This window comes from Micromonospora avicenniae (genome assembly GCF_900156065.1).
Taxonomy (GTDB): Bacteria; Actinomycetota; Actinomycetes; order Mycobacteriales; family Micromonosporaceae; genus Micromonospora; species Micromonospora avicenniae.
On the sequence record NZ_FTNF01000003.1, the window covers coordinates 171654 to 284081 of the forward strand.

Annotated in this window: 104 protein-coding genes, 2 tRNA genes, 4 pseudogenes and 1 riboswitch (2 of these 111 running past the window's edge); of the genes and pseudogenes, 62 read left to right on the top strand and 48 right to left on the bottom strand. The window is 71.8% G+C overall.

What is annotated here, in order from left to right:
- Together BXA10_RS06455 and BXA10_RS06460 are read left to right on the top strand one after the other, a co-directional pair.
- Positions 1–257 carry the final stretch of a PASTA domain-containing protein gene (locus BXA10_RS06455; protein ID WP_076468593.1) on the top strand. Its footprint begins 424 nt before the window's first position, so the window shows 257 of its 681 coding nt (coding positions 425–681); the start codon falls outside the window, past its left edge; its stop codon occupies positions 255–257.
- Positions 258–401: 144 nt separating this feature from the next.
- On the top strand, positions 402–1196 hold the full coding sequence (locus tag BXA10_RS06460; RefSeq protein WP_076468595.1) for a PASTA domain-containing protein: 795 nt from the start codon (positions 402–404) through the stop codon (positions 1194–1196).
- Between the two features lie 35 nt (positions 1197–1231).
- Here BXA10_RS06460 and BXA10_RS06465 read toward each other — a convergent pair whose 3' ends face one another.
- Both BXA10_RS06465 and BXA10_RS06470 read right to left on the bottom strand, forming a co-directional pair.
- Positions 1232–1708: a hypothetical protein gene (locus BXA10_RS06465; RefSeq protein WP_076468597.1), complete on the bottom strand. Its 477-nt coding sequence runs from the start codon at positions 1706–1708 to the stop codon at positions 1232–1234.
- 100 nt (positions 1709–1808) lie between these two features.
- Positions 1809–2102: a hypothetical protein gene (locus BXA10_RS06470; RefSeq protein ID WP_076468599.1), complete on the bottom strand. Its 294-nt coding sequence runs from the start codon at positions 2100–2102 to the stop codon at positions 1809–1811.
- A 663-nt stretch (positions 2103–2765) separates the two neighbouring features.
- Here BXA10_RS06470 and BXA10_RS06475 point away from each other — a divergent pair.
- The 3 genes from BXA10_RS06475 (at position 2766) to BXA10_RS06485 (ending at position 4477) form a co-directional block, all read left to right on the top strand.
- Complete coding sequence (locus tag BXA10_RS06475; RefSeq protein WP_076468601.1) at positions 2766–3647, top strand: helix-turn-helix domain-containing protein; 882 nt, start codon at positions 2766–2768, stop codon at positions 3645–3647.
- Positions 3617–3838: a DUF397 domain-containing protein gene (locus BXA10_RS06480; RefSeq protein ID WP_076468603.1), complete on the top strand. Its 222-nt coding sequence runs from the start codon at positions 3617–3619 to the stop codon at positions 3836–3838. The genes BXA10_RS06475 and BXA10_RS06480 overlap by 31 nt, the downstream gene beginning before the upstream one ends.
- Positions 3839–4075: 237 nt before the next feature.
- Positions 4076–4477 (top strand): hypothetical protein, encoded by a 402-nt coding sequence (locus BXA10_RS06485; protein ID WP_076468605.1) that lies wholly within the window; start codon positions 4076–4078, stop codon positions 4475–4477.
- On the opposite strand, the gene BXA10_RS06490 is transcribed toward BXA10_RS06485, so the two are convergent.
- Positions 4445–5044, bottom strand: coding sequence for a hypothetical protein (locus BXA10_RS06490; RefSeq protein ID WP_076468607.1), 600 nt, complete (start codon positions 5042–5044; stop codon positions 4445–4447). The two genes, BXA10_RS06485 and BXA10_RS06490, sit on opposite strands and share 33 nt — an antisense overlap.
- A 213-nt stretch (positions 5045–5257) precedes the next feature.
- On the opposite strand from BXA10_RS06490, the gene BXA10_RS06495 reads away from it, so the two are divergent.
- On the top strand, positions 5258–7132 hold the full coding sequence (locus BXA10_RS06495; RefSeq protein ID WP_084752266.1) for a S8 family peptidase: 1875 nt from the start codon (positions 5258–5260) through the stop codon (positions 7130–7132).
- A 67-nt stretch (positions 7133–7199) separates the two neighbouring features.
- Here the strand turns inward: BXA10_RS06495 and BXA10_RS06500 are convergent, their stop codons facing one another.
- The 3 genes from BXA10_RS06500 to BXA10_RS06510 all read right to left on the bottom strand — a co-directional run bounded on the left by BXA10_RS06500 (position 7200) and on the right by BXA10_RS06510 (position 9269).
- A complete protein-coding gene (locus BXA10_RS06500; protein WP_076469233.1) occupies positions 7200–8006 on the bottom strand; it encodes a WecB/TagA/CpsF family glycosyltransferase in 807 nt (268 codons plus the stop codon).
- The gene (locus BXA10_RS06505; protein ID WP_175649132.1) at positions 8003–9118 is read right to left on the bottom strand and encodes an NAD-dependent epimerase/dehydratase family protein; all 1116 of its coding nucleotides are present in this window, start codon (positions 9116–9118) and stop codon (positions 8003–8005) included. Before BXA10_RS06505 ends, BXA10_RS06500 begins: the two co-directional genes overlap by 4 nt.
- A gap of 65 nt (positions 9119–9183) precedes the next feature.
- Positions 9184–9269 (bottom strand) — tRNA-Leu (locus BXA10_RS06510).
- Between the two features lie 207 nt (positions 9270–9476).
- On the opposite strand from BXA10_RS06510, the gene BXA10_RS06515 reads away from it, so the two are divergent.
- Genes BXA10_RS06515 through pknB form a run of 7 tightly spaced genes read left to right on the top strand, consistent with a single transcriptional unit; the run spans position 9477 to position 18523 of the window.
- The gene (locus tag BXA10_RS06515) at positions 9477–10265 is read left to right on the top strand and encodes an FHA domain-containing protein (protein WP_084752269.1); all 789 of its coding nucleotides are present in this window, start codon (positions 9477–9479) and stop codon (positions 10263–10265) included.
- A 6-nt stretch (positions 10266–10271) separates the two neighbouring features.
- Positions 10272–10757 carry an FHA domain-containing protein FhaB/FipA gene (locus BXA10_RS06520; protein WP_076468611.1) on the top strand — a complete coding sequence of 162 codons (486 nt, stop codon included), beginning with the start codon at positions 10272–10274 and terminating at the stop codon, positions 10755–10757.
- Complete coding sequence (locus BXA10_RS06525) at positions 10754–12247, top strand: PP2C family serine/threonine-protein phosphatase (RefSeq protein ID WP_076468613.1); 1494 nt, start codon at positions 10754–10756, stop codon at positions 12245–12247. Before BXA10_RS06520 ends, BXA10_RS06525 begins: the two co-directional genes overlap by 4 nt.
- A 28-nt stretch (positions 12248–12275) precedes the next feature.
- A complete protein-coding gene (locus tag BXA10_RS06530; protein ID WP_076468615.1) occupies positions 12276–13766 on the top strand; it encodes an FtsW/RodA/SpoVE family cell cycle protein in 1491 nt (496 codons plus the stop codon).
- A complete protein-coding gene (locus BXA10_RS06535; protein ID WP_076468617.1) occupies positions 13763–15271 on the top strand; it encodes a peptidoglycan D,D-transpeptidase FtsI family protein in 1509 nt (502 codons plus the stop codon). The genes BXA10_RS06530 and BXA10_RS06535 overlap by 4 nt, the downstream gene beginning before the upstream one ends.
- Position 15272: 1 nt before the next feature.
- A complete protein-coding gene (locus tag BXA10_RS06540; protein ID WP_076468619.1) occupies positions 15273–16703 on the top strand; it encodes a serine/threonine-protein kinase in 1431 nt (476 codons plus the stop codon).
- The gene (gene pknB, locus BXA10_RS06545) at positions 16700–18523 is read left to right on the top strand and encodes a Stk1 family PASTA domain-containing Ser/Thr kinase (RefSeq protein ID WP_076468621.1); all 1824 of its coding nucleotides are present in this window, start codon (positions 16700–16702) and stop codon (positions 18521–18523) included. Before BXA10_RS06540 ends, pknB begins: the two co-directional genes overlap by 4 nt.
- A 45-nt stretch (positions 18524–18568) precedes the next feature.
- On the opposite strand, the gene BXA10_RS06550 is transcribed toward pknB, so the two are convergent.
- Genes BXA10_RS06550 through BXA10_RS06565 form a run of 4 tightly spaced genes read right to left on the bottom strand, consistent with a single transcriptional unit; the run spans position 18569 to position 22092 of the window.
- A complete protein-coding gene (locus tag BXA10_RS06550) occupies positions 18569–19219 on the bottom strand; it encodes an aminodeoxychorismate/anthranilate synthase component II (RefSeq protein ID WP_076468623.1) in 651 nt (216 codons plus the stop codon).
- Positions 19220–19223: 4 nt separating this feature from the next.
- On the bottom strand, positions 19224–19505 hold the full coding sequence (locus BXA10_RS06555; protein WP_076468625.1) for a hypothetical protein: 282 nt from the start codon (positions 19503–19505) through the stop codon (positions 19224–19226).
- Positions 19506–19511: 6 nt separating this feature from the next.
- Positions 19512–21263 carry a class E sortase gene (locus BXA10_RS06560; RefSeq protein ID WP_076468627.1) on the bottom strand — a complete coding sequence of 584 codons (1752 nt, stop codon included), beginning with the start codon at positions 21261–21263 and terminating at the stop codon, positions 19512–19514.
- Positions 21264–21285: 22 nt separating this feature from the next.
- Positions 21286–22092, bottom strand: a complete 807-nt coding sequence (locus BXA10_RS06565) for a DUF881 domain-containing protein (RefSeq protein WP_076468629.1) — start codon at positions 22090–22092, stop codon at positions 21286–21288.
- Between the two features lie 219 nt (positions 22093–22311).
- Between BXA10_RS06565 and BXA10_RS06570 the strand changes: the two genes are divergently transcribed.
- From BXA10_RS06570 to BXA10_RS06580, 3 genes are all read left to right on the top strand, one after another.
- Positions 22312–22575 carry a cell division protein CrgA gene (locus BXA10_RS06570; RefSeq protein WP_076468631.1) on the top strand — a complete coding sequence of 88 codons (264 nt, stop codon included), beginning with the start codon at positions 22312–22314 and terminating at the stop codon, positions 22573–22575.
- A gap of 299 nt (positions 22576–22874) precedes the next feature.
- On the top strand, positions 22875–25073 hold the full coding sequence (locus BXA10_RS06575) for a (Fe-S)-binding protein (RefSeq protein WP_076468633.1): 2199 nt from the start codon (positions 22875–22877) through the stop codon (positions 25071–25073).
- 266 nt (positions 25074–25339) lie between these two features.
- Entirely contained in the window at positions 25340–26353 is a 1014-nt protein-coding gene (locus BXA10_RS06580; RefSeq protein WP_175649133.1) for a C40 family peptidase, read from the top strand.
- A gap of 66 nt (positions 26354–26419) precedes the next feature.
- On the opposite strand, the gene BXA10_RS06585 is transcribed toward BXA10_RS06580, so the two are convergent.
- Positions 26420–28438 carry an N-acetylmuramoyl-L-alanine amidase gene (locus BXA10_RS06585; RefSeq protein ID WP_245828152.1) on the bottom strand — a complete coding sequence of 673 codons (2019 nt, stop codon included), beginning with the start codon at positions 28436–28438 and terminating at the stop codon, positions 26420–26422.
- Positions 28439–28692: 254 nt separating this feature from the next.
- Positions 28693–28829: riboswitch (cyclic di-AMP (ydaO/yuaA leader) on the top strand.
- Positions 28830–28841: 12 nt separating this feature from the next.
- On the opposite strand from BXA10_RS06585, the gene BXA10_RS06590 reads away from it, so the two are divergent.
- Complete coding sequence (locus tag BXA10_RS06590) at positions 28842–29882, top strand: C40 family peptidase (RefSeq protein ID WP_076468636.1); 1041 nt, start codon at positions 28842–28844, stop codon at positions 29880–29882.
- Between the two features lie 99 nt (positions 29883–29981).
- On the opposite strand, the gene dcd is transcribed toward BXA10_RS06590, so the two are convergent.
- Positions 29982–30560, bottom strand: coding sequence for a dCTP deaminase (gene dcd / locus BXA10_RS06595; RefSeq protein ID WP_076468637.1), 579 nt, complete (start codon positions 30558–30560; stop codon positions 29982–29984).
- A gap of 100 nt (positions 30561–30660) precedes the next feature.
- On the opposite strand from dcd, the gene BXA10_RS06600 reads away from it, so the two are divergent.
- A complete protein-coding gene (locus tag BXA10_RS06600) occupies positions 30661–31224 on the top strand; it encodes a pyridoxamine 5'-phosphate oxidase family protein (RefSeq protein ID WP_076468639.1) in 564 nt (187 codons plus the stop codon).
- 70 nt (positions 31225–31294) lie between these two features.
- Here BXA10_RS06600 and BXA10_RS06605 read toward each other — a convergent pair whose 3' ends face one another.
- The gene (locus tag BXA10_RS06605) at positions 31295–32275 is read right to left on the bottom strand and encodes a zinc metalloprotease (protein WP_076468640.1); all 981 of its coding nucleotides are present in this window, start codon (positions 32273–32275) and stop codon (positions 31295–31297) included.
- 235 nt (positions 32276–32510) lie between these two features.
- On the opposite strand from BXA10_RS06605, the gene BXA10_RS06610 reads away from it, so the two are divergent.
- Positions 32511–32584: transfer RNA gene (locus BXA10_RS06610), tRNA-Gly, on the top strand.
- A 277-nt stretch (positions 32585–32861) separates the two neighbouring features.
- Here BXA10_RS06610 and BXA10_RS06615 read toward each other — a convergent pair.
- Positions 32862–33320, bottom strand: coding sequence for a hypothetical protein (locus tag BXA10_RS06615; protein ID WP_076468642.1), 459 nt, complete (start codon positions 33318–33320; stop codon positions 32862–32864).
- A 332-nt stretch (positions 33321–33652) separates the two neighbouring features.
- Between BXA10_RS06615 and BXA10_RS06620 the strand changes: the two genes are divergently transcribed.
- Positions 33653–34228, top strand: coding sequence for an NUDIX hydrolase (locus BXA10_RS06620; RefSeq protein WP_245828153.1), 576 nt, complete (start codon positions 33653–33655; stop codon positions 34226–34228).
- Between the two features lie 103 nt (positions 34229–34331).
- Positions 34332–34880, top strand: a complete 549-nt coding sequence (locus BXA10_RS06625) for a hypothetical protein (protein WP_076468644.1) — start codon at positions 34332–34334, stop codon at positions 34878–34880.
- Positions 34881–34925: 45 nt separating this feature from the next.
- On the opposite strand, the gene BXA10_RS06630 is transcribed toward BXA10_RS06625, so the two are convergent.
- On the bottom strand, positions 34926–35414 hold the full coding sequence (locus BXA10_RS06630; protein ID WP_076468646.1) for a GNAT family N-acetyltransferase: 489 nt from the start codon (positions 35412–35414) through the stop codon (positions 34926–34928).
- Between the two features lie 39 nt (positions 35415–35453).
- Entirely contained in the window at positions 35454–36395 is a 942-nt protein-coding gene (locus BXA10_RS06635; RefSeq protein WP_076468648.1) for a hypothetical protein, read from the bottom strand.
- Positions 36396–36463: 68 nt separating this feature from the next.
- On the opposite strand from BXA10_RS06635, the gene BXA10_RS06640 reads away from it, so the two are divergent.
- Entirely contained in the window at positions 36464–37345 is an 882-nt protein-coding gene (locus BXA10_RS06640; RefSeq protein ID WP_076468650.1) for an LLM class flavin-dependent oxidoreductase, read from the top strand.
- Positions 37346–37368: 23 nt separating this feature from the next.
- Here the strand turns inward: BXA10_RS06640 and BXA10_RS06645 are convergent, their stop codons facing one another.
- Complete coding sequence (locus tag BXA10_RS06645) at positions 37369–37785, bottom strand: ASCH domain-containing protein (protein ID WP_076468652.1); 417 nt, start codon at positions 37783–37785, stop codon at positions 37369–37371.
- Positions 37786–37933: 148 nt separating this feature from the next.
- On the opposite strand from BXA10_RS06645, the gene BXA10_RS06650 reads away from it, so the two are divergent.
- On the top strand, positions 37934–38464 hold the full coding sequence (locus BXA10_RS06650; RefSeq protein WP_076468655.1) for an alpha/beta fold hydrolase: 531 nt from the start codon (positions 37934–37936) through the stop codon (positions 38462–38464).
- A gap of 37 nt (positions 38465–38501) precedes the next feature.
- Here BXA10_RS06650 and BXA10_RS06655 read toward each other — a convergent pair whose 3' ends face one another.
- Positions 38502–39053 carry a phosphoribosyltransferase family protein gene (locus BXA10_RS06655; protein ID WP_076468657.1) on the bottom strand — a complete coding sequence of 184 codons (552 nt, stop codon included), beginning with the start codon at positions 39051–39053 and terminating at the stop codon, positions 38502–38504.
- A gap of 233 nt (positions 39054–39286) precedes the next feature.
- Here BXA10_RS06655 and BXA10_RS06660 point away from each other — a divergent pair, with 233 nt between their 5' ends.
- The 5 genes and pseudogenes from BXA10_RS06660 (at position 39287) to BXA10_RS06675 (ending at position 43763) form a co-directional block, all read left to right on the top strand.
- On the top strand, positions 39287–39910 hold the full coding sequence (locus BXA10_RS06660; protein WP_084752272.1) for a septal ring lytic transglycosylase RlpA family protein: 624 nt from the start codon (positions 39287–39289) through the stop codon (positions 39908–39910).
- Positions 39911–40010: 100 nt separating this feature from the next.
- A pseudogene (locus BXA10_RS32690) lies at positions 40011–40260 on the top strand (serine/threonine-protein phosphatase); the annotation flags it as partial.
- Positions 40261–40325: 65 nt separating this feature from the next.
- A pseudogene (locus BXA10_RS06665) lies at positions 40326–41165 on the top strand (PP2C family protein-serine/threonine phosphatase); the annotation flags it as partial.
- Between the two features lie 174 nt (positions 41166–41339).
- Positions 41340–43196, top strand: coding sequence for an acyl-CoA dehydrogenase (locus BXA10_RS06670; protein ID WP_076469241.1), 1857 nt, complete (start codon positions 41340–41342; stop codon positions 43194–43196).
- A gap of 297 nt (positions 43197–43493) precedes the next feature.
- Positions 43494–43763, top strand: a complete 270-nt coding sequence (locus BXA10_RS06675; RefSeq protein WP_076468661.1) for a DUF6458 family protein — start codon at positions 43494–43496, stop codon at positions 43761–43763.
- Positions 43764–43802: 39 nt separating this feature from the next.
- Here the strand turns inward: BXA10_RS06675 and BXA10_RS06680 are convergent, their stop codons facing one another.
- Positions 43803–44336, bottom strand: coding sequence for a SixA phosphatase family protein (locus tag BXA10_RS06680; RefSeq protein ID WP_076468663.1), 534 nt, complete (start codon positions 44334–44336; stop codon positions 43803–43805).
- A gap of 114 nt (positions 44337–44450) precedes the next feature.
- Between BXA10_RS06680 and BXA10_RS06685 the strand changes: the two genes are divergently transcribed.
- Entirely contained in the window at positions 44451–44738 is a 288-nt protein-coding gene (locus tag BXA10_RS06685) for a DUF6458 family protein (protein WP_076468665.1), read from the top strand.
- Between the two features lie 56 nt (positions 44739–44794).
- Here the strand turns inward: BXA10_RS06685 and trhA are convergent, their stop codons facing one another.
- Positions 44795–45472 carry a PAQR family membrane homeostasis protein TrhA gene (gene trhA, locus BXA10_RS06690; protein ID WP_076468667.1) on the bottom strand — a complete coding sequence of 226 codons (678 nt, stop codon included), beginning with the start codon at positions 45470–45472 and terminating at the stop codon, positions 44795–44797.
- 109 nt (positions 45473–45581) lie between these two features.
- Here trhA and BXA10_RS06695 point away from each other — a divergent pair, with 109 nt between their 5' ends.
- From BXA10_RS06695 to BXA10_RS06705, 3 genes are read left to right on the top strand one after another with little or no spacing between them, the layout of a single operon-like run.
- Positions 45582–46220, top strand: a complete 639-nt coding sequence (locus BXA10_RS06695) for a 5-oxoprolinase subunit B family protein (protein WP_076468669.1) — start codon at positions 45582–45584, stop codon at positions 46218–46220.
- Positions 46217–47074: a 5-oxoprolinase subunit C family protein gene (locus tag BXA10_RS06700; RefSeq protein WP_076468671.1), complete on the top strand. Its 858-nt coding sequence runs from the start codon at positions 46217–46219 to the stop codon at positions 47072–47074. Before BXA10_RS06695 ends, BXA10_RS06700 begins: the two co-directional genes overlap by 4 nt.
- Positions 47058–47807, top strand: coding sequence for a LamB/YcsF family protein (locus tag BXA10_RS06705; protein ID WP_076468673.1), 750 nt, complete (start codon positions 47058–47060; stop codon positions 47805–47807). The genes BXA10_RS06700 and BXA10_RS06705 overlap by 17 nt, the downstream gene beginning before the upstream one ends.
- A gap of 36 nt (positions 47808–47843) precedes the next feature.
- Here the strand turns inward: BXA10_RS06705 and BXA10_RS06710 are convergent, their stop codons facing one another.
- From BXA10_RS06710 to BXA10_RS30725, 7 genes are all read right to left on the bottom strand, one after another.
- Positions 47844–49676, bottom strand: coding sequence for an NHL domain-containing thioredoxin family protein (locus tag BXA10_RS06710; RefSeq protein WP_076468675.1), 1833 nt, complete (start codon positions 49674–49676; stop codon positions 47844–47846).
- A 123-nt stretch (positions 49677–49799) separates the two neighbouring features.
- A complete protein-coding gene (locus tag BXA10_RS06715) occupies positions 49800–52286 on the bottom strand; it encodes an LppU/SCO3897 family protein (protein ID WP_076468677.1) in 2487 nt (828 codons plus the stop codon).
- Between the two features lie 344 nt (positions 52287–52630).
- The gene (locus BXA10_RS31365) at positions 52631–52768 is read right to left on the bottom strand and encodes a hypothetical protein (RefSeq protein WP_175649134.1); all 138 of its coding nucleotides are present in this window, start codon (positions 52766–52768) and stop codon (positions 52631–52633) included.
- Between the two features lie 221 nt (positions 52769–52989).
- Positions 52990–54477: a dihydrolipoamide acetyltransferase family protein gene (locus BXA10_RS06720; RefSeq protein WP_076469243.1), complete on the bottom strand. Its 1488-nt coding sequence runs from the start codon at positions 54475–54477 to the stop codon at positions 52990–52992.
- 5 nt (positions 54478–54482) lie between these two features.
- Entirely contained in the window at positions 54483–55472 is a 990-nt protein-coding gene (locus BXA10_RS06725) for an alpha-ketoacid dehydrogenase subunit beta (protein ID WP_076468679.1), read from the bottom strand.
- Positions 55472–56647 carry a pyruvate dehydrogenase (acetyl-transferring) E1 component subunit alpha gene (gene pdhA / locus BXA10_RS06730; protein ID WP_076468682.1) on the bottom strand — a complete coding sequence of 392 codons (1176 nt, stop codon included), beginning with the start codon at positions 56645–56647 and terminating at the stop codon, positions 55472–55474. Before pdhA ends, BXA10_RS06725 begins: the two co-directional genes overlap by 1 nt.
- A gap of 814 nt (positions 56648–57461) precedes the next feature.
- Positions 57462–57752, bottom strand: coding sequence for a hypothetical protein (locus tag BXA10_RS30725; RefSeq protein WP_139337902.1), 291 nt, complete (start codon positions 57750–57752; stop codon positions 57462–57464).
- A 299-nt stretch (positions 57753–58051) separates the two neighbouring features.
- On the opposite strand from BXA10_RS30725, the gene BXA10_RS06740 reads away from it, so the two are divergent.
- Complete coding sequence (locus tag BXA10_RS06740) at positions 58052–58678, top strand: phosphatase PAP2 family protein (protein WP_425436040.1); 627 nt, start codon at positions 58052–58054, stop codon at positions 58676–58678.
- Positions 58679–58839: 161 nt separating this feature from the next.
- Here BXA10_RS06740 and BXA10_RS06745 read toward each other — a convergent pair whose 3' ends face one another.
- The 3 genes from BXA10_RS06745 to BXA10_RS06755 form a co-directional block, all read right to left on the bottom strand.
- A complete protein-coding gene (locus tag BXA10_RS06745) occupies positions 58840–60057 on the bottom strand; it encodes a hypothetical protein (RefSeq protein WP_076468688.1) in 1218 nt (405 codons plus the stop codon).
- 56 nt (positions 60058–60113) lie between these two features.
- On the bottom strand, positions 60114–61778 hold the full coding sequence (locus tag BXA10_RS06750) for a GTPase (protein WP_076469247.1): 1665 nt from the start codon (positions 61776–61778) through the stop codon (positions 60114–60116).
- 112 nt (positions 61779–61890) lie between these two features.
- Positions 61891–63705: a GTPase domain-containing protein gene (locus tag BXA10_RS06755; RefSeq protein ID WP_076468690.1), complete on the bottom strand. Its 1815-nt coding sequence runs from the start codon at positions 63703–63705 to the stop codon at positions 61891–61893.
- A 195-nt stretch (positions 63706–63900) separates the two neighbouring features.
- Here BXA10_RS06755 and dnaK point away from each other — a divergent pair, with 195 nt between their 5' ends.
- The 5 genes from dnaK to BXA10_RS06780 all read left to right on the top strand — a co-directional run bounded on the left by dnaK (position 63901) and on the right by BXA10_RS06780 (position 68640).
- Complete coding sequence (gene dnaK / locus BXA10_RS06760; RefSeq protein ID WP_076468692.1) at positions 63901–65766, top strand: molecular chaperone DnaK; 1866 nt, start codon at positions 63901–63903, stop codon at positions 65764–65766.
- A 45-nt stretch (positions 65767–65811) separates the two neighbouring features.
- Positions 65812–66567, top strand: coding sequence for a nucleotide exchange factor GrpE (grpE, locus tag BXA10_RS06765; protein ID WP_076468694.1), 756 nt, complete (start codon positions 65812–65814; stop codon positions 66565–66567).
- Between the two features lie 79 nt (positions 66568–66646).
- Positions 66647–67834, top strand: coding sequence for a molecular chaperone DnaJ (gene dnaJ / locus BXA10_RS06770; protein ID WP_076468696.1), 1188 nt, complete (start codon positions 66647–66649; stop codon positions 67832–67834).
- A 22-nt stretch (positions 67835–67856) separates the two neighbouring features.
- Complete coding sequence (locus BXA10_RS06775; protein ID WP_076468698.1) at positions 67857–68300, top strand: heat shock protein transcriptional repressor HspR; 444 nt, start codon at positions 67857–67859, stop codon at positions 68298–68300.
- A 133-nt stretch (positions 68301–68433) separates the two neighbouring features.
- Positions 68434–68640, top strand: coding sequence for a hypothetical protein (locus BXA10_RS06780; protein ID WP_076469249.1), 207 nt, complete (start codon positions 68434–68436; stop codon positions 68638–68640).
- Positions 68641–68751: 111 nt separating this feature from the next.
- Here the strand turns inward: BXA10_RS06780 and BXA10_RS06785 are convergent, their stop codons facing one another.
- From BXA10_RS06785 to BXA10_RS06795, 3 genes are all read right to left on the bottom strand, one after another.
- Positions 68752–69183, bottom strand: a complete 432-nt coding sequence (locus BXA10_RS06785) for a hypothetical protein (protein ID WP_076468700.1) — start codon at positions 69181–69183, stop codon at positions 68752–68754.
- Between the two features lie 179 nt (positions 69184–69362).
- The gene (locus BXA10_RS06790; RefSeq protein WP_076468702.1) at positions 69363–70571 is read right to left on the bottom strand and encodes a cation:proton antiporter; all 1209 of its coding nucleotides are present in this window, start codon (positions 70569–70571) and stop codon (positions 69363–69365) included.
- 7 nt (positions 70572–70578) lie between these two features.
- Positions 70579–71079, bottom strand: a complete 501-nt coding sequence (locus tag BXA10_RS06795; RefSeq protein ID WP_076468704.1) for a cation:proton antiporter regulatory subunit — start codon at positions 71077–71079, stop codon at positions 70579–70581.
- 214 nt (positions 71080–71293) lie between these two features.
- Here BXA10_RS06795 and clpB point away from each other — a divergent pair, with 214 nt between their 5' ends.
- The 10 genes and pseudogenes from clpB to BXA10_RS06840 all read left to right on the top strand — a co-directional run bounded on the left by clpB (position 71294) and on the right by BXA10_RS06840 (position 79203).
- Positions 71294–73885 carry an ATP-dependent chaperone ClpB gene (clpB, locus tag BXA10_RS06800; RefSeq protein ID WP_076468706.1) on the top strand — a complete coding sequence of 864 codons (2592 nt, stop codon included), beginning with the start codon at positions 71294–71296 and terminating at the stop codon, positions 73883–73885.
- A gap of 121 nt (positions 73886–74006) precedes the next feature.
- Entirely contained in the window at positions 74007–74387 is a 381-nt protein-coding gene (locus BXA10_RS06805; RefSeq protein ID WP_076468708.1) for a hypothetical protein, read from the top strand.
- A 124-nt stretch (positions 74388–74511) separates the two neighbouring features.
- Positions 74512–75150, top strand: coding sequence for a DUF4178 domain-containing protein (locus tag BXA10_RS06810; RefSeq protein WP_076468710.1), 639 nt, complete (start codon positions 74512–74514; stop codon positions 75148–75150).
- A pseudogene (locus BXA10_RS32050) lies at positions 75151–75402 on the top strand (DUF2617 family protein); the annotation flags it as partial.
- Positions 75400–75579, top strand: a pseudogene (locus BXA10_RS32055) (polyamine aminopropyltransferase); the annotation flags it as partial. The pseudogenes BXA10_RS32050 and BXA10_RS32055, both read left to right, overlap by 3 nt.
- Positions 75580–75686: 107 nt before the next feature.
- Complete coding sequence (locus BXA10_RS06820; protein ID WP_076468712.1) at positions 75687–76538, top strand: hypothetical protein; 852 nt, start codon at positions 75687–75689, stop codon at positions 76536–76538.
- A gap of 125 nt (positions 76539–76663) precedes the next feature.
- Positions 76664–77242 (top strand): hypothetical protein, encoded by a 579-nt coding sequence (locus BXA10_RS06825; RefSeq protein WP_076469251.1) that lies wholly within the window; start codon positions 76664–76666, stop codon positions 77240–77242.
- A 9-nt stretch (positions 77243–77251) separates the two neighbouring features.
- Positions 77252–78061 carry an SDR family NAD(P)-dependent oxidoreductase gene (locus tag BXA10_RS06830; protein WP_076468714.1) on the top strand — a complete coding sequence of 270 codons (810 nt, stop codon included), beginning with the start codon at positions 77252–77254 and terminating at the stop codon, positions 78059–78061.
- 167 nt (positions 78062–78228) lie between these two features.
- Complete coding sequence (gene pyrE / locus BXA10_RS06835; RefSeq protein WP_076468716.1) at positions 78229–78768, top strand: orotate phosphoribosyltransferase; 540 nt, start codon at positions 78229–78231, stop codon at positions 78766–78768.
- Between the two features lie 57 nt (positions 78769–78825).
- Entirely contained in the window at positions 78826–79203 is a 378-nt protein-coding gene (locus BXA10_RS06840; protein ID WP_076468717.1) for an ArsR/SmtB family transcription factor, read from the top strand.
- 58 nt (positions 79204–79261) lie between these two features.
- On the opposite strand, the gene BXA10_RS06845 is transcribed toward BXA10_RS06840, so the two are convergent.
- From BXA10_RS06845 to BXA10_RS06855, 3 genes are all read right to left on the bottom strand, one after another.
- Entirely contained in the window at positions 79262–79975 is a 714-nt protein-coding gene (locus tag BXA10_RS06845) for a DedA family protein (protein WP_076468719.1), read from the bottom strand.
- Between the two features lie 238 nt (positions 79976–80213).
- On the bottom strand, positions 80214–82739 hold the full coding sequence (locus tag BXA10_RS06850; RefSeq protein ID WP_076468721.1) for a polynucleotide kinase-phosphatase: 2526 nt from the start codon (positions 82737–82739) through the stop codon (positions 80214–80216).
- Positions 82736–84217: a 3' terminal RNA ribose 2'-O-methyltransferase Hen1 gene (locus BXA10_RS06855; RefSeq protein WP_076469253.1), complete on the bottom strand. Its 1482-nt coding sequence runs from the start codon at positions 84215–84217 to the stop codon at positions 82736–82738. The genes BXA10_RS06850 and BXA10_RS06855 overlap by 4 nt, the downstream gene beginning before the upstream one ends.
- A gap of 147 nt (positions 84218–84364) precedes the next feature.
- Between BXA10_RS06855 and BXA10_RS06860 the strand changes: the two genes are divergently transcribed.
- From BXA10_RS06860 to fbaA, 4 genes are all read left to right on the top strand, one after another.
- Complete coding sequence (locus BXA10_RS06860; protein WP_084752315.1) at positions 84365–84850, top strand: SigE family RNA polymerase sigma factor; 486 nt, start codon at positions 84365–84367, stop codon at positions 84848–84850.
- Entirely contained in the window at positions 84847–85935 is a 1089-nt protein-coding gene (locus BXA10_RS06865; RefSeq protein WP_076468725.1) for an LCP family protein, read from the top strand. The genes BXA10_RS06860 and BXA10_RS06865 overlap by 4 nt, the downstream gene beginning before the upstream one ends.
- 52 nt (positions 85936–85987) lie before the next feature.
- Positions 85988–86371, top strand: coding sequence for a phage holin family protein (locus tag BXA10_RS06870; RefSeq protein WP_076468727.1), 384 nt, complete (start codon positions 85988–85990; stop codon positions 86369–86371).
- 161 nt (positions 86372–86532) lie between these two features.
- Positions 86533–87558, top strand: a complete 1026-nt coding sequence (gene fbaA, locus BXA10_RS06875) for a class II fructose-bisphosphate aldolase (protein WP_076468729.1) — start codon at positions 86533–86535, stop codon at positions 87556–87558.
- 121 nt (positions 87559–87679) lie between these two features.
- On the opposite strand, the gene BXA10_RS06880 is transcribed toward fbaA, so the two are convergent.
- Entirely contained in the window at positions 87680–88879 is a 1200-nt protein-coding gene (locus tag BXA10_RS06880) for an LOG family protein (RefSeq protein ID WP_175649135.1), read from the bottom strand.
- A 321-nt stretch (positions 88880–89200) separates the two neighbouring features.
- Between BXA10_RS06880 and BXA10_RS06885 the strand changes: the two genes are divergently transcribed.
- Complete coding sequence (locus BXA10_RS06885) at positions 89201–89629, top strand: DUF3151 domain-containing protein (RefSeq protein WP_076468733.1); 429 nt, start codon at positions 89201–89203, stop codon at positions 89627–89629.
- A 69-nt stretch (positions 89630–89698) separates the two neighbouring features.
- On the opposite strand, the gene BXA10_RS06890 is transcribed toward BXA10_RS06885, so the two are convergent.
- On the bottom strand, positions 89699–92014 hold the full coding sequence (locus tag BXA10_RS06890; protein WP_076468735.1) for a hypothetical protein: 2316 nt from the start codon (positions 92012–92014) through the stop codon (positions 89699–89701).
- A gap of 77 nt (positions 92015–92091) precedes the next feature.
- Positions 92092–93084 (bottom strand): diacylglycerol kinase family protein, encoded by a 993-nt coding sequence (locus BXA10_RS06895; RefSeq protein ID WP_076468738.1) that lies wholly within the window; start codon positions 93082–93084, stop codon positions 92092–92094.
- 124 nt (positions 93085–93208) lie between these two features.
- On the opposite strand from BXA10_RS06895, the gene BXA10_RS06900 reads away from it, so the two are divergent.
- From BXA10_RS06900 to purD, 3 genes are all read left to right on the top strand, one after another.
- Positions 93209–94498, top strand: coding sequence for an adenylosuccinate synthase (locus tag BXA10_RS06900; protein ID WP_076468741.1), 1290 nt, complete (start codon positions 93209–93211; stop codon positions 94496–94498).
- A gap of 197 nt (positions 94499–94695) precedes the next feature.
- Complete coding sequence (locus tag BXA10_RS06905) at positions 94696–95628, top strand: type IV toxin-antitoxin system AbiEi family antitoxin domain-containing protein (RefSeq protein ID WP_076468743.1); 933 nt, start codon at positions 94696–94698, stop codon at positions 95626–95628.
- 146 nt (positions 95629–95774) lie between these two features.
- Positions 95775–97025, top strand: a complete 1251-nt coding sequence (gene purD, locus BXA10_RS06910; protein ID WP_076468746.1) for a phosphoribosylamine--glycine ligase — start codon at positions 95775–95777, stop codon at positions 97023–97025.
- A 92-nt stretch (positions 97026–97117) separates the two neighbouring features.
- Here purD and BXA10_RS06915 read toward each other — a convergent pair whose 3' ends face one another.
- The 3 genes from BXA10_RS06915 to BXA10_RS06925 form a co-directional block, all read right to left on the bottom strand.
- Positions 97118–98680 (bottom strand): AMP-binding protein, encoded by a 1563-nt coding sequence (locus tag BXA10_RS06915; RefSeq protein ID WP_076468749.1) that lies wholly within the window; start codon positions 98678–98680, stop codon positions 97118–97120.
- Between the two features lie 275 nt (positions 98681–98955).
- Positions 98956–100170, bottom strand: a complete 1215-nt coding sequence (locus tag BXA10_RS06920; RefSeq protein ID WP_076468751.1) for an acyl-CoA dehydrogenase family protein — start codon at positions 100168–100170, stop codon at positions 98956–98958.
- Between the two features lies 1 nt (position 100171).
- On the bottom strand, positions 100172–100624 hold the full coding sequence (locus BXA10_RS06925) for an SCP2 sterol-binding domain-containing protein (RefSeq protein ID WP_076468753.1): 453 nt from the start codon (positions 100622–100624) through the stop codon (positions 100172–100174).
- Positions 100625–100697: 73 nt separating this feature from the next.
- On the opposite strand from BXA10_RS06925, the gene BXA10_RS06930 reads away from it, so the two are divergent.
- The gene (locus BXA10_RS06930) at positions 100698–101336 is read left to right on the top strand and encodes a TetR/AcrR family transcriptional regulator (protein ID WP_076468756.1); all 639 of its coding nucleotides are present in this window, start codon (positions 100698–100700) and stop codon (positions 101334–101336) included.
- 8 nt (positions 101337–101344) lie between these two features.
- Here BXA10_RS06930 and BXA10_RS06935 read toward each other — a convergent pair whose 3' ends face one another.
- On the bottom strand, positions 101345–102034 hold the full coding sequence (locus BXA10_RS06935; protein WP_425436041.1) for a DedA family protein: 690 nt from the start codon (positions 102032–102034) through the stop codon (positions 101345–101347).
- A 134-nt stretch (positions 102035–102168) separates the two neighbouring features.
- Here BXA10_RS06935 and BXA10_RS06940 point away from each other — a divergent pair, with 134 nt between their 5' ends.
- Together BXA10_RS06940 and BXA10_RS06945 are read left to right on the top strand one after the other, a co-directional pair.
- On the top strand, positions 102169–103371 hold the full coding sequence (locus BXA10_RS06940; RefSeq protein ID WP_076468759.1) for a sensor histidine kinase: 1203 nt from the start codon (positions 102169–102171) through the stop codon (positions 103369–103371).
- Positions 103368–104009: a response regulator gene (locus BXA10_RS06945; RefSeq protein ID WP_076468761.1), complete on the top strand. Its 642-nt coding sequence runs from the start codon at positions 103368–103370 to the stop codon at positions 104007–104009. The genes BXA10_RS06940 and BXA10_RS06945 overlap by 4 nt, the downstream gene beginning before the upstream one ends.
- Before the next feature lie 61 nt (positions 104010–104070).
- Here the strand turns inward: BXA10_RS06945 and BXA10_RS06950 are convergent, their stop codons facing one another.
- The 3 genes from BXA10_RS06950 to BXA10_RS06960 all read right to left on the bottom strand — a co-directional run bounded on the left by BXA10_RS06950 (position 104071) and on the right by BXA10_RS06960 (position 107141).
- Positions 104071–104691 (bottom strand): DedA family protein, encoded by a 621-nt coding sequence (locus BXA10_RS06950; protein ID WP_076468764.1) that lies wholly within the window; start codon positions 104689–104691, stop codon positions 104071–104073.
- Positions 104692–104916: 225 nt separating this feature from the next.
- Positions 104917–105783 (bottom strand): MaoC/PaaZ C-terminal domain-containing protein, encoded by an 867-nt coding sequence (locus tag BXA10_RS06955; protein WP_076468767.1) that lies wholly within the window; start codon positions 105781–105783, stop codon positions 104917–104919.
- Positions 105783–107141: a 3-oxoacyl-ACP reductase gene (locus BXA10_RS06960; RefSeq protein ID WP_076468770.1), complete on the bottom strand. Its 1359-nt coding sequence runs from the start codon at positions 107139–107141 to the stop codon at positions 105783–105785. Before BXA10_RS06960 ends, BXA10_RS06955 begins: the two co-directional genes overlap by 1 nt.
- A gap of 55 nt (positions 107142–107196) precedes the next feature.
- On the opposite strand from BXA10_RS06960, the gene BXA10_RS06965 reads away from it, so the two are divergent.
- From BXA10_RS06965 to purB, 3 genes are all read left to right on the top strand, one after another.
- Positions 107197–108489 carry an acetyl-CoA C-acetyltransferase gene (locus tag BXA10_RS06965; RefSeq protein WP_076468773.1) on the top strand — a complete coding sequence of 431 codons (1293 nt, stop codon included), beginning with the start codon at positions 107197–107199 and terminating at the stop codon, positions 108487–108489.
- A gap of 94 nt (positions 108490–108583) precedes the next feature.
- A complete protein-coding gene (locus BXA10_RS06970) occupies positions 108584–109516 on the top strand; it encodes an META domain-containing protein (protein ID WP_076468775.1) in 933 nt (310 codons plus the stop codon).
- A 125-nt stretch (positions 109517–109641) separates the two neighbouring features.
- Positions 109642–111066 carry an adenylosuccinate lyase gene (gene purB, locus BXA10_RS06975; RefSeq protein ID WP_076469257.1) on the top strand — a complete coding sequence of 475 codons (1425 nt, stop codon included), beginning with the start codon at positions 109642–109644 and terminating at the stop codon, positions 111064–111066.
- Positions 111067–111241: 175 nt separating this feature from the next.
- Here purB and BXA10_RS06980 read toward each other — a convergent pair whose 3' ends face one another.
- Positions 111242–111808, bottom strand: a complete 567-nt coding sequence (locus BXA10_RS06980; protein WP_076468777.1) for a YbjQ family protein — start codon at positions 111806–111808, stop codon at positions 111242–111244.
- Positions 111809–111832: 24 nt separating this feature from the next.
- Positions 111833–112428, bottom strand: the 3' portion of a protein-coding gene (locus tag BXA10_RS06985; protein ID WP_076468779.1) for a S1 family peptidase. It continues 88 nt past the right edge of the window; only the last 596 of its 684 coding nucleotides appear in the window; the start codon falls outside the window, past its right edge; the stop codon is at positions 111833–111835.

The window sequence follows — 112428 nt, forward strand, 5'->3', positions numbered from 1 at the left end:
GCGGCATGACGGTGACCCTCTACGTGGCCGGGCCGCCGCCGGAGAGCGACGTGCCGGACGTCGTCGGCGACGACTGTGACGAGGCGGCGGATGAGCTGGTCGAGGAGGGCTTCTACCCGCAGTACCGGAGCGGGAAGCAGGGCACCGTGACCAGTCAGGAGCCGTCCGAGGGGAGCCCGGCGCGCTGGAACGACGAGGTTCGGATCTGGTGCGGGTCGGAGACGCCGAGTCAGCCGGCGCTCTTCCCGGGTCTGTGATCGAGGCGGCCTGACCGGGCTCGGAGTCCGCCCGCCGCCGCCTGCGGGCGGATCGGCACGTTGATCCGGGCCGATGGTTGCACGGCCCGCTAGGTTGGCGGACAGAGGACCTGGACGCCCGCCCGGCCAGGGAAAGGACGTGCGATGAGCGACGACCGCCAGGAGCCACCCGCCGGTGACGGCGGAGGCGACGAGACCCGTCCGCTCCCGCGCTCCGGTGCCGATCCGGGCGACCAGACGCAACGGCTGCCCGGCCCGACGGAGGGCGCCGGCGCGGCGGAGCCCCGGCGCGGACCTTCCGACGCGACGACCCCGATGGGCCGGGCCGGGGACCCGGGCGTTCCGTTGCGGCCGGAGCGCGTGCCACCGTGGTCCGGCCGTGCGGAGGTGCCGCCGCCCCGCCCGCCCGACTATCGCGAGCCGGCCGGTGAGTGGTACACGGAGGACCAGGGCGGGCGCCGCTGGTGGCTGCCGATCCTGTGGGGCATCCTCGCGTTGCTCCTGGTGGCTCTGCTCGGCGTCGCGTTGTGGCTGCTGAGCAACACGGCGGAAGAGCGGCGCGGCCCCGAGCCGAGCCTGTCCCACTCGCTGACCACCGTGGCGCCGACCAGCGCCACCCCGACCTCGGCCGAGCCGACGACCGAGTCACCGAGCAGTGTCTCGCCGACGACCACGGAGGCGGTGGAAGTGCCGGTGCCGCCGCTGGCCGGCCTGCCGCGGGTGAGCGCAGAGGCGCTGCTCGACCGGCTCGGGGTGAGCTATCGGGTGGAGTTCCGTCCGTCGGAGTTGCCGCCCGGGCGCGTGATCGGCACGGTCCCGGAGGCCGGTACGTTGGTGACCGAGGACGACGAGGTCGTGCTACTGATTTCCGAGACCACCACGCCGACGTCTCCGAGCAGCCTGTCACCGTCGGAGCCCACCCCGACGGCTACCCGCTGACCAGCGGCGGTTCCGCGGCACCGTCGGGCCGGCGGTCACCACATTCGTCGTCGGGTGCCGACCAGACCGAGCCCGGCCAGCGAGATGGCCAGCCCGAGGACGCCGGACCAGAAGAGCGCCCGCCGGGTGTCATCCGGCGAGTGGCGCCCGGTGGCGGTCTCTCCGGCCAGCGCGCCGCCGCCGGAACCGTTCGCCGGGTCCCCTCCGGCCTGGTCGGCTGCGGCGTTCGGGTCGTCCGGGGCGCCGGCGTTCTCGTCGTCGAACCGGTCGCTGACGCCAGGCGCCCCGTCCCAGCCGGGTCCGTCGTCGGTGTCGGGTGAGGTCCCTTCGCCGATCACGGTGATTTTGGGCGCGGGTACCGGCTCCGGCAGGTGGGTGGTCGAGGAGAGGGCGGGGTCGCGGACCACGACCGCGAGAGTGGTGGCGGCCCCGAAGAGCGCCAGGATTCCGAAGGCGTAGGCGATAGGTGAGCGGTGTTGCCGCCGCGCGGCGGGCAGATTGAGCATGGCCATCCCAGGTTCGGGGTCCTGGACGCGCGGGGTGGAACATGCCGGGGTGGGCGTGCCTTGAGTCTAAGGCGAGACACGCCCACAAAATGCGGGTTCGCGGTGCTCAGCCCACCCGGACCGGCGTACGGGAGACCGGCCGGCGCTGCCTCGCGGTGTGCGGTCGCTGCTGCGGCACCGGACGCTGCTGCGGTACCTGCTGCAGGCCCTGCCGCTGGACGAAGATCGACCGCCGGTTGACCGCGTCCCCCGCCGCGTTCAACTCGTAGCCGTCGAGCCAGAGCCAACCGTCGTAGGTCGGCCAGTCGAGCACCCGGATCACCCGGAACTTGATGGGCCGGAGGAACTGGACACTCGCCGCGCGAGTCACGTGCAGTACGTCACCAGAGCGGGGAAGCACATGGGCTCCTGTAGGAAGTTGGCCGGCGGCCTCGCCGGCGAGTCTCGTCGGGGGGACTTTTCACGGGTCGGTGCGCCGAGGTCGTGTCTCGCGTACCGGTGGTGCGGGTGGTGGTGGTCGGGCCGTGCCCGCTGGTGGCGTGCCGCCACCCGACCATCACCCGGCTGCTCCCGGGTACCGCGCCCGCCGCCACAGCCAGCTGGCTTGCAGCGGCGAGGTCATCACCCTGGAGCAGGTCTTGTTGTCGCCGGCCGGGTCGAGCCGCTCGACAGGCCGCCCACGCTGCTTTGATCACCAACGGGTAGGCTGTCGAGACGGTGAGTAATCCCTGCCATACGGACAGACTGCACCAGCGAGGTGCTTCATGCAAGTTGCACGTCGACTTTTGCCGATACGTGAGTGCGACACGTAAAACGGCGCTTGAAGCCGTCGGCGTCCGGGCGTCACACTGAGGACCGGTTTCGCCCGCCCGCGGCCGGTCGACGACCGGCACCACCTAAAGCCGCGAACCGTCCGCTGTCGAAGCTTCGCGCCACGGCGGACGGCGACCATCGGCGCGTTGACCGGAGGTACAGGGCGGGTGAGGGCGAACAGCCGACGATCCGGGACGACACTCCTCCGCGCGCTTCGCGGGCCGGCCACGAGACAGAGCGGGGTGGGCCGGTGAGCGAGCGGCGCAGCCCGACCATCCGGCGGCGGCGGCTCGGTGCCGAGTTGCGCCGCCAGCGCGAGGCGGCCGGCATAACCATCGAGGTCGTGGCCGAGCAGCTGGAGTGCTCGGCATCCAAGATCTCCCGAATCGAGACCGGCCACACGACGGCCACCCCGCGCGATGTGCGGGACATGCTCCGGATCTACGGAGTGGTCGGTGTGGAGAGCGACGAGCTGGTCCAGATAGCACGGGAGGCCCGGCAGAAGGGCTGGTGGCACCCGTACAGCACCGTCCTGGTCGGGGCATACGTCGGCCTCGAGGCCGCGGCCAGCTCGATCCGCGCGTACGAGCAGCAGGTGGTGCCGGGTCTGCTCGAGACAGAGGAGTACGCCAGCGCGATGATCCGCGCCGCCCGGCCGGACTTCAGTCCGGACCAGGTCGCACAACGTGTCCGTGTTCGCCTCGGTCGTCAGTCGTTGCTGACACAGGATGATCCGGTCGATCTGTGGGTGGTGCTCGATGAGACGGTGGTGAGCCGTCCGGTGGGCGGGGACGAGGTGATGCGGAACCAGCTGAAACGGCTGGTCGAGGTCGCCGAGCTGCCGAACGTGACGCTGCAGATCCTGCCCTTCGAGGTGGGGGCGCACGCCGGTATGGACGGGACCTTCACCATCCTGAGCTTCCCCGAGCCCGGTGATCCGGATGTCGTGTACGCGGAGAACGCCACGGGCGGGCTCTTCCTCGAGAAGAGCGACGAACTGCAGAAGTACAGCTTCATCTTCGATCACATACGAGCGGCGGCCATTCGTCCGGCGGAGTCCATCGCACACATCGCGAAACTGGTAGAGGAGCCGTTGTGGAAATGGCGACCAAGGGGTTCTCTGTGGACCTGACGCAGGCAACGTGGTTCAAGAGCTCGAAGAGCGGGCCGAACTGTGACAACTGCGTGGAGGTGGCGTACGTGCCTGGGGCGGTCGGAGTCCGGGACTCGAAGGACAAGACGGGGCCGGCCCTGATCTTCGCTCCGGCTGACTGGCACGCCTTCGTCGCCAGCACCAGGAACGGCGGGTTCGGTTCGAACTGAGCCGCCGGACAGAGCTGACGGGGCGGTTCCTCGTCCGGGTGGCCGGACGCGGACCCGCCCCTCGGCGTTTCCAGGTCGCCGGCCGCTCACTGCGATACCAGGTTTCGGGCCGCCGCGGGCGAGGATCCGGCGGAAATCCCGTCGCCACATGCGCCCCGCCTCGTTGAACCCGTCGGTACGGCGCCGGTCGACAACCGGCCACGTGGGATCGGCAACCGAGCGAGGCAGGCGATACGCATGACGACGATCGGGTCAGAGAACCTCACCAACGGGCCGGGAAAGCCGGAACGGTTCGGTGGCAAGTACCGCGGCGCGCGCCGGGACACCGTCCTGACCGAGGTGGGCTCGACCGACTCCGAAATATCGGGGCGGGAGACGTCCGTGTCCGAGTCGTCGGCCGCTCCGATCACCCTGCCGTCGCTGGACCCGAATCCGTTGACCGAGCCCTCCTTCCCGCCGTCCGGCTGGGCGACCGAGCCCGGTGACTCGCTGGTCGACCACCCGTTGCTGCGAGGACTCCTGATGGAGTTGCCGCCGAAGGGCAGCGTGCCGCCGCCCGGCTGGCTCGACCGCTGGTTCGAGGCGACCCGCGCGATCCTGGAGCTGCTATACGTGCAGGGGACGGCTCGCTCGCGTTGACGCCGCCTCCGGCGCTCGGGCCCGCTCGGCGAGCCGATTGTGCCGTAGCGCGTGCCGCACACCGACGGCGAGGATCCCGAGTGCCCCGGCGGTGATCGCCGGCCCGGTGACACCCGGCGCGGTGAACCGGTCACCGCCGCTCGCGGCGATCATACCGGCCACGGTCAGCAGGGCGGTGACCTGCAATGGCAGCCCGATCAACGGATGCGCTGCCGCGGCCCGCAGCCCGTACGGCGCGGGCGTGCCCGGCGCCGCGGCGAACGCGCCGGCTCCGGCCCACAGCCGACGTACCCGCCGTACGGTGCAGACGGCGACGATCAGCGCCGGGACAGCTGTCATGTCGAGTGCGGCGGCGGCCCGGTCGGCCGGGTTGTCTCCGGTGCCGAGAAGCCCGGCCACCAGCACGGTCGCAGTCAACGCGAGCCCGCTCAGGACCAGACCGAGCAGCCATCCGCTGTGCCGGCGGACCGCGCGGGCGTTTGCCAACCGGGGCAGCCCGTCCGCGAGGAGACCGGCGGCCAGCCACACTGCGGCGATCGGTGGCAGGACGGCGAGATGACTCTCCATGCTCCCAGGATTGCCCGTCCGGACGGCTCGCGAATCCGGGCGCCTCCCCCGTCCGCCCCGGACGCGCTCCCGTAGGGGTCATCCTCGCGCGTTATGAAAGATTCGACATGTTTCAACGGGACATCCTCTCGATCTACTCTCAGCTGGATCGGCGGTCGTCGATCTGAGCGGGCACCCGACTCGGACGACCGCCGGTCCGAGGGAGGTAGAGAGATGGGTCTTGCCCACAGGTCCGTACTCGTCGGGGTGGCCACACTGAGCATGTTGGCCGCCGCCACACCCGCACTGGCCGCCGAACCGACCGGAACGATCAGATCGGCGGGTGGGGACACCGCCGTGGCCGACAGCTACATCGTCGTCTTCAAGGACACCGCGGTCGGCCAGGCCGCCGTCGGCGACAACGCCGACCGCCTGGTCGGGCGGCACGGCGGGTCGGTCGCCCGGACGTACGGCGCCGCGCTGCGCGGATTCGAGGCCCGGGTGGACGCGAAGGCTGCCGCACGGATCGCGGCCGACCCGGCGGTGGCGTACGTCGAGCAGAACCACACCGTTTCGATCGCCGACACCCAGCCCAACCCGCCGTCCTGGGGGCTGGACCGGATCGACCAGCGGAACCTGCCCCTGAACAGCTCGTACACCTACCCGAACACGGCGTCCAACGTGCGCGCCTACATCATCGACACCGGTATCCGGTTCACGCACAACGACTTCGGCGGCCGGGCCGTCTCCGGCTACGACGCGATCGACGGCGGCGCGGCCGACGACTGCAACGGTCACGGCACGCACGTCGCGGGCACCGTCGGCGGCTCCGCCTACGGTGTGGCCAAGGGCGTCCAGCTCGTCGGCGTCCGAGTGCTCAACTGCCAGGGCAGCGGCACCAACGCCCAGGTCGTGGCCGGCATCGACTGGGTGACCGCGAACGCGGTCAAGCCGGCGGTGGCGAACATGAGCCTCGGCGGCTCGGCCAACAGCGCGATCGACACCGCGGTCACCAACTCGATCAACTCCGGCATCACGTACGCGGTCGCGGCCGGCAACGGCGACGTCTTCGGCAACCGGCAGAACGCCTGCAACTACTCACCTGCCCGGGTCGGCCCGGCCATCACGGTTGGCGCGACCCAGAACAACGACTCCGCCGCCAGCTTCTCCAACTACGGCACCTGCGTCGACATCCTGGCGCCGGGCGTGAACATCACCTCCGCCTGGTACACGAGCAACACCGCGACGAACACGATCAGCGGCACCTCGATGGCCTCGCCGCATGTCGCCGGTGTCGCGGCGCTCGTGCTCTCCGCGACGCCGGGGCTGACCCCGCAGCAGGTACGGGACAGCCTGGTCAACAACTCCACCCCGAACGTGCTGACCAACCTGGGCACCGGTACCCCGAACCGGCTGCTCTACGTGGTGAACGGGTCCACCCCGCCGCCCACCAACGACTTCTCGGTCTCGGTGTCGCCGACCTCCGGCTCCACCGCGCCAGGCGGTTCGGTGACGGCGACCGTGGGTACGGCCACCACGAGCGGCTCAGCCCAGTCGGTCAGCCTCTCCGCCAGCGGCCTGCCGAGCGGCGCGACCGCCTCGTTCAGCCCGTCGACGGTCACCTCGGGCGGCTCCGCCACCCTCACCATCGCCACCGCGGCGAGCACGCCGGCCGGCAGCTACCCGGTCACGATCACCGGCACCGGCGCGTCGGCGACCCGTACGGCCACCTACACGTTGACCGTGACGGGCACGAGCGGTGGCTGCTCGGGGACCAACGGAACCGACGTCGCCATCCCGGACACCGGTGCCACGGTGTCCAGCTCGATCGTGATCTCGGGTTGCGGTCGCAACGCCTCGGCCAGCTCGCAGGTCCCGGTCAACATCGTGCACACCTTCCGCGGTGACCTCGTGATCGACCTGGTCGCCCCGGACGGCTCGGCGTACCGGCTGAAGAACAGCAGCTTCTTCGACGGCGCCGACAACGTGAACACCACCTACACCGTCAACCTGTCCAGCGAGGCGGCGAACGGCACCTGGCAGTTGCGGGTGCGGGACGTCTACTCGGGTGACACCGGCTACCTCAACACCTGGTCGCTGAACCTCTGACCAGCTGACACGGAGGGCCCCTCCCCAAGCGGGGAGGGGCCCTCCCGCGGGTCGGGAGCCAGCGCGGTCAGACCGCGAAGCTCGCGGGGCGTTCGCTGGTCGGCGCCGGCGGAGCCGCCTTCCAGAGCCCGAGCTTCTGGGCGAACAGGCGGCCCAGGAACACGGGGTTGAGGATCACGTACCGGCGCCAGAGTCGCTTCGGCTCCAGACCCAGACGCCAGAACCATTCCAGGCCGGCCCGCTGCATCCACGGCGGAGGCTTGCGCAGCAACCCGGCGTGGTAGTCGAAGGCCGCGCCGACGGCCATGAGCGGCATGTCGAGCAGCGGCCGCATGGCGTACGTGAAGACTTCCTGCCGGGGGCAGCCGAGCCCGACCAGGACGAGCCGAGCCCCGCTGGCCCGGACCCGATCCGCGATCTCGACGTCCTCGCCCGGCTGCACGGGCCGGAACTTGGACGGCTCCACGCCGGCGATCTTGAGTGCCGGGAACATCCGTTCCAGGGCCGGGATCAACCGGGACAGCGTCTCCTCGGTCGAGCCGTACAGGTAGACCGGCAGACCCTCGTCGGCGAACCGGGAGAGCACGTGCAGGGTCAGCGTCGGACCGTAGACCCGATCGGTGAGGCCCGCGTGGTGCAGCAGGTTGAGTGCCCACCGCACCGGCTGCCCGTCCGGGGTGACCACGTCGAAGGAGTTGAGCCGGGCGTTGTGCGCCGGGTCGAGCACGCCGGTCATCACGCCGTGCACGGCCAGCGCGGTCAGCGCGAGCGGGCGGCGCTCCTGGGCGGCCGCGACAACCTGCTCGGTCGCCTCGGCGTAGTCGGTGGCGTCGACCAGGACGCCGAGCACGTTGCGCTTCCGCTGCACGGTCATGCCGACGGCACCCACTTGTCCACGTTGGCCTCGTAGATCTCCCGCATGATCATGGGCACGTCGTAGACCTGCTTCCACTCGGGATAGTCGGCCTGGAACGCCTCGTTCGACCCGATCCACCACTTGTGGTCACCGACCCGATTGGCCTCGACGTACTCCGAGACCATCTCCCTGCCGGTGATCCGCTCGGCCTCGGCGAACGCCTCCCGCATGGAGGTGTTGGAGTGCCGCCCGCCGCCCAGGTTGTAGACGGCGGCCGAGCGGGGGTTGCGGAAGAACGCCTCGAACGCGGCGACCACGTCCGAGCTGTGGATGGCGTCACGAACCTGCTTGCCCTGGTAGCCGTAGATCCGGTACGTCCGGCGCTCCATGTTGGCCCGCATCACGTAGCCGAGGAAACCGTGCAGCTCGGTGGCCGAGTGGGCCGGGCCGGTCAACGTGCCGCCGCGGAAGCACGCCGTACGCATGCCGAAGTAGCGGCCGTACTCCTGGACCATCACGTCCGCGGCGACCTTGGAGGCACCGAAGATCGAGTGCAGGCTGGAGTCGATCGACATGTCCTCGCGGATGCCCTGCTCGTACGGGTGCCCGGGCTCGATCTCCCAGCGGGTCGCGAGCTCCACGAAGGGAAGACTGTTGGGCCGGTCACCGTAGACCTTGTTGGTCGAGCAGTGGATGACCGGCGCCTCGATGCAGTGCTCGCGGACGTTCTGCAGGACGTTCAGCGTGCCGCCGGCGTTGACGTCGAAATCCGTGAAGGGGTCGCGGACCGCCCAGTCGTGCGAGGGCTGCGCTGCCGTGTGGATCACCACTGCGATGTCCGAGCCGTACCGCTGGAAGAGCTTCGCCAGCGCGTCCCGGTCGCGGATGTCGATGGTGTTGTGGGTGTACGCCGAACCCATCTCCCGGGTCAACCGCTCCACGTTCCACGCGGTCGACGCCTCCGAGCCGAAGAACTGCTGCCGCATGTCGTTGTCGATACCGACCACGTCGAGACCGAGACCGGCGAAGTGCCGGACCGCCTCGGAGCCGATCAGACCGCCCGACCCGGTCACCAACGCGACACTCACACGCCACTCCTGGTCCATCGGAGGCAGAGACCATCGGAGCATAGCGTGACGCTCGACATGCCCCGATACGTCGCGAGGGCCCCGCGACCCGCGGAGCCCTCGTGTGGTGGTGGGGAAGGGGGGAGTTGAACCCCCACGCCCTTTCGGGCACACGGACCTGAACCGTGCGCGTCTGCCATTCCGCCACTTCCCCGTGGCACGACCAGTTCACTGTAACCCGGCCCGACCTCGCCGCCAGCGGCGGGGCCCGGCACATATTACGCTGTCCCGGTCATCGCCACGACCGGTTACCGTTCGTGGCGGACGAAAGAGTAGCACGGTAGAAGTGGCCCGTCCGAACGGGCCAGGACAAGGCGGCCGAGCGGCGTGTGAGCTGCACGCGCGCCGGCCGGATACCATCATGTCCTCGGGACCCGAGGAGGAGCCGGTGAGCGTGCTGCAACGCTTCGAGAAGCGTCTGGAAGGCCTGGTCGAAGGGGCCTTCGCCAAGGTCTTCAAAGGGGTGGTCCACCCCGTGGAGATCCTCAACGCCATGCAGCGGGAGGCCGAGGCGCACAAGGCGATCCTGGCCGGTGGGCGCACGTTGGTGCCCAACCGCTACGTGATCGATCTCTCGCCGTACGACCACAGTCGGCTGGCGCCGTACGCGGCTGCGTTGGCTCAGGAGCTGGCCCAGTCGCAGGCGGAGTTCATCGGCGAGCAGGCCTGGACCGTGTACGGCGACGTGATCGTCGAGATCGAGCGCGGCGACGGGCTGGACACCGGTATGTTCCGGGTCACCGCCGAGGTCTACACCGGTGGCGATGTCGCCCCGGCCCCGGGCCCCGGCTACGACGCGGGCCCGCCCGCCTATCCCTCATACGACCAGGGCGGCGGCTACGGTCCTCCGCCCGGGCACGGCGGTGGGCGCAACGTACGCCTGGTCTCCGGTGACGGGCGGACCTACCCGCTACAGATGGGCTCCACGGTCATCGGGCGTGGCGACCAGGCCAACCTGCGGCTGCCGGACGTCGGCATCTCCCGGCGGCACGCCCGCCTGGACTTCGACGGCGGTCAGGTGGTGCTCACCGACCTCGGCTCGACCAACGGCACGATGGTCAACGGTCAGCGGGTCTCGGCCGTCGCCCTCAACCCGGGGGACATGATCCAGCTCGGCACCACCACACTGACCTTCCGCGTGGACGGCTGATCCGCGTTGCCGGAGCTCGTCATCACCGTCGCCCGGTTCGGGTTCCTGATCCTGCTGTGGATCTTCGTGTTCACGGTGGTCGGCGTCATCCGCCGAGATCTCTTCGCGGGTGCCCGCTCGGGCCGGCTGGTCGCCGCACCCCGGACGCTGAGCGCTGTGGCCGGGCAGGCGGCGAAGCCGGCCAAGGTGAAGCGGGGAAGGGCAGCCCACCAGTTGGTGGTGACCGCCGGTCAACTGGCCGGCACTCGAATCACGCTCGGTGAGGCGCAGATCACCATTGGTCGTGCGGAGGACTCCACCCTCGTGATCACCGACGACTATGCCTCGGCGCGACACGCCCGACTCGTGCCGCGCGACGGGCAGTGGTTCGTCGAGGACCTCGGTTCGACTAACGGCACCTATCTGGATCGCGCTAAGGTCACCGGACCGACCCCCGTCCCCCTCGGCGTGCCGATCCGGATCGGCCGCACTTCCCTCGAATTACGGCCATGACTCTGACCCTGCGCTACGCGGCCCACAGCGACCGCGGTCTGATCCGAGACGGTAATCAAGATTCCGTCTACGCCGGGCCGCGGCTACTCGCCGTCGCCGACGGCATGGGCGGCATGGCCGCCGGTGACGTCGCCAGCAACATCGTCATCGGTGCCATGGCGCCGCTCGACGAGGACGTCCCTGGAGACGCCCTCGTGGACGCGCTGCGATCTGCCGTGGGCACCGCCAACCAACAGCTCCGCGACACCGTGGACGCCAACCCTCAACTGGAGGGGATGGGCACCACGCTGACCGCGACCCTCTTCTCCGGCAGCAAGCTCGGCATGGTGCACATCGGGGACTCCCGTGCGTACCTGTTGCGCAACGGCGAGTTCGCACAGATCACCAAGGACGACACCTACGTCCAGATGCTCGTCGACGAAGGCCGCATCAGCGCCGAGGAGGCGAGCAGTCACCCACAGCGGTCGCTGCTCACCCGCGCGCTCGACGGGCGGGACATCGACCCGGAGTACTCGGTCCGCCAGGTGCTCCCCGGTGACCGCTATCTGATCTGCAGCGACGGGCTCTCCGGTGTGGTCAGCGCGGACACCATCGCGGAGACCATGCGGGAGTACACCGACCCGCAGCAGTGCGTCGAGCGGCTCGTCCAGCTCGCGCTCCGCGGCGGCGGTCCGGACAACATCACCGTGATCATCGCCGACGCCACCGACCAGGACATCGTCGAGGCGACACCGATCGTGGGCGGCGCCGCCGCTCGGGACCGGGGCATGGCGACCTCCGCGGACACCTCCACTCCGGCCGCCCGGGCGTCGGCGCTCTCCGCGCCGCGCACGCCGGCGCCAGAGGAGCCGCCCGACGAGGAGGAGCCGGAGCGACGCCGGCACCGGCCGGTGCGCGCCGCCGCGACGGGGCTCGCGCTGCTGGTGATCCTCGGTGGTGGTCTCTTCGGCGGCTGGAGCTACACCCAGCAGCAGTACTACGTAGGTGCGACCGAGGAGGGCCAGGTCGCGGTGTTCCGCGGGATCCAGGGCCAGATCGCCGGCCTGGATCTCTCCACCGTGCACTCCACCAGCCCCGCCCAGCTCGACGATCTGACCCTGGCCGCCCAGGAGCAGGTCAAGCAGGGCATTCCTGCCAAGAGCGAGCCGGACGCGGAGCGTCGGCTGGCCGAGCTGACCAGTGACAGCCCGACCAACCCAAACCTGAAGCCCATCTGCCCGCCGAACTCGCCCACGCCGACGGCCTCGCCGAGCGCACCGACCTCGTCGACTCCGGTGCCGACCGACGTGGCGACCACACCGACGCCGAGCGGCAGCGCCGCCGTCGGCATGCCGACGGCCGGCAGCCGCACCCGGACCGCCTCGAACAGCCCCAGCCCCAGCCCCAGCGGCAGCGTGGACGGCATCGAGCCGACCAGCACGCCCGACGCCCCACCCTCCGACTCGGTACCGCCGGCGCTCGACCCGGCCGCCTGCCGGTCGCCTGAGTGAGCGTCGGCCCGACCCCGAGGACCTTTCCGTGACCGCAGCGGCCACACCGGCAGCCTCGCCCGCCACAACGGGCGAGCAGCCCGGCGTACGCCTGGCCCGGTCTCGGCGCAACGCCGAACTCTCCCTGCTGCTGCTGGCCATGGTGCTCGTGGCCGCGTACGGGGCGACCGTCGAGGCGACCATGCTCGACACGGTCACCCCGGACTTCTGGATTCCGGCTGCCGCACTCGGCGCCGTCTTCCTCGGTCTCCACCTGGTCATCCGGTTCCTCGCGCCGTTCGCCGACCCGGCTCTGCTGCCGGCGGTGGCACTGCTCAACGGCCTGGGCGTGGGCTTCCTGCGCCGGCTCGACCTGGACGAGGCCGCCCCCGCCGCGCGAGAGGGCCTGGCGGTCTTCGCCGGCACGGGCGGCCGTCAGCTCGCCTGGACGCTCGTCTCGGTGATGCTCGCCGCCGGGCTGCTGGTCCTGATGCGCGACCACCGGTCGGTCTCCCGTTACGCGTACACGCTGGGGCTGGCCGGCATCGTGCTGGTGATGATCCCGGCGGTGCTGCCCCGCCGGTTCTCCGAGATCAACGGCGCCAAGCTGTGGATCAAGTTCGGCGAGTCCTTCTCCATCCAGCCCGGCGAGTTCGCCAAGCTGGCGCTGCTGGTCTTCTTCGCCTACTACCTGGTGCGCAAGCGCGAGGTGCTGTCGCTGGCGAGCCGCCGCTTCCTCGGCATCGACTTCCCGCGGGGACGCGACCTCGGCCCGGTGGTCGTGGTCTGGCTGATCAGCCTCCTGGTGCTGGTCTTCGAGAAGGACCTCGGCACCTCGCTGCTCTACTTCGGCATGTTCGTGGTGACGCTGTACATCGCCACCGAGCGGGTCAGTTGGCTGCTCATCGGTCTGGTGCTCTTCTTCGGCGGCGCCTACCTCGCGTACGTCCTCGGTGACCTCGTCGGCGGGCCGTTCGCCAACTTCTACCTGCGGGCGCAGATCTGGCTGGATCCGTTCGCCGACCCGCACAACGACGGCTACCAGTTGGTGCAGGGGCTGCTCGCGCTCGGCACCGGCGGGCTGTTCGGCGCCGGACCGGGCGGTGGCCAGCCGGGCCTGCTGCCCGAGGTGCAGAACGACTTCATCTTCGCCGGGCTGGGTGAGGAGATCGGCCTCTTCGGCCTCTCCGCGCTGCTCGTCATCTACCTGCTGATCGTCGAGCGGGGGTTGCGTGCCGCGCTGGCGGTCCGCGACTCGTTCGGCAAGCTGGTCGCCGGCGGCCTGGCGTTCACCCTCGGGCTCCAGGTCTTCGTGATCGTCGGTGGGATCAGCAAACTCATCCCGCTGACCGGCCAGACCACCCCGTTCCTCTCCGCCGGTGGCTCCTCGTTGATGGCGAACTGGCTGCTCATCGCGGTGCTGCTGCGGATCTCCGACGGGGCCCGCCGGCCGGTGACCGGTGGGGGCGCGCCCGCACGCCCTTCGGGCGGTCCGCCGGAGCAACTGCACGGTGCCCCCACGGAGGTGATCAGGCCGTGAACGCACCCCTGCGCCGCGCCGGCGTCGTCGTCATGATCCTTTTCGGGCTGCTCTTCGCGAACCTGAACTGGATTCAGTCCTACAAGGCGGACGAATACCGCAACAGCGACTACAACGGCCGGGTCCAGGTCGCCGAGTACGAGCGCAAGCGCGGCAACATCGAAGCCGGCGGCACGGCGCTCGCCACCAGCAAGGACACCGGCGGCAAGCTGAAGTTCCTGCGTACCTACCCCGCCGGGGCGGAGTACGCCCACGTGCTCGGCTACAAGCCGGTCAATCTGGCCGAGACCGGCATCGAGCGGGTGGAGGACGAGTTCCTGGCCGGCACCAGCGACCAGCTGATCGGCGACCGGATCAAGGACCTCTTCACCGGTGACCAGACCGGCGGCGGCAACGTCCTGCTCACTCTCTCGAAGAAGGCCCAGGACGCGGCGTACAACCAGCTACGGAACAACACGCTGGGTGTGAAGCGGGGCGCGGCGATCGCCATCGACCCGCGTACCGGGGCGGTGCAGGCACTGGTCTCCATGCCCAGCTTCGACCCGAACCCGCTGGCCAGCCACGACAGCAAGAAGGCCGCCGCCGCGTACAACGAGCTGGAGCAGGACCCGAACGGCCCGCTGAAGAACCGGGCGCTCGGGGAGGTCCTGCCGCCCGGCTCCACCTTCAAGATCGTGGTCGCCGCGGCTGCGCTGGAGAACGGCGTCGGCAAGGAGACGAAGATCCCCGCCGGCGCCAGCTACACCGCGCCGACCTCGGGCACCCCCATCCGCAACGCGGAGCCGGGCATCTGCCCGGATCCGCAGGTCACTCTGATCGAGGCGGTCACCGAGTCGTGCAACACGGGTTTCGCGCAGCTCGGGGTGCGGCTCGGTGCCGATGCGATCAAGGAGAAGGCTCGGCAGTTCGGCTTCGAGCAGGAGGACCTGACCGTCGGCCAGCTCGGTGAGAGCGGGCTCCCGGTGGCGGCCAGCCGGACCGGGGACATGCAGAACCCGGATGGCAGCGCCGACCCGGCCGCGTTGGCCCAGTCCTCCATCGGCCAGAACAACGTGCGGATGACCCCCCTGCAGGGTGCGTTGATCGCCGCCGCGGTCGCCAACAAGGACGGCAAGCAGATGCGTCCGTACCTGGTGCGGCAGATGCTCGGCCCGGACCGGACCACGAGCTACTACAGCGCCGAGCCGCGGGAGCTGCGGCAACCGATCAGCGGCCAGGTCGCGAGCGACCTGCGGGACATGATGGTCAGCGTGGTCGAGCAGGGCACCGGCCGCAAGGCACAGATCAACGGCTACACGGTCGGCGGCAAGACCGGCACCGCCCAGTCCGCACCGAACCGGCCCGACCACGGCTGGTTCATCGGGTTCGTGCTGGACAAGAACGGCACCCCGATCTCCGCCGTCTGTGTCGAGCTGGAGCAGGCCGGGCCCGGCGGCAGCGGCGAGGCGGCGCGGATCGCCGGCAAGATCATGCAGGCCGTCATCTCCGACCCCGGGAGTCGCTGACATGCTCAGCCCCGGGGTCCAGCTCGGCAACCGCTACCGCCTCGACGAGCGGATCGCCAGCGGTGGCATGGGTGACGTCTGGCGCGGTACCGACCAGGTGCTGGGCCGGACGGTCGCCGTCAAGAGCCTGCTCCCCGCACTGCTCGACGAGCCCGGCTTCGCCGAACGGTTTCGTGGCGAGGCCCGCACCATGGCCACCATCAACCACCCCGGCGTGGTGGACGTCTACGACTTCGGCAACGACCAGCAGATCGCCTTCCTGGTCATGGAGTACGTCGAGGGTGATCCACTCTCGGCGACGCTGAGCCGGGTCGGGCGACTCACCCCGGCCCGAACGATGGCCCTGGTCGCTCAGGCTGCCGACGCGTTGCACGCCGCCCACGAGAAGGGCATCGTGCACCGCGACGTGAAGCCGGGCAACCTTCTCGTCCGGCCGAACGGCACGCTGGTGCTGACCGACTTCGGCATCGCCCGCTCCGACCTGGTCGGGCAGCTCACCGCGGCCGGATCGGTGCTCGGCACGGCCTCGTACATCTCGCCCGAGCAGGCCATGGGTCAGGTCGCCTCGCCCGCCTCCGACGTCTACGCGCTCGGTGTGGTCGCCTACCAGTGCCTCGCCGGCCGCCGCCCGTTCGAAGGGGACAACCCCCTCGAGATCGCCATGAAGCACGTCCAGGACACGCCCCGGCCGCTTCCCGCCGACATCCCTCCGCAGGTGCGGTCGGTGGTCGAGCGGGCACTGGCCAAGGACCCGGCGGCCCGCTGGCCGACCGCTGCCGCGCTGGCCGGGGTGGCCCGCCAACTGAAGGCGGCGTTGTCCCAGCAGGCCCGGGCCGGCGCCCAGTCCCGGCCGATCTCGGGCGTGCCGGCCTCACCGGCCGCCCCGCCCGGGCGGGCCCAGGTACCGCCCCCGCAGCAGCCGCGCCCCATGGCAGCGCCACACCGGCCGCCGGCCCTCGCGTCGCCGGTGCCGCCGCACGCCGCCGTTCCGCGTCCCGGCGTCGCCGCGCCGGCCCAGCCCACACGTCCCACCGCTGTCGCTCCGGCCCTGGGGCAGCAGCCCCGATCGCCGATGACCGCGGCCAGTTACCCGCGCGGCGCCGCCTCGGTGCCGCAGGCTCCGGCCCGGCCGGCCCCGCCCTACGTGGGGCAGGCCGGTCCGACGTTGCCGCCGCCCGTTCCGGGACGCTCCCGGCCGGGAATGGTGTTGGTGGCCGTCCTGATGGCCGTACTGGTCCTGGTCTGCTCGGGCGTGATTTCCTACAACTTGCGTAAGAGGGGCCAATCGGCACCCGTCACACCGCAGACAGTGGCCTCCGGCGCGCTACGGTTCGACGGACGCGAAGATCTGACCCGGACGTCGTACCGTCAGTTCGAGCGACTCCGACTGGCGAGCGGCGAGACGACGAGCGAAGGACGACAGACGCGATGACAGCCCAGGCCCGCCTGCTCGGTGGCAGGTATCAGGTCGGCGAGCTGCTCGGCTACGGTGGCATGGCCGAGGTGCACCGCGGTCGCGACCTCCGGCTCGGTCGGGACGTCGCGATCAAGATGCTCCGGACGGATCTCGCCCGGGACGCCACCTTCCAGATGCGGTTCCGCCGGGAGGCGCAGAACGCGGCGTCGCTCAACCACCCGGCGATCGTGGCCGTCTACGACACCGGCGAGGAGACCGCGCCCACCGGTGAGACGCTGCCGTTCATCGTCATGGAGTTCGTCAACGGTCGAACCCTCAAAGAGGTGCTGGCCGCCGAGGGGCGACTCCAGCCACGGCGGGCGCTGGAGATCTGTGCCGACGTGTGTGCGGCGCTGGAGTTCAGCCACCGGCACGGCATCATCCACCGGGACATCAAGCCCGGCAACGTGATGCTCACCCAGACCGGCCAGGTCAAGGTCATGGACTTCGGCATCGCTCGGGCCCTGGCCAGCGGTGCGACCACCATGACGCAGACCAGCGCGGTGATCGGCACAGCACAGTACCTCTCCCCGGAGCAGGCCCGGGGTGAGGCGGTCGACGCCCGCTCCGACGTGTACGCGGCCGGTTGCGTGCTCTTCGAGCTGCTCTGCGGGCACCCGCCGTTCGTCGGGGACAGCCCGGTGAGCGTCGCCTACCAGCATGTCCGGGAGGCGCCGCCCACGCCGAGCGACATCAACCCGGACGTCAACCCGGCGGTCGACGCCATCGTGCTGAAGGCGCTGTCGAAGAACCCGCTGAACCGTTACCAGAGCGCTGCCGAGATGCGGGCCGATCTGCTGCGGGCCGCCGCCGGCCGGCCGGTGCTGGCCACCCCGGTGATGCGCGAGCAGGAAACCATGCCGATGGCTCCGGCCGCGGCCGCAGGGGGCTACCCGGCCGGTGGCGGTGCGGCCCCACCGACGCGGCAGATCCCGGCCCGGGTCGGTGACCCGCGCCGCCGCCGGGCGTCGTCCTGGCTGATCGCGCTCTTCTCGGCGGTGGGTGTGCTCGCGGTGATCGCGCTGGTCGCCGCCCTGCTCATGAACGGCAAGGGAGAAGACCTGCGCCGGGTGCCGACGCTGACGGGCATGACCCAGGCGCAGGCGTTCCAGGAGATCCAGAATGCCGGATTCGCTCCGCAGGCAGGCGAGCAGGTGAACAACTCCACCTGCGAGAAGGGCAAGGTGGTCTCGCAGAGCCCGGCTCCGGACACCGAGCTCGAGCCCACCCGAACGGTGACCATCCAGGTCTGCGGGGGGCCGGCCATGCAGACGATCCCGAACGTGGTCGACTCCAGTTTCGAGAGCGCCAAACGGCAGCTCGAGGGCCTGGGCTTCGTGGTCGATTCGAAGGAGAAGGACAGCCCGCGGGAGAAGAACACCGTCCTCGAAATGGATCCCAAGCCCGGCAAGGAGGCGGCCGAGGGCACCAAGATCACCCTGACCGTCTCCAAGGGCAACGTGGGTCAGGTGCCTCGGGTGATCGGTGCCACCGAGGACGACGCGCGGGAGGAACTCGAGGACGCCGGTTACGAAGTGCGGGTCCGCGAGGGGAGCGAGGTGCCTGCGGACCAGGCCGGCCGTGTCGAGCGGCAGGACCCGGGCCCGGGCAAGGACCTACCGCGCGGCCGGCAGGTGACGATCTATGTGACCGTCCCCGCGCCGGACGCGCCGCCCAGCGACTCGGGTTCGCCCACGCCGACGGCGACGCCGACCACGCCGGGCACGGGCAACGGTGGCGGTGACGGTTTCCCGATGCTTCCGCCACCGTCGGGCACGTTCTCCCGCAACGACTGACCGTACGACCGGCCGGGTCGACACCCGGCCGGTCCGACCTCGGGGTCAGGCGGCGCTGAAGGCAGCCAGGCGGCGGGCGTCGACCTCGGCTGCCAGCGCCGGTGCCCGCTCCAGCGCCTCAGGGTGGCCGCAGCCGGCCAGCCAGTTGGCGAGCATCAGGTGGCCGCCCTCGGTGAGGACGGACTCCGGGTGGAACTGCACGCCCTCGATCGGAAGGCTGCGGTGACGCATCGCCATCACCACGCCGGAACCGGTCCAGCCGGTGACCTCGAGCTCGTCCGGCAGGGTCTCGGGTAGTACCGCGAGGGAGTGGTAGCGGGTCGCGGTGAACGGGTCCGGCAGGTCGGCGAGTACGCCCACCGATTGGTGCCGTACCTCGGACGTCTTGCCGTGCAGCAGCTCGGGCGCGCGGGCGACGGTCGCGCCGAAGGCCTCCCCGATCGCCTGGTGACCGAGACAGACACCGAAGATGGGCAGCTCGCCCCCGTACCGCCGGATGACGTCCAGGCAGATGCCGGCGCGGTCCGGGCTGCCGGGCCCGGGCGAGAGCAGGATGCCGGACGCGCCGACCTTTCCCACCTCGGCGACGTCGATCTCGTCGTTGCGGCGTACCTCGCACTCCACGCCGAGTTGGCCGATGTACTGCACCAGGTTGAACACGAACGAGTCGTAGTTGTCGATCACAAGGACGCGCATCGTCTCACCGGCTCGGAGTGGTGGGTGGGGTGTTGTTCCGCCCGGTGTCGTACGGCAGGTCGTGCTCGTCGCCCGGCGGAGCGTCGCCGGGTATCACGTCACCGGCCGGGTCACCGGGAACCTCGGAGTCCTGGGTGACCTGCACGTCGTCGAAGGGTAGCAACGGTTCGGCCCACGGAAAGACCACGTACCACAGCAGCGCCACCGCCGCGGCGGCCAGCAGTACGGACCCGGCGAGTTTGCCGACCAGGCCGAACGGGAGCTTGCGCCAGATCCACGCGTACATGGCCCGTCAGCCTCCCAGCTCTGTCGGTCTGCCCGCAGTCTTCGGCTGCGTCCGGTCCAACTCGGCGTGGATGATCAACCGCTGGTAGTTGTCGAACTTGGGATTGCACGTGGTGAGGGTGAGCATGCGCCGGGTCGGCTTCTCGCCGGGCTTGCCCGGTACCGGCGCCACGACCTCGACCTGGGTGGGCTTGACGATCCGGGTCCGGGCGACCTTGTAGACGTACCAGTCGGTCTTGCTCTCGACCACGATCGCGTCACCGTCGCGCAGCTCGTCCAGACGCCAGAACGTGGCCCGGTTGCGGTGCCCAGCGACGGAGAAGTTGCCGACCTGGCCAGGCAGGGCGCTGTCCGGGTAGTGGCCCGGGGCGTAACGGATGTCCGCCTGGGTCACACCTTCGACGACGACCCAGTTCTTGTCGAGCTTCGGGATGTAGAGACCGGCGATGGGCTTGCCATGGACGGGCGGGGACGGCTTGGCGGAAGGCGTGGCGGCAGCGGAGACCGTCGGATCCCCGGTCGGCCCCCACGCCTGCGCGAGCTGCTGGCTGAGGTCGTTCTGGTGGGCGTCCACGATCGCCGACTTGCCCCAGACCTCGTAGCCGGCGAAGAGCAGGACGACCAGGCCGAAGGTCATCAGGATCTCGCCGGTGAACCGCAGGCCGCTGCGCACCCGTGAACCGAACGACGGTCGGGTCAGCTCCGAGTAGACGCTCCGGTAACCCTTGCCCGTCTGCTCCGGGCGTAGCTGGACGACTCGCTCGCCCCGCCGGGGACGCGGCGGCTCCGCAGGCCCGGCCTCGGCCGGGTCGTCGGTCTCCGGTGGCTTGGGTACCGCGCCCATCAGAGCGGTGGAGTCGAGCGCCGGATGCCGCGTCGGTGCCGCGGAGACGGCCGGGATGAGTGCGGTGGCTGCCGGGTCGCCGGCGATCGGCGGGCCCGAGGGGCGTTCGCCGCGCGGGGTGACCGTGGGGATGAAGGCGGTCGGGCTGTCGCCGGTGCTGGTCGGTGGACGTCCGGAGCCGGCTGGCGGGGTGCCCGGCCCGGCGGTGGCAGCCCTGCTCGGAGCGGAGTCGCGCAGGCTCGCAGGCCGTGGCTGCGCGCCCAAGGGGTCACCGTGCCCGGTGCCGGACGAGGCGTACGGGGGACTGCCGGACGTGGCAGCACGGTGCGCGGATCCGCCGGCGGCGGGATGGTTCGGGTAGCCGTCGGGAGCGGCCGGAGCGCCGGCGGACGGGTGGTTCGGGTGGCCGCCGGGGGCGGCGGGCCGGACGGCGGCGTCGGGGGCGCGCGGAGGTTGCGACGGCTGCTTCGGGTTCTCGCCCCCGGCCGTCGGGCCGGCCGGTGGTCCGCCGGCGGAAGCGAAGGAGTCTCCCGCCCCGGCGGGGGATGTCGGCCGCGTGGCGCCGGGCCATGGCGGCGGGGCGTCGTACTGCGCGGCCGGGCGGGTCGGCGGCCGGTCAGGACCCGGGGCGAACCGCCCGGAGCCTCCTGGATGCATGCCGCCCTCCGGGGTGCCGTTCGCCGCCGGCGAGCCCGGCTGGGGGCGGCGCGGTAGCTGATCCGGCGGAGGGGACGCCTGGGGGGTGATCTCGCCGGCGGCCGGCGGTCGGCCGACTCGCGGCGGCAGCACGGGTTCGGGCCAGGCACTCCGGGCGCGAGTCGCGCCCGGCTCGGCGCGGTCGACCTTGGGCAGGAACGCGGTCGGCTCGTCGGTCTGGCCGCGGTGCCGCCCGTCGGGCCGGTCGTCGTCGTTCACTGGAGCACCTTCGCCGAACGGTTCAATGAAGCACCTTCGCCGAGCGCAGCCCGGTCGAGTCCTCGAACGCCGGCACGGTCACCATGGAGACGCTCTCCCGGTAACCGAGCTGATAGTGCTCGACCGCGTCCCTGAACAAGCGGACTCCCTCAGACTCGGCGAGCGCCTGCTGCAGGGAAGCCGGATCGCCGATTGCTACGATCTTGAATGGTGGGGAGTACACCCGGCCGTGCAGCAGCAGGGTGTTACCGACGCAGCGTACCGCGCTGGTGGCCAGTACGCGGACGTTCATGATTGACATGGCCTCCGCGCCGCCGGCCCAGAGCGCGTTCACCACCGCCTGGACGTCCCCCTGGTGGACCACCAGGTCGTCGTTGCTGACGCCCTTGGGTAGCCGCTGGTCGTTACGACGGGGCGCGTCGTTGAGTTCGACCGTGAGGCCGACGCCGGTCAGCGCGGTGAAGCCGGCCGTCTCGAGGCTCCCGGCGGCGCGGTCCTGCTGGGCCTGGATCGGGCCGTCCTGTGCGCCGAGTGCGGTGGTCCGCTCCTCGATGTCCTGCCGCAACGTCGCCGCCCGCCGCTCGCTCGCGGCCACCTGCTGCCGACGTTCCTCGATCAACTGGGTGAGCTGGGGGCGCCGGTCCTCGCGCAGGGCGATGCCGCCGGCGGTGGTCGCGGTGGTGGTGAAGAGCAGCCCGGCGGCGGCGGCGATCACCGGTACGCCGATGGACCAGCCCGGCCGTCGTTGCCGCGGGCGCCGTGGCAGTAGCCCGGCGACGGCGCGCCGGAGCACCTTCTGCCAGGAGGCAGCGCCGGATGTGTACTCCACCGAGCGTTCCTTCCCGTCATCCGCCGCGTCGCGACCGGGGCGGTGATCCGAATACTTTCGCCTTTTCCGGTCACTCCGCGCACCGGCCTGACCCCATTCGTGGATTGGACGGGCCTTCCGGACTACGCTAGCTGTCGAACATTATTGGCCATGGACCGTCGCCTTCGCGCCCGGTTGTCAGGCCGGACGAGGTCGCAATAACCCCCTCTGGAGAGCGTCGTGCCCAAGTCTCAGGTTCGTAAGAAGAAGGTGTACACCCCGCCGACGGACGTACGCCCGACGGCTACGGCGGCGACGCGCAAGCCTAGCCCGGTCTGGCTGCCGATCGCGGCGGTCGCCTTGATCGTCGTCGGCATCGGCTGGCTGGTGGTCTACTACCTCTCCGAGCAGGCGTACCCGGTCCTGTCGTGGGGTTACTGGAACCTCGCGGTGGGCTTCGGCGCGATGGTCGCCTCCCTCATCCTGCTCTCGCGCTGGCGCTGACCACGGCCGGCGGCTCGCCGCCGGCCGTGCTCCGGGCCGATCCATCTCACTCGACGTGCCCCTGCCCGGCGGTTCCGGGCGGGGGCTCCTATGGTGTGCGCAGGGCGGCGCGGCCCGGGTGCGAGACGACTCACGTTACTGCTGGGTAACCTTGCGCGTAGGCTGCACCGCATGACCGGGCGGAGCGCGGTCATCGATCGGTCCGGTCGAGGGTGTGGCAGCGGCGGCTCGTCGCCCGTGGCCTGACCCGGCCCGGTCGCCGAGTCGCTCGACAGGCAGCAGACCGGGAGGCCAACTCGATGGGCAGCGTCCAGATCGTCGCCACGATCCTCGCGGCCGCCATCACCGCCGTGGCGGTGTGGCTTGCGGTGCGCGCGGTCATGAAGATGACGGCCGTCATCCGGCTCGGGCAGCCCGCGCCGGAGCGGTTCGCCGACAAGGGCGCCCGCACGAAGAAGATGCTGGTAGAGACCGCCGGTCACACCCGCATGCTCAAGTGGGGCCTGGTGGGCGCGGCGCACTGGTTCGTGATGGTCGCGTTCATCGTGCTGTCGCTGCTGGTGCTCGAGGCGTACTTCGAGGTGGTCAGCACCGGCGGTGAGCTGCCGATCATCGGGCACTGGACGGCCTTCGGCCTGGCCACCGAGATCATCGGCGTGCTCGGCCTGGTCGGCATCCTGGTGCTGATGGGGATCCGGCTGCGCAACCGGCCCAGCCGGCCGGGCGGTCGCTCCCGGTTCACCGGCTCGACCATGTGGCAGGGCTACTTCGTCGAGTGGGTCGTACTGCTGGTCCTGATCTTCGGTTTCCTGATCCGCGGCTTCAAGGTGGCCACCGGCCACTTCGAGTACCCGGTCTGGGCCACCCCGGTCAGCCACGCGCTCGGCAACTCCCTTCCAGCTTGGGAGGCCGGCGTCAGCGTCGCCGCGCTCATCAAGATCGTCATCTCGATGACCTGGCTCATCGTGATCTCGCTGAACGTCACCATGGGCGTGGCCTGGCACCGCTTCCTGGCGTTCTTCAACATCTTCTTCAAGCGTGAACCGGCCAAGGCCGCCGGCTCCGGCCTCGGCGCCCTGCGCCCGATGACCAGCAACGGCAAGCCGCTGGACTTCGAGGAGGCCGACCCGGAGAAGGACCAGTTCGGTGTCGCCCAGGTGGAACAGTTCACCTGGAAGGGCCTGCTGGACTTCAGCACCTGCACCGAGTGCGGCCGCTGCCAGTCGCAGTGCCCGGCCTGGAACACCGGCAAGCCGCTGTCGCCGAAGCTGCTGGTGCTGAGCCTGCGCGACCACGCGTACGCCAAGGCGCCCTACCTGCTGGCCGGCGGCGGCAAGGACCTGACCGGCGAGGAGAAGGCGACCGCGGCGCAGCTCGCCCACGTCGACGTGCTCGCCCTCGCCGAGGCCGACAAGCCTTTGGTCGGCACCGCCGAGGAGGGCGGTGTCATCGACCCGGACGTGCTCTGGTCCTGCACCACCTGTGGCGCCTGCGTCGAGCAGTGCCCGGTCGACATCGAGCACGTCGACCACATCGTCGACATGCGCCGCTACCAGGTGCTCATCGAGTCGAGCTTCCCGTCCGAGGCCGGCGTCATGCTCCGCAACCTGGAGAACAAGGGCAACCCGTGGGGCGCCCCGCAGAACACCCGCGAGGACTGGACCAAGGGCCTCGACTTCGAGGTGCCCCGGGTCGGCGAGGTCGACGACTTCGAATACCTCTTCTGGGTCGGCTGCGCGGGCGCGTTCGAGGACCGCGCGAAGAAGACCACCCGAGCGGTCGCCACGCTGCTGAACGAGGCCGGCGTCTCCTTCGCCATCCTCGGCGAAGGCGAGACCTGCTCGGGCGACCCGGCCCGCCGGATCGGCAACGAGTTCGTCTTCCAGATGCTCGCCCAGCAGAACGTGGAGACGCTCAACGAGGCGTTCGAGGGCCGCGAGAAGAGCAAGCGCAAGATCGTTGCCAGCTGCCCGCACTGCTTCAACACCCTCGGCAACGAGTACGGGCAGCTCGGCGGCGAGTTCGAGGTCGTGCACCACACCCAGCTCCTCGCCCACCTGGTGTCCACCGGCAAGCTCACCCCGGTGCAGCCGGTCGGTGGCGGCGTGACCTACCACGACCCGTGCTACCTCGGCCGGCACAACCGGGTGTTCGCCCCGCCGCGCGAGGTGCTCGGGACCGCCATCGAGGGCGAGCTCACCGAGATGCCGCGCAACAGCGAGCGCTCCTTCTGCTGCGGCGCCGGCGGCGCTCGCATGTGGATGGAGGAGAAGATCGGCAAGCGGATCAACGTCGAGCGCGTCGAGGAGGCCATGGCCACCGGTGCGAAGACCGTCGCGGTCGGCTGCCCGTTCTGCTCGACCATGCTCAGTGACGGCGTGAACGGCAAGGGCGCCGGTGAGCAGGTCGAGGTGATCGACGTGGCGAGCGTGCTGCTCCGCTCGGTGAAGCCGGAGCAGGCGCAGGGCGATAAGAAGGCCGAGCCGGTCGCCGGCTGAGGCGTACGCCCGGAGCATCCGCAACGACGACGGCGGTGGCATCTGCCACCGCCGTCGCGCGTCTCCGGGGGTCGGAAGGCCACCATCGCCGCGAGCGTCCGCCGGCACCCTTGGTAGGTGACCCGTCGCACCTGAGTGACGGCGCGCGGGCTCGCCTTGATTCCGCTTCGGCGCTTCCCTATCGTGGGGCACCGACCGCTGTGGGTCGTCTGCCCTCGCGCCCTTCCCCTCTGCGAGGCGCCCGGCGGTCGGTCGCTAAGGAGTCGGTGCCGGTGGCAACCATGCCCCCTCATCGTCACGCACCGGGACGTCCCGCTCGTCCGGGTGGCCTTCGCCGGGCTGCCCACCGTCTGCTCACACTGGTCGCCGCCGCGGCCGTCGGCGCCGGTCTGCTCGCCGCGCCGGCCCACGCCGAGCCTTCGGTCGAGGAGATCGAGGCGCAGATCGACAAGCAGTGGGAGCAGCTGGAACCCACGATCGAGCAGTACAACAAGGTGCGGGCGCAGCTGAAGGTCAACCAGAAGAAGTCGGCCGACCTGGAGAAGAAGATCGAGCCGCTCGCTCTCCAGACCGAGCTGGCGATGACCCGGGTCGGTGACCTCGCCTCCCGCTACTACATCAGCGGGCCCTCGCAGGACCTCGGCGCGCTGCTGATCAGCGCCAAGCCGGACACGCTCACCGAGCAGCTGACCATCCTGGACCGGCTGGCCCGGCAGGAGCACAAGCAGGTCGAGGGCATCCTCAAGGTCCGCGCCAAGTACGACGCCGAGAAGCAGAAGCTGGACGCGCTCATCGCGACCCAGACGAAGCAGAAGAACGACCTGGCCGCCAAGAAGAAGAACATCGACACCGAGATCAAACGGCTCGAGAAGACACTGCCGAAGTCCGTGGTCATGCCGGAGAACTGCCCGACCGTCAAGGGAGTGGTCAGCGCGGCGGCCCGCACGGCGATCCAGACGGCCTGCAAGCAGGTCGGTGACCCGTACGTGTGGGGCGCCACCGGCCCGAACTCGTTCGACTGCTCCGGCCTGACCCAGTACGCCTACAAGGCGGCCGGGATCAGCCTGACCCACTTCACCGGCGCCCAGTGGAACGAGGGCAAGGCCATCCCGCGCTCCGAGGCGCGCCCGGGTGACCTGGTCTTCTTCTTCAGCGACCTGCACCATGTCGGGCTCTACCTCGGCAACGACCAGATGGTGCACGCACCACGGGCCGGCAAGCCGGTCCAGGTGGCGAGCATCAACTACATGCCCGTCGCCGGCTTCCGACGACCCGGCTGATCCACCACGTACGCCGAGGGCCCCCGGTCGACCGACCGGGGGCCCTCGCGTTTCTCGTAACGTCCGTCAGCGGGGTGCGCCCACCGCGGACGGGAGCAGCAGCACGTCGTCGAGGTTGACGTACATGATGCGGTGGCCGAACTGGATCTGCACGTACCGCAGGTCGCCCCGGATCACCGTCCAGTCGCCCGGGGCCGAGCCGTCGAAGGTGGAGGCCTGGTAGTACTCGCTCGGCAGCACGTCGCCGACCGCGTACCGCTGACCGGCGGCGAGCGTGTACTGCAACGGCGAGATCGTCTGGTAGGGCACGCCGGCCGGGTACGCGGCCTGCTCCGGGTAGGCCCGGCCGTAGACGGGAATCGTCGGCTTCCCCGGCTTCGGGGTCACCACGAACCCGGTGGCCCACTTCGCGGTCGGCGACGAGGCCGGGTTGTGGAACCACGCCTTCTGGCCGAGGTACCAGATCGCCGTCCAGTCACCGCGGACCTCGGCCACCGCGTACGTCTGGCCGGCCGAGGCACGGGCACCGTGGTCGGAGATGTACATGGTGTCCGGCGAGCCGTCCGGACGGAGACCCAGGTCGTTGACCAGCGGGGCGTCGTTACTCGGCGCGCTGTGCAGCACGACCGCGGAGGAGCCGCGCAGCGGGCAGGGCTCGGCCGGCGGCACCGGATCCGGCACGCCCGGCGGCTGCTGGTTGCAGCCGACGAACGCCGGCCGGTTGACCGTGAGGTCCGGGTCGATGGTGACCAGACCCGTCCGCTTGGTGCCGGTGGTCCGGAACGGCGCCTTCAGCAGGTCGAAGTAGTGCGACCAGTCCCAGTAGGGACCCGGGTCCCAGTGCATGCCGGCCACGGTCGAGGCGACGGTGCCGGGGACGTTGTCGTGCCCGATGATGTGCTGCCGGTCCAGCGGGATGTCTAGCTTGAGCGCCAGGTACCGGACCAGCTTGGCCGAGGCGCGGTACATCGCCTCGGTGTACCAGGTGCCGTGGCCGGCGAAGCCCTCGTGCTCGATGCCTATCGACTTGGCGTTCACGTACCAGTTGCCGGCCTGCCAGCCGACGTCCTTGGTCCGGACGTGCTGCGCGACGTGGCCGTCGACCGAGCGCAGCGTGTAGTGCCAGCCCAGGTAGTCGGCCTGCTGCACGAGGCCGACGCTGGGCCCGTAGTACCCCTCGGTGTCGTGGATGACGATGTACTCGATCTTCTGCTGGGCCGGCCGGTTGGCCAGGTCGTGGTTGCCGTAGTCGCCGGCGCCCGGGCCGTACTGCTCGTACGGGGCGGGAATCCACTCGCAGCCGAGCCGGGCCGGGCACTCCACCTCATCCGGGCGCTGCGACTTGCGCAGCCCGAGGCGGTGCACCGTGTCCGCCCGCGCGGTCACCTGGCGCGCGGCGAGGGTGACCTGGTGGCCGTCGTCGGTTCGCCGGCTCGCACCGGCGCGGATCTGGTCGTACACCTCGTCGGCGAAGGCGGATGCCGTCTCCTCGGTGTCGGCTCCCGAGTAGCGCGCCACCGCGCCGTACCAGGTTCCCGGGTCGGTCTTCGCGCCGACCGCGCCGCCCAGCTGCTTCTGGTACGAGGCGAGCAGCGCCGCCCCGCCACGGATGTTGGCCGCCGGATCCGTACGAAGTGCCGCGGCGTCGGCCCCGGTGAGCGCTGCGGCGGCCTGAAGGGTCTGTAGCGCCGCGGACGCCGGCGCGGCGGACGGGTCGGCTCCTCGGGGCGCGGCGACCGTCAGTGGCCGGGAGGTGTCGCCGCGCGGGTCCTCACCCTGATGGACGTGGCCCGGGGTCAGGCTCGCGACGTTGGCCGCGTCGGTGAGGTGCAGCGGCCCGTAGCCGCCGCTGGTGCTGGGCGTGCCGGCGTGGGTGTCCCACCTGGACTCCAGGTAGGAGACGCCGAGCAGGACGCTCTCCGGCACGCCGTACTCCGCCGCTGCGGCGGCGTACTGCTGCTGACGGTCGCCGGTCGGGTCGGTCCCGGCGAGCGGGGCGGCCCCGGCCGGACCGCCGGTCAGTGGCACGGCAGCGGTGGCGGTGACCACCGCCGCGGCGAGCAGGGCACGCCTGCTCCTCGACATGGTTGATCGGTGCATCGAACCCCCAGATACGGACGGGTCAAGGTATTGGTCACCCTGACTCCGCCGCGCACTCTCGGTCAATACCTTTCCACCAGTCGAAGCGATCGGAAGAAAACCTTCGACCTCGCACCAGGGGTGCGTCCCGCCGCGTCGCCACGGAGTGTCACGGCTCGACGGGTTGCGGATCGGTAACGACGCTCTCTAGGCTGATCAATCGTCGGCCGACAGCAGGTCCGTCCAACCCGGGCGGTAACGGTCCGACACCGCCGAGTCGCTCGCCGAGCGAGCCGGGGACCCAGGTTTCCGGGGTGAATCCGCAGCCACTGCGGTAGGGCGCCGACCTTCCCGCCCGAACCCGTCAGCTAACCCGGTAGGCGGTCAGGAAGAAGGAGTACGGAGCCCGGTGGCACACCATGCCCCGCGGCCTCCGTCCGGACGGTCGGCGACAGCCGGCCCGACGACGGGTGCGCCGCGTCCACGCTGGTCCCGCATCACCACCGTCCTCGCCGCTCTCATCGGCGTCAGCGTCGTCCTGACCGGCGGCGCCACAGCGGCGCACGCCGACCCGTCGGTCGCCGAGATCGAGCGCCAGATCGACCAGGACTGGAACAAGCTCGAACCCGTGATCGAGCGGCACAACGCCACCCGCCAGGAGCTCGCGGCCAAGCGCAAGCAGGCCGATGCGCTGGCCGCTCGGATCAAGCCACTGCAACTCCGGATCGACCAGGCCATGAACAAGGTCGGCGTGCTCGCGGTGCGGGCGTACAAGGGCGAGAACCTCTCCACCGTCAACGCCCTGCTCGGCAGCCAGTCACCGAGTGACGTCGTCGGCCAGCTGGAGCTGCTCGACCGGTTCGCCCACAACCAGCAGGCGGACGTCGCCCAGGTCGTCGACCTGCGCGACGAGCTGGCCCGGCAGAAGGCACCGCTGGACGAGCTCGTCGCCCAGCTGACCCGGACCGAGGCCCAGCTGGCGGCGAAGAAGAAGCAGATCAACGCCGAGATCGACCGGCTGCAGAAGCTGCGGATCAAGGTGTACGGCAACGGCGGCGGCGGGCCGCTGCGTCCGGCCCCGTGCCCGGCCACCTATCCGGGTGGCGCCGCCGGGGTGGCGGTGAAGTTCGCCTGCGCCCAGATCGGCAAGCCCTACGTCTGGGGTGCCGACGGTCCCGACTCGTACGACTGCTCCGGGCTGGTGCTCGCGGCCTGGGCCAAGGCCGGGGTGTCGCTGCCGCACAACGCCGCGCAGCAGCGCAGGGTGACGAAGACGGTGAGCCGCGCAGACCTCCGCCCCGGCGACCTCGTCTTCTACTACAGCGACCTGCACCATGTCGGCATGTACGTGGGCGGCGGATGGGTGGTGCACGCCTCCCAGGCCGGGGTGCCGATCAAGATGAAGAAGGTGGACGACGGCCCCATCCACAGCTTCGGCCGTCCCGGCTGATCGTTCCGCGCAGAGGCCCCTTCCACCCGGGTGGAAGGGGTCTTTTCGTGCGCCCGGCTGGGCGCGTCGGTGCGGTCGGGTTCCGGGCCCGACCGCCGGTCAGCGGGTGGGCCAGGTGCGCCAGTTCTGCCAGGCCCGGCTCGGCGTCGGGCCACGCTGACCCTGGTAGCGCGAGCCGTAGACGGCCGAACCGTACGGGTGCTCGGCGGGCGACGAGAGCCGGAAGATGCAGAGCTGCCCGATCTTCATGCCCGGCCAGAGCGTGATCGGGAGGTTCGCCACGTTCGACAGCTCCAGCGTCACGTGGCCGGAGAATCCCGGGTCGATGAAACCGGCGGTGGAGTGGGTCAGCAGGCCGAGCCGGCCCAGACTCGACTTGCCCTCCAGCCGGCCGGCGAGCTGCTCGCCGAGCGAGATCACCTCGAGCGTCGAGGCGAGCACGAACTCCCCCGGGTGCAGCACGAACGGCTGCCCGTCGGGTACCTCGACCACCGATGTCAGGTCGTCCTGCTGCTGTGCCGGGTCGATGTGCGTGTAGAGGTGGTTGTTGAAGACCCGGAAGAGCCGGTCGAGGCGTACGTCGATGCTCGACGGTTGGACCAGGGTGGGCTCGAACGGCTCCAGCCCGAGCGTGCCGGCCTTGATCTCGGAGACCAGGTCGCGGTCGGAGAGCAGCATCGCACCACCATAGCGAGGCCCGTTCGGAAGGCTCGAATCCGGTGTCGCTGACCAGCGCGTCGCGGCACACGGTCGTACATTTGTTCGATAGAATGTCCGCATGGCTTCCTGGTCCGAATTCGCCGCTGACGAGCCCCGGCTCGCCGACGGGATCCGCGTTCTCATGCAGCAGTACGGTCCGGGCTTCGGCTACCTGGCCACGGTCCGTGCCGACGGCGGGCCCCGGGTGCACCCGGTGTCGCCGGTGATCACCGACGAGGGGCTCTTCTGCTTCATCATCGACTCGCCGAAGCGGCGTGACCTGGAGCGGGACGGCCGCTATGCGCTGCACTCCTTCCCGCCGGAGGAGAGCGACGACGAGGCGTACGTGGCGGGGCATGCCCACCCGGTCACCGACCAGGCCCGGGTGGCCCGGCTCGCGGCCAGGGCCGGGGCGGCGTCCCAGGTCGACTGGCGGCTCTTCGAGTTCACCGTCGACGTGGCCATGCTGTCGCGGCGTGACACCGGTAGCGCCGGTGGGCCGGGCGAGGGGTGCGGCCGCCCTGCCGTGCAGGTCTGGCTCGACCCGCACGCGGACGATCGGCCAGCCGATCTGACCCCGGTCGTACCGCAGACCCGTCCCGCCCGCCGCGGGCGCCGCGACGTCCACCGCTCGGCGGCCTGAGCGCGTCCTGGGGAGCGATGCGCCGGTGCCGGCCCCCTGGATCATGGGCCGGCACCGGCGGTACGCGTCGTCAGACCGCGCGGTAGGCGTTCCACGCGGTCAACATGCGGCTCGCCTGCCCGGGAGTGAACTGGTGCATGCACGAGTCGTAGGTGTAGTCCATGAAGTTCGTGATCGGGTCCAGGCCGGCCGCGCTGCAGGTGTCCCGACCGGTCGGGCACTCGTACGCCGGGGTGGCCTCCGCCGGGGTGTCCCCGACGCCGTCGCCCGAGCCGGAGCAGCCGCCCTGGAAGGTGTGGTAGAGGTTCAGCCAGTGGCCGACCTCGTGGGTGGCCGTGTCGCCCTGGTTGTAGTTGGTCTCGGTGCCGCCCGGCAGCGACTCGTTCAGCACGACCACGCCGTCGGCGCTGTTGAGTCGTCGCTGCGGGAAGGTCGCCCAGCCGAGCAGGCCGGGGGTCACGTCGCCGAGGTAGAGGTTCAAGGTGTTCTTGTCGCCCTCACGCAACGCCGACTTCATCGAGCGCTCGGCCGAGGAGCCGTCGAGGATCGGGTACCACGAGGGGTTGACCACCCGATTGATCTTCGCGAGCTGGAAGGCGAAGGCCGTAGCCGCTCCGCCGGTCGCCCCGCTGTACGCCTGGTTCAGTACGGTGATCTGGTTCTGGATCATCGAGTCCGGGATGTTGCCGCCGGCCCGGGTGCTGTTCTCCTGGATCACGTGCACGACCACCGGGATGGTGACGGTGGCGAGCGGGGCGACCGCGCCCGTACGCCGGTTGGCGCGCTCGCGGAGCGCGGCGGCCAGGTCGGCCTCGCGCTCCTTGATCTGCGTGGCCGTCAACTCGTTCGGCTCGTGCCTGGCGGCGCCGCCCGCCTTGACGCGGGCGTCGACGTGGGCGTCGGCCGGCTCGGCACAGGTACCCGCAGGGGCGGCGGAGAGGGCCGAAGCGGCCGGAAGGACGCCCACCGCGGCCGTGCTGAGCAGCAGCGCGAGGGTCGTGGACGCGACACCGGCAGTACGCCGGGTCAGCAGGTTGGGACGGAGTCCCATGGGCCCACCTCTTTCTGGCGACGCGACCGGAGGCATGTCACGCCGTGGCTGAGAACGTGAGGCAGACGCTACAAGTCATCGAGGAATTTGAGAATACCTATCCCTTGTCATGGTGAAACCATCTGTCGGGACGCGAGCGCTGATCCGCCAGCCCGTCCGGCGCCGGGTCGCAGCCGGTGTGCTGAGGGGGTACCTGGATGCGGGTGACCGGTGACTCGGGTACAGTGGTGCCGCTGCGGGTGTAGTTCAATGGCAGAACATCAGCTTCCCAAGCTGACAGTGCGGGTTCGATTCCCGTCACCCGCTCCAACCGAAAGGCCCTGGCCAGGACGACAGTCCGAGCCAGGGCCTTCGATGTTGTTGAGGTCGCAGCGCGCGGCGGCCCATCTGTGGGCCATCAGCCACGCTTCCAAGTAGCCTTTCTGCCCTTGCCCCACGGCCGTCTCCAGGGAAGCGGCGAGCCGGTGACGCCGGGGCGGCTGCCTTGCGCCTACCCCACCCAGGCAGCGAGATCTCGAACGGCGGGTGCCGTACTAATCACTCTGAACAGAGCGTCTTGTAGTGATGGCCGGCAAAGAGTCGGCACTCAGTTGTGGAGCGGGATAGCGGGGCACTCGAACTGCTTGACGACACCGGTGTCGATGGCGCTCCCAGCCGTCACCGCTGCCCGAACCTCGATGGCCGAGTCCAGCACCCCATCGCCGTCCAGGTCGCCGTTGGTCACGGCGGCGGCGTAGCCCGCAGGGAATGACAGCGCGTGAACCTGCCACCGGCCGCCGTTGTAGCCCGCGTCGCCTGGTGCGGCCTCGGCCACGTTCCGCTGCGCGTCCCCGAAGCTGTAGAGGACGTCCCATGCGCGGTCGGGTGCGCCGGTGTGCGACAAGTCCGTCGGGGTGCCAACGGTCCGGTAGAGCTCTCCATCCGCGTAGAAGGCCGGACCGGATACCCCAGCCGAGGCCTGTGCGGCCAGGCCCAGGACCGCGGCTGCGGCGACAGCCGCAGCCGCGCCGAATACACGCAGCGTGCGAACACGTACGTTCTGCATAGTTCCTCCCCAAGGTCCAATCGGCGCCAGAAGTGCGCCGGACTCCAAGGAAACAACACCGGACCCCGTATGAACTTACGAAACCGTGACAGGTTCAATTCGGAGCCCGTAGCTTGTGCAGGCGTGACGCCCCACCCCTTCCGTCAATGACACGCCGAGCCGGCCGGGGCGCGCCTGCCCTGCCCCGGCTGCTGGCGGCCTCCGGCCGGCGTCGGCCGGTCCGGACCGGCCACCCTCCTGAGCGCGCGCCGACGCGTGGTGTGACCGGCTCGACGAGCCTCGCCCGGCCGGACGGTCGACGGGTACTGCGGGCGGCTGGCAGCATTTGCCGGGTGCAGGTGAACGACGAGATCCGGGCCCTGGTCGAGGCGCTGGTACCCGTGGACGAACTGGAGGCGGAGCACCGAGCGGAGTGCCTGGCCTGGCTGGCCGGGACCCACGACATCTTCCGCCGGGAGAAGCCGCGGACCCCGTCGCCCCACCTGGTGGCGTATTTCCTGCTGCACGACGGGACGGACGGCAGCGTGCTGCTGGTCGATCACCGTAACGCCGGGAGGTGGCTGCCCAGCGGTGGCCACGTCGAACCCGGAGAGCACCCGGTCGAGACGGTACGTCGGGAGGTGCTGGAGGAGCTGGGCGTGCCGGCGGTGTTTCATCCGCGCTTCGGTGAGCGACCAACCTTCCTCACCGTCAGCCGGACGGTCGGCGCGCCGGCGGATCAGCACGTCGATGTGAGCCTCTGGTTCGTGTTGAGCGGCAGCCGCAGCCAGGAGTTCGTCCCCGACCTCGGCGAGTTCCGCGACGTCCGGTGGTGGACGCCGCAGGAAGTGGCCGCCGCCGCCCCGGCGACCGTCGAACCGCACCTTGGCCGGATGCTGGGCAAGCTGGTGAGCCTCACGGGCGGGTGAGCTGCGCGCGCTGTACGGGCACCTGACGGCGAAGTAGGTCCGCGACCGCCCCCGCGCCGGCGCACCTTGGCTCGCGATTGCATCCTGATGGCACGGTGATCGCATGCGTGCCGTGCTCACCCGACTGAACACCCGGCTCTGGCAGGCGGTCGGCTGTGGCCTGTTGCTGGTGGTCGGTGCGCTCCTGCTCTGGCTTCCGATCCACACACAGAACGCGCTCGACGACTGGGCCGTGGAACTGCGGGCGGGCGGCGAGCCGGCGCAGGCAATCATCTACGACCGGATCACGACGGCCCGTGGCAAGACCACCATGTACTTCCGCTACGACTTCGACCGCCGGACGTACGAGCAGGAGGTCCCCTGCGTCGAGGTGTGCCGGTCGTACGGCGAGAAGGTGCGGATCTGGGTGAACCGCTCGGACCCGACCGATTTCGTCACCGACTTCGAGCAGCTCAGCGGGCACCGAGGCCGCCTACAGGCCGGGCTGGGGGCCGCCGGTTTCGCGGCCCTGCTCCTAGGGGCTCTGACGACGCTGTCCCACATTCCGTGGGGGCGCTGGTTGCCTAGGCGTAGGCCGCTGCGGCGTGCTTCAGCAGTCCCGGGCGGTGCGTTCACGAGCAGGTCGAAGTACAAGCGGCGTGCCAGACGTTGAGCGACAGGCAATCAGCAAGCGCTGCGCTGGGCGCGGCCGGTTCTGTCAGACCGCCAACTCGAGGACGTGCCTGCGCCCGGGACGGCCGCTCAACACGACCGCACCGACGGGAGTGAAGCCGGTACGCCGCAACACCCCAAGTGAGCCCGCGTTGTCGAGCGCGGCCGATGCGTACAGCCGGCGCAGCCCGTACTCATCCCTGGCCAGCGCGCAGACTCGACGGACGCCGTCAGTGGCCACGCCGCGACCGGTAACCCGCTCCGCCACCCGGAAGCCCAGGTCCGCGCTGCCGTCGGCGGTGACGTCGACCAGGTTGAACCGACCCAGCACCGATCCGTCGTCGTCGAGCAGGAGGTGGAAGTGACACAGGCCGGCGGCCTGCTCGGCGAGCCGTTCGGCGTGCCGGGTGGGAAAATCCGCGAAGTAGTCGTCGCCCCGGTCCGGTATGGAGCGAGCGAAGAACTGCCGGTTGTCCCGCTCGAAGGCGAGCAGCGCGTCTGCGTGGCCGGCGGTCAGCCGCTGAAGTTCGGGCACCGAGCCAAACTAGCCGCCGGCTCGACTCTGGTCACCGGGTTAACGCGCGAACTCGGTGACCGCGGCGGAGAGCGGGTCGGCGTCGCGGCGGGGCATCGTGGCGAGCGCCAGCGCGAAGAGGGCGCAGACCGCACCGAGCACGAAGAACAGGGAGAGGCCGGGCTGGCCGAGCCACTCCCAGAGCGGGTGCCACACCGGGTGTGGTTCGTCGAGGTGGTGCCGCGACATGCTCGACCCGGCGAGCAGCACCGGTGCCCACCAGAACAGCATGGTGATCGCGTAGAGGACGGTCACGCCGTTGGCGGCAGGGTGCGGAGGCCGCGTCCGCCGGCTCGCCCAGGCGAAGACCAGCCCGCCGAGGAGGGCGCCGACCAGGCCACCGGCGACGCCGGCGGGCAGCACGGCGGGCGGGGTGGCCCGGTACACGGCCACGGTGAGGTGCGTGCCGTCGATCGACGGGTTCGCGAGCCATTGGATGTTGAGGGCGGTGTCGCCACGGCGCGCGACGAGGCTGATGTTGCTCGGTCCGCCGGTCGGTGTGCAGCCGCCGCCGGCCCGGCAGGTCACCTCGGGTTCGACGTGTGGCGGGAACGCGTGCCAGCCGGTCTCGCGGAGCCGGCGTTGCGCGAGCGCGAGCGTCTCCTGCTGCGCGGCCGGTGGCACGGCCTTCACGGTCGCCACGGTGGTGCCCTGCTGATACTCGCCCCCGTCGGGGAACAGCAGGGCCTTGAGATCCCGGGGACGCAGCGGCTGACTGTAGAAGGTGAACAGCGCGGCCCCCGTCTCGACCTCGTTGACCTCTCGGCCCGGTAGGACCTCGGCGACGATCGCGGTGGTTTCGGTGGCATCCGGCAAGGGGCGCGCGGTGTGCCAGGCGGCCCAGGTGGCGAGCGCGGCGCTGAAGAGGCCGCAGATGACGGCCGTGAGCGCGGCCCAGACGACGACGGTACGACTCTCCGGCCTACCCAGGCGTGCGCGCATGCCGGACGGTATATCGATGATCAACGTGTGGTCAAGGAATCCGTCGGTCGCGGGACTAGGCTGCGATCATGCGTATTGGCATCGTGATCCTCCCCGACCAGCGCTGGGCCGAGTCGCAGCGGCGCTGGCGGCAGGCGGACGAGTGGGGCTTCGACCACGCGTGGACGTACGACCACCTGGGCTGGCGTGACCTGGTCGACGGCCCCTGGTTCGACTCGATGACGACGCTCACCGCGGCGGCCACCGTGACGTCGCGGATCAAGCTCGGGACCCTGGTCGCCTCGCCCAACTTCCGTCACCCGGCCGCCTTCACCCGGCAGATCACCGCGCTGGACGACATCTCCGGTGGCCGTACGCTGCTCGGCGTCGGGTCCGGCGGGATCGGTTTCGACTCCGCCGTGCTGGGTGGGGAGACCCTCCCCCCACGGCAGCGGGTCGACCGGTTCGCGGAATTCGTCGAGCTGCTCGACCTGGTGCTGCGGGAGGACGGCACGACCTGGCGCGGCGAGTGGTTCACCGCCGTCGACGCCCGGAACAATCCCGGCTGCGTGCAGACGCCCCGCGTGCCGTTCGTGGTGGCCGCGAACGGCCCCCGCTCGATGCGGCTGGTGACCCGTTTCGGCCAGGGCTGGGTCACCACGGGTGACGGTGGTGACGACCTGGAGAGCTGGTGGGCCGGGGTCGCGGAGCTGTCGAAGCGGCTGGACCGGACGTTGGACGAGACCGGCCGTGACCCGGCCACGATCGACCGTTACCTCTCGCTGGACGCGGCCCCGGTCTTCTCGCTGAGCAGCGCACAGTTCTTCGCCGATCAGGTCGGGCGTGCCGCGGAACTGGGCTTCACCGACGTGGTGACGCACTGGCCGCGGGCCAGCAGCTGGTACGCGGGCGACGAGGAGACGCTGGTGGACGTGGCCACCCGGCTGCTGCCGGAGCTGCGCCGGGCCTGAGCCGCTCCGGGTCGATCGGCCAGTCAGGTGCCGATGACGCCGTCGTCGGTCGGGAGAAGGCGGAAGCGCAGGCAGACCACGTCGGTGTCGTCCGTGACCGGGGTGCCGAGTCGCGCCCAGTACGCGGCGTGGCCCGAGCGCCAGTCCTCGATCGACGGGTCACCCTCACCCTCAGAGCGGGCGAAGTCCCAGCTGACGTCGGCGAAACGGACCACCTCGACACCGGTGACCTCCACGACCCCGACCAGGTGGTCGTCGTCGTCGACCAGTACCAGCCGCTCGCCGACCCGCTCCAGTTCCTCGCCCTCCTCGGCGTACTCGGTGAGCAGACCGGCGGTCGCCGTCTTCACCCCGGCGAGCACCAGGCCGTTCAGGGTGCTCCGCAGCTCACCGGAAGTGCCGAGGGCGAGGGTGCGCAGTTCGCCGATCCGAGGCCACATCCTGCCGAGGCTAGGCGAGCGTGGGACCGTCCGCCGCTGCTTTTCCGGGCCCGGGGCCGGGAGGTCGCTGCGCGGCTCGCTCGTGGGCCCCGAGCGGCTGTGCCGGGCGTACGGTGACGGGAGCGGCAGTCGACCACGGGAGGCGACCATGGCGAAGCGACGTGCGGTGTTCATCCCCGGCATGGGGTACGACACCCGGGCGCCGTTGTTCGCGTACGTCGGTGAGTCGCTGCGCCGGGCCGGGTTCGCCCTCCACGAGATCGGTTGGGAGTTCCCGGCCGGGCTCGCCGCCGAGCAGCACGGCCCGTGGGTGGCGGAGCGCGTCCGTCCGGCCCTGACCGAGTCGACCGACCTGCTGGTGGGCAAGTCGCTCGGCAGCCTCGCCGCGCCGCTCGCCGCCGACCGGGCGCTGCCGGCGGTCTGGCTCACCCCGCTGCTGCACCTGCCCGAGGTGGTCGACGCGCTGCAGCGCGCGGAAGCCCCGTTCCTGCTGGTCGGGGGTGCCGCGGACCGGACGTGGGACAGCGCGGCGGCCCGCCGGCTCAGCCCGCACCTGGTGGAGATCCCGGAGGCGGATCATTCGCTGTTGTTGCCGGGGCCGCTGGTCCGCTCGGCCGAGGCGCTGGGCCGGGTCTGTACCGCCGTCGAGGAGTTCGTTCAGGTCATGTGGGGGAAGTAGCCGCCGACGTCGGGGCGCGCGACCGGCTCGACCGAGGTCACGCGTTCAGGTCGGCGCCCGAGACCAGCCCGCGTACCCGCAGCTCGGCGGCGGTCTCCGGGGTGCAGTCGACGGCGATGGCGGCGGTGCCGAGGGGTTCGGCCCCACGGGTCCGGCAGAGGTCGTAGAGGGCGCGTACCTGCGCGCCGGTCGCCACCCAGTCGTCCACCACCAGCACCCGGTCGCCGGGGCCGAGGTGCCGCTCCCGTACGGCCAGGTCGACCTGGCGGCCCCGGAAGTCCGGCGGGCTCTGCGCCCAGGTCAACGGGCCGGCCGGCAGTCGTCCGTCGCCGGGCTTGTGTGCCGGTACGAAGCCGACGCCGAGCGCGGTGGCGGCCAGCGGGCCGACCAGCAGGCCGGTGACTGCGGGGGCGAGCACCACGGTGGGCCGGGCGGCGCGGAACGGCGCCACTAGGGCCGGCCCGAGCTCGGCCAGCACCTCCGGGTCCCGCCACCAGCCGGAGATGTCGCTGACCAGGTGGGTGGAGCCTGGCCCGGGGTCGATCCAGCGGAACAACTCGACCAGACGTTCGCTCAGCTCAGCGGGCATCCGCCCATCCTCCGGCAGGGGCCGGACCCGCCGGTAGGCCGGGCTGTCGGTAGGGCCGGAGGACGCCGGCGGCACCGGGACAGGCACGGGCCGGGCGGTGGATCACGGGTCGGATGATCGGCTACACGTATACCTGCAAATGCGGGCATACCACCGTGATCACGTTGACTTCGGAAGTGCCTCTCTCGTTACGGTCCGACCCGGCTTGTTCAGCTGATGAAAGGACCGGGCTGGTGGCTGCTAGGCACTCCCGTACCCGCAGGATCTCCTCGCCGGCCGGCATCGCGGCGACGGCGGCGCTCGGCGTCGCGCTCGCCGTCGGGGGCACCGTCGGCGCCGTGCACCTGACCTCGGGTACGGACTCCCGGCCGGTCGCCATCGAGCTGACTCCCAGCACCGTGCCCACCAGCCTCGCGCCCAGCTCGCCTGCCGCGTCGCCGAGCCCCAGCGTGACACCGAGCGCCACCGCCAGCCCGACGCTGACCCGCTCCCCGCAGGCGGCCTCCCGGGGCAAGGCGCGTACGGCGGCCCCGAAGCCGACGGTGAAGAGGACCACGCCGGCCCCGAAGGTGGTCGACAGCGGCTCCTGCGGCGCCTCCTTCTACTCCGACGGCCAGCTGACCGCGAACGGGGAGACCTTCAACCCCGACGCGCTGACCGCGGCGCACAAGACCCTCCCGTTCGGCACGAAGGTCCGGGTGACCAACCCGGCGAACGGGAAGTCGGTCGTGGTACGGATCAACGACCGCGGCCCCTTCGTCGACGGGCGCTGCCTCGACCTGTCCCGGGCCGCCTTCGCCGACATCGCCCCCCTCGACGTCGGCGCGATGACCGTCCGGTACGAGGTGCTCGGCTGAGCCGATGCCCGGCGGCGATACGGCCGACGTCACGATCCGGCCGGACAGAACCTGCTCGGACGACGGGCCAGGTTCATTCACCCGTTCACGTCGATCAGGCATGCTGTGCTTCGTACGTACACATCCCTTCCAGCCGGGCCTGAGCCCGCTGAGCCCCGGATCCCGCGCCGGCCTCGGCGCGGCCGTCGCCCTGCTCGCGATCGTCTCCTTGGTGGAGCTGGCCGACGGCCGCGCGGCGCACTACATCGCGCTGATGGTGGCGGCGCCCTTCCTGGCCGCCGCGCTGGCGTCCTGGCGGGTGGTGCTGGGCGTCGGCGTCGCGGCAACCGCCGTCGGCGCCACTTTCGCGGCGACTGCCATGAACGCCACCGACGCCTCCTGTGACAGGTCCGTCTCGCTGATCAACGGGACGAGCGTGGTCGGCATCGCGCTCGCCACCGGGATCGCGGTGGCGGTGGCCTCGGTTCGGCAGCGGCAGGCCGAGCGGATCGCCGAGTTGTCCAAGCTCGCGGCGGTGGCCCAGCAGGCGGTGTTGCGTCCGCTCGGCCCGCAGGTCGGCACGCTGTCGGTCGCCGGGCGCTACATCTCGTCGACCGCGACGGCCGAGATCGGCGGCGACCTGTACGAGGCACTCGACACCCCGTACGGCGTACGCATGATCATCGGCGACGTGCGCGGCAAGGGGCTGGACGCCGTACGGCTGGCGAGCATCGTGCTGGGGTCGTACCGGCACGTGGCGTTCGAGCGGACCGACCTGCGCGCCGTCGTCGCCGATCTGGACCGGGCGGTGGCCCGCAGCGTCGGTGACGAGGACTTCGTCACCGCCGCGCTCGTGGAGGAGCGGGGCGGGACGCTCACCATCGTCAACTGTGGACATCCGCCGCCGCTGCTGCTGCGGCGGGGCGCGGTGATTCCGCTCGAGCCGCCCGCGCCGGCGCCCCCGCTCGGGTTCATGCCGGCGGTGCGGCCACGGGTCGAGCGGCTGGAGCCCGGCGACCGGCTGCTGCTCTTCACCGACGGGCTCGGTGAGGCGCGCCGCGACGGCGAGTTCTTCCCGACCGCCGACCGGGCCTGGCGGCTACTGGGCCACGGCACCGTCGCCGACGGGCTCGCGTCACTGGAGACGGCCCTGGTCGAGTGGGTGCACGGACGCCTCGACGACGACATCGCCCTGGTCCTGATGGAGTACACGGGTGCGCGCACCGGGGCAACGGCGGCCGTGCCGAGCTGGGAGGTCGGCACGGCCGAGAGCTGACGCCGCCCGGCAACGGGTCGTCACGCCTCGCGTGTACGGCGACCACCCCCGGTACGCCGGCCGCGATTGTGTAATCGCCGTCACTTCGGTGATCGGCTTGTCGCTGTCTACTTGCCGGTAATAGAGTCGGAGTTACTGATCGGTAACACCTGTCCGGAAGCGGGGCCAGTGAGCATGACCCACTACAAGAGCAACCTGCGGGACCTCGAGTTCAACCTGTTCGAGGTCTTTGGGGCGGACCGGGCGTTCGGCCAGGAGCCGTACTCCGAGCTCGACACCGACACCGCGCGCAGCATCCTCGCCGAGGTCGACCGCCTCGCCCGGGAGGACCTGGCCGCCAGCTACACGGACAGCGACCGCAACCCGCCGGTCTTCGACCCGGCCACGCACACCGCGCCACTGCCGGAGTCGTTCAAGAAGTCGTACCGGACCTTCATGGAGTCGGAGTTCTGGCGGCTGGACCTCCCGCCCGAGCTGGGCGGCACCAACGCTCCGCGGGCCCTCTGGTGGGCCCTCGCCGAGCTGGTGCTCGGTTCCAACGCTCCGGTCTGGATGTACGCGTCCGGCCCGTCCTTCGCGCACGTGCTGCACGTCGAGGGGACCGAACGGCAGAAGAAGTGGGCCAAACTCTTCGTCGAGAAGCAGTGGGGCTCGACCATGGTCCTCACCGAGCCGGACGCCGGCTCGGATGTCGGCGCCGGCCGCACCCGGGCCGTCCCGCAGCCGGACGGCTCGTGGCACATCGAGGGCGTCAAGCGTTTCATCACCTCTGGTGAGCACGACCTGACCGACAACATCGTCCACTACGTACTGGCCCGCCCGGTCGGTGTCGAGGGCGTCGGTGGCCCGGGCACCAAGGGCCTCTCGCTCTTCGTCGTGCCGAAGTACCACTTCGACGAGGAGACCGGCGAGCTGGGCGAGCGCAACGGCGTCTTTGCCACCAACGTCGAGCACAAGATGGGGCTGAAGGTCTCCAACACCTGCGAGCTGACCTTCGGCGAGCACGGCGTACCGGCCAGGGGCTGGCTGATGGGCGACAAGCACGAGGGCATCCGGCAGATGTTCATGATCATCGAGTACGCCCGGATGATGGTCGGCACCAAGGCGATCGCCGCCCTCTCCACCGGCTACCTGAACGCCCTCGAGTACGCCAAGAACCGGGTCCAGGGCGCCGATCTCATCCAGCAGGCCGACAAGACCGCGCCGCGGGTCACCATCACCAACCACCCCGACGTCCGGCGCTCGCTGCTGCTGCAGAAGTCGTACGTGGAGGGCCTGCGGGCGCTCGTGCTGTACACCGCGTGCTGGCAGGACAAGGTGGCCATCGCCGAGGCGGCCGGTGACGAGAAGGCCACCAGGCTCGCCAAGCGCGTCAACGACCTGCTTCTGCCGCTGGTCAAGGGCGTCGGCTCGGAGCGGGCGTACGAGCTGCTCGGACACGAGGCCCTCCAGACCTTCGGCGGCTCCGGCTTCCTCCAGGACTACCCGCTGGAGCAGTACGTCCGCGACTCCAAGATCGACACTCTGTACGAGGGCACCACCGCGATCCAGAGCCTCGACCTGGTGTTCCGGAAGATCGTCCGGGACAACGGCAAGGCCCTGGCGACGGTCGCCGGCGAGATTCAGGACTTCATCACCTCCGAGGGCGGCAACGGCCAGCTCAAGGAGGAGCGCCGGGCGCTCGGCAAGGCGCTCGCCGAGGTTCAGACGATGCTCGGCGTCATGACCGGCTGGTTGGGTGCCGCGCAGGCCGGTGACGCCCGGGCCCTCTACAAGGTCGGGTTGAGCAGCCGGCGGTTCCTGCTGGCCATCGGTGATCTGGTCGTCGGCTGGCTGCTGCAGAAGCAGGCCGAGGTGGCGCTGCGGGCGCTGAACGGTGAGCTCACCGCCGGCGACCAGGCGTTCTACACCGGCAAGGTGGCCGCCGCCCGGTTCTTCGCCCGCGAGGTGCTGCCCCGCATCGGCGCCGACCGGCGGATCATCGAGTCCGCCGACCTGGACATCATGGACTTGCCGGAAGAGGCGTTCTGAACCGTACCGCCCATGACACGGAACGGACGGCCGCACCATACGCGGTGATGACCGGCACGACGGCCGGCGGGGACCAACCCGCCGGCCGTCGGCCTTCCGGCCTCTTCCCGCCGATGCCGACGAGAACCCCCGCGAACGGGTGCGCGGCCGGATCGCACTGCCGAAGGCGGCCGAGGGACGTGGCCTGAGCAGGCATTCGGCAACTCCCCGCCGGGTAGCCGGCCGTCGTGGCGGGTAACCCCTGCGAGACCACGTCGGAACACGCCCGAACCCATCGCACGGGGGAGTCCAGCGGACATGGGCATTGGTAGCGGCATCTTCCTGATCGCGGTCGGCGCGATCCTGACCTTCGCCATCAGAGCCAACGTCTGGTGGGTCGACCTGCGCGCGGTCGGCTGGGTGTTCATCCTGGCCGGTCTGGCCGTCCTGCTCACCACGCTGTGGTACTGGCAGGATCGGCGCAAGCGGGCACGAACCCTCATCGTCGAGGAGAACCGGCTGTCCCATCCCACCGCGATGATGCCGCCGCCTCCCGACCCGCCGCCGCCCACCGCGCCGCCCTCCTGAGCCGCGCAGCGCTGAGCCACCCGTCCACCGGCGGGTGGCTCAGCTTCGTGCGGCGTACCGGTCGGTGAGCTGCGCCCGGCCCCGGTCGAGCTCCACCCACGGGCCGGCGCTCCGGTGCACCGCGAGTTCCGTCGTCCGTAGCTCCTCCGGCGCCCGCCCCGCGTCCAGCAGCGCGGAGAGCAGCGAGATGCCCGGATTGTGGGCGATCAGCAACACCGTCCGGGCGGCCGGGTCCACCCGGCGAACCAGCGCCAACAGGTCATCCGGGTGCGCCTCGTACGCGTCCGCCTCGTACCGGACATCTGGCCGGGGACCGGCGGAACCGCCCTCCGGCGGCGAGCCGGTCATCCCCATCGCCACACCGTGCCAGGTCTCCCGGGTGCGCCGGGCGGTCGAGCAGAGCACCACGTCCGGCAGCAGGCCGTGCTTGGCCAACCAGGCGCCGGCGGACTCGGCGTCGGCCCGCCCGCGAGTGGTGAGCGGGCGATCCGCGTCCGGCCCCTCCTCGGACTGCTCGGCCTTCGAGTGGCGCAGCAGCACCAGTGTCCGGGCTGCGGCGTACGCGTCCGTCATGCCCCCAGCTTGCCCGATTGGCGATCACGGTGCCGGGGTAAGTCGATGGATGCCGCAACCTCACCGATGGCCGCGGCGGAAGTTATCGCCAGCTGACAGCCGAGGAGGCGACCGATGGGCATTGGTGGCAGCATTTTCCTGATCGCGCTGGGTGCGATCTTCGCGTTCGCCGTGGAGGCCGACCTGGGTTGGCTCGACCTCGCCGTCGTCGGGTGGGTGCTGATGCTCGCCGGTGTCGCCGGCCTGCTCGTCACCCTCTACTTCTGGAACCGTCGGCGCGCGGTGGTCACCACCGCCCCGGCCAGGACCGACCGCGTCGTCACCGACCGGGTGGTGCCGGCCCAGGACGCCCGGGTCGTCGAGGAGTACCGCGAGGTACGCCGGCCGGGTCACCCCGTCTGACCCGTGCCGACTGCTCGTCGAGGGCCCCGTGACACCGCGGGGCCCTCGATCTGTGCTCAGGCGAAGAGCGCGAAGTAGATCGCGACGTGGTGGCAGATCGCGGCGAGCAGCGTGCAGGCGTGGAAGAACTCGTGGTGCCCGAAGACGGTGGGCCAGGGGTTCGGCCGGCGCAGCGCGTAGAAGACGGCTCCGGCGCTGTAGACGGCCCCGCCGGCGAGCAGCAGCACCAACGCGGTCACCCCGCCCTCGTGCAGGATCTGCGGGAGCATCGCCACCGCCACCCAGCCGAGCGCCAGGTAGAGCGGCGCGGAGACCCAGCGCGGTGCGTGCGGCCAGATCAGTTTGAGCGCCACGCCGGCGAGCGCGCCGCCCCAGACCAGCGAGAGCATCACCGTCGCCGGGCGCGCCGCCAGCAGCAGTACGCAGAACGGCGTGTACGTGCCGGCGATGAACACGAAGATCATCGAGTGGTCCATCCGGCGCATGACCTGGTAGCCGCGCTCCGACCACACCCGACGGTGGTAGAGCGCGCTGGTGCCGAAGAGCCCGCAGACGGTCAGGCTGTAGATGGCGCAGCTGATCACCGGTGCCAAGCCGGGGCGGGTGGCGGCGATCGCGCAGAGCACGATCCCGCAGACCAGGGCCACGAAGAACGCGTACGCGTGCAGCCAGCCGCGCATCCGGGGCTTGCCGATGTCGACCGGCTTCAGCCGGAACGGTGCGGAGGTGGTCACGCGAACAGGTTACGACACCGTAGGTTACTTGTAGGTAGTGCGTCTCGTCACCCGACGCATCGACGAATGTAGGTACCCGTATCCAGGCCGGTTGGGCCAGGATGGCGGCATGCGGATCCGACCCGTCGGGGCGCACGCCCTGCTGCTCGACCTCGCGCCCGACCGCGAGCCCGCCCGGGCCGAGGTGGCCGGTCGGGTGGAGGCGTGGCGGGCGGAGCTGGCCCACCGCCGCGACCTGGGCGAGCTGGCCGCCGTGGAGATCGTCCCGGCGGCGACCACCGTGCTGCTCGACGGAGTACCCGAACCGGAGGAGACCGCCCGCCTGATCGCCGGCTGGACGCCCCGCCCGGCCACCGCCGGCAGCACCGCCGACCCGGTCGAGGTCCCCATCACGTACGACGGGGAGGACCTGCCAGTCGTCGCGTCGCACTGGGCCACCAACGTGGCCGCCGTGGTGGACCGGCTGACCCGCACCGAGTTCCAGGTGGCCTTCTGCGGCTTCGCACCCGGCTTCCCGTACCTCACCGGACTCCCGGACGCCCTCGCGCTGCCCCGGCTGCCCACTCCGCGTTCCCGCGTCCCGGCCGGCTCGGTCGCCCTGGCCGGCCCGTACGCCGGGATCTATCCGAGTCCGTCCCCTGGCGGGTGGTTGCTGGTCGGGCGGACCGGGCTGGTGCTCTTCGACGTCACCGCCGATCCGCCGTCCCGGCTCACCCCCGGCACCCGCGTCCGGCTGGTGCCGGCATGACAAACGAAATCGTCGTGCTCCGCGCCGGGGCGCTCACCACCGTGCAGGACCTCGGTCGACCCGGCTACGCCCACCTCGGCGTGCCCCGCTCCGGTGCCCTCGACCCGGCGGCGCTCCGGCTCGCGAACCGGCTGGTCGGCAACCCCGAGAGCGCGGCCGGGCTGGAGATCACCGTTACCGGCTGCGCGCTGCGGCTCACCCGGGCGGCCACCGTCGCGGTCACCGGCGCCGAGGCGGAGATCCGCGTGGGGACCCGCCCCGGCGACCCCGGCCGGCCGCTGTCCGTACCGGCCGGGGCGGTGCTGCGGATCGGTGCGGCCCGCAACGGGGTACGCAACTGGCTGGCCGTCTCCGGCGGGGTCGACGTGCCACCCGTACTGGGCAGCCGGGCCACCGACACCCTGTCCGGGCTCGGCCCGGCCCCGCTGCGCGACGGTGACCGGATCCCCCTCGGCACCCCGGTCGGGCCGCCCCCACCTGTCGACCTGACCGTCGGTCCGCCGCCCCGCGCCGAACTGCGGCTCGCCGTACGGCTCGGCCCGCGCCACGACTGGTTCACCCCGGCGGCGCTGGACCAGCTCTTCGGCACCGCGTACACGGTGAGCCCGGTGAGCAACCGGGTCGGCGCGCGACTCGCCGGCGCAGCGCTGCCTCGCGCGGTCGCCGGCGAACTGCCCAGCGAAGGGATCGTGCTCGGCGCCGTCCAGGTGCCGGCGGACGGCCAACCGTTGATCTTCCTGGCCGACCATCCGACCACCGGCGGGTATCCGGTCATCGGGGTGGTGGCCGACGTGACCCCGCTCGCACAGGCCCGCCCAGGCACTACCGTCAGATTCCATGGACCTCAACGCTGACCTCGGCGAGGGATTCGGCATCTGGCAGCTCGGCGACGACGACGCACTGCTGAGCCTGGTCACCTCGGCGAACGTCGCCTGCGGATTCCACGGCGGTGACCCGCCCACCATGCGCCGGGTCTGCGAACAGGCGGCGCGACGCGGGGTCGCGGTGGGCGCACAGGTCGGCTACCGGGATCTGGCCGGGTTCGGCCGGCGGCACATCACGTACGACTTCGCGGAGCTGCGCGACGAGGTCATCTACCAGCTCGGCGCGCTGGACGCGTTCTGCCGGCTGTTCAGGGCCCGGGTGCGCTACCTGAAACCGCACGGGGCGCTCTACCACGCGGCGATGTCCGACGAGAAGGAGGCGGCGGCCCTGGTGGCGGCGGTCAACGAGTACGACCACGGGCTGCCGCTGCTCTGCCAGCCCGGGTCGGTGCTCGCCCAACTGGCCGTCGGCGCCGGTCTGCGGGTCGTCGGCGAGGGCTTCGCCGACCGCGGTTACCTGCCCAACGGCACGCTGGTACCCCGCAACGCGCCAGGCGCGCTGGTCACCGACCCTGAGCAGGTCGCCGAGCGGGCCGTCCGGATGGCCACCGAGCGGACCGTGGTGGCGGTGGACGGCAGCGTCGTGCCGTGCCCTGTCGAATCGATCTGCCTGCACGGCGACAGCCCCGGCGCGGTCGCCTCGGCGGAGATGGTGCGCGCCGCGCTGATCGACGCGGGAGTGCAGGTCAGCCCGTTCGCTTGAGGGAGGGACCCTCGCCCCCGGGCCCCTCCCCGTGAATCAGGCGTCCAGGCCGCGCAGCACCAGCGGCAGCCGGGCCGCGCCGCCGTCCACCACCCGGACCGGTACGCCCCAGTCCTGCCGGGTCAGGTGGCAGGCCGCGTGCTCGACGTCGACGTCGCAGGTCGCGGCCTGGGCGGTCACCTGGAGCACGCCGCCGGTCACCGCGCTGTTGACCACCAGCCGCCGGGACAGCTCGGTGCTCGTGCCCGCCCCCTCGACGAGAAGCTCGGGCGGGGACGCGGAGACCACCAGCCGGGTGGACGGACCGTAGGTCTCGTCAAGCTTCTGGCCGGGCGCCGGGGTGAAGACGATGTCCAGCGTCAGCTCGCCGGCCGTCACGTCCGTCGGCTTGCGCTCGGCGCGGTGCCGGGGACCGTCCACCGTGTTCGCACCGGCAGCGGAGAGCGCGCCGGGTGCCAGCCGGGTGAGCCGGTGTGCCGCGGACTCCACCACCAGCACCTCGCCCTCCCCGGTGACCACCAGGTCACTCGGCTCGGCCAGGCCGTCGGCGACCGTCGAGACCTGGTCGGTCGCCGGGTCGAACCGGCGCACCGCTCCGTTGTACGTGTCCGCGATCAGCACCGAACCGTCCGGCAGCGCGCACACGCCCAGCGGGTGCTGGAGCAGTGCCGACGCGGCCGGCCCGTCGACGTGGCCGAAGTCGAAGAGCCCCTGCCCGACCGCGGTGCCCATGACACCGTTCTCCACGTACCGGATCGCGCTGGTCTCGCTGTCGGCCACCCAGAGCCGGGTTCCGTCGGTCGAGACGGAGAGGCCGGAGGGCTGGGCCATCCACGCCTCGGCCAGCGGGCCGTCGCGCAGCGCCTCGACGGTGGTGCCGGCGTACATGCCGGCGGTCCGCTTGATCGGGTCGAACCACCACAGCTGGTGGATGCCGGCCATCGCGATGACGATCTTGTCGTCGTACCAGGCGAGGTCCCAGGGGGAGGAGAGGTCGACCGAGAGCGCGTCGTGGGCGTGGTCGTCGACCGTCGAGCGCCACTGCCGCCCCGTGCCGGCGATCGTGACGACCTCGCCGGTCGTCAGGCGTACGCCGCGAAGCAGGTGGTTGACGGTGTCCGCGACCACGAGGTCGTAGCCCGCGACCTCGGCCACCTGCTCGGGCAGCACGCAGAGCCCCTGCGGCTCGGAGAACGTGGCGACCTCGGCCGGGCCGTCGGTCCGCCCCCGGCTGCCCGAGCCGATCCGGCGTACCAGCGTCTCGCCGTCCGGCTCCAGCTCGACCAGCGAATGCCGGGCCGAGTCGGAGACGAGCAGGTTGCCGCTGTCCAGCAGCACAGCCTTGCCGGGGAAACGCAGCGTGGTCTCCGGCTCGGCGGGCGGGACGTACGGGCCGTCGCCCCGGTGCAGGGTGCCCTTCGCCTCGTGGGTGGCGATCAGCTCGTCGATGAGCCGGGCCAGCCCCTCGGCGTGGCCCTCACCGGCCATGGTGGCCACCACGTACCCCTCCGGGTCGATCACCGAAAGGGTCGGCCAGGCGCGGGCGGCGTACTGCTGCCACATGTCCATCTCGGGGTCGTCGAGCACCGGGTGGTGCACCCCGTACCGCTCGACCGCCGCCGCGAGCGCGTCGGCGTCCTTCTCGTGCTCGAACTTCGGCGAGTGGACGCCGATCACCACGAGCACGTCGCCGTACTTCTCCTCGAGTGGCCGCAGCTCGTCGAGCACGTGCAGACAGTTGATGCAGCAGAAGGTCCAGAAGTCAGCGATGACGATCTTGCCGCGGAGGTCGGCGAGGGTGAGGTCGCGGCCGCCGGTGTTCAGCCAGCCCCGGCCGCGCAGCTCAGGAGCCCGTACTCGTGCGCTCATGCGTCCAGTCTGCCGGACCCGGCCGGTGGTGCCCGGCGGTACCCCGAGCGGGCTCGATCACACCTGCCCGGCCCCGGACACGACGGCGGGGGCCACGGACGACCGTGGCCCCCGTCGAGGCGACTACTTGCCGGCGGCGGCCGGCTTCAGGCAGAGCACCCGGTTGGGGCCGTCTCCCTGCAGTACAACGTGCGGCAGGGTCGGGTCGCCGCACTTGTCCTTGTTGTCCACCTTCGAGACCACGGTGAACGCGTTCGCCTCACCGCAGTCGGCCGGGACGGCACCCTCGCCGGCCTGCTTCACGCAGCTTCCCACCGCCGGGTCGAAGGCCGGCGCCTGGTCGCCGCCGACCTTGCCGAGCAGGAAGAGCAGGCCGAGCGGCACCGCCAGGATCAGCACCGCGGCGGTCAGCACCGCCGCCAGCACCCGCCCGTTGCGGACCTTCGGCGGCGGCGCCTCGGTCTTCGGCTCCTCGTCCGGCTTGAAGGCGTCGAACCGGCCCTGGTCGGACTCCGGCGCGCCCTGCCCCCAGTTGGGGACGGACCGCTGGTCCGGTCCGTGCTGTGTCCAGGCCGGAGCGGATTGCTGGTCGGGCCCGTTCTGCGGCCACGACGGCACGGGCTGCTGCTGCGGGGCCGGCGGAAAGGCGGGCGGGAACGCGCTGGTGGGTGCCGGCTCGCTGTCGGGCAGCGGGGGCGGCCCGTAGCCCGCGGCGGCGGGCATCCCGGGATCGTTGGGCACCGGCGAGCCGTACGGATCGGCCTGCCGTTCGCCGGGATGCGGCCGGTTGCCGTTGACGGGCCGGGTGTTGTTCGGCGCGTCGACGAAGGTCGGCACACCCGGCGGGAACGCCGGCGGGGGCGGCGGCCCCGAACTCGCCGGGCCGGACTCGGCGTAGCCGACCGGCGGCGGGGCCAGGTCGCGGTCGTCGAAGCGGTGACCCACCTCAGGCCGGGCGTCCATGCCGTAGCCGTTCGGCTGGACCTGCTCCGGCTCGTCCGCCGGCTCGGGCTGGGCCGGGCGACCGTACACCCGCGGCTGCGGTGCGGACGCGGCGTCGGGCCGCAGGGACTGATCGGCTGGCGGCATCACCCGGCTGGCCAGCGGCACTGCGGCGCTCGCCGTGGTGCGACCGGCCGCACCGGATTCGGGAGAGGTACGTGGCGCGGGCACCACCGGGCCGGCCGGTGATGACGGCTCATCCGGATGGGTGTCGCCTCCCCAGGCCGGCTGCTCCGACTCGTACGCCGGTCCGGTCGCTTCGACGGGCGGCCAGCCGGCGCGCTCGTTCGACGCCGGCTGCCCGAACTGGGCCGGCTGCCCGGCGACTGCGCCGTACTGAGCCGCCGGGAGTTCGGCAGGCGGCGCGTAGTCGACCGGCGGCGTAGCGGCCAGGCTGGCGCCCGGCACCCGTTGCTCCTGCGGAGGCAGCGGTACGACGTTCGCCGGGGAGATGCCCGGCGCGGGGCCGGGCTGGTAGACGGGGGCCTCCTCGGGACGCTCGGCGGAGCGGCTCGCCGAGTCGGCGTCGGTGTTGCCCCACGCCTCGCCGGGTGCCCACGGCTCCACCTCCGACACGCCCTGCCGCTCGCCGGGCGTGCGCTGCGGCAGGCTGCCGGCGCCGGGCACGCTGGCGCTGGCGCGCGCGGGCGTGCCGTTCGGCTCCGCCGACCAGCCGCCGGAGCGGGCCGGATCGGCGGGGGCCTCGCCCCAGCCACCCGCGGGGGCGCCGTCGGACGAGGGTTCCTGGGTCTGCGGGAGCATCCAGTCGGGCTGCTGCGGCTGGCTCGTGGCGGCGGCTCCCCAGCTGCCGGAGGTGTCCGGCTGGGCGGGCTGGTCGGCGTGCCCCGGGGTGGCCGGCGGCCAGCCGGCGTCCTGCTGCGGGGTCCATCCGGCGGGGCCGGAGTCACCCGCCGTCGGCACCTGTGCTGCGCCGCGCGCGGCCTGTTCGGCCTGGGCCCACGCCGGTGCGTTCTGTTCGGCCTGCGCCCAGGCCGGCTGCTCGGCCTGCTGCCCGCCGTCGTTCCAGCCGTTCCCGGGCGTCTCCGGCTGGGAGCCGCCGGCGGGCCAACCGCCGTTGGCCGGGCCGGGCTGAGCCGCAGCAGCGCCCCAGCCGGGCTGGTCGGATTGCGACGCGTCGCCCGGCTGCTGCGGAGTCCATCCGCCCGAGCGCGCCGGGTCGTCCTGGGGCCACACCTGCGGAGGCGATGCGGGCGAGGGAACCTGAGCCGCACCGCGGGCGGCTGGCTGGGCCTGCGCCCAGGCCGGCTGCTCGGCCGCGCCGGCCCAGCCCTGGCCGGACTGTTCGGGCTGCCCGCCCCAGGAAGGCTGGGGGGTGCCGGTCGCGGGCCACGGCGCGGGCTGCCCCGCGTCGGCCGGTGGCGGGGTCTGCGCGCCCCACTGGGCGGGCGGCTGGTCGTTCTGGGCCGGCCAGTTGGGCGCGGCCGGATTGTGTCCTACCGGTGGCGGGGGCGCCCAGCCCAGGTCCGGGCCGGTGCCGTAGCCGTTGGCCGGCTGCGCCGGGTGGTCGCCGTACGGCGCCGGTCCGCCGGCGCCCGGCGGCACCTCGTCCGGCTCCTGGCCGGGGTGGTGCGGGCCCTCGGACGTCATCGGTGCGCCTCCTCATCACATGTCGGCTGCCGGTGCCGATCGGTCTCCTCGGCTTGGCTGCCGGCGTTGCCGGCGTACCGGCCGTGCCGGGCTCCCCGCACCGTATCCGGTGACCGTCCAGGGCACCCGGGGAGCATCGGCCGTCACTCCACGTGGTCGGGTGGTATCGAACTGCGCTCAGTCGGCTCGACCTGCCCCGAATCGGTGGCGACGACCGAAGCCCACCGTACCGGGCGCTGCGCCTAGGTGGAATCCCGGTGTCAATGGGTGTGAAACGCCGATGACCCGCCCGGTGCTCCCGGGCGGGTCATCGATCTGGAGGAGGTGAGGAAAGGTCTGGTGCGTCAGCTCATGTGACGCTGGGCGATCACGAGGAGCTCCTCGCGGACGGCCGGCGAGTTGGCGGAGCGCAGCGCGTGCTCGATGGCGCGGGCGCGGCGGTTGGCGTCGCGGCGGGTCTTGATTCGCTCGATCATGCTCATGGTCGGTCTCTCCTCCGGCTATTCGGTTGTCAGCCCCTTGATGTCTCTATTGAACACCAACCAGGCGCAGACTTCCATCGATTATTAGGTGAGCTGCACCACGAGCCGAACAATCAAAGGTTTCCAGGCTCCCCTGCCTATGTTTCTGTCTCTCAATGGACACGGCCGGTGTGCCGGGCGTTAACCCGTGGCACACCGGCCGTGGCTGGTGGAGGGACCGGTCAGGTCCAGGCGAGCAGCGCCGCCTCCGGATCGGAGAGGAAGTCCCCGACGTCCCGGAGGAACTTCGACCCGAGCTCACCGTCGATGATCCGGTGGTCGAAGGAGAGACCGAGCGTGGTGACCTGACGCGGACGCACCTTGCCCTTGTGCACCCAGGGCATCTCCCGGATCGCACCGAAGGCCAGGATCGCCGACTCGCCCGGGGGCAGGATCGGCGTCCCGGTGTCCACGCCGAACACGCCGACGTTGGTGATGGTCAGCGTGCCGCCGGACATGTCCGCCGGTGTGGTGCGGCCGGCCTTGGCCGTCTGCACCAGGTCGGTCAGGGCGTCGGCCAGCTCGCGGAGCGACAGCCGCCCGGCGTCCTTGACGTTCGGCACGATCAGGCCGCGATCGGTGGCCGCGGCGATACCCAGGTTGACGTACTCCTTGACGACGATTTCGTCGCCGGCCCAGGTGGAGTTGACCATCGGGTGCCGCCTGACCGCGAGCAGCACGGCCTTGGCGACCAGCAGCAGCGGCGAGATACGCACGTCGCGCCATTCGCGGCGGTTGCGGAGCCGGTCCAGCGCCTTCATCGCCCGGGTCACGTCGACGGTCAGGAACTCCGTCACGTGCGGGGCGGTGAAGGCCGAGCGGGCCATGTTCTCGGCGGTGAGCTTGCGCACTCCCTTGACCGGGATGCGCTGCTCACGGTCCGCGCCGAAGCTCGCCGCCGTGGTGACGGTCGTGGCGACCGGTGCCGGCGCGGTCGTGGCGTCCGCCGCCCGCTGGACGTCCTCCCGGGTGATCGAGCCCAGCGGGCCCGAGCCGGTCAGCGCGCTGAGATCGACGCCGAGATCCTTGGCGAGCTTGCGGACCGGCGGCTTGGCCAGCACGCCGGTCGGCGTGCCGCCGTGTCCGTTCGTAGCGGAAGTGTCCGGTGCCGGCGCGACCTGCTTCGGCACCACCGGCGCCGCGGTGGCCTGCGCCGGCACCGCCTGCGCCCGCGCCGGGACGGCCTGCGCCGGGACGGCACCCTTACGCGGTCGGCGCTTCGCGGTGCTGGTACGTGGGCCGTAGCCGACCAGCACCGGCGTCCGTCCACCCGGCGCCGGGCTGCCGATCAGACCCGGCTCGACCGCGCCCTCGGCCGGTGCCACCTCGACCGCGGCCAGCGAGGCCGCCGACGGGGTGGGCAGATCGCCGCCGGGCTGGGCGGCGGCCGACGGCGCCTGCGGGGTGTCCAGCGGGCCGGCGTCCGGGTCGGTGTCGATCGAGATGATCGGGGCGCCGACGTCGACGGTGGCGCCCTCCGGGTGGAAGATCGCCTGGACCCGGCCACCCCACTTCGCGGGGATCTCCACGGCCGCCTTGGCCGTCTCGACCTCGACGATCGGCTGGTTCAGCTCGATGATGTCGCCGACCTTGACCAGCCAGTTGAGGATCTCGCCCTCGGTGAGGCCCTCGCCCAGGTCGGGCAGGTTGAACGTCTTGACTCGGGACATGTCGCTCACCAGCCGAAGGTGCGGTCGACGGCGTCGAGCACCCGGTCGATGTCGGGCAGGTACTCCTCCTCCACCCGGGCGGCCGGGTAGGGGGTGTCGAAGCCGCTCACCCGCAGCACCGGAGCCTCCAGCGAGTAGAAGCACTCCTCGGTGATCCGTGTCGCGATCTCCGCGCCGAGGCCGACGTTGGACGGCGCCTCGTGCACCACCACGGCCCGGCCGGTGCGCCGGACCGACTCGTACGCCGCGGTCAGGTCCAATGGGGAGATCGAGCGCAGGTCGATGACCTCCAGCTCACGACCCTCCTCGGCGGCGGCGGTCGCCGCGTCCAGGCAGGTCCGCACCATCGGGCCGTACGCCAGCAGGGTCGCGTCGGTGCCGGGGCGGGCGATCCGGGAGGCGTGCAGCGGGTACGCGTCGGCCAGCGGCGCGTCCAGGTCGACGGGACCCTTCTCCCAGTAGCGCCGCTTCGGCTCCAGGAAGACGATCGGGTCGTCCGAGGCGATCGCCTGCTGGATCATCACGTACGCGTCCTGCGGGTTCGCGCAGGAGACCACCTTCAGGCCGGGGGTGTGCGAGAAGTACGCCTCCGGCGACTCGGAGTGGTGTTCGACCGCGCCGATGCCGCCGCCGAACGGAATCCGGATCACCATCGGGATCCGCAACTTGCCGCCCGAGCGGTAGTGCATCTTCGCCACCTGCGACACGATCTGGTCGTAGGCCGGGTAGACGAAGCCGTCGAACTGGATCTCGCAGACCGGCCGGTAGCCGCGGATGGCGAGGCCGACGGCGGTACCGATGATTCCCGACTCGGCGAGCGGGGTGTCGATCACCCGCTGGTCGCCGAAGTCCTTCTGGAGCCCGTCGGTGATCCGGAAGACGCCGCCGAGCTTGCCGACGTCCTCACCCATGATCACGACCTTGGGGTCGTTCTCCAGGGCCCGCCGTAGCCCGGTGTTCAGGGCCTTGCCGATGGTGAGCGTCTCCGTGGCCATCAGTGGGCGCTCCCCTCGAACGACTCCATGTAGCGGCTGAACTTCGCGCGCTGCTCGTCCAGCAGCGGGGAACCGTTCGGGTAGACGTGGTCGAACATGGTGACCGGTTCCGGGTTCGGCATGGCCAGTACCCGCTCACGCAGGTGCAGCGACTCGCGGCGGGCCTGCTCGTCGACCTCGGCGAAGAAGTCCGCGTCGACGATCTGCTGCTTGGTCAGGAAGGCCTTCATCCGGGCGATCGGGTCCTTGGCCTGCCACGCCTCGACCTCGCTGGCGATCCGGTAGCGGGTCGGGTCGTCGGAGGTGGTGTGTGCGCCCATCCGGTAGGTGTACGCCTCGATCAGGCTCGGGCCCTGCCCGTGCCGGGCGTTGTCCAGCGCGGTACGGGTCACCGCGTACGACGCGAGCACGTCGTTGCCGTCGACCCGAACTCCGGGGAAGCCGAAGCCGGCCGCCCGCCGGTAGAGCGGGACGCGGGTCTGCCGCTCCAGCGGCTCGGAGATCGCGTACTGGTTGTTCTGGCAGAAGAAGACGAGGGGAGAGTTGAAGACGCTCGCCCAGACGAAGGCCTCGTTCACGTCGCCCTGGCTGGTGGCGCCGTCGCCGAAGTACGCGATCACCGCCTCGCCGTCGTCGGTGCCGGTCTTGCCGTCCATGGCGACGCCCATGGCGTACCCGGTGGCGTGCAGGGTCTGCGCCCCGATCACGATCGTGTACATGTTGAACTTGAACTCGTTCGGGTCCCAACCGCCCTGGTCGACACCGCGGAACAGGCCGAGCGGCATGATCGGGTCGATGCCCCGGCAGTAGAGGACGCCGTGCTCCCGGTAGGTCGGGAAGGCCATGTCCTGCGTGCGCAGCGCGCGGCCCGAGCCGACCTGCGCCGCCTCCTGTCCCAGGAGGCTGGCCCAGAGGCCCAGTTCGCCCTGGCGCTGCAGGGCGGTGGCCTCGGCGTCCAGCTTCCGTACCAGCACCAGGTCGCGGTAGAGGCCGCGGTACTCCTCGTCGGTGAAGTCGACGCTGTAAACGGTGCCGTCCGGCCCGACGACGCTGTCGATGCGCTCGCCTTCGGGGGTGAGCAACTGCACCAGTTCCGGGTCGCCGCCCGTGCCCTTCCTGGAACGGGGTGCCGCCCGCCTGCTGCGGGTGCTGACCCCGGGGTCGCCCTTTGCCATCCGTCTCTCCCTGTCATGTCTGCGTCGGCACCGGCTGGTCGCCCGGCCGCGCAAATCCTGCGCCGGCCCGGCGGTGCCGGACCGGTCCTGGCGGCCGCGCCTAGCCCCGGTGAGGGTTGCCGCGCGGCGTGAGCCGGATTCAGTTGGCCGAACCCGGATCGGGGAGCGCCGGCGTCCGCCGAGCCTGCCGCGGGGGTGCGCGGAGGCCGCGGCTGCGTTGCCGTCGTGCTCCATATTCGCAGAGGAGGTGAGTGGCCCCACAGTACGCCCGGCCTGCTCGACGAGGCCCGATCGCTTCGCGGCCTTTGTCAACATCGGCACGTGGAGCACCCGACGACGATCCGGTGATGGTTCGTCACCGTTCGGGTAGTTGCCCATGTCGACACGCTGTAGGGATCTGGCCAACGGAGCGTCACTGGGTCAGGCTGGTCCCCGCAGGATCGCCGTGAACGGGCCGGTTTGCCGCACTCCGGGCCCGCCCCATCGGGTCGGTCCGTCCACTACCGACGACGAGGAGGCGCTTGGTGTCCGAGCCAGCCGATGGACCCGGTACGCCGCCGCTCGGGCGACACCGCGCCATCAACGGCGGTTACCGGCGGGTGGTGGGTGCGCACCGCGCGCCCGGCGCCGCCGGGCCGTCCCGGGGCTACCTCTTCACCGTCGCGCTGCTGGCCGGCACCGCCTCTATGCCGATCCTCGCGGCGATCAGTGCCGGCTCCGCCACGGTCGGCAGCACGGCGTTGCCGGACAGCAGCACTCCGTTCATCCCGACGCCCTCCGTGGGGCCGGTGGTCGTCCCGCTACCGACCTCCAGTCAGCCGCCCGCCCGGCCCACGACCAGCCCGTCGGCGGTGAGCCGCTGGTCGTCCGACCTGGCGCCGCGTGGACCCGAGCGGCCGGACCCGGACCGGAACGGCGCAGCCGAGGCCTGGAGCGGCACCGAGCCGGCCCGGCGGCCCACGCCACCGGCGCCGCGTCCCACTCCGACCAGCCCGCCAGGCCCCTCGCGCCCACCGTCGCCGAGCCCGTCGCCGACCCCGAGCACGTCACCGACGGACGAGCCGACCGCCGGTCCATCGCCGTCCGGGTCTCCCTCGCCACCCACCGCACTGCCCACCGAGGGCCCGGACGACTCGACGCGCCCGGAGGATTCGCCCGGCCCCGCGGATTCACCGGCCCTGACCGCCCGCCCCCGGCCGTCCGCCGGCACCCATCCGACCACCGTTCCCCGTCCCACCCCGGGCATCGGTCCGCGTACCGCCGGAAGCGGTTCGGCACCGTCGGCCGCCCCCGTCATCCCGTCGTGCCCGGAACCGGCGAACCGTTGTCCGCGCCGCTCGCCGTCTATACGGTGATGATCAGGCGCGGCCGGACCGCCCGGATGACGCACTTCGAGGAGACAGCGTGGACGGCGGTGGGGCCCCCGGTCCGGTCCCCGTGCCCCGGTCCGGTCCGGCGCTGCGGCTGGCCCGACTGATCACGGAGCTGACCGCACCCGCGGTGCTCGTCCCCGTACTGATGATCACTGTCGGCTGGCACAGCACCCGCGGTGGTGTGGCCGGGCTGGGGTGGGCACTGCTCGCCGTCATCTTCGTGAGCGGTATTCCGTTCGCGTACATCGTCGGCGGGGTACGCCGAGGGCGGCTCACCGACCACCACGTCGGGCAGCGCGAACAGCGCCGCGTTCCGCTGCTCGTCGGTCTCTGCTCGGTGGTCGTCGGCCTGGTTCTGCTGGTCGGGTTCGGCGCGCCGCGGCCGGTGGTGGCGCTGGCCGTGGCCGGGGCGGTCGGCCTGGTGGTGGCGGTGACCGTCAGCCACTGGTGGAAGATGTCGATCCACTCGGCCGTCGCCGCCGGCGCCATGGTGATCCTGGTTCTCACCTTCGGTGCCCGCCTGCTGGTCGTCGCGCCGCTGCTGGCCCTGGTCGGCTGGTCCCGGGTGCGGTTGCGTGACCACACCGTGCCGCAGGTGGTCGTTGGTGCGCTGGTGGGCGGCCTGGTCGCCGGGGTGGTCTTCGCCGCGTTGCGTTGAGCGGCGGCGACCGGACGCCCGCCGCGTCCCCGGCCCGGCACCTCGGAACTTCCCGGCCCGGCGATCGAACTCCCCGGCCCGGCGATCGAACTCCCCGGCCCGGCGATCGAACTCCCCGGCCCGGCACCTCGGAACTTTCGGGCCCGCTCGTCCGGGCCGGCTCAGTCGGGCTCGATCAGGCGGTGGCGGTTCGCCTCGATCCAGGCGTTCAGCGCCTCCGGGTCGTCCGGGTCCACGCCGCCGGCCATCAGCTCGGCCACCGCCGCGGTGGCCGGGCTGCGCCGCTCGCCGGTGCTGTAGAGACGGGCGAACTCGGGCACCATCTCCTCGATCGCCACGTCGGTCTGCGTCGCCGCGAGCGTCGGCAGCTCACGCTGCCGGGCTGCGTACGCGGCCCAGGCGCGCAGCACCCGGGGCAGCATCGCGGCGTCGTCCATGTCCAGCACTGCGCGCCGGTGCACCCAGTCGAGCAGGAACAGCCCCGCGACCGCCGGGCTCCAGCGCAGCGGGTCGGCGTCCGGGAAGCTCGCCGCGTGGTCCAGCAGCAGGCCGAGGCAGAAGTGCAGCGAGGCCAGCTCGGGGCCGTCGATGGTGTCCAGCCCGGCTCGGGTGGCCTCCGGGGAGGCGAGGAAGCGCCGGAGCAGGTCGGCCCGGTCGCTGGCGGAGAGCGGCTCGGGCGCCCCGCGCGCGGGCGTGGGGGCGGTGGGCAGTACGGCGAGCCGCGCGCCGGCCAGCGCCCGGTCGGTGGCGAGAGCCCCCGCGCTCGGCAGTTCGACGAGGTCGTCGGTGATCGCGAGGTGGCGGATCACCTCGTCACGCATCCGGGCCGGGTCCTCCTCCCGGAACCAGGTCAGCTCGTCGGCCGCGCACATCTGCCGCACCTGCTCGAGGATCCGCCCGGCCGGCCCGCCGACGTAGATGTCCTTGGTGATGCCGATGTTGTGGTCCACCAGCGCCACCAGCGCGTGCTCCTGGCCGCCGGCCGTGTCGTCGTATGCGAAGGTGGCCAGGTAGGAGGTCTGGTCCCCGTACACGTCGCCGTACGCCCAGGTGCCGGTGAGGTGTACCCGGCCGAGCTGTCCGGACCAGGCCGGTGCCTGGCTGCCCGGGCGGACCCGCTCGGCACCCTCGGCGTCGGGCACCAGGGCGGCGAAGACGGCCCGGATGGTGGTCGCCGCGGCGGTGCGCCGACGGGCGGTGGCGGCGAGGAAGCCGGTGACGAACTCCCGGACGGCCGTGTTGCGGTCGCTCTCCGCGATGGCGTAGACGCTGCCGAGCAGCGCCGCGCCGAGCATCTCGGCGTCCAGCGCGTTGTCCAGCCGGGTCACGTCGCGAGCGGCGTGCAGGACGGTGTCGTACGGGGTCCGGGGAGGGGCCATGCGTCGACCCTACGCCCGTGCGGGGGTAGCGGGCAGCGGGTGGCGATGGGCGAGGATCAGCGTCGGGTGGCGTCCCGGAGGGCATCCCGGGCCACGGCGTAGTTGGCGAGGACATCCCGGACCGGGGCCAGCACGTACTCGTCGCCCACCGCGGCCACCGCTGCGGTGAGCCGCTGGTCCGCCCGTCGTCGGGCCCGGACGGCGCCCCAACGGACGACCGGTCGGGTCAGCGCCGCGAGCAGCAGACCGGCGAGCAGGCCGCCGAGCAGCAGCAGCGTCGGCACCGGCACAACGCCCACCATCGGGTGCTCCGGGTCGGGCAGGCCGAGCGCGCGCAGCACGTAGCCGAGCACCAGCCAACCCAGCCCGCCGAGCGCCGCCAGCGTCACCAGCCACTGCCCGGCCCCGACCAACCGCCACCAGAGGGGTCGGCGGGCCATGCCGAGGTCGGTGGCGGCCACCACCCGGTCCAGTGCGTCCGGCAGGTCGGTGAGGCGGGACCGGGCCGCGTCGGCCACCGCGTCCGGCCAGCCGGCGGGCAGCTCGGCCGCCGCACGATCGGCCACCGTCCGGATCGCGAGCCCGAGCGCGGAACGCTGTGCGGCGGTCGGGTCCGGCACCGAGGTCGCGGCCACCAGGCTCTCCGCCGGGTCGGTGGCCTCGCCGGGCGCGCCCGGCAGGTGCAGCCGACGCATCGGATCGGGCCGCAGCCGCCGCCACCCACGAACCAGCGGCCACCCGGTGCTGGCGGCCGCGCGATGCCGGTACGCCTGCTGCACCGCCTCGGTCACTGCCGGCACCCCGGCCGTGCCGGCCAGGGCCCGGGTCAGCTCGCTCTTAGCGGCCTCGTCCGGGCCGGTCGTCGGGCGGTCGGAGCCGACCAACTCGTCCAGCCCCGCGACCACGGTGTCCACGTCACCGGCGAGGCGGCGCAGCGCCGCCTGGCGTTCGGTGACGGTCCGCTCCAGCGCCGCGCGCAGCTCGACGATGCCGCCAGGGTCGGTCGCGGTGGTGGCGAGCAGGGGTACGCCCTCCAGCCCGTCCGCGTCCAGCAGCCGACGCAGGTCGGCCAGGACCCGGGGAAGCTCGGCCGGGGAGAGCCGGTCGGCCTGGTTGAGCACGACCAGCGTGACGTCGCGGTGCCGGTGGAACTCGCCCAGGTAGTTCGTGTGGATCACCCGGTCGGCGTACTTCTGTGGGTCGACCACCCAAACCACGAGATCGACCAGACCGAGCAGACGGTCCACCTCCAGCCGGTGGGACCACTGCACCGAGTCGAAGTCGGGCAGGTCCAGCAGAACCAGGCCGTGCAGCGCGGCCTCGTCGTCGGCGTCCAGGGCGCTCTCCCGTACGAACCGGTGCCGGGGCAGGACGCCGATCCAGTCGAGCAGCCGGGCCGCACCCTCCTGGGCGCCCCAGACACAGGCGTGGGCGACCCCGGTCGTCGGGCGGCGCACCCCGACCGGAGAGAGATGCAGCCGGGCCAGCCCGTTGAAGAGGCTGGACTTGCCGCTGCCCGTCGCGCCGGCCAGGGCGACCACGGTGTGGTCGCGGGAGAGCGCCAGGCGGGTGCCGGCCCGCTCGACAAGCGTGTGCGCGGAGACGAGTCGGCTGTCCGGCAGGTGCCCGTCCGCTGCGGCGAGGAAGCGGCGTACCGCGTCCAGGCGGGCGAGCAGCACGTCCGGGTCGACCCGCTGGTCGCCGCGGAACGCGCCGCGCATCCGGCCGACCACGTTGCTCACCGCCCGGACCTCCCGCTCGTGACCGCCGGGTTCGCGGGTCCTCTCATCGCGTCGGTGACTCCGTTCGCGGCCGCGGCCCCAGTCCTCGTGCTCACGCGGTCGGCCCTCCGGTGGTCAGTCCGCTGCGTCGTCGCGCGGTCTCCACCCGGTCGGCGGCCGCCCGCAGCGCGCCGACGGTCTCCGCGTCGAGCCGGGCCGTTGCACTCCGGGTCAGGTAGCGCCCGGCCTCGTCGTCCAGCAGCGTCCGCACCCGCTCCAGCAGGTCGGTCCGGGCCTTTGCGGCCAGCGTACGCACCGCCTGGTCGCCGAAGATCGCCTGGAGCACGGCCTGCGCGGCCACCGTGGTGCCGGCGCCGGTGGCGACCTCCAGGCCGGTCGGGATGAACGCGGTCGAGGCGAAGACGGCGATCATCACCGTCAGGCCGGTGACGTTCACCGCGTACGCGGCGGTGCGGGCCACGAAGCGCTTGTCGCTGCCCTGCGTCCGGACGAGCTCCAGCACCCCGCGCTGCCAGTCCCGGACCAGCCGTTCGGCCCGAGCGGGCAGGTCCTCGCCCGGACGGGCCAGCGCCGGGTCGAGCAGCGCGACGCCCGCCGGATGCGCCTTCCAGCCGGTGTACGCCTGCTCGGCCGCCTCCGCGGCCACCCCGCGCAGCAACGTGACCAGTTGCGACTCGATCGCGCTACGCAGCCCGGCGGCCGGCGCAGGACGGCCGCTGAGCGCGGCGACCATCCGATCGCGCAGCTGCCCGATCCGGGCCTCCAGGGTGCGGAAGAACTCCCCGGTGCCGACGAACTCCTGCCAGCGGGCGAGTACCTCGCCGCGGAGCAGGCGGCCGTCGCTCAACCCCTGCTCGACGGTGCGGTGCGCTCCCCGGTAAGCGGTCCGTACCCGTTCGTCGAGGGCGTCGACGGTGGTGAGTTGTTCGTCGGCGGCGTCGGCGAGCCCCTCGACCGTCGGGTGCAGAGCGGCCAGCGCCCCGTCCAGGGTCTGCCGGACCACGGCGGCCCGGGCGTTCGTGTCGGCTGCCAGTCGGGTGAACCAGTCGGCCAGAGGGGTGGTGATCCGCTCCGGGAGCAACCCCTGGCCGTCGACCCGGGTCTCCGGCAGCACGAAGAGCGGCGCCTGGTCGAGCCCCTGCTCAGCGAGCATTTCGGACAGGTGGGCGGAAACCTCGTCGGCTGCCTCCGGGGGCACCCGGTCCAGCACCATGGCGATCACCGTGCCCCGGGCCCGGGCGCTGCGCAGCAGCTCCCAGGGCACGGCGTCGGCGTAGCGGGCCGCGGTGGTGACGAAGAGCCAGAGGTCGGCGGCGGCGAGCAGCTGACCGGCGAGTGCCCGGTTGGCGTCGACCACCGAGTCGATGTCCGGCGCGTCGAGGAAGGCGAGCCCGGCCGGGAACGCCGGAGCGGTGACGATCTGGAGGGTGCGGGGGTCCTCGCTCGGCTCGTTGGTACGTGTGAGGCCGGGCAGCAACTCGCCCTGCCGGAACCACGACGTGTCGGCTGGGCTGCACACCAGCACCGGTGACCGGGTGGTCGGGCGAAGCACACCGGCGGCGCTCACCCGCGCCTTGACCAGGCTGTTGACCAAGGTCGACTTGCCTGCGCCGGTGGAGCCGCCGACGACCACGAGCAGTGGCGCGTCGAGCCGGGAGAGGCGGGGAAGCAGGTAGTCGTCGAGCTGTTGGGTGAGCGCGGCGGCGTCCCGCCGGGCCGCCTCGGCCGACGGCAGGGCCAACGGGAATCGGGCCGCCCCGATCGCGACCCGCAGGGCCTCCAGCGCGGCGGGGAGGCTCTCGTCCCCGGGGTCGGCGGACGGGGCCGCCGGGGCGTCCCGTGGGCCGGTGCGGGCTGCGACGGCGGGCGTGCCGGAGTGGCTGGCGGGGTCGCCGTGCGTCGTCACCGCTAAAGCGTGCCCGACCGACGCAACTCAAGACAACCGATCAGTAGCATCAGGGGTTGCGTCGGGTCGACTCAATGCCGACTTGACGTTCCGCGTGGGCGTGGCACTATTGAGTCAAGTTCACTCAACTTGTGGTGGGTGCGCTGCGGGCGGTGCCCGTCACCTGCTCAAACCTTATGAAGCGAGGAAGCGAAGATGGCACGTGCGGTCGGTATCGACCTCGGCACGACGAACTCCTGCGTCAGCGTTCTCGAGGGCGGTGAGCCCACCGTCATCGCCAACGCTGAGGGCTCGCGGACGACCCCGTCGATCGTCGCGTTCGCCCGCAACGGCGAGGTGCTCGTCGGTGAGGTCGCCAAGCGGCAGGCGGTGACGAACCCGGACCGGACCATCCGGTCGGTCAAGCGGGAGATCGGCACCAACTGGACCGTGGACATCGACGGCAAGAAGTACACCCCCCAGGAGATCTCCGCCCGTACGCTCATGAAGCTCAAGCGGGACGCCGAGGCGTACCTGGGTGAGCAGATCACCGACGCGGTGATCACCGTTCCGGCCTACTTCAACGACGGCCAGCGGCAGGCCACCAAGGAGGCCGGTGAGATCGCCGGCTTCAACGTGCTGCGGATCGTCAACGAGCCGACGGCGGCCGCCCTCGCGTACGGGCTGGACAAGGGCTCCAAGGAGCAGACGGTCCTGGTCTTCGACCTCGGCGGTGGCACCTTCGACGTCTCCCTGCTGGAGCTGGCCGAGGGCGTCATCGAGGTCAAGTCGACCAGCGGTGACAACAACCTCGGTGGCGACGACTGGGACCAGCGGGTCATCGACCACCTGGTGAAGACCTTCCGTGGCGAGCACGGCATCGACCTCTCCCAGGACAAGATGGCCATGCAGCGGCTCAAGGAGGCCGCCGAGAAGGCCAAGATCGAGCTGTCCGCCGCCACCACCACCAACATCAACCTGCCGTACATCACGGCCGGCGCGGCCGGCCCGCTGCACCTCGACGTGACGCTGAGCCGCGCCGAGTTCCAGCGGATGACGCAGGACCTGCTGGACCGCTGCAAGGGCCCGTTCGAGCAGGCCGTGAAGGACGCCGGGATCAAGGTCTCCGACGTCGACCACGTGATCCTGGTCGGCGGCTCGACCCGTATGCCGGCCGTAACCGACCTGGTCAAGCAGCTGACCGGCCGTGACCCGAACAAGGGCGTCAACCCGGACGAGGTCGTCGCCGTCGGCGCCGCGCTGCAGGCCGGTGTGCTCAAGGGCGAGGTCAAGGACGTCCTGCTGCTCGACGTGACCCCGCTGAGCCTGGGCATCGAGACCAAGGGCGGCATCTTCACCAAGCTGATCGAGCGCAACACCACCATCCCGACGAAGCGTTCCGAGGTCTTCACCACTGCGGACGACAACCAGCCGTCGGTGCTGATCCAGGTCTTCCAGGGCGAGCGTGAGATCGCGGCCTACAACAAGAAGCTCGGCACCTTCGAGCTGACCGGCCTCCCGCCGGCGCCGCGTGGCGTGCCGCAGATCGAGGTCACCTTCGACATCGACGCGAACGGCATCGTGAACGTCCACGCGAAGGACCTCGGTACCGGCAAGGAGCAGAAGATGACGATCACTGGCGGCTCCTCGCTGCCGAAGGACGACATCGAGCGGATGCGCCGGGACGCCGAGGAGCACGCGGACGAGGACAAGCGCCGCCGCGACGAGGCCGAGACCCGCAACGTGGCCGAGGCGCTCCAGTGGCAGACCGAGAAGTTCCTCGCCGAGAGCGGCGACAAGCTGCCCACGGAGAACCGTGACCAGCTCAACGAGGCGCTCGGCGAGCTGCGTAGCGCCCTCGGTGGCCAGGACATCGAGAAGATCAAGTCGGCGCACGAGCGGCTGGCGCAGGTCTCCCAGCAGGCCGGTTCGCTGCTCTACTCGCAGCAGCAGGCCGAGCAGGGGCAGGCGGGCGGCCAGGCCGGACCGGACGCCGGTGCGACAGGTGCGACCGGTGGCACGCAGGCCGGTGGGGCCGACGACGTCGTCGACGCCGAGATCGTGGACGAGGACAAGAAGTGACGTTCCGCTCGCGACACGGACTCACGGCGAAGGTGAGGTAGCCGCATGACGGAGAAGTCACGAGCCGCCGACCAGGGTGACACCGGGTCGACGACGGGTGGCTCCGCGCCCGCCGAGCCGGCAACCGGCGACGCGCCGCGGGTCGTCATCCGCAACAACCGGAAGATCGGCCAGCCCGCGGAGCCGGAGGGAACCGCTGCCGACGCCGGGACCGACGTCCCGGCCGAGGGGCTGATCGAGGACGCCGAGATCGTCGTCGACGAGATCGAGGTCGAGGCCGGCACGGTCGACGGGGCCACACCCGACGGCCCGCCGGTGGTGGACGCGCCGGCCGAGCCGGTGGACGCCGCGACCAGTTCGACTCTCGGCGCCGAGTTGGAGGCGCTCCGGGCCGACCTCGACGAGCGGACCCGGGACCTGCAGCGGGTGACGGCGGAGTACGCCAACTACCGCAAGCGGGTGGAGCGGGACCGGGCCACCGTCGCCGAGCAGGCGACCGGCTCGGTGCTCGCCGCCCTGCTGCCGATCCTCGACGACCTGGACCGGGCCCGGGAACACGGCGACCTGGTCGGACCGTTCGGATCAGTGGCGGACCAGCTCACCACGGTGGTGGGGAAGCTCGGGTTGACCCCGTTCGGCGAACAGGGTGACCCGTTCGACCCGACTCGGCACGAAGCGGTGGCCCATCAGACCTCCGACGAGGTGACCGAGCCGACCTGCGTGCAGATCATGCGGCGCGGCTACCAGCTCGGTGAGCGGCTGCTGCGGCCGGCGTTGGTAGCGGTCGCGGACCCGGAATAGTGCCAAGCAGTGACCCGAGCGCCCCGCCCGCCGCCGCACGGCGGCGGGCGGGGCGGACCGGTGGGGAGGGGGTGGACCGGTGAGTTCCAAGGACTGGATCGAGAAGGACTTCTACGCCGTGCTCGGCGTGGACAAGGCCGCCTCCGAGGACGAGATCAAGAAGGCGTACCGCAAGCTGGCCCGGGAGTCGCACCCGGACCACAACCCGGGTGATCCGTCGGCCGAGGAGCGGTTCAAGGCCGTGTCCGAGGCGTACAACGTGTTGTCGGATTCCGGCCGTCGCCGGGAGTACGACGAGATGCGCTCGCTCTTCGGCTCGGGGGCGTTCCGGCGTAACGCGCGGGGCGCGGGCCAGCCCGGGGGCATGCCGTTCGACGTCTCCGACCTGTTCGGGGGCGCCGGCGGTGGCGGAGAGCGCCGCTTCGGTGGTGGCGGCGCCGGCTTCTCCGACCTGTTCAGCTCGATCTTCTCAGGCGGGCCCGCCGGCCCGACCGCTCCGCGCGGCCCGGCTCCGGGGCGGGACGTGGAGACCGAGGTGGCGCTGGATTTCGGTGACGCGGTGCGGGGCGTGACCCTCCCGCTCACCCTGCGCGCCCCCGGTGTCTGCGACACCTGCCACGGCAACGGGGCGAAGCCCGGCACCCAGCCGCGTACCTGCCCGGTCTGCCACGGCGCCGGGGTGACGACCCGCAACCAGGGGTCGTTCAGCTTCTCCGAGCCGTGCCGCAACTGCCAGGGCGTCGGCACGGTGGTCGAGGAGAAGTGCCCGGAGTGCCACGGCACCGGCGGCGTGACCAAGACCCGGACGATGAACGTCCGCTTCCCGGCCGGTGTGGCCGACGGTCAGCGGATCCGGTTGGCCGGGCGAGGCGAGCCGGGTGAGCGTGGTGGCCAGCCCGGCGACCTGTACGTGCACGTGAAGGTGCGGCCTGACGAGATCTTCGGCCGCAGCGGCGACGACCTCACGCTCACCGTGCCGATCACGTTCGCGGAGGCCGTGCTCGGCACGGACCTGCGGGTGCCCACGCTCGACGGTGCGGTGACCCTGAGGGTCCCGCCCGGTACGCCCAGCGGGCGGATCCTGCGTGCTCGCGGCAAGGGCGTGGTCCGCCGCGATGGGCAAGCGGGTGACCTGTTGGTGACACTGGATGTGGTGGTGCCCGCGCGGCTGTCGGACGAGGCGCGGGCGGCGCTGGAGACGTTCGCCGAGCAGACCCCGCCGGCGAGCCGGGAACATCTCGACGCGCGGGTGCGTCGAGTCAGTTGATGCGGACGCGGAGGTGAGCAGGATGTCGGGCGAGTACGCCGCTTCGTCGAGTGACCCTGCCTACGAGGCCAAGGTGCTGATGATCTCGGTCGCGGCGCGGATGGCGGGTATGCACCCGCAGACCCTGCGCCAGTACGACCGGCTCGGCCTGGTGCAGGCCGGGCGGGCCGCAGGGGGCGGCCGGCGGTACAGCGTCCGGGACGTGGTGCTGCTGCGCGAGGTGCAGCGGCTCAGCCAGGACGATGGCATCAACCTGGCCGGGGTCAAGCGCATCATCGGGCTGGAGCGGCTGCTCGAAGAGGCCCAGCAGCGGGTGGCCCGGCTCGAGGCGGAGCTGGACGCCGCGTACCACCGCATCGCCGAACTCGAGGCGCTGGCCCGCTTCCCGGGCCGCGACCTGGTGCCGACCAACCGCACCTCCACGGCGTTGGTGGTCTGGCGCCCCCGGCGCGCATCCGACCGCTGATCCGCCCGTTCTCCGGAGCCTGACGGCCCGGTCCGCTCGCCGGTTTTCCGGCGCGGGCCGGGCCGTTCCCGTTAGCCTGCAAATGAGGTCCTTTCCGCGCAAATCTGGACCTACCGGCATGGCAGGGGGGGCGATGACGGAGGCGGCGAAGCAGGTTGCGCAGCGAACGGAGGACCGGCTCGACAAGGTCGTCGAGACCGTCCGGGAGCAGTTCGAGGAGATCACCAAGAGTCGTTTCGCCGATCTGGCGAACCAGGGGTTCTTCGACGACCGGATCGAGCAGGGGCCGGATCGGGAAAGAGCGGAGAGCCGACAGGGAAAGCCGGACGGGCCGGGCTGAGAACCGGACGTCGACGTGCGGGCCGGGAACCACGGGGGGTCCCGGCCCGTTCGCCGGGAGAGACCGGCGGGCCGGGAAGCTGGGGGCCGTGGTCAACCCGTGCTGGACGGCTCAGGCGAGGCGGCGGTTCTCCCGGACCAGGCCGCCCTCGCACCAGTCGCGGTACACGAAGAGTTCCGGCCGAGCCAGGAGCACGCGGCTGTTGTGCGCCCAGACCCGCATCAGTTCGTCGCCGTTCTTCTCGGCCTGCTCGACCAGCTTCCGAAAACGGCGCTTGGGGTGTGCCCGGAACTTCGTCCGGATGCCGTCGGCGGCGTAGATGTAGAGGCAGTGCAGGGCGAACCGCCGGGCCGGGCACGACGGGTCCATGGCCAGGTCGAACAGCGTCGCCACCAGCCTGTCGCCGGAGACCAGCAGGTCCCAGTCCGGCGGCATGGAGGCCAACGGTACGGAGTCGGGGCGGTAGGCCCACGCGCGCAACTCCGCCGGTGACGGGTCGACTGGGTTGGCGAAACCGTGGAACGTCGACTCCTGCACGCTCACCGGCCAACCTCCAATCTCGCCCACAGTTGGCGCGGCCGCCCGCGGACCTGGCTGCTGGGGCGACACGGTAACGCGGTACCCGTCAGTAGCGGTAGACCCTCCAGGGAGCATTTGGTCAACCGTTGGCCGAGCCGGGCCGACCGTACGGCCGACCCGGCTCGGAGAGGTGTTGACCAGGTTCAGTCCGCGACCCGGGCCAGCTCCCGCCGCTGCGCCGCGGCCGCGCGGTGGCGCAGCCAGCGCTTGAACCACGGGAAGTCCGGCAGCCGGGCCAGCAGTGGGCCGGTCACCACGGTGACCAGCACATATGCCGTGGCGAGCGCGGCCAATCGCGGCTCGACGCTGCCGGCCGAGACCGCGAGCCCGGCGATGACGATGGAGAACTCACCGCGGGGTACCAGTGCGAGACCGGCTCGCCAACGGCCGGGCTCGGCGATGCCGACCCGGCGCGCGGCCAGGTAACCCGTGAGGGTCTTCGTCGCCATCGTGACGATTGCCAGAGCGAGCGCCGGCAGCAGTACGGGTGGGATCTCCCGTGGGTCGGTCGTCAGCCCGAAGAAGACGAAGAACACCGCTGCGAAGAGGTCCCGCAGCGGGGTCAGCAGTTCGGTGGCGTGGTGCGCCACCGGCCCGGAGAGTGCGATGCCGACCAGGAACGCGCCGACGGCCGCCGACACCTGGAGTTCGGCGGCGAAACCGGCCACCAGGAGCGTCAGTCCTAGCACTCCGAGCAGCAGCGCCTCGGCGTCCTTCGCGGACATGAGGGTGGAGATCACCCCGCCGAAGCGGATGGCGACCACCAGCACCACGAGGACGGTGGCGACCGCGATGGTGAGCGCGATGCCGCCACCCATCAGGCCGGCGCCCAACAGCACGGCGGTGACCAGCGGCAGGTAGAGCGCCATGGCCAGGTCCTCGATCACCAGGACCGAGAGGATCACCGGGGTTTCCCGGTTACCGAGCCGGCCCAGGTCGCCGAGGACCTTGGCGATCACTCCGGAGGAGGAGACCCAGGTGATGCCCGCCAGGACCAGGGCGGCCACCCAGTCCCAGCCGAGCAGCAGCGCGAAGGCCGCCCCGGGCAGCGCGTTGAGCGCCGCGTCGATCAGTCCGGCAGGGGCTGCCGAGCGGAGGTTGCCGACGAGTTCGTTGGCCGAGTACTCGAGGCCGAGCATCACCAGCAGCAGGATCACGCCTATCTCGGCGCCGACTGCGAAGAACTCCTCGCTGGCGTTGAGCGGCAGCAGCCCGCCGTGCCCGAACGCGAGCCCGGCGAGGAGGTAGAGGGGGATGGGAGAGAGGCCGATCCGGCGACTCAACCGGCCGAGCAGACCCAGCAGGAAGAGAAGTGCGCCGACCTCGATGAGCAGGGTGTTGGTCTCGTGCATACGCGCCTCAGCCGTCCGGGTCACTGTCGGCGAGGATGGCGGTCACTCCGTCGAGACCCTGGCGGGTCCCGACCACGACCACCACGTCACCGGCGGCGAAACGGAAGGCCGGGTCCGGCGAGACGTTCACCTCGCCCTGGCGGAGGACCGCCACGATCGAGGCTCCGGTCCGGGTGCGAGCCTTGGTGTCGCCGAGTTTCCGGTTGACGTACGGAGAGCCGGCCGGAATGACGATCTGCTCGGTGAGCAGTCCGGCCGCCTGTTCGCGTAGTCCGGAGAGCTGACCGAGCATCAGCGACGCGCCGAGGATGTCGGCTAGTGCCTCCGCCTCGTCGTCGGTCAGCGGTATGTCAGCCTGACAAGAGTCAGGATCATCCGGATCGTAAAGGACAAGGTCGCGACGACCGTTGCGGTGGGAGACCACGCCTACACGGCGTCCGGATTCCGTCAGGAGGTCATGACGTACGCCGATACCCGGCAGCGCGGTCTGCTCGACACGTACTCGCACCCGGTAAACGCTACCGTGTCCAGGCCGGTCGATCTCCGAGCCGTTAACGTCGGCCGATGTTCGCACCTGGCCGGTGTTCCCGGCCGTTCGTCCGGGTGTCCCGCCCCCCGGGGGCAACCGGATCGGGTGACGGGAGTCACACCGACAGGGTTGAGCGGAATAGGCTCAACTCTGGTTGTGTCCTTCCTAGCGGACCTGTCGATCCGGGGGAGTCATGAACACGGAACGTCTCACCACCAAGAGCCGCGAGACCATCACCGGTGCCGTCGCGCTGGCGAATCAGCGCGGTCACGCCACCGTGGAGCCCTGGCACCTGCTGCTGTCGCTGCTGGACACCGAGGGCTCGACCGCCGCCGGCCTGCTGCGCGCCGTCGGGGCCGATCCTGCCGAGCTGCGCCGGGCGGCCCAGCGTGCGGTCGACGCCCTGCCCGCCGCGCGCGGCTCCAGCATCGCCGAGCCGACGCTGGCCCGCGAGTTCGTCAACGCCATCGGCGCCGCCGAGCAGATCGCCCAGCCGCTGGGCGACGAGTACACCTCCACCGAGCACCTCCTGGCCGGCCTGGCCCGGGTCGGTGGCGCGGTCGCGAACGCGCTGAAGGCCGTCGGCGCCACCGAGGAGAACCTCGTCGCCGCCTTCCCGACCGTACGGGGCGGGGACCGACGAGTCACCACCGCCGACCCGGAGCAGACCTACCAGGCGCTGGCCAAGTACGGCGTCGACCTGACCGCGAGCGCCCGTGAGGGGAAGATCGACCCGGTGATCGGCCGGGACTCGGAGATCCGGCGCGTCATCCAGGTGCTCTCCCGGCGTACGAAGAACAACCCGGTCCTGATCGGCGAGCCCGGCGTGGGCAAGACCGCGATCGTCGAGGGCCTGGCCCAGCGGATCGTCGCCGGTGACGTGCCGGAGTCGCTGCGGGACAAGAAGCTCGTCTCGCTCGACCTGGGCGCGATGGTCGCCGGCGCGCAGTACCGCGGGCAGTTCGAGGAGCGGCTGAAGTCGGTGCTCGAGGAGATCAAGAACTCCGACGGGCAGGTCATCACGTTCCTCGACGAGCTGCACACCGTCGTCGGTGCCGGCAAGGGCGAGGGCTCGATGGACGCCGGCAACATGCTCAAGCCGATGCTGGCCCGTGGTGAGCTGCGCATGGTCGGCGCGACCACGCTGGACGAGTACCGCGAGCACATCGAGAAGGATCCGGCGCTGGAGCGGCGGTTCCAGCCGGTGCTGGTCGGTGAGCCGACCATCGAGGACACCATCGGCATCCTGCGCGGGCTCAAGGAGCGCTACGAGGTGCACCACGGCGTACGGATCACCGACGCCGCGCTGGTCGCCGCCGCCACCCTCTCCGACCGCTACATCACCGACCGGTTCCTGCCGGACAAGGCGATCGACCTGGTCGACGAGTCGGCGTCGCGGCTCCGGATGGAGATCGACTCCCGTCCGGTCGAGGTGGACGAGATCGAGCGGGCGGTGCGGCGGCTGGAGATCGAGGAGATGGCGCTGGCCAAGGAGCCGGACGACGCCTCCGCCGAGCGGCTGGAGCGGTTGCGCCGGGAGTTGGCCGACAAGCGCGAACAGCTGACCGCGCTCTCCGATCGCTGGAAGCTGGAGAAGGGCCACATCACCAAGCTCTCGACCGCCAAGGAGGAGCTGGAGCGCCTCGGCGGCGAGGCCGAGCGAGCCGAGCGCGACGGCGAGCTGGAGCGCGCCGCCGAGCTGCGGTACGGCCGGATTCCGGCGTTGCAGGCCGACCTCAAGCAGGCCGAGGAGGAGCTGGCCCGGCTCCAGGCGGACGGCGCGATGCTCAAGGAGGAGGTCGGCGCGGACGACATCGCGGCAGTGGTCGCCTCCTGGACGGGCATCCCGGCCGGTCGGTTGTTGGAGGGCGAGACGGCCAAGCTGCTGCGGATGGAGGAGTCGCTGCGGGACCGCGTGGTCGGCCAGGCCGAGGCGGTGGGCGCGGTCTCCGACGCGGTACGCCGCGCCCGGGCCGGCGTCGCCGACCCGGACCGGCCCACCGGCAGCTTCCTCTTCCTCGGGCCGACCGGCGTCGGCAAGACCGAGCTGGCCAAGGCGCTCGCCGAGTTCCTCTTCGACGACGAGCGGGCCATGGTTCGCATCGACATGAGCGAGTACGGCGAGAAGCACTCCGTCGCCCGCCTGGTCGGTGCCCCGCCCGGGTACGTCGGCTACGAGGAGGGCGGCCAGCTCACCGAGGCGGTGCGCCGCCGGCCGTACTCGGTGATCCTGCTGGACGAGGTGGAGAAGGCCCACCCGGACGTCTTCGACATCCTGCTCCAGGTGCTCGACGACGGCCGGCTCACCGACGGCCAGGGGCGGACGGTCGACTTCCGCAACACGATCCTGATCCTCACGTCCAACCTCGGGTCGTCGGTGGTCAGCGATCTGACGCTCGTGGAGGAGCAGCGTCGGGAGGGTGTCCTGTCGGTGGTCCGCTCGCACTTCAAGCCGGAGTTCCTCAACCGGCTCGACGACGTGGTGGTCTTCGCCGCGCTGCGCGAGGAGGATCTGCGATCCATCGTGGACATCCAGCTCGTCCGGCTGCGGAACCGCCTCGCCGACCGCCGGTTGGCGCTGGACATCACCGACGCCGCCCGGGGCTGGCTGGCCGAGCACGGCTACGACCCGATCTACGGTGCCCGCCCGCTGCGTCGCCTGGTCCAGACGGCGATCGGCGACCAACTCGCCAAGGCCCTGCTGGCCGGTCAGATCCGCGACGGCCAGACGGTCAAGGTCGACCTGACCCCCACCAAGGACGCCCTCACGGTAACCCCTGCCTGACGCCCACCCCACCCCGCCCAGCCCTCGTGATCAAGGGGTTTGCGTCGCGGAACCGCCTTCCGTCGACGCAAACTCCTTGATCGACCGGGTGGGGTGGGTGGCGGCGGGGAAAGTAGGGGGCATGTTCGGGATCGGGAAGAAGCGGGACCGTGAGATCCGGGACGCGGTCGAGGAGCTGGCGCGGGCGGACACGCTCGCCTTCGGCGGGGTCGGGTTCGCCGGGACGCTGCTGCCGGTGACCGAGGCGTACGGCACGGTCGAGGCCGCGTTGACCGAACGCCCCGACGTCGTACGCGGGCACGTCGACCGGCTGCTCGCGCACGGCTCCCCGGCCGGCCGGGCGTACGCGGCGACGTTGCTGGAGCGGGTCGACCCGCTGGCCGCGCGGGCGGCGTGGGCCGCGATGCGCGACGATCCGGGCGAGTTCAACACGTTCAGCGGCTGCCTCATGGGCCGCTCCTCGCTGGGCGAGTACGCCGCGATCCGCCTCGCCGACGCGTGAACCCCCGCAACCGGAGAGGGTCCCACGGGCACCGGGTGACCGGCTGCTCACTCGACCTGCTACACGTTCAACCTGGTGCACGGGGTTGTTACCGTTCGCGCCGACGTACCGGGGAGGGTGGTCGGTGAACGGGTCCGTGGCGTGGCTGGTAACGGCGGTGGGCTGCTTGATCGGGGCGGTCGGAGTGGTGATCGCCGTCGTGGCGCTGCGGCGGTCCCGGAGCCGGCGGCCACCCGAAGCCGCACCGACGGATCCGCTCCGGGATCACGACGCCGACGTGCTGCGCGGCGACCCACGCCGGCTGCGTCCCGGCGACATCGTCGAGATCCGTCAGGTCTCCTACCTGGTGCGGGGCACGATCCGTCTGGTCGAGGGTGGCTGGAGCTGGGTCGAGCACCTGCTCGACGACGCGCAGGGCGTACGGCGCTGGCTCTCCGTCGAGGAGGATCCGGAGCTGGAACTGGTGCTCTGGGCCGCCGAGGCCGGCGCCACCGTCACTCCCGGCGCACCGACCATCGACTTCGCGGGCAGGCGGTACAGCTGGAAAGAGTCCGGGCAGGCCCGGTTCACGGCCACCGGCACCACCGGCCTCGACCCGGCCGGCAGCATGCGGTACCACGACTACCAGGCGCCGGGTGGGGCGCGGCTCTCCTTCGAGGCTTACGGGGAGGCGGGCTGGGAGGTGGCGCGCGGCGAACTCCTGCACCGCACCGAGGTGATGATCTACCCGCAGGCCGGCGAGGACCGGAGCGGGGAGTACTGAGTGCTGGTCACCCTGGACGCCCCGTACGTCGACACCAGCGCGGCCGACCTCAGCCTGGCCCGCGACGACGTGGAGCGGCCCGCGCTGCACGTGCTCGACCTCGTCCTGCCCGGGCCGATCCGACTCGAGTTGTGACTGCTGGGCGCATCGCACCAGGTGGTGCTGCGCGCGGGCGACGGCATGCTGACCGAGACGGTGGCCTGCCTGCCCGGGCGACCACCCGAACTGCCGGCCACGGTGCTCGACGAGGCCGTGCCGCCCACGCTGGCGTTGCCCACCGACGCGCCGAGGCTGCACTTCCTGAGCTCGGCGACCCCGGCGGCGGCGGCCACCTTCCCTGCCGACCGGGGCCGCATCGTGGTGCCCGCGTCGACCCTGCTGCAACCCCGGGTCCTCGAGTACGCCCGCACCGAGTGGCGCGGCTACTGATCCGCGCATTCCCGCAGCACCACGTCGGGTGCCTCGCGGCGGCGTCGCGGCCTGCCGCGCTGGCCGATTGCCGATACGGTGTGGGCGCGATCTAGGGAAGGAGCATCGTGGTCGATTCCCCCAGCACGCCGGCCCGGTCACGGCCGGGTGTGGTGACGATTTCCAGCTATCTGCTGATCCTCTTCGCCGTCCTTCAGCTCGTCGGTCTCATCGTCACGCTGTCCACCATCGGCACCATCCGGGACGTGATGCGGGACGCGTACGCCAGCACCGATCCCGAAGCGGCCGACGCGGTCAGCGGCATCACCTACGCGGTCGGCATCGGCGGCGCGATCTTCGCTCTGCTCATCGCGGCCGGCCTGGTCGTGCTGGCGTTGCTCAACAACCGGGGCAAGAACGGTTCCCGGATCACGACCTGGGTTCTCGGCGGCATCATGATCTGCTGCACCGGTGGCAACCTGGCCAGCGGTGCGGCGGGCGGCTTCACCGGTGGTGCCACCGGCGGTGCCAGTGGCAACGCACCGAGCCCGGACGAGATCCAGCGTCAGGTCGACGCGGCGCTGCCCGGCTGGTTCACTCCGCTCAGCACCGCCATCTCGTTGATCGCGGTGCTCGCGCTGCTCGCCGCGCTGATTCTGCTCGCGCTGCCCAAGGCGAACGAGTTCTTCCGCAAGCCGCAGCCCGTCTGGGAGCCGCCGACGCCCGGTGCCGCCTACCCGGGATACCCGGGCTATCCGCAGGGCCCGGGTCAGCCGGGTTATCCGCAGGGCCCGGGTCAGCCGGGTTATCCGCAGGGTCCGGGCTACCCGTCCTCCGGTGACCCCTCCTACCCGCCGATCCCCGGTCAGCCGCCGGCCGGTCAGCCGCCGACGTTCGGTCAGCCGCCGACGTTCGGTCAGCCCGGTGACCAGCCGCCCTCGTCGGACCGGCCCGGCCCGACCCCGCCGCCGATGAGCTGACGGCCGGAGAACGGCCATGCTGACGGGTCCCTCCGATAGGTTGCAGTCGACGTCTATCGGAGGGATCCGTCGTGTCGTACCCGTATCCGGTGCCGACCCGCCGTCCCGCCGCGGTCACGGTGGCGATGGCCGTGCTGCTGCTGATGGCGGTCGTCGCCGTCGCGTACGCCATGGCCGGGCTGCTGGTGATCGGCGGCACCGTCGACCGGTTCCGCTCCGCCGCGAGCGGCGCCCCCGCCGACCAGGTCGACGGCACGGTCGCGCTGCTGCACGCCTCCGCGGTGGTCTCCGCCGTGCTCAGCCTGCTGGCCGGCGTGCTTCTCGCCGGTCTGGCGGTCGGCGTGGGTGGCGGACGCGCCGGCGCCCGGGTGACGGTCTGGGTCGTCAGCGGGCTCGGCGCGTTCTGTGGCTGCGCTGGCCTCGCGCTGTTCGTCGGCCAGCGGTCGGTGCCGTTGCGGTTGGGTGCCCAGGACCAGACGAACGGCGAACTTTTCGGCCTGATCGCCGACGCTTACCCGTCATGGTGGATCCCCCTGGGCGGGGGGCTTTCGATCGGGCAAACACTCGGTTACCTTGTGGTAGCCGCGCTGCTGGCCCTGCCGGCGGCGAACGTGTGGTTCCGCCGTCGATCCACGCCAGCCGCACCACCCGGGCCCCCGCCCGCCCCGTACCAGCCAGCATCGATCCTGCCGCCGTACAGCTGAGGACCCTCCGTGACGTCCCACTCCGCGCCCGACGAGCAGCGGGCCCTGGTGACCGGTGCGACGGCCGGCATCGGTGCGGCGTTCGCCCGCCGGCTGGCGGCCGACGGTTGGCACCTGGTGCTGGTCGCCCGCGATGCCGACCGCCTCGCCGACATGGCCGCCGAACTCAGGGAGCGCCGCGGACGAGACGTCGAGATCATCTCGACCGATCTGTCCACCGACGACGGTTGCGTCGTCGTGGAGCGGCGGCTCGTCGCTGACGCCCCGATCGATCTGCTGGTCAACAATGCCGGGATCAGCCTCAACAAGCCTTTTCTGCGTTCCTCGGCGGAGGACGAGGCCCGATTGCTGCGTCTCAACGTGCACGCGGTGATGCGCCTGACCCTCGCCGCGTTGCGGCCGATGACCGATCGGCGGCGCGGGGCAGTGATAAATGTCTCTTCGGTTGCTGGTTTCGGCGCGGTCATGCCCGGTTCGACGTACTCGGCCAGCAAGGCGTGGGTCACCAACTTCAGCGAGTCCGTCGGACAGTCGGCGCGGCCGTTCGGCGTACGTGTGATGGCGCTCTGCCCCGGCTACACGCGCACCGAGTTCCATCAGCGGGCCGGCATCAACATGTCCAAGACGCCGGGCTGGATGTGGCTGCAAGCCGACGACGTGGTCGACGAAGCGCTGCGTGACCTGCGGAAAGGCAAGCTGGTGAGCGTTCCGTCGTGGAGATACAAGCTCGCCGTCGCCGGTCTTCGGCACGCGCCGCGGCGCTTGTTGCACGCGGTCTCCCAGGACACCCGGGGCCGGACCGGCCGGGACGCGAACTGATCCGTCGCCCGGGACCGGCACCGCCCGGATCTCGTTCGTCAGGTGGCGAGCGGAGCGGGCTTCGTCGCGCAGAGTAGTCGTATATCGCCATGCATCGGTCGCCCGAGCGATGGATACCGGTGGACCCCAGACGCGGCTCACAGACTCGAGCAGTACCCTCTATCGCCATGGGGGACCACGACGACCTGCGTAAATTCATCACCGATCTGGCCGTGGTACACGGCAAGGTGGTGCTCTCCTCCGGCATCGAGGCGGACTGGTACGTCGATCTGCGACGTGTCACGCTCCATAACCAGGCGGCACCGTTGGTCGGTCGAGTGATGCTCGACCTCACCGCCGACTGGGAGTACGACGCGGTCGGCGGCCTGACCCTGGGCGCCGATCCGATCGCCGTCTCGATGCTGCACGCCTCTGCTCCGACCGATCGGCCTCTGGACGCCTTCGTGGTGCGCAAGGCCGGTAAGGCGCACGGGTTGCAGCGACGGATCGAGGGACCGGATGTCGCCGGTCGTCGAGTACTCGCGGTTGAGGACACATCGACGACGGGGTCGAGTGTGTTGACCGCGGTGGAAGCGCTACGCGAGGCCGGGGCCGAGGTCATCGGTGTGGCGGTTATTGTTGATCGAGGTGCCGGCGACGCGGTGCGAGCCGCCGGACTGCCTTATCGGGCGGCCTATACGTTGGCTGACCTCGGCCTTGTGGCGTAAAAGTCTGCCGATTCGGATCTGCTGATATGCAGGCGGATCGATGCTGCTGGTGGAAGGATGGAAAACGTGGGAACTGCGTTGGCTGAAATGACTATGCCTCAGATCTCGCCGCTCGCCGGCGAGCCGATCGAACGTGCCGATGCCGAGCGTCTCGCCGGGGTTCTCAAGGCCCTCGCCGACCCTGCCCGGCTGCGGCTGCTGAGCCTGATCCAGTCGGCTCCAGAGGGCGAGGCGTGCGTTTGTGACCTGACCGCGCCGCTCGGCCTCTCGCAGCCGACGGTCAGCCATCACCTGCGCATCCTCACCGAGGCCGGCTTGCTGGAGCGGGAGAAGCGCGGTGTGTGGGCCTACTACCGGCTGGTGCCGACGGCGATCGCCACGATCGCCGATCTGCTGACCCCGCCGCGCAAGCGGGCCACCAAGAAGGCTCGCTGACCCGTACCGATCGTCCGGTGCCCTCCCCGAACCGGGACGGCGCCGGACGGCCGGCCGGTCAGTGCTTGCCGTAGTGCTGCCGGGTTTCCCGAATCGCTTCCTCGGCGGCGGCCCGTTCCGCAGCGCTGGCACCCCGCTTGGCCGCGATCCGCGCCCGGAGCAGTTCGATGGCGATCGGGATCACCGAGATCGCCACGATCGCGACCAGGATGAGTTCGATGTTGTCCTTGACGAACGGGATCTGGCCGAGGAAGTAGCCGAGCACCGTCACGCCGCTGCCCCAGAGCACCCCGCCGATCACGTTGTAGGTCACGAACGTGCGGTAGTTCATCCGGCTGACCCCTGCCACGATCGGCGTGAACGTCCGCACGATCGGCACGAAGCGGGCCAGCACGATCGAGCGGGCGCCGTACTTCTCGAAGAACTCGTGCGCCTTCAGCACGTTCTCCTGCTTGAACAACCGGGAGTTGGGCCGCCGGAAGAGCGATGGCCCCACCTTCCGGCCGAACGCGTACCCCACCTGGTCACCGGCGACCGCTGCGATCGTGACCAGTAGGCAGACCAGCCAGAGCGGGTAGGTGATGTATTGCCCGTCCGCCGTCAGCAGGCCCGCCGTGAAGAGCAGCGAGTCGCCCGGCAGGAAGAAGCCGATCAGCAGACCCGACTCGGCGAAGACGATGGCCAGGATGCCGAGCAGCCCGAACGTCGAGATCAACCACTCCGGGTCGAGCCAGTCAGGGCCCAGGGCCAGGGTGGTGGTGGGCGTCGGCACGAGCGACCTCCGATCTAACGGTGGGGGCGTTCAGTCGCCGGCGGCGACGGCACGTCCGTAGTCTAGGTGGCCGTCCGAGACGCCCGGTGCTCGACGTCACACCTGTGTCGGCTGTCGCAGCCCGCCGTCCGGATCCGCTGCGTGCCGGTCCCCTCGGCCACCACCAGCACCTGCCCGGCCACCGGCGGCTACTTCCGGCACCCGCCCGGCCGGGCCGGGGCACCCGTCGGGCCGAGACCTACAACCGTGGGTCGACCGGCTCGGACTCGCAGGCGAGGATCGCGAACACCAGCGCGTGCCGACGCCACAGCGGCACGCCGTCGGCAAGCCCGTCCAGCGCCGCCAGGCCCAGGCCGTGCTCACGCAGCGCCAGCCCGCGCTTGCGGCCGAGGGAGCGCTGGCGCAGGAGCTTCAGCTGCTCCGGCTCGTCATAGCCCGGGCCGTAGATGATCCGCAGGTACTCCCGCCCCCGGCACTTGATGCCCGGCTGGAGCAGCGACCCCCGCTTACTGCGGGCGGCGAGACCCGCGTACGGCTTGACGACCATCCCTTCGCCGCCCGCTGCCGTGAGCGCCAGCCACCAGTCCGTGGCGGCGGCGACCGACGCCTCGTCGGCGAGGTGGACCACCTGTCGCCGCGTCGGCGTGAAGAACTCCGGATCGGCGGCGCAGAGCCGGTCGGCCAGGTCGAGGTGCCAACCGTGATCCCGGTCGGCGTAACTGCTCTCGGAGCCGGCGAGCACCGCGAACGGTGCCAGGGTCACCCCGCGCAGACCCTCGGTCGGCCGGACGTACGCCCGGTAGGCGGCGCTGTAGGCGCGTACCTCGTCGTGCCGGCGGGCCATCCGGTCGCGCAGTTCGCCGACCGGCAGCCCTCGGGCGGCGGCGGAGTCGAGCGCCTCCCGCACCGCCGGCAGGGCGGCGCGGCCGGCGGCGCCGACCCCGGCGTACTGCTCACGGATCAGGCCGCCCGCCTTGGCCGACCACGGCAGCAGTTCGGCGTCGAGCAGCAGCCAGTCGGTCTCCAGCTCATCCCAGAGCCCGGCCGCGCCGATCGCCAGCCGCACCCGGTCGAGCAGCTCGGTGTCGAGCGGCTCTCCGAAGAACGGCCGGCCGGTACGGGTGTGCACCACGCCGCCGCCGGGGCCGAACCGACCACCGTCGCGATCCCGGCAGACCAGCACCACGGCCCGCGAGCCCATGTGCTTCTCCTCGCAGACCACCCGGTCCACGCCGGCCGCGCGGTAGTCGGCGAACGCGTCCGCCGGGTGTTCGAGGAACCCCTCCTGACTGGACGTCGAGCAGGGGGCCATCGTCGGCGGTAGCCAGGTCAGCCAGCGCGGGTCGACCGCGAACCGGCTCATCACCTCCAGCGCGGCGGCGGCGTTCTCGGCGGGTACGGTCAGCGAGCCGTAGCCGTGCTCGATGTGCCGGCGGCCCGCCACGTCGCCCAGCTCCAGCACCTCGTCCGGACGGGCCGGCGCAGCGGTCAGCGGCCGGGCCGGGGCGTACCACTCCCGCTCGGCGGCGACGGAGACCAGCTCCCGCTCCGGGTAGCGCAGGGCGGTGAGCCGGCCGCCGAAGACGCAGCCGGTATCGATGCAGATGGTGTTGTTGACCCACTCCGGCTCGGGCGTGGGCGTGTGCCCGTAGACGACCATCGCCGAACCTCGGTAGTCGCGCGCCCACGGGTAGCGGACCGGGAGGCCGTACTCGTCGGTCTCGCCGGTGGTCTCCCCGAACAGGGCGAACGCGCGCACCCGGCCGGACGCCCGGCCCTGGTACTCCTCCTTGAGTCCGGCGTGGGCGACCACGAGCCGGCCCCCGTCGAGCACGAAGTGGCTGACCAGCCCGTTGACGAAGCTCGCCACCGCCGACACGAACTCGGGTGACTCCGCCTCCAGCTGAGCCATCGTCTCGGCCAGACCGTGGGTGAGCCGGACGTCGCGGCCACGCAACCGGCGCAGCAGCTTCTGCTCGTGGTTGCCCGGTACGCAGATCGCGTGCCCGGCGGCGACCATGCCCATCACCAGGCGGAGCACGCCGGGAGAGTCCGGGCCGCGGTCCACCAGGTCGCCGACGAAGACGGCGGTACGCCCCGCCGGATGCGTGGCGTCGACCGGCCGGCCCTGCTCGTCGCGGTGCAGCCGCCAGCCGAGCCGGACCAGCAGCGACTCCAACTCGGCGCGGCAGCCGTGCACGTCGCCGACGATGTCGAACGGCCCGGTCAGCTCGCGCCGGTCGTTGAACAGCTTCTCGTACCGGACCTCGGCGGCGTCGATCTCCTCGGGGCCGCGCAGCACGTGCACCTTCCGGAAGCCCTCCCGGGCCAGCTGCCCGTACGTCCGGCGCAGATCCCGCTGCATCCGGGTGAGCACCTGCCGGCCGAGGGTGCGATCGGCGCGTACCTCCGTACGCGCCCAGGCCAGCGCCTCGGGCACGTCGAGCACGATCGCGACAGGTAGCACGTCGTGCTCCCGGGCCACCCGGACCAGCCCGGCCCGGGCGTGCGGCTGGAGGTTGGTCGCGTCGACCACGGTGAGCCGGCCGGCGCGCAGCCGCTTGCCGGCGACGTAGTGCAGGGCGTCGAACGCGTCGGCGGAGGCGGACTGGTCGTTCTCGTCGTCCGCCACCATCGCCCGGAACGCATCCGAGGAGAGCACCTGGCTCGGGAGGAAGTGCCGGCGAGCGAAGGTCGACTTGCCGGAACCGGAGACGCCGACGAGAGCCACCAGGGCGAGTTCGGGGATGTCCAGTACGGTCACGGCCGCTCCTCCTTCCGGGGCGTCAGCTGCGGCTCCCGGTGGTCCGGGTCCGGCACGTCGATGGTCAGTACGGCCAGCTGGGTGGGGCTGCCCACCTCCGGGTCCTCGTCGCCGACGCCGGAGAGCCGGAGGCGGTAACCGTAGGTGCCGGCCACCCGCTCGGCCCACGCGGTGAACTCGGCGCGGGTCCACTCGAAGCGGTGGTCGGCATGCCGGAACCGGCCCGCCGGCAGCCCGTCGTAGCGGACGTTGTACTCGGCGTTCGGGGTGGTCACCACGACGGTGCCCGGCCGGGCGTGCCCGAACACCACGTCCTCCAGGGCCGGCAGCCGTGGCGGGTCCAGGTGCTCGATCACCTCCATGAGCACCGCCGCGTCGTAGCCGCGCAGCCGGTCGTCCCGGTAGGTGAGCGCGGACTGCCAGAGGTTGATCCGGTTGCGCTGCCGCTCCGGCAGCCGGTCCAACCGCAGCCGTCGGGCGGCCAGCGTCAGCGCGTGGCTGGAGACGTCGGTGCCGACGATCTCGGTGTACCGGCGGTCACCGGCGAGGGCGGTGAGCAGCGCGCCGGAGCCGCAGCCCAGGTCGAGCACGCGGCTCGCACCACTGTCGGCGAGGGCGGCGAGCACTGCCGCACGCCGGCGGGCCGCCAGCGACGGTCGCCCCTGCGCGGCGGTGTCGGACCCGTCGTCGACAGTGTCGGCGGGCAGCGGCTCGTCGGTGAGCCGCTCTTCGGCCAGTTGGGTCAGCGCCTGCCCGGCCAGGGCGCGCTGGTGCGCCAGGTAGCGCCGGGTGATCAGCCCCCGTTCCGGGTGACCGGCCAGCCAGCCGGCGCCGGCCCGGAGCAGCTTCTCCACCTCGTCCGGCGCCACCCAGTAGTGCTTGGCGTCGTCGAGGACGGGGAGCAGCACGTACAGGTGGTTGAGCGCGTCGGCGAGCCGCTGGACACCGGTCAGCCGCAGGTCGACGTATCGGCTGTCGCCCCATTCGGGGTACGCCTCGTCGAGCGGGATCGGCGTGGCCTCGACCGTCCAGCCGAGCGGGGCGAAGACCCGTACGGCCACCTCGGCGCCGCCCCGGCATCGCAGCACCGGCACCCGCAGCTCCAGGGGAATCGGGGTCGCTGCCAGCTCCGCGCGTTCCCGCGACTCGCCGCGCAGGGCCGAGCGGAACACCTTGGCCATGGCGGAGGCGAGCAGGCTGGAGGCCGCGTACGGCCGGTCGTTGACGTACTGCCCGAGGTTGAACGTCTCAGGCGTGGCCGACGGACCGCCGCGTCCGCGCCGACGGGCGCCCGCCAGCCGCAGCGAATCCACGTCCAGCAGCAGGGCGGCGGTGCAGCGCTGCTCGTCCGCCTCCGGGTAGAAGACGTGCGCCGTGCCGACCGGTACGTCGAAGGACTGCACCCGGTCGGGGTGCTTGACCAGCAGGTGACCGAGGTCGGTCGCCGGCCGGTGCGTGGTGGTCAGGGTGAGCAGCACGCCGACCATGGTGGCAGCCGGATCGATCTTGCGTCGCCCGGTTTTCGCCTGCCCTTCGGCATCAGAGGATCCGGGAGGAGACGGCGGGCCGCCGCAATGTTTCGTCCGCCCGGATCCGTCATCAGGAGCAGGAGCTCGGGAGGTGTGGTGACGTACGAAGAGTTCGCCGACCCGCGTCTGGCCGCGTTGCTGCGGTACGCGGTGATGCTCACCGGTGATCCACACCAGGCGGAGGACCTGGTGCAGGAGACGATGGTCCGGGTACAGCTCAACTGGCGGCGGGTGGCTCGGGCCGACTCGCCCGAGCGGTACGTGCGCCGGATGCTCACCAACCAGTACATCGACTGGCGGCGGGGCTCGTGGGTGCGCCGGGTGCTGTTGCGCGCGGAGCCGGACGAGGCCGTGCCCGCACCCAGCGATCACGCCCAGTCCTCCGTGGACCGGGACCAGGTCTGGTCCTGGCTGGCCCGGTTGCCCCGCCGCCAGCGGGCCAGCCTGGTGCTGCGCTACTACGAGGACCTGCCGGACGCGGAGATCGCGGACATCCTGGGCTGCGCCGTCGGCACCGTGCGCTCGTCGATTTCCCGCGCCCTGGCCACCCTTCGGACCGAATACGTGGAGGTCTGCTCGTGACTGAGAGAGAGCTGCGTGCCGCGTTCACCCGGCACGAAGCGCTGACACCACCGGCCGGTCCGGTGCGCGCGGCGATCGACCGGGTGGCCGCCGTGCGTCGTCGCCGTCGGCAGCGGGTCCGCGCGGCCGGTGTCGCGCTCGCCCTGGTCGGCGCGCTCGGCGTCGGGTTACCGCAGCTCGCGCCCCGCCCGAGTCCGCAGCACGCCCCAACCGTCGCCGGGCCGTCGACAGGGCTGCCCACCGGAGCCCTGAACCTGCTGGTGCTCGGCCTTGACACGAGGTCGGACGGAGCACCGCCGTCGGCCGACTCGGTGCTGATCGTGCACATCCCGGCCGACCGCAGCCGGCCCTACCTGATCTCGCTCCCTCGGGACCTGGAGGTGAAGATCCCCGGGTTCCAGCGGAGCAAGCTCAACGCGGCCTTCGCGTACGGCGCCGGATCCGAACACCCCGACCGGAGCAAGGGGTACGACCTGACGCGCCGGGTCGTCGCCGACCTGACCGGCGTACGCGTCGATGCCGGCGTGGTCCTGACCTTCTCCGCGATGCGGAAGGCGACCGACGTGCTGGGCGGGGTGGAGATCTGCCTGCCGCAGCAGGTTGAGTCCGTCCACACCCGGCGGGTCTACCCCGCTGGCTGTCACCGCCTCGACGGCGCGGCCAGCCTCGACCTGCTCCGGCAGCGCCGCGGGATGCCGGACGGCGCGCTGGACCGCGACCGCAACGCCCAGCGGTTCGCGGCCGGCGTGGTGCGGCAGGTCGCCGAGCAGGGCGCGTTGACCGACCCGGTGCAGATGTCCCGCATCCTCGCCGCGATCACACCGGAGTTGACCGTGGCGGGCAATATGTCGGTGCCCGACCTGCTGCGGGTGGTACCGGAACTGTCGTCTGCCGATCCCGTCGGGCTCAGCCTGCCGGTCGTGTGGCCGGAGGTTCCCAGCTCACCCACCTCCACGGGCGAAACGGGCGGCCTGGGGCTGCGCGCCGACCCGCAGGCCGCACCGGCCTTCCTCACCGCGTTGCGGGAAGACCGGCTGGCCCAGTGGGCCGCGGCGAACCCGGAACGGGTCACCCGGCTTCGCTGAAGGATCTCCGAATCGGCCCACCGGCGCGTACCGTCGATGCCAGGATGGGACGGTGGGCTTCCTGATCCGGTGGGCGATCACCGCGGTTGCGCTGTGGATCACCACGCTGATCGTGCCCGGGGTCCACGTCGGCGGCCGGTCGGGGGCCAACACGGTGCTCACCCTGGTCGTCGTGGCGCTGATCTTCGGCCTCGTGAACGCGGTCCTCAAGCCGGTCATCAAGGTTGTCGGTTGCATCTTCTACCTGCTGACCCTGGGCCTGTTCGCACTGGTGGTCAACGCGCTGCTGTTCCTGCTGACCGACCGGATCGCCCGCGCGCTCGACCTCCCGTTCCAGATCGACGGTTTCTGGTCCGCGTTCTGGGGCGCCATCGTTATGGCTGTGGTCACCTGGCTGATCAGTGTCGCGCTCCCGGACCGGCTGGAGGGGCGGTGACCGCCGGCGCCGAAGGTCACCGGCCGGTGGACCCGCACAGGGTCGGTGGCGGCCGGTCGGCCGCGCTGCGGGATACTGCCCGACGGAGGACAGTGCGGTCCGGCGCACCAATGGACAACAGCGGCCAGCACGGCCGAGAGCGGTAAGAAGGAGCGTTCGACATGCCCATCGCTTCCCCCGAGGCCTACGCGGAGATGCTGGACCGCGCCAAGGCTGGCCGGTTCGCGTACCCCGCGATCAACGTGACCTCCTCGCAGACGCTGCACGCGGCGCTCAAGGGCTTCGCCGACGCGGAGAGCGACGGCATCGTCCAGGTCTCCACCGGTGGCGCCGAGTACCTCTCCGGCCCGTCGATCAAGAACATGGTCAGCGGTGCGGCGGCCTTCGCCGCGTACGCGCACGAGGTGGCGAAGAACTACCCGGTCAACATCGCCCTGCACACCGACCACTGCCCGAAGGACAAGCTGGACAAGTTCGTCCGGCCGCTCATGGGGATCTCGCAGGAGCGGGTGAAGCGCGGCGAGGAGCCGCTGTTCCAGTCGCACATGTGGGACGGCTCCGCGGTGCCGGTGGCGGAGAACCTGGAGATCGCCGAGCAGCTCCTCACCGAGGCCGCCAAGGGCAAGATCGTCCTCGAGATCGAGGTCGGCGTCGTCGGTGGCGAGGAGGACGGCGTCGAGAACGCGATCAACGAGAAGCTCTACACCACCGTCGAGGACGGTCTCGCCATGGTCGAAGCGCTCGGCCTGGGCGAGAAGGGCCGCTACATGGCGGCGCTGACGTTCGGCAACGTGCACGGCGTCTACAAGCCGGGCAACGTCAAGCTCCGCCCGGAGGTGCTCAACCACATCCAGATGGCGGTGGGCGCCAAGTACAACAAGGAGAAGCCGCTCAGCCTGGTCTTCCACGGCGGCTCCGGCTCCCTGCTGTCCGAGATCCGTGAGGCGCTCGATTACGGCGTGGTGAAGATGAACATCGACACCGACACCCAGTACGCCTTCACCCGGCCGGTGGCCGACCACATGTTCCGCAACTACGACGGCGTGCTGAAGGTCGACGGCGAGGTCGGCAACAAGAAGATGTACGACCCGCGGGTCTGGGGCAAGGCCGCCGAGGCCGGCATGGCCGCCCGGGTCGTCGAGGCCTGCGAGGCCCTGCGCTCGACCGGCACCAAGATGAGCAAGTAGGACGGACGACCCGACGGCCGGTCCCCTCGGGGGCCGGCCGTCGGCGTTCCCGGGCGACATACGAGCTGCCCCGCGTGTCGTCGCGTGCCTCGTCGCCCGGTGACGATGACGCCGCCGCTGCCTACCCCGCCGTCAGTAGCCGGACGGCCTCGTGGACGTCGTCGGTGAGGTGGATGCTCGGCGACAGGTCGCCGAGCGGGGAGCCGGCCAGCAGCGGGCGGAGCAGCGACTCGACGGGCAGTTCGGTGGTCCAGAAGGTGCGGTCGAGGAAGACGTACGCGCCACTGGAACCGTCCGTGCCGTAGAACGTCTTCGTCGCCGCCTGGAACACCTCCTGCACGGTGCCGGCGCGCCCCGGCGCGAACACGATCCCGCCCCGGGCGAGCCGGAGGATCGTGTCCTCACGGATCGCGTTGGAGAAGTACTTGGCGATCCGGCCGGCGAAGAGGTTCGCCGGTTCGTGCCCGTACAGCCAGGTCGGGACGGCGAGCCCGCCGGCCCGCGCCCACGCCAGGTCGTCCGCGCCGCGCTGCCGGGGCACCGGCGGGGCGTGCCGTTCGCGTACCCGCAGCGCCACCGCCGTGTACCGGTCGTGGTCGGTGAAGTCGGGCGCCGTCGCCAGCAGGTCGATCGCCTCGGTCAACTCTTCCGCCGGGTGGCCGGCGAGGTAGGCGCCGAGGTTCGCGGCCTCCATCACGCCCGGGCCGCCGCCGGTGATCACGAGCCGGTCGGCCCGGGCCAGCTCCCAGCCGAGTACGGCGGCCATCCGGTACGGCACGCTGCCGCGCGGTACCGCGTGCCCGCCCATGATCCCGACCACCGACTGCGGCCCGTACGCGGCCAGCCAGGAGCGGGTCGCGTCGGCGAGCGCGTTGTCGACCCCGTGGTCGTGCAGCCGCTGGCCGAGCGCCTCCTTGACGTCCGGCAGCGCGCCGCCGTGCGCCCGGAAGTGCGCGTACACCCGGGTGTCGTACATCCCTTCGAACCCCGCCTCGGCGAACCCGGCGGCCAGGTCCTCCGGCGTGTAGAGGTGGCTCGGCTGGGTCGGGTACGGCAACCCGGAAAAGGGCGGAACCACGTTGGCGCCACGCCGGACCAGGTCGGCGCCGACCTCCCGCGAAACGAAGCGGCAGCCGACGAAGAGCGTCCCGGCCACCGTGACCCGGCTCAGGTCGGGCACCGGGTCCAGGTCGAGCCGGAGGCCCTGCACGGTCAGGCCGGTCAGGTCGCCGCCGGCCAACCGCCTGTCGAACTCGACGCGGGTTTCGATCTCGTTCGTGGCATGCGGTTCGATGACGTCCGCGGGTGGTGGGGTGGGCACTCGGCCATCCTGCCTCGGCAGGTCCAATCCGACGAATGGCGGCCGGGCCACCCGGGCCGGGTGGGGCCAGCCTGCGGCGCGCCTTCGCGGCGAAAGCTTTCCGCAGTTCACATGTTCCCGGCGGACGCGACAGGAGCCCGGCGGCGGTAGCCACCGGGCTCCTGCATAACCGGGTCCTGGGGAGGCTCCGGACCAATAGTTGTAACGGAAAACACCTTCCTCCGGCATAGGCCGCAGGCGTGACCAACTCCTCAGCCGTTCAGCCAGCGAGCTGGGCCGACCCGCTCGCGTGTCCCAGGGCGAAGCGGGTTGAATGGGGCGATGCAGAACCTCATGCCGGAGCCCCCGGCCACCCTCCTCCCCGCGCACGACGAGGCCGACGCCGCGTTGGCCGCCGCCGAGACCGACGGCGGTGACGAGGCGCTCGCCGAGGTGGCGGCGCGGTATCCGACGTACAGCGCGGCGTGGGGGGCACTCGCCGCCCGGGCGCTCGCGGCGGGCCAGGCCGTCCAGGCGTACGCCTACGCACGCACCGGCTACCACCGGGGCCTCGATCAACTACGGCGCAACGGCTGGAAGGGGCACGGCCCGGTGCCCTGGTCGCACGAGCCGAACCAGGGCTTCCTCCGCTGCCTCTACGTGCTCTCCCGCGCGGCCGACGAGATCGGCGAGGCGGACGAGGCGGCCCGCTGCGCCCAGTTCCTCCGCGACTGCGACCCGGCTGCCGCGGACGCACTGTCCAGCAACTGACCCCAGCGATCGGTGGCCGGCTCGATGCCCGCCGCGCCGGCCACCGAGCGCCGCACGCCCGTCCGGCGCCTACAGCCCCTCGGCCACCGCGGCGGCGATCTTCAGCCAGGCGTCGCGGGTGGCCGTGGAGAGTCCGCTGTACCGGATCGGCTCGCCGCTGTCGATGAGCCGCTCGTACGGCGCGAGCAGCACCGCCCGGGTACGGGCGGCGAAGTGCTCCTGGATCGCGGGCAGGTCGATGTCCTTGCGGGACGGGGGCATCGACACCACGGTGACCGCCTGGCGGACCAGCCGCTGCCGGCCGCTCTGCTCCAGGTGGTCGAGCATCCGGGCGGCCGTCTCCGCCGAGTCGTTACGGGCGGACATAGTGACCACGAGCTGATCGGTCGCGTCCATGGCGGCCTGCCAGTTCTGCGCCCGGACGTTGTTCCCGGTGTCCACGAAGATCAGCTTGTAGAAGCGGCTGACCACCTCGCGGATCTCGGCGAACGCGGACGCGGTGAGCATCTCGCCACCGGTGGCCGACTCGTCCGAGGCGAGTACGTCGAACATCCCCTCGCCCTGCGAACGGACGTACTGCGACAGGTCGCCGACCCTCCCGTGCGCGCCCTGGAACTGGCCGAGGTCGCGAAGCAGATCCCGCACGGTGCGGGAGTGGAAGTCCTGCTGCGCCCGCATCCCGAGGGTGCCCTGGGTCTCGTTGTTGTCCCAGGCCAGCACGTAGCCGCCGCGCTTCTGCCCGAACGTCATGGCGAGCAGCAGGATCGCCACCGTCTTACCGGCGCCGCCCTTCGGGTTGACGACCGTCACCTGGCGCAGCCCGCCGAAGTTGCGGCGGACCATCTCGATCTCGCGCCTGAGCTCCTGTTCGTGCCGTCCCGGCGGCAGTCGCAGACCCATCCTGTTGACCACCGCCCGTACGCCCATCGTGGCGACCGGATCGGCGGGCCGTACCTGCCGCCGCCGGGCGAAGTCCTCCGCCGTCGGTGCGGGGCCGATGCCGGGCGGATGGCCGGTGGGTGCCGGACCCACTTCACCCGGCTGCGGCTGGTACGGCTGCTGTGCCGTCGGTGGGACCCCGTCCCCGTTCTGCTGCCACTGCGGCGGTTGCCAGTCGGAGTTGAAGGTGCCGGCCGCGGCTGTCGTACCGTCCGGTCGCGGGGCGGGTGACGGTTGCGCCTCCGCCACGCCGAGCCAGGGAACGGCACCCGGTGCCGAAGCCGGTGGCACGCCGGACCCGACGGCATCGACTATCGGCACGCCGGTCGCGGCCAGACTCTCGCCGGCATCACCGGGGCCGGCTGGAGCCGCGGGGCCGGCCGGGGTTGGCGCTGTTCCGTTCGCCGCACCGGCGTCGACCTCCGCCTGCACCAGCTGGGCGGACGGCGGGTCGGCCTCGGCGTTGGCCCGCTGCGGCGGGTACGCCCATGGCGAGTCACCCGTCCGCCCGGTGCCGGCCGGCCCAGTCATGGCGTTCGGCGACCGTCCGCCGTCGGCCGTCGGCCCGCCGTTGCCCGGTGTGCGGCCGCTCGGGTTTGCGTCGCCCTCGTCGGTGACGGCGATCGGCGGCCGTCCGGGCCCGCCGCGTCCGCTCCCGGTCGCAGCCGCCTGGGGCGCCTGGTCGACGACTGCGCGGCCGTCGCTCAGCCCGGGTGCCTGATCGAGGGAGAACGGCAGGTTGAGGTCGACGCCGCCGACCGCCGGCTGTCCGCCGACCGCCGGCTGTCCGCCGACCGCCGGCTGTCCGCCGACCGCCGGCTGTCCGCCGACCGCCGGCTGTCCGCCGACCGCCGGCTGTCCGCCGACCGCCGGCTGTCCGCCGACCGCCGGCTGTCCGCCGACCGCCGGCTGTCCGCCGACCGCCGCTGGTTTCCCGCTAGCCAGCGCGCTGACCACTGCCGCGCCGGAGTCGCCGTCAGCCACCCGGTCGCTCACGGTCACGCCGGGCGGTGGTGGAGCGGTGGTGCCGGATGGCGGTGGTGCCGTGGTGCCGGGCGGTGGCGATGCGGTGGTGCCGGGTGACGGTGGTGCGGTGGTGCCAGGTGGCGCCCAGCCGTTCGGCGGTGGTGCGGTGGTGGCGGGTGGCGCCCAGCCGTTCGGCGGGGGCAGCGCGCTGATCAACGAGGGGTAGGCGTCGGCGCCGGCGATCGGCTGGACGGGGACGGTACCGGTCGGCGTGCCCGAGGCCGGCTGCCCGGAGACCGGGCCGGGGGCCGGTGCCTCGCGCTGGGGCGCGGTCGTGTCCGCGGCGACCGGGGCGGTCACGGGGGCCCAGGGCGGAGCGGCGGCGTCGGCCGGATCCGAGGGCCACAGTGGTTCGATGTCCCGCTCCGGCACCGGCTGCTGGCCGGGTACGTGCACCCGGTCGGCGTTGTCGTCCACCACGGTCCCTCCCCAGTCCTCCTGCCGAGGATAGGCCCAACGGTCGCCGATGGCTGGTCAGCGAACCGGGTGCCGGGGAGTCAGGCGGCCCAGACCGCCCACGCGCCCGGCTCGGTCCACCAGGACCGCTTCCGGTTCAACTCGCCTTCGGCGCCGTCGTCGAGGAACGGCACCTTCTCGTCGCGGGGAAGCACGGACACGGCACGTCCTCGGGCGCGGCGCACCTCGAGGCGTACCCGTTTGCGGCCGAACGTGGAGCGCGCCACCACCGGCACCGCCACGGCAACCTCGACCAACTCGTCGGTCGGGTCCGGCCGGTTCAACAGGGTCACGTCGTTGAGCGTCGCGTACCCGCCGGCGTTGCCGATGGCGCAGGCCATCAGCGGTTCGTCGCCGTCGGAGAGCACCGTGTCGTCCACCTCGACCCGTCCGCGCCAGTGCAACGGCCGACCGGCCTCGTCGGCGGCCCCGATCAGCGCGCCGTCCAGAGTCACCGAGCCACCGTCGTTGCGCAGCAGATCCAGCCGGCGGGGCGTGCCGTCCAGCACGGCGGCGGCCACCTCCGCCGGGTCGCGGGACAGCCCGAGCTGCGCGACCAGGTCGCGGTGCCCGGTGCTTCCGGCCGGATCCAGCGGCAGTACGCCGACGGGCGGCAGGTCGGGCACGGTTCGGTTGCCGGGCAGGTCCGCGGGGCGGCGGCTCGGCGGCGGAGCGTACCGCCGGACCAGCCGGCGCAGCACGGCGCGCAACTGGGCGTCACTGGCCGTGGCGACCACGAGCCGGACCTTGGAATCCGAATCCGGCCAGGTGAGGCCGTCCGGGCGGGGCGGGCCGTCGAGCCGGGCCAGCACCTCGTCGATCTCCGCGTCCGATCGGGCGGTGACCATCTCCACCCGGGCTCCCCGGGCCGTCAGCGCGTCCGCGCAGGTCAGCACCGGCACCCGGGGCGTCTCGCAGCGCTCCGGCTTCTCCTCGGCGGCCTCGCTCGCGCCGCCGCAGCAGGCTCCGCCGCTGCCGCAGCCCGGGGCGGCGTCCCGCTCCGAGCCGAGGGTGAGCAGCACCACGTCGTACACGGAAGGAGCCTCCTGCCTCTCGACGCGACCCCTGCCGGTCGCGCCGCAACCTCTTGTTAGCCTGACACCCCGGGCTCGCCAAACGGTCGCCACCTGGCACCCGAGCCTTCTGGAGGCGGAGAAGATGCCAGCGATCGTGCTCATCGGCGCTCAGTGGGGCGACGAGGGCAAGGGCAAGGTTACCGACCTGCTGGGTGAGCGGGTCGACTACGTGGTGCGTTACTCCGGCGGCAACAACGCCGGCCACACGGTGATCACGCCGGACGGCCAGAAGTACGCGCTGCACCTGATGCCCTCGGGTGCGTTGTCACCGAGCGCGAAGATCGTCATCGGCAACGGTGTGGTGGTCGACCCCAAGGTCCTGCTCACCGAGATCGACGGCCTCGCGGAGCGGGGCGTGGACGTCTCCCGCCTGCGCATCTCCGGCGACGCGCACCTGATCATGCCGCACCACCGGGCGCTGGACCGGGTGGTCGAGCGCTACCTCGGCTCCTCCCGGATCGGCACGACCGGCCGAGGCATCGGCCCGGCGTACGGCGACAAGGTCGCCCGGATGGGCATCCGGGTGCAGGACCTGCTCGACCCGGGCATCCTGCGCAAGAAGCTGGAACTCGCGTTGCGCGAGAAGAACCAGATCCTGTTCAAGGTCTACAACCGCAAGGCGATCGACGTCGAGGCGACCGTCGAGGAGTACCTGGAGTACGCCGAGCGGCTGAAGCCGTACATCACGGAGACCCGGGGCCTGCTCTGGGACGCGCTGGACCAGGGCGACACGGTCCTGCTGGAGGGCGCCCAGGCCACCATGCTCGACATGGACCACGGCACCTACCCGTTCGTGACCTCGTCCAACCCGACAGCCGGCGGCGCCTGCGTCGGTGCTGGGATCCCGCCGACCGCCATCACGAAGGTGATCGCGGTCAGCAAGGCGTACACCACGCGGGTCGGCTCCGGACCGTTCCCCACCGAGCTCTTCGACGACAACGGCGCGCACCTGCGCAAGGTCGGCCACGAGTACGGCACCACCACCGGTCGGGAGCGTCGCTGCGGCTGGTTCGACGCGGTCGTCGCCCGGTACGCCTGCCGCCTGAACGGCGTCACCGACCTGGTGATCACCAAGCTGGACGTGCTCACCGGCCTGGCCAAGGTGCCGATCTGCGTCGGGTACGAGATCAACGGCGAGCGGGTCGACGACATGCCGATGACCCAGACCGACTTCCACCACGCCACGCCCGTCTACGAGGAGATGGACGGCTGGTGGGAGGACATCACCAAGGCCCGGAGCGTCGACGACCTGCCGGAGAACGCCCGCCGCTACATCGCCCGCATCGAGGAGCTCTGCCGTACCAAGGTAAGCGTCATCGGCGTAGGCCCCGGCCGCGAAGAAAACGTAGTCCAACACCCCCTAATCCCCTAACCCCCGGCCCCCGCCCCGGGTGCGCCCCGGGTGCGCCCCGTGGGTCGCTTCGTTGATCAAGAGCTTTGCGTCAGGATCCGGCGCGAGCGTGACGCGAAGCTCTTGATCAACAGGTCTCCTCCGGGCGTTGTCCACAGGAGGTCGCCGGTTATCCACAGGGGCTTCGGGACACGGGGTCGGGTCGACATCGTGGGGTGATGACGCCGCTCGATGTTCTTCGTGGATTGGCTGTCGGCCAGGACGGGATGGTCACCCTTGCGCAGGCCCTGCGCGCAGGCCTGACCAGGGACCAGGTGCGGCAGCTGTGCCGATCGGGCCGGTGGCGGCGGATCCTGCGCGGGTGCTTCGTGCTGACCGAGGACCTGAACGCAGCCGCGCTGCAACGCGCCCGGATCCGTGCTGCTGTGTCGAGCCTCGGCCCGGGTTCCTTCGCCGTCCTCGGTACGGCGCTCGAACTCCACGGCATCGCCGGTCTGCGTCCCACCACTGAAGTCCACGTCTCGGTACCAGTGGATCAACCCCGACCGCAGCGCGGTCTGGCTCCGTGGTTGGTGGTGCACCAACTGACGGTCCCACCCCACGATCTGACCGGCGTCGCGGGCCTGCCGACCACCACCCCGCTCCGCACCGTCGCGGATGTCATTTTGAAAGTCGACCGGTACGCCGCGGTTGCGGTGCTCGACTCCGCTCTGAACCGGGAACTGCTCATCGCGGACGACCTGTTGGCGGTGCCGGGGATGATCCGCGGCCGGCGCGGCGCCGTCCTCGCCCGGCGCCATCTGGCTGAGGCCGACGGGCGCGCGCAGTCGCCGCTCGAGACCCGCGTCCGATTGCGGTGCGTCGACGGCCGGGTGCCGCCGGACGCCCTCCAGTTGGCGGTATGCGACGACGACGGCTACCTGCTCGGCATCGGTGACCTGGGCTGGCGTGCCCCGCGAGTGATCGCCGAGGCCGACGGCCGCGGGCCGCACGACAATCCGGGCGCGATTTTCGCCGACCGTCGCCGCCAGAACCGCCTGGTCAACGCGGGATGGACCGTCCTCCGCTTCACCTGGGCCGACACCCTGCGTCCCGACTACATCCCGTGGACCGTCCGCCAGGCCATCGCCGCCGCCCACCGCCCCGTCTGAGGCCCGTCACGTCAGCTGATCAAGAGGTTCGCGTCAACTTCGGGTTTATCCGTGACGCAAACCTCTTGATCACCGGGGCGGCGGCCGGGGCGGCGGCCGGGGCGGGGGGAGCCGGTGGGGGGTGGGGGTCAGTAGGATGCCCTTCTGTGCGGGTACTTCTGGTGGGTGGTGGGGGGCGCGAGCATGCGCTCGCGCTCGGGTTGGCTTCCGATCCGGCGGTCACGCAGCTGATCGCGGCGCCGGGCAATCCGGGCATCGCCGAGGTGGCCGAGCTGCGCGCGGTGGACGCGAACGATCCGGCGGCAGTGGCCGCGCTCGCGGTGGAGACCGGGGTCGACCTCGTGGTGATCGGGCCGGAGGCGCCGCTCGTCGCCGGGGTCGCCGACGCCGTCCGCGCCAAGGGCATTCCGGTGTTCGGCCCGTCCGCGGCGGCGGCCCAGCTGGAGGGGTCGAAGGCGTTCGCGAAGGACGTAATGATCGCCGCCGGCGTGCCGACCGCCCGCGCCTACACCTGCACCGACCCGGAGAGCGTCGGCCGCGCTTTGGACGAGTTCGGCGCGCCGTACGTGGTCAAGAACGACGGGCTCGCCGCCGGCAAGGGCGTGGTGGTCACCGACGACCGGGCCCGCGCCGAGGAGCACGCGCGCGAGTGCGGCCGGGTGGTGATCGAGGAGTACCTCGCCGGTCCCGAGGTGTCGCTCTTCGTCGTCACCGACGGCGAGGCCGCGGTGCCGCTGCTGCCCGCACAGGACTTCAAGCGCGCCGGTGACGGCGACACCGGCCCGAACACCGGCGGCATGGGGGCGTACGCGCCGCTGCCGTGGACCTCGCCCGGCCTCGTCGACGAGGTCATGCGGGACGTGGTCCACCCGACCCTGGCCGAGCTGCGGCGCCGGGGCACTCCCTTCGCCGGCCTGCTCTACGTCGGGCTCGCGATCACCGCGAACGGCCCCCGGGTGATCGAGTTCAACGCCCGCTTCGGCGACCCGGAGACCCAGGTGGTGCTCGCGTTGCTGGAGACGCCGCTGGCCGGGCTGCTGCACGCGTCGGCCACCGGCACGCTGGCCGAGCACCCGCCGCTGCGCTGGCGGGACGGGGCCGCGGTGACCGTCGTGGTCGCGTCCGAGGGTTACCCGGGTACGCCGCGTACCGGTGACGTGATCACCGGCGCGGACCGCCCCGGCGTCATCCACGCCGGCACCGCCCGCCGGGCCGACGACGGCGCGTTGGTCTCCGCCGGTGGGCGGGTCCTCTCCGCCACGGCCACCGGTCCCGACCTGGCCGCCGCCCGGGACGCCGCCTACGAGTTGGTACGCGGCATCGGACTGGCCGGCTCGCAGCACCGCACCGACATCGCCGCCGCGGCTGCCGAGGGGCGGATCGAAACTCCCCAGTGATCGCGGGCAACCGCACCGCCCCCACGCCCGCCCCCACGCGCCGCCCCCACGCCCGGCCCGACGCGCCGGTCCCGACCTGGGACGTTGCCGGGTCAGCCGTAGTAGCGGCGCAGCTCCCGGGCCAGCACCTTGCCGGTGGCGTTGCGTGGCAGGTACTTCACGAAGACCACGTCGCGTGGTACGGCGAAGCGGGCGAGGTAGTGCCGGACGTACTCGCGTACGGCCTCCGGGTCGAGCGTCTCCCCGGCGTGCAGGGCGAGGAACGCCGCGAGGCGCTGGCCGTACTCCGGATCGGGCACGCCGATCACGGCCGCCTCGCGTACCTGGGGCAGTTGCGCGAGCAGGTTCTCCACTTCGGACGGGAAGACGTTCTCGCCACCCGAGACGATCATGTCGTCGGCGCGGCCGTCGACGAAGAGCAGTCCGTCGGGGGTGAGCCGGCCGAGGTCGCCGGTGTCGAGGAGTCCGTCGCGGCTCTCCCGGCTCGCCCCGGTGGTGTACCCCTCGAACAGCATCTCGTTGCCGACGAAGATCCGGCCGACCTGCCCGTCCGGCACCTGCCGGCCTTCGGCGTCGAGGATGCGGAGCAGGGTGCCGCGTGGTGGCCGGCCGGCGGTGGTGGGCGCCGCCCGCAGCTCGGCCGGACCCGCGATGGACGCCCAGGAGACCTCGGTCGAGCCGTACAGGTTGTAGAGGACGTCGCCGTAGACGTCCATGAACCGCGTGGCGAGTCCGCCGGGCAACGCTGAGCCGCTCACCGCCACGACCTTGAGCTGGGGGCGCGGCCAGGGCGGCGCCACCTCCATCAGTCGCTGCACCATCACCGGTACGGCGAAGAGCGCGTCACATCGGTGCGCCACGAGCGCGGCCAACGTGGCGGCCGGGTCGAAGCGGCGGTGCAGCACGATGGTGGCCCGCAGCGCGAAGCAGACCTGGAGGGCGGCGAATCCCCAGGTGTGGAAGATCGGCGCGGCGATCATCACCCGGTCCCGGGTGTGCAGCGGGATGCGGTCGATGATGGACACCAGCGGGCCGAAGCCGTTCGGGGTGGGGCGGCGGGCACCCTTCGGCGTACCGGTGGTGCCGGAGGTGAGGACGATGATCCGCCCGTCCCGCTCGGGTGGTTGCAGCTCGCCCGGGAGTGCGCCGGCCACCATCTCCTCACGGGCGCGTTCGTCGAGGCGGGGCAGTTCGGCCGGCAGACCGAGCACCCGCTCGGTGAACTCGTCGTCGTGCACCAACACGCGTAGGCGCTGTTCCTCGGCGACGGTTGCCAGTTGCGCGGCGGAGAGCCCGGTGTTGACCAGCACCGCGTCGACCCCGAGCAGGGTGGCCGCGACGATCGTCTCGATCAGACCGTGGTGGTTGCGGCACAGCACACCGATCCGCTCCCCGGCCTGCACACCGTGCGCCGTCCGCAGAGAGCGGGCCATCCGTTCGGCCCGGTCGAGCAACTCCTGATAGGTCAGCTCGGTGCCGTGCTCGTCGACGACCGCCGTCCGGCCGGGATCCCGGGCGGCGGCCTGCCGGAGCTCGCCGGCCAGGCTCCAACCCCAGCGGCGCAGCGCGTTGAGTTGCGAGGCGATCCGAATCGGCTGACCGGGGGTGAGCAGCCCTCGCCGGGTCATCGTGGTGACCATGAAGGGCAGGTCCATGCCGCAGACCTCCTAGGGGTGTGGCCGGGCGGGGCCGAGGACTGTTCTACCCGTCTGGGTGTCTGCCCTGATCATGCCTGGGGTGCCGCGATTCGGCACAGCTGGCGGCGGCGCCACGTGACGAAGACGGCACGGTACGTGCGAGCGCTCGGCATCGCCGTTCGGGGCCGCTTGGTGGGATCCCCGCGCCGGCGGCCGGAAGTGCGTTGGAGTCCCGGGGACGGCGCCGGCCGGAGAGTCGCTTCCGGGCCGGCGCCGTCAGCCCGCCCTGCCGGTCAGCGGATCTGCATGCCCGAGATTGCGCGCGAGATGACCAGCCGCTGGATCTCGGACGTGCCTTCGAAGATGGTGTAGATCTTCGCGTCGCGGTACCAGCGCTCGACCGGATGGTCGCGCAGGAAGCCCGCACCGCCGAGCAGCTGCACCGCCTTCTCGGTCACCGAGACGGCCACCTCACCGGCCTTGAGCTTGGACATCGAGCCCTCACCGGCCGTGAACGGCCGGTTGTTGCGTCCCATCCAGGACGCGCGCCAGACGAGCAGCCGGGCCGCGTCGATCTCCATCTTCATGTCGGCCAGCGCGAACGCGACCGCCTGGTTCTCGATGATCGGGCGCCCGAACTGGACCCGCTCCTTCGCGTAGTCCAGGGCGTACTCGTATGCGGCCCGGGCCACGCCGAGCGCCTGCGCACCGACGGTGGGGCGGGACAGTTCGAACGTACGCATCGCCGCCTGACCCGAGGCGCGTTGCCCGGAGCGGGCCCGGGCCAGCCGCTCGTCCAGGGCCTCCTTGCCGCCGAGCAGGCAGCGCCCCGGCACACGTACGTCGTCGAGGAAGACGTCGGCGGTGTGCGACGCGCGCAGGCCGAGCTTGCGCAGCTTGCGGGTCGCGTTGAGCCCCGGCGTGCCGGGCGGTACGACGAACGCCGCCTGCCCGCGGGAGCCCAGCTCGGGCTCGATCGAGGCGGTGACCACGTGCACCCCGGCGATGCCGCCGTTGGTGGCGTACGCCTTCTGGCCGGTCAGCACCCACTCGTCGGTGGCCTCGTCGTAGGCGGCGCGGGTGCGCATCGCGCCGACGTCGGAGCCGGCCTCCGGCTCGCTGGTGCAGAACGCGGCCACGGCCGGCTCGTCGACCGAGCCGAAGCACTGCGGCACCCACTCGACCATCTGGTCAGGTGTACCGGCGCCGTAGATCGCGGCGACCGCGAGCGAGGTGCCGAAGATGCTCAGGCCGATGCCGGCGTCGCCCCAGAACAGCTCTTCGCTGGCGATGGGGAGGGAGAGTCCGGTCGGGTCGGCCCAGCAGGTGGCGAGGAACTCGAAACCGTAGAGGCCGACCTTCGCCGCCTCCTGAATGATCGGCCAGGGAGTCTCCTCCCGGGCGTCCCACTCGGCCGCGGCCGGGCGCACGACCTCGGCGGCGAAGCCGTGCACCCAGTCCCGGAGGTCCCGCTGTTCCTCGGACAGGTCGAGCGAGAACTCGGGCATGTCAGGCCTTCGGGATGTCGAACAGGTTGGCGATGTTGGCCGCCAGACCCAGGTCACCCTTGGCCTTGAGCTTGCCGGTCATGAACATCATCACCGGGTTCGCCCCACCGGACACGATCTTGAGGAACTCGACCGGGCCCATGGTGAGGGTCAGCTTCGGGTCGCGCTGCGGCGTCTCGGGAACGGTGCAGGTGCCGTTCTCGATGACCACCTCGTAGGTGTCGCTGCCGCCGTCCGGGCGGCCGGTGATGGTCCAGTGGATGACCGCGTTGGTGGAACCGGCCCGGTCGGCCCGGAACAGCGACGGCATCCGGTTGAAGACCTCACTGAGGACCTTGCCGCGCAGGTCGCCGGCCATCACCTGGGCGATCTTGTCGTCCGGGGTGGACTTGACCAGCTGGGCGAACTCCTTCGGGCCGACGTTGGCGAAGTTGGCCGGGTCGAAGTCAGTCATGCGGAACACCTTCCGGGCGGGCGATTCTGGTTACTCTGGCGTAACCTTACGCACCAGTAGGTATGCTCGCAAGGTGTCCAGCACTCCCACCTTCAAGCGCCTGCCCCGGGCCGTACGCGAGCAGCAGATGCTGGACGCGGCCGTCAAGGTCTTCTCGCGCCGCGGCTACCACGCGGCCAGCATGGACGAGATCGCCGAGGACGCCGGCATCTCCAAGCCGATGGTCTACGCGTACCTGGGCACCAAGGAGGAACTCTTCGTCGCCTGCCTGCATCGCGAGGGCACCCGGATGACCGAGGCGATAGCTGGTGCGGCCGCGCCCGAACTGCCGGCCGACGAACGGCTCTGGAGAGGACTCCGGGCGTTCTTCGGCTTCGTCGGCGCGCACCGCGACGGATGGGCGGTGCTCTACCGGCAGGCCCGCGGCGAGCAGCCGTTCGCCGGAGAACTCGCCGCCATGCGGGCCCGGCTGGTCGAGGTGGTCGCCGGCATGCTCGACCATGCGCTGCGCGCCGAGGGGCGCGAGATCGCGGGGGCCGACCTGGAGCTGGCCGCGTACGCCCTGGTCGGTGCGAGCGAATCATTGGCCGACTGGCTCGCCGATCACCCGGAGGCTGATCCGGAGAAGACCGCGACGCGGATGATGAACGTGGCCTGGCTCGGCGCCGACCAGCTGCTGAACGGCGTCACCTGGCGTCCGCCCGAGCGGTGAGACCCCGGTCAACGCCTGCGGTTGAGCAGGATTTCCCTGTCGACACCTCGGCCCGTCGAGGCGGAGCGGCGCCGACCGCGGCGGCGGAGCAGGCGTACCCCCTCCACCACGACGGTCAGGGTCAGCGCCAGGCCGAGCCCGAGCAGCAGGCCGCGCACGGGGTCCTGTTCGAAGGCGAGCCCGCCCAGGTAACCGACCAGGGCCGAGTAGAGCCCCCAGGAGCCGGCCGCGAGCGCGTCGAAGGCGAAGAAGCGCTGCCGCGGATAGCCGACCGCGCCCATGGTGAGCGTGACAGCCGTCCGTCCGCCGGGAACGTAACGGGCGACCGTGAGAATGAGGCCGCCCCGCGCGGCGATGCCGCGCCGGGCCCACTCGACCCCGGCACGTCGGCGTCCGCCCATGGGAAGTCGATCGAGCAGCCGGGCCCCGCCGCCGCGGCCGATGGCGTACGAGATGTGGTCGCCCAGCAGCGCACCCGACGCGGCGACCAGGATCACCGCCGGCAGTGACGGTTCGCCGGACGCGGCGAACACGCCTGCGGTGATCACTGCGGTTTCGCTCGGCACCACCGGGAAGAACCCGTCGAGAACGGCGATCGCGAAGAGCGCCAGGTAGACCCAGGGTGAAGACATCGTCTGGTGCAGCAGGTCGAGCAGATTCATGATCTCGATGCTGGTCGCGCCGGTCGTCCGCGCCATCGGCCGTCGGTCAACACTGGACCGCGACCTAAGTAGCCAGTACCCCGGAGCGCGGATCAGGGAGCTCCCCCACCCGACCCCGGGCTTCGGGTTCGTCGCTGCCCGCAGCGCCGGGCCGAGCATAGGCTCGGCCCATGCCCTCCAGCACCGTCGAGCTTCGGCGGGTTGTCGACCGCTACGCGCCACTGCTGGTCGCGGTGGTCGTGGCCGTTGCCGTCTGGGAATCCCGCACCGGCGCGCTCGGGGTCCGTACGTCGCTGCCCGGTGTACTCGTGCTTCCGATCGCCGTGGCGTCCGGTTGGGCGATGGCGGTCGTCCGGACCCGCCGCTGGCCGCTGTTCCTGGCCGCCGCGGTCGGTTGGCTGGCGATGGCCGCGTGGCCGGCCGGGGTGGTCGCGTCGTACCAGGCGGGTCTCCGGCTCCCCGACCGGCGTCGGGTCACCTGGTACCTCGTCGGCGCCGTGGCCGTGATGGCGGTCGGAGTGCTGATCGGGCTGGCCGTCGGTGGCCCACGACGGATCACCACTGCCACTCCGGCCAACGCGATGGTCACCGCTCTGTGTCTGGTGGCCTTTCCGCTGATGGCGGGGCTTCTGGTCAGGTCGCGGCGGGAGGTGGTCGTCGCACTGCGGGACAGAGCCGAACGGGGGGCGCGGGAGCGGGAGGCGCGGGCCGAGCGGGTACGGGTGGAGGAGCGGGCTCGGATCGCCCGGGAGATGCACGACGTGGTGGCCCACCGGGTGTCGCTGATAGTGGTGCACGCCGGTGCGCTGGAGGTCACCGCAACCGAGCCGGCGACCGTCGAGGCCGCGGCACTGATCCGGTCCACCGGGCGGCAGGCGCTCACCGATCTGCGCGAGGTGCTGGGGGTCCTGCGTCAGCCCACCTTCGCCCTGGCCGATCCGGGTGACGACCTGCTCGGCGGTTTGGCCGAACTGCTGCGCGAATCCCGGGTGGCCGGGCTGCGGGTCCGGCGGCAGGACGAGGGCCAACCACGCTCCGTGCCGCCGACCGTGGGACGTACCGTTCACCGCGTGGTCCAGGAGGCGCTGACCAACGTACGCAAGCATGCCCCGGAGGCCGACGCGACCGTACACCTGCGGTATCTCCCGGGCTGGGTGGAAATCGAGGTCCGCAACGGCCCGTCCGCCGAACGCCCGGTGCTGCCGAACCCCCGACCGGGCCGGCCGGTCGCGGGCCTCGGGCTGCCTGGTGCGGGCCTCGGGCTGGTGGGCCTCCGGGAGCGGGTCGAGCTGCTCGGTGGCCGGTTGGAAGCTTGGCCGACCGACGGCGGCTTCCTGGTCAGGGCGTTGATTCCTACTCCGAGGCCCTCATGATCCGGGTCCTGGTCGTCGACGACGAGCAGCTCGTCCGCTCGGGCCTGCGTCTGATCCTCGAGGCGGCCCCGGACATCACTGTGGTCGGCGAGGCAGCGGACGGCGCCGCGGCGCTGGTCGAGGCGTACCGGCTCCGACCCGACGTGGTGCTGCTCGACGTACGGATGCCGGGCACGGACGGGTTGACCGCCGCGCCGCGGGTGGTGGCCGCCGGTCCCAAGGTGATCATGCTTACCACGTTCGACCTCGACGAGTACGTGCACCGGGCGCTACGCGCCGGGGCCGTCGGCTTCCTGCTGAAGGACACGCCGCCCCGCGAACTGGCCGCGGCCGTCCGCACGGTGGCCGTGGGGCAGGCGATGCTCGCCCCCACGGTGACCCGCCGTCTGATCAGCTCTTTCGCCGAGCGTGGTCCGGCACGCCGGACCGCCGCCCGGCAGCAGCTCGACCTGCTGACCGATCGGGAGTTGGAGATCGTGCGGGAGGTGGCGCGCGGCCACGCCAACGCGGAGATCGCCCGCCGGTTGGCGATGAGCGAGGCCACCGTGAAGGCGCACGTCAGCCGCGCGTTGGCGAAGCTCCAGCTGGCCAACCGGGTCCAGGTCGCGATCCTGGTGCACGACGCCGATCTGCTCTGACGGGCAGCCGTCGCCGTTCCGCACGGTGGCGCGTTCCTGCCGCAGCGACCGTCGGCGCCGCTCAGCTCCGCTCGGCGGCGCGGTGGCGGGCCCGGCGGCGCAGCGCACGGATGACCTCCAGCAGTGCCGTGACCGCGATCGAGAGGCCGAGGCCGGCCAGCACTCCCTTGATCGGGTCGCGCTCGAAGGCCAGGCCGCCGAAGTAGCCGAGCAGGCCGCAGTAGATGCCCCAGGTGGAGGTGGCGATCGCGTCGAAGAGGAGGAAGGAGCCGCGCGGGTACCGGACCGCGCCCATGGTGAGGGTCACGGCGGTCCGGCCGCCCGGGATGTAGCGGGCGGTGGTCAGGATGACCCCGCCCCGGCGGTCGACCGCGCGACGGGCCCACTCCGATCCGGCCCGCCGCCGGCTCCGTTCCGGTAGCCGCGCCAGGCGGCGGGCCCCACCGCCTCGCCCGATCGCGTACGAGATGTGGTCGCCGGCGAGGGCGCCGAGCGCGGCCGCCGCGATCACGGCGATGATGTTGGGGCGTCCGTCGGTGGCGGAGATGACGGCTGCGGTGATCACGGCCGCCTCGCCGGGCACGGCCGGGAAGAACGCGTCGACCGCGGTGAGCCCGAAGATCAGCAGGTACACCCATGGCGAGGCGACCAGCTGCCGGAGCAGGTCGAGCGCGGAATCCATGTCCTCATGCTCGCCGGGTGCGACCGGTCCGGTGGCCGAGTCGCCGGATCACCCGCCGTCAGCCGGACGTCAGCTGGAGCAGACCAGGGCCGGGGGCGAGCAGCGGACCGCACGCCGTCTTGTCGCCGTCGACCCCGCCGGCGGCGGCGAGGGCGTACCGGCCCGCAGCGCATCAGCGGAGGGGCCTGCCCCTGCCAAGTCCCAGGTCCGGGCGGGCAGGGGTGCTCAGCGCACGAGACCCGCCAGGTGCGGTCGGCCGCGCGAGTCGTGCAGGGTGAACCCGCCGTCCGGCAGGGGAGCGAAGTTCACCGTGCTCGGCAGCGGTACGGGCAGCTTGAAGGCGACCTCGACGGTGTAGGCGTCCGGCAGCCGGTTCTCCAGCGCGGCCAGGCAGCGCGCCTTGCTCCACATGCCGTGCGCGATCGGGCGGGGGAAGCCGAACAGCCGCGCCCCGAGTCGCGAGGTGTGGATGGGGTTGTGGTCGCCGGAGACACGGGCGTACTCGGTGCCGATGCGCGGGGTGAGCCGCCAGGTCGCCGAGGCGGCCGGCGCTGACGGGGACGCATCCCGCTCGCGCCGTTCACCGCCGCCGCCCCGCCGCTCCCGGCTGAGGTACGTCGAGACGCCCCGCCACACCTCCTCCCCGGCGACCGTCGCGACGAGCACCACATCCAGCTGCCGCCCCCGGTCGTGCGGGCGCAGGTTCTCCGCGTACGCCGAGAAGTCGAGCGTCTCGCCGGTGTGGACCGGTCGGTGCGTGGTGATCCGGTTGGCCACGTGCACCAGCCCGGTGAGCGGCACCGGGAACCCCGGCGTGGTCATCAGTCGCAGCGCCAGGGGGAAGCCCAGCACGTGCGGATAGGTCGCCGGCAGCCGGTCGGTGAGCCGGAACCCGCACACCCGGTCGTAGTCGGCCAGATGGTCGAGGTCGACCGTCACTCCGGAGACGGTGAGCCGGACCGCCGGTGGCTGAGCCTCCCGTCGGCCGCCGGTGCCCGGAAGAGCACCGGCGATTGCCCGCCGGTAGAGCGCGCCGGCGGCCGGCATCCCGGGTAGCTCGACGGTGGTCCGCCCGCTGGTGGAGTCGCTCATCACGCCCCCAGCAGGCTCTGGCCGCAGACCCGTACGACGTTGCCGCTGACGGCGCCGCTGGCGGGCCAGCTCAACCAGCCGATCGTCTCGGCGACGTCGACCGGGAGCCCGCCCTGGGCCATGCTGTTCATCCGGCGTCCCGCCTCGCGGATCACCAGCGGGATCCGGGCGGTCAACCGGGTCTCGATGAATCCGGGCGCCACCGCGTTGACGCTGATCCCGCGTCCGCGTAGGGCCGGGGCGAGGGAGTCGACCAGCCCGATCACCCCGGCCTTGCTGGTGGCGTAGTTGGTCTGGCCGCGGTTGCCGGCGATCCCGGCGATCGAGGAGACCGAGACGATCCGGCCCCCGGCCGGGATCAGCTCACGTGCGAGCAGCTCGTCGTTGATCCGCTCCTGGCTGGCGAGGTTCACGTCGATCACCTGGTCCCAGCGGTCGGCGTCCATCCGGCCCAGCGTCTTGTCCCGGGTGATGCCGGCGTTGTGCACGACCACGTCGACCCGCCCCTGGCGGGCGGCGAGATGGTCGGCGAGCCGGGTCGGCGCGTCCGGCCCGGTCAGGTCGAGTTGTACGGCGCTCCCGCCGATCTCGTTCGCCACGCCGGCCAGCGCGTCCCCGGCGGCCGGGATGTCCAGCGCCACCACCTGCGCGCCGTCCCGGGCGAGGACGCGGGCGAGCGCCGCGCCGATGCCCCGGGCCGCCCCGGTGACGAGCACGACCTGACCGGCCAGCGGGCGGTCCCAGTCGGCCGGCGCGGTGGCGGTGCCGGCCCCGATCCGGATCACCTGCCCCGAGACGTACGCGGACCGCCCGGAGAGGAGGAACCGGAGGGTGGCTTCGAGGCTGGTGTTCGTGCCGGCGTCGCCGTCGGCGGTGACATACACCAGCTGGGCGGTGACACCCCGGCCGAACTCCTTGCCGATGCTGCGGGTCAGGCCCTCCAGGGCCCGCTGGGCGGTCGCCTCGCGGGGCGTGTCGCACTCGGCGGGTGGGGTGCCGAGCACGACCACCCGGCCGCTCGGCGTGACGGAGCGGGCCGCCGGGTGGAAGAAGTCGTAGAGCTGTCGCAGCCCGGTCGAGTCGGTGATGCCGGTGGCGTCGTACACCAGGGCGCCGAACCGCTCGGTGGCGTCGGTGCCGGCGGCCGGGTCGCGCAGCTCGATCCCGGCGGCGGCCAGCAGCGTGCCGACCGGCTCGGCGAGCCGGCCGCCGGTGGCCGCGCCCAGCAGGGCGGGCCCGGGGAGGAGCGGGTCGCCGGGCCGGTGCCGGCGCAGTCGCGGCGGGTCGGGCAGCCCGAGGCGCTTGACCAGCGCGCGACCGGCCCCCGATTGGACGAAGCTCGCGTACCTGTCGGTCATGGGCGTAGCCTACTGGCGAGTAGGGTACGGGCAAACACTGTCGAGGAGGCGGATCGTGCAGAGCATCCGGCGGGTGGCGGTCATCGGCGGCAACCGCATCCCCTTCGCCCGCTCCAACTCGCGCTACGCGAACGCGTCCAACTCGGACCTGCTCGGCGCGGCGCTGGACGGCCTGGTGGCCCGGTACGGCCTGGCCGGTCAGCGGGTCGGCGAGGTGGTCGCCGGGGCGGTGCTCAAGCACTCCCGGGACTACAACCTGACCCGCGAGGTGGTGCTCGGATCCCGGCTCGACCCGCACACCCCTGCGTACGACATCCAGCAGGCCTGCGGCACCGGCCTGGAGGCGGCGATCCTGGTCGCCAACAAGATCGCCCTCGGGCAGCTCGACGTCGGCATCGCGGGCGGCGTCGACACCACCTCGGACGCGCCCCTGGCGATCAACGAGGACCTGCGTCGTACGCTGCTCAAACTCAACAGCGCCCGGACCGTCGGCGAACGGCTGAAGGTGGCCGCGAAGCTGCGCCCGCTCCAGCCGTTCAAGCCGGAGATCCCGCGTAACGCCGAGCCGCGCACGGGCCTGTCGATGGGTGAGCACGCGGCCCGGACGGCGCTGCGCTGGAACATCGACCGGCGCTCCCAGGACGAACTGGCGCTCCGGTCGCACCAGCGGCTGGCCGCCGCCTACGAGCGGGGCTTCTTCGACGACCTGATGACGCCGTACCTCGGGCTGACCCGGGACCAGAACCTCCGCCCCGACAGCAGCCTGGAGAAGCTGGGCGCGTTGCGGCCGGTCTTCGGCACGCGCGGGCCGGACGCCGAGAAGGCCACCATGACCGCCGGGAACTCCTCGCCGCTCACCGACGGCGCGTCGACCGTGCTGCTGGCGTCGGAGGAGTGGGCGCGGGAACGGAGGCTGCCGGTGCTGGCCTGGTTCACCTGGTCGGAGACGGCCGCCGTGGACTTCGTGCACGGCGACGAGGGGCTGCTGATGGCCCCCGCGTACGCGGTGCCCCGGATGCTCGCCCGGGCCGGGCTGACCCTTCAGGACTTCGACTACTACGAGATCCACGAGGCGTTCGCCTCGCAGGTGCTGGCCACCCTCGCCGCCTGGGAGTCACCCGAGTTCTGCAAGGACCGGCTCGGCCTGGACGCGCCGCTCGGCGCGATCGACCGGGACCGGTTGAACGTCAACGGCTCCTCGCTGGCCGCCGGGCACCCGTTCGCGGCGACCGGTGGCCGGATCGTGGCGACCCTCGCGAAGCTGCTCGCCGAGAAGGGCGGCGGACGCGGACTGATCTCGATCTGCGCCGCGGGTGGCCAGGGCGTGACGGCGATCCTGGAGCGCTGACCCCGGCGGGGAACCATCTCCCGGGCGGTGCCGTCCAACCGCCGTAGGTCGGGTTCGGCGGACGGGAGCGGCGATGAGGCGAAGCGGGCGTGTGATGGCTGTGGCCGCGATTTCGGCACTGCTGGCGGGCTGCGCGGACGGGCCCGGGCAGGTGGCGGCGGACCTCGCCGGTTCGGAGCCGTCGGGCACCGCCCCGACCGCGTCGGCGCACAGCCGGGCGGACCCCTCCGGTTCGGAGCCGCCGGGCACCTCCCCGGCCGGGCCGGTGCCCGCCCGGACGGATCCGGTCCGGCTGATCGGCTCCTGGACGGCGACGGAGGTCGACGGGGACGCGGGAGGCGTCCTCCGGCTCGCCCCCGTCGACCAGGGCGGCCTGCTCTGGTTCGGCAGCTGCGGGCCATCGATGGGCAGCTGGCGGGCCGACACGTACGGCCTGTTCATCGCCGATCCGTCGGAGATCTCGGTGGCCGGCCCGGCCGACTGTCCACACACCGCCCCCTGGCTGGGTCGCGTCACCGCCTTCCGCTTCGAGGGCGACACTCCGGTCCTGCTCGACGACCGGGGCCGGAGACTCGCCAGCCTGCGGCCCGGCGCGAAGCCCACGCCCGGGCCGGACCTGCTGCCGTCGCTGGCGGAACCGCCCACGGTCACCGCGGCGGCGCGGGAGGCCCTCGCGCCCGCCGCCGAGCTGCCCGCCGGTCTGTCCCCGGCGAGCCGGGACACCCTGCTCGGGCGGTGGGTGCCTGCCGCGGACCGGAGGCCCGGCGCGAGCGCGGCCTACCTGGAGCTGCGCGGCGACGGGGAGTGGCGGGGCTCCGACGGCTGCAACGGCCAGCGCGGACGATGGGTCGCCGGCCCGGAGGGCGCCCTGCTCGCCACCGCCGGGCACAGCACGCTGATCGGCTGCGACAACGTGCCGTTGGCGGCCTGGCTGTCCCGGGCGTCCCGGGCGGGGCTCGACGGCGACGTGCTGGTGCTGCTCAGCGCCCAGGGCAAGGAGACCGGCCGGCTGAAGCGCGCCGACTGAGCGGCAACTCGTCCGGCCGGGCATGCGTGTGCCCGGTACCGCCGGCCCGCACCCGACGACACCTGCTGCCGTACCCGCCGACGGCCCCGTCCGGGCGCGACCGGCGGATACGGGAGAATGGCAGCGTGACGACGATCCCGAACGTGCTCGCCCACCGGTACGCCTCGCCCGAACTGGTCGCCCTCTGGTCGCCGGAGGAGAAGATCCGCCTGGAGCGGCGGCTCTGGCTCGCCGTGCTCCGGGCCCAGCGCGACCTCGGGGTGCCGGTGCCGGACGGGGTGGTCGAGGCGTACGAGCGGGTGCTCGACCAGGTCGACCTCGCCTCGATCGCGGAGCGGGAGCGGGTCACCCGACACGACGTGAAGGCCCGGATCGAGGAGTTCAGCGCGCTCGCCGGGCACGAGCACGTGCACAAGGGCATGACCTCCCGGGACCTCACCGAGAACGTCGAGCAGCTCCAGGTGCGCCGCTCGCTGGAGCTGATCCGGGACCGGGTGGTGGCCACCCTGGCCCGGCTGGCCTGGCACGCGAACGAGTACTCGGGCGTGGTGATGGCCGGCCGCTCGCACAACGTGGCGGCGCAGGCCACCACGCTCGGCAAGCGCTTCGCGTCGGCGGCGGAGGAGCTGCTCATCGCGTACGAGCGGCTGGAGGACCTGATCGCCCGCTACCCGCTGCGCGGGATCAAGGGGCCGGTGGGCACCGCCGCCGATCAGCTCGACCTCCTGGACGGCGACGCCGAGAAGGTCGCCGAGCTGGAGCGGCGGGTGGCCGAGCACCTCGGCTTCTCCCGGGTGCTGGACAGCGTCGGCCAGGTCTACCCGCGCTCGCTCGACTTCGACGTGCTCTCCGCGCTGGCCCAGGTCGCCGCCGGTCCTTCCTCGCTGGCCACCACGATCCGGCTGATGGTGGGTCAGGAGCTGGTCACCGAGGGCTTCAAGCCCGGTCAGGTCGGCTCCAGCGCGATGCCGCACAAGATGAACACCCGCTCGTCGGAGCGCGTCAACGGCTTCGCCGTGATCATCCGCGGTTACCTGTCGATGGTCGGCGAGCTGGCCGGCGACCAGTGGAACGAGGGGGACGTCTCCTGCTCGGTGGTGCGCCGGGTGGCGCTGCCGGACGCGTTCTTCGCCGCCGACGGGCTGTTCCAGACCTTCCTCACCGTGCTCGACGAGTTCGGGGCGTACCCGGCGGTGATCAACCGGGAGCTGGAGCGCTTCCTGCCGTTCCTGGCCACCACGAAGATCCTGGTGGCGGCGGTCCGGCGAGGCGTCGGCCGGGAGGTCGCCCACGAGGTGATCAAGGAGCACGCGGTGGCCGTGGCGCTCGGTATGCGGGAGAAGGGCGCGCTGGAGAACGACCTCTTCGACCGGCTCGCCGCTGACGGCCGGCTGGGGCTGACCCGAGCGGAGATCGACGAGCTGGTCGCCGACCGGGCCGCCTTCGTCGGTGCCGCCCCCGCCCAGGTCCAGGCCGTCACCCGCCGCATCACGAAGATCGTCGAAGCCCACCCCCAGGCTGCCGCCTACTCCCCACCCCCCATCCTCTAACCCCAACCCCCCCCACCCCCACCCCCTCCCCCCTCCCCCCTCCCCCTTACTTCGCCCCGGTGATCAAGAGGCTTGCGTCAGGTTCGATCTTCAACGTGACGCGAACCTCTTGATCACCGACGTCAGTCAAGGGCAGGAGGTGGGCCTCCGGGGGCGGGGTGGGTGGGTTGGTGGGTTAGGAGTCGCGGGTGGGGGTTTCGGCGGCGGTGCGTAGGTTGGGGGCGCTCGCCGGTTCGGCGATGCCGCCCGGGGCCTCCGCGATGGCCGGGTCGCTGGCGGTCTCCGCGGCGACCAGCGGCTGGTCGGGCGGCATGACGTCGGGCACCTTGGGTACGACGATCACCGCCGTCCCGTACGCGCAGATCTCCATCCACATCTCGCCGCAGTCCCGGCTGTCGAAGCGCATGCCGATCACGGCGTTGGCACCGAGCCGGCGGGCCTCCTCGCCGAGCCGGGCCACCGAGTCGGTACGCCACCGGGTGAGGTTGTCCGGAGCCATCGGGTCGTACGCGCCACCGCGGAGGTTCTTGACGCCCTCGCGGTACGGGTTTCTGGTCCTGGCCATCGAGGAGACCACCTCACCGAGGATCTGGCGGATCTCGTAGCCGGGCAGTTGATCCGTCGTCACGACCAGCACGGTTCCGATGCTGTCAGGGTGAGCGACACCCGATCGCGAGCGGTGTTCACCTGATCGGATGCTGAAAAACGGCGCGGCGCGGACGGCTGGCGCTCTGCCGACCATCCGCGCCGCGCCGGGCGCTAACCGTCAGACACCGGCCACCGAGGTGATCCAGGACCGGTTGTACGCGACACTGCCGTAGTTCTGGATGTTCACGCCGTCCGCGGTCGAGGCGACGCCGACCTGCCGGCCGTTGTAGAACTGCGGGCCGCCCGAGTCGCCCCGCCAGGCGTTGCCGTTGATGCGCGAGCTGCGGATGGCCTGGCCGCCGTACGCGTCGGTGGCGCTGTTGCTGGTCACCTGGACGTTGGCGGTCTTCAGCACGGTGGACGCCGAGCAGCCGCTGTAGCAGGTCATGCCCCAGCCGTAGATCGAGTTGGTCGAGCCGATCGGCGGGTTGCTGGTGGCCAGGGTCACGGTGGAGGAGCTCACCGCGCTGGAGAGGCGCATCAGGGCGAGGTCGTAGCGGGTGTAGGTGGCCGAGATGGTGCGGGTCACCCCGCCGGAGGAGCGGTTGACGCTGCCGATCCGGACCGACATCGTGCCGCTGATGCAGTGCCGGGCGGTGAGCACCCACTGCGAGGCGATCACGCTGCCGGAGCAGGTGAACGAGCCGTTGCTGAACACCGCGGCGGCCCACGGGGCGGACGAGACGGTGCCGCCGCCGATGATCGGCTGGGGGC

What these genes read in the sequence shown, in the direction of transcription:
- BXA10_RS06460 (WP_076468595.1), top strand. Translation starts at nt 402, where the DNA reads ATGAGCGACGACCGCCAGGAGCCACCCGCCGGTGACGGCGGAGGCGAC.
- BXA10_RS06465 (WP_076468597.1), bottom strand. Translation starts at nt 1,708, where the DNA reads ATGGCCATGCTCAATCTGCCCGCCGCGCGGCGGCAACACCGCTCACCT.
- BXA10_RS06480 (WP_076468603.1), top strand. Translation starts at nt 3,617, where the DNA reads ATGGCGACCAAGGGGTTCTCTGTGGACCTGACGCAGGCAACGTGGTTC.
- BXA10_RS06485 (WP_076468605.1), top strand. Translation starts at nt 4,076, where the DNA reads ATGACGACGATCGGGTCAGAGAACCTCACCAACGGGCCGGGAAAGCCG.
- BXA10_RS06490 (WP_076468607.1), bottom strand. Translation starts at nt 5,044, where the DNA reads ATGGAGAGTCATCTCGCCGTCCTGCCACCGATCGCCGCAGTGTGGCTG.
- BXA10_RS06495 (WP_084752266.1), top strand. Translation starts at nt 5,258, where the DNA reads ATGGGTCTTGCCCACAGGTCCGTACTCGTCGGGGTGGCCACACTGAGC.
- BXA10_RS06500 (WP_076469233.1), bottom strand. Translation starts at nt 8,006, where the DNA reads ATGACCGTGCAGCGGAAGCGCAACGTGCTCGGCGTCCTGGTCGACGCC.
- BXA10_RS06505 (WP_175649132.1), bottom strand. Translation starts at nt 9,118, where the DNA reads ATGCTCCGATGGTCTCTGCCTCCGATGGACCAGGAGTGGCGTGTGAGT.
- BXA10_RS06515 (WP_084752269.1), top strand. Translation starts at nt 9,477, where the DNA reads ATGTCCTCGGGACCCGAGGAGGAGCCGGTGAGCGTGCTGCAACGCTTC.
- BXA10_RS06525 (WP_076468613.1), top strand. Translation starts at nt 10,754, where the DNA reads ATGACTCTGACCCTGCGCTACGCGGCCCACAGCGACCGCGGTCTGATC.
- BXA10_RS06540 (WP_076468619.1), top strand. Translation starts at nt 15,273, where the DNA reads ATGCTCAGCCCCGGGGTCCAGCTCGGCAACCGCTACCGCCTCGACGAG.
- pknB (WP_076468621.1), top strand. Translation starts at nt 16,700, where the DNA reads ATGACAGCCCAGGCCCGCCTGCTCGGTGGCAGGTATCAGGTCGGCGAG.
- BXA10_RS06550 (WP_076468623.1), bottom strand. Translation starts at nt 19,219, where the DNA reads ATGCGCGTCCTTGTGATCGACAACTACGACTCGTTCGTGTTCAACCTG.
- BXA10_RS06555 (WP_076468625.1), bottom strand. Translation starts at nt 19,505, where the DNA reads ATGTACGCGTGGATCTGGCGCAAGCTCCCGTTCGGCCTGGTCGGCAAA.
- BXA10_RS06575 (WP_076468633.1), top strand. Translation starts at nt 22,875, where the DNA reads ATGGGCAGCGTCCAGATCGTCGCCACGATCCTCGCGGCCGCCATCACC.
- BXA10_RS06585 (WP_245828152.1), bottom strand. Translation starts at nt 28,438, where the DNA reads ATGTCGAGGAGCAGGCGTGCCCTGCTCGCCGCGGCGGTGGTCACCGCC.
- dcd (WP_076468637.1), bottom strand. Translation starts at nt 30,560, where the DNA reads ATGCTGCTCTCCGACCGCGACCTGGTCTCCGAGATCAAGGCCGGCACG.
- BXA10_RS06600 (WP_076468639.1), top strand. Translation starts at nt 30,661, where the DNA reads ATGGCTTCCTGGTCCGAATTCGCCGCTGACGAGCCCCGGCTCGCCGAC.
- BXA10_RS06605 (WP_076468640.1), bottom strand. Translation starts at nt 32,275, where the DNA reads ATGGGACTCCGTCCCAACCTGCTGACCCGGCGTACTGCCGGTGTCGCG.
- BXA10_RS06615 (WP_076468642.1), bottom strand. Translation starts at nt 33,320, where the DNA reads ATGCAGAACGTACGTGTTCGCACGCTGCGTGTATTCGGCGCGGCTGCG.
- BXA10_RS06625 (WP_076468644.1), top strand. Translation starts at nt 34,332, where the DNA reads ATGCGTGCCGTGCTCACCCGACTGAACACCCGGCTCTGGCAGGCGGTC.
- BXA10_RS06635 (WP_076468648.1), bottom strand. Translation starts at nt 36,395, where the DNA reads ATGCGCGCACGCCTGGGTAGGCCGGAGAGTCGTACCGTCGTCGTCTGG.
- BXA10_RS06640 (WP_076468650.1), top strand. Translation starts at nt 36,464, where the DNA reads ATGCGTATTGGCATCGTGATCCTCCCCGACCAGCGCTGGGCCGAGTCG.
- BXA10_RS06645 (WP_076468652.1), bottom strand. Translation starts at nt 37,785, where the DNA reads ATGTGGCCTCGGATCGGCGAACTGCGCACCCTCGCCCTCGGCACTTCC.
- BXA10_RS06650 (WP_076468655.1), top strand. Translation starts at nt 37,934, where the DNA reads ATGGCGAAGCGACGTGCGGTGTTCATCCCCGGCATGGGGTACGACACC.
- BXA10_RS06655 (WP_076468657.1), bottom strand. Translation starts at nt 39,053, where the DNA reads ATGCCCGCTGAGCTGAGCGAACGTCTGGTCGAGTTGTTCCGCTGGATC.
- BXA10_RS06670 (WP_076469241.1), top strand. Translation starts at nt 41,340, where the DNA reads ATGACCCACTACAAGAGCAACCTGCGGGACCTCGAGTTCAACCTGTTC.
- BXA10_RS06675 (WP_076468661.1), top strand. Translation starts at nt 43,494, where the DNA reads ATGGGCATTGGTAGCGGCATCTTCCTGATCGCGGTCGGCGCGATCCTG.
- BXA10_RS06680 (WP_076468663.1), bottom strand. Translation starts at nt 44,336, where the DNA reads ATGACGGACGCGTACGCCGCAGCCCGGACACTGGTGCTGCTGCGCCAC.
- BXA10_RS06685 (WP_076468665.1), top strand. Translation starts at nt 44,451, where the DNA reads ATGGGCATTGGTGGCAGCATTTTCCTGATCGCGCTGGGTGCGATCTTC.
- BXA10_RS06695 (WP_076468669.1), top strand. Translation starts at nt 45,582, where the DNA reads ATGCGGATCCGACCCGTCGGGGCGCACGCCCTGCTGCTCGACCTCGCG.
- BXA10_RS06700 (WP_076468671.1), top strand. Translation starts at nt 46,217, where the DNA reads ATGACAAACGAAATCGTCGTGCTCCGCGCCGGGGCGCTCACCACCGTG.
- BXA10_RS06705 (WP_076468673.1), top strand. Translation starts at nt 47,058, where the DNA reads ATGGACCTCAACGCTGACCTCGGCGAGGGATTCGGCATCTGGCAGCTC.
- BXA10_RS06710 (WP_076468675.1), bottom strand. Translation starts at nt 49,676, where the DNA reads ATGAGCGCACGAGTACGGGCTCCTGAGCTGCGCGGCCGGGGCTGGCTG.
- BXA10_RS06715 (WP_076468677.1), bottom strand. Translation starts at nt 52,286, where the DNA reads ATGACGTCCGAGGGCCCGCACCACCCCGGCCAGGAGCCGGACGAGGTG.
- BXA10_RS31365 (WP_175649134.1), bottom strand. Translation starts at nt 52,768, where the DNA reads ATGAGCATGATCGAGCGAATCAAGACCCGCCGCGACGCCAACCGCCGC.
- BXA10_RS06720 (WP_076469243.1), bottom strand. Translation starts at nt 54,477, where the DNA reads ATGTCCCGAGTCAAGACGTTCAACCTGCCCGACCTGGGCGAGGGCCTC.
- BXA10_RS06725 (WP_076468679.1), bottom strand. Translation starts at nt 55,472, where the DNA reads ATGGCCACGGAGACGCTCACCATCGGCAAGGCCCTGAACACCGGGCTA.
- pdhA (WP_076468682.1), bottom strand. Translation starts at nt 56,647, where the DNA reads ATGGCAAAGGGCGACCCCGGGGTCAGCACCCGCAGCAGGCGGGCGGCA.
- BXA10_RS06745 (WP_076468688.1), bottom strand. Translation starts at nt 60,057, where the DNA reads ATGGCCCCTCCCCGGACCCCGTACGACACCGTCCTGCACGCCGCTCGC.
- BXA10_RS06750 (WP_076469247.1), bottom strand. Translation starts at nt 61,778, where the DNA reads ATGCGCGGCGCGTTCCGCGGCGACCAGCGGGTCGACCCGGACGTGCTG.
- dnaK (WP_076468692.1), top strand. Translation starts at nt 63,901, where the DNA reads ATGGCACGTGCGGTCGGTATCGACCTCGGCACGACGAACTCCTGCGTC.
- grpE (WP_076468694.1), top strand. Translation starts at nt 65,812, where the DNA reads ATGACGGAGAAGTCACGAGCCGCCGACCAGGGTGACACCGGGTCGACG.
- BXA10_RS06775 (WP_076468698.1), top strand. Translation starts at nt 67,857, where the DNA reads ATGTCGGGCGAGTACGCCGCTTCGTCGAGTGACCCTGCCTACGAGGCC.
- BXA10_RS06780 (WP_076469249.1), top strand. Translation starts at nt 68,434, where the DNA reads ATGACGGAGGCGGCGAAGCAGGTTGCGCAGCGAACGGAGGACCGGCTC.
- BXA10_RS06790 (WP_076468702.1), bottom strand. Translation starts at nt 70,571, where the DNA reads ATGCACGAGACCAACACCCTGCTCATCGAGGTCGGCGCACTTCTCTTC.
- clpB (WP_076468706.1), top strand. Translation starts at nt 71,294, where the DNA reads ATGAACACGGAACGTCTCACCACCAAGAGCCGCGAGACCATCACCGGT.
- BXA10_RS06805 (WP_076468708.1), top strand. Translation starts at nt 74,007, where the DNA reads ATGTTCGGGATCGGGAAGAAGCGGGACCGTGAGATCCGGGACGCGGTC.
- BXA10_RS06825 (WP_076469251.1), top strand. Translation starts at nt 76,664, where the DNA reads ATGGCCGTGCTGCTGCTGATGGCGGTCGTCGCCGTCGCGTACGCCATG.
- pyrE (WP_076468716.1), top strand. Translation starts at nt 78,229, where the DNA reads ATGGGGGACCACGACGACCTGCGTAAATTCATCACCGATCTGGCCGTG.
- BXA10_RS06840 (WP_076468717.1), top strand. Translation starts at nt 78,826, where the DNA reads ATGGAAAACGTGGGAACTGCGTTGGCTGAAATGACTATGCCTCAGATC.
- fbaA (WP_076468729.1), top strand. Translation starts at nt 86,533, where the DNA reads ATGCCCATCGCTTCCCCCGAGGCCTACGCGGAGATGCTGGACCGCGCC.
- BXA10_RS06885 (WP_076468733.1), top strand. Translation starts at nt 89,201, where the DNA reads ATGCAGAACCTCATGCCGGAGCCCCCGGCCACCCTCCTCCCCGCGCAC.
- BXA10_RS06900 (WP_076468741.1), top strand. Translation starts at nt 93,209, where the DNA reads ATGCCAGCGATCGTGCTCATCGGCGCTCAGTGGGGCGACGAGGGCAAG.
- BXA10_RS06905 (WP_076468743.1), top strand. Translation starts at nt 94,696, where the DNA reads ATGACGCCGCTCGATGTTCTTCGTGGATTGGCTGTCGGCCAGGACGGG.
- BXA10_RS06915 (WP_076468749.1), bottom strand. Translation starts at nt 98,680, where the DNA reads ATGGACCTGCCCTTCATGGTCACCACGATGACCCGGCGAGGGCTGCTC.
- BXA10_RS06920 (WP_076468751.1), bottom strand. Translation starts at nt 100,170, where the DNA reads ATGCCCGAGTTCTCGCTCGACCTGTCCGAGGAACAGCGGGACCTCCGG.
- BXA10_RS06925 (WP_076468753.1), bottom strand. Translation starts at nt 100,624, where the DNA reads ATGACTGACTTCGACCCGGCCAACTTCGCCAACGTCGGCCCGAAGGAG.
- BXA10_RS06935 (WP_425436041.1), bottom strand. Translation starts at nt 102,034, where the DNA reads ATGGCGCGGACGACCGGCGCGACCAGCATCGAGATCATGAATCTGCTC.
- BXA10_RS06940 (WP_076468759.1), top strand. Translation starts at nt 102,169, where the DNA reads ATGCCCTCCAGCACCGTCGAGCTTCGGCGGGTTGTCGACCGCTACGCG.
- BXA10_RS06945 (WP_076468761.1), top strand. Translation starts at nt 103,368, where the DNA reads ATGATCCGGGTCCTGGTCGTCGACGACGAGCAGCTCGTCCGCTCGGGC.
- BXA10_RS06950 (WP_076468764.1), bottom strand. Translation starts at nt 104,691, where the DNA reads ATGGATTCCGCGCTCGACCTGCTCCGGCAGCTGGTCGCCTCGCCATGG.
- BXA10_RS06955 (WP_076468767.1), bottom strand. Translation starts at nt 105,783, where the DNA reads ATGAGCGACTCCACCAGCGGGCGGACCACCGTCGAGCTACCCGGGATG.
- BXA10_RS06960 (WP_076468770.1), bottom strand. Translation starts at nt 107,141, where the DNA reads ATGACCGACAGGTACGCGAGCTTCGTCCAATCGGGGGCCGGTCGCGCG.
- BXA10_RS06970 (WP_076468775.1), top strand. Translation starts at nt 108,584, where the DNA reads ATGGCTGTGGCCGCGATTTCGGCACTGCTGGCGGGCTGCGCGGACGGG.
- BXA10_RS06980 (WP_076468777.1), bottom strand. Translation starts at nt 111,808, where the DNA reads ATGGTCGGCAGAGCGCCAGCCGTCCGCGCCGCGCCGTTTTTCAGCATC.